The 115343-nt window shown below is 32.8% G+C and carries 127 protein-coding genes and 10 pseudogenes (1 of these 137 running past the window's edge); 48 read left to right on the forward strand and 89 right to left on the reverse strand.

Features of this window, described 5'->3' with window-relative positions; all coding sequences use genetic code 11:
* The first annotated feature begins 599 nt into the window (after nucleotides 1-599).
* Nucleotides 600-1832, forward strand: coding sequence for a cytochrome P450 family protein (locus RTP99_RS21755; protein WP_000736948.1), 1233 nt, complete (start codon nucleotides 600-602; stop codon nucleotides 1830-1832).
* Nucleotides 1833-2146: 314 nt separating this feature from the next.
* Here RTP99_RS21755 and RTP99_RS27930 read toward each other — a convergent pair.
* Nucleotides 2147-2258, reverse strand: a pseudogene (locus RTP99_RS27930) (DUF4318 domain-containing protein); the annotation flags it as partial.
* 126 nt (nucleotides 2259-2384) lie between these two features.
* On the opposite strand from RTP99_RS27930, the gene RTP99_RS21760 reads away from it, so the two are divergent.
* Both RTP99_RS21760 and RTP99_RS21765 read left to right on the forward strand, forming a co-directional pair.
* Nucleotides 2385-3608, forward strand: a complete 1224-nt coding sequence (locus RTP99_RS21760) for a methyltransferase domain-containing protein (protein WP_046647254.1) — start codon at nucleotides 2385-2387, stop codon at nucleotides 3606-3608.
* A gap of 112 nt (nucleotides 3609-3720) precedes the next feature.
* Nucleotides 3721-5025, forward strand: a complete 1305-nt coding sequence (locus RTP99_RS21765; protein WP_046647256.1) for an MFS transporter — start codon at nucleotides 3721-3723, stop codon at nucleotides 5023-5025.
* 40 nt (nucleotides 5026-5065) lie between these two features.
* Here the strand turns inward: RTP99_RS21765 and RTP99_RS21770 are convergent, their stop codons facing one another.
* On the reverse strand, nucleotides 5066-5782 hold the full coding sequence (locus RTP99_RS21770) for a hypothetical protein (protein WP_002021581.1): 717 nt from the start codon (nucleotides 5780-5782) through the stop codon (nucleotides 5066-5068).
* Between the two features lie 495 nt (nucleotides 5783-6277).
* Here RTP99_RS21770 and RTP99_RS21775 point away from each other — a divergent pair, with 495 nt between their 5' ends.
* The 3 genes from RTP99_RS21775 (at nucleotide 6278) to RTP99_RS21785 (ending at nucleotide 8431) form a co-directional block, all read left to right on the forward strand.
* Entirely contained in the window at nucleotides 6278-7078 is an 801-nt protein-coding gene (locus RTP99_RS21775) for a GNAT family N-acetyltransferase (protein WP_001009763.1), read from the forward strand.
* A 45-nt stretch (nucleotides 7079-7123) separates the two neighbouring features.
* On the forward strand, nucleotides 7124-7987 hold the full coding sequence (locus RTP99_RS21780) for a glycerophosphodiester phosphodiesterase (RefSeq protein ID WP_000725559.1): 864 nt from the start codon (nucleotides 7124-7126) through the stop codon (nucleotides 7985-7987).
* 96 nt (nucleotides 7988-8083) lie between these two features.
* Nucleotides 8084-8431 (forward strand): VOC family protein, encoded by a 348-nt coding sequence (locus tag RTP99_RS21785; RefSeq protein WP_001022863.1) that lies wholly within the window; start codon nucleotides 8084-8086, stop codon nucleotides 8429-8431.
* A 143-nt stretch (nucleotides 8432-8574) separates the two neighbouring features.
* Here RTP99_RS21785 and RTP99_RS21790 read toward each other — a convergent pair whose 3' ends face one another.
* Nucleotides 8575-9036, reverse strand: a complete 462-nt coding sequence (locus RTP99_RS21790; protein WP_000021776.1) for a DUF2306 domain-containing protein — start codon at nucleotides 9034-9036, stop codon at nucleotides 8575-8577.
* A 159-nt stretch (nucleotides 9037-9195) separates the two neighbouring features.
* On the opposite strand from RTP99_RS21790, the gene RTP99_RS21795 reads away from it, so the two are divergent.
* Complete coding sequence (locus RTP99_RS21795) at nucleotides 9196-9726, forward strand: DUF4269 domain-containing protein (RefSeq protein WP_000495174.1); 531 nt, start codon at nucleotides 9196-9198, stop codon at nucleotides 9724-9726.
* 44 nt (nucleotides 9727-9770) lie between these two features.
* Here the strand turns inward: RTP99_RS21795 and norG are convergent, their stop codons facing one another.
* Nucleotides 9771-11204 carry an efflux pump transcription regulator NorG gene (gene norG / locus RTP99_RS21800; RefSeq protein ID WP_000185075.1) on the reverse strand — a complete coding sequence of 478 codons (1434 nt, stop codon included), beginning with the start codon at nucleotides 11202-11204 and terminating at the stop codon, nucleotides 9771-9773.
* Between the two features lie 152 nt (nucleotides 11205-11356).
* Here norG and RTP99_RS21805 point away from each other — a divergent pair, with 152 nt between their 5' ends.
* From RTP99_RS21805 to RTP99_RS21870, 14 genes and pseudogenes are all read left to right on the forward strand, one after another.
* Nucleotides 11357-12271: a DMT family transporter gene (locus tag RTP99_RS21805; RefSeq protein ID WP_000551602.1), complete on the forward strand. Its 915-nt coding sequence runs from the start codon at nucleotides 11357-11359 to the stop codon at nucleotides 12269-12271.
* 137 nt (nucleotides 12272-12408) lie between these two features.
* Nucleotides 12409-13010 (forward strand): annotated as a pseudogene (locus tag RTP99_RS21810) (glycosyl hydrolase family 8); the annotation flags it as partial.
* Nucleotides 13011-13172: 162 nt separating this feature from the next.
* On the forward strand, nucleotides 13173-14096 hold the full coding sequence (locus tag RTP99_RS21815; protein ID WP_046647259.1) for a nucleoside hydrolase: 924 nt from the start codon (nucleotides 13173-13175) through the stop codon (nucleotides 14094-14096).
* A gap of 76 nt (nucleotides 14097-14172) precedes the next feature.
* Entirely contained in the window at nucleotides 14173-14631 is a 459-nt protein-coding gene (locus tag RTP99_RS21820; protein WP_001102683.1) for a GNAT family N-acetyltransferase, read from the forward strand.
* Between the two features lie 30 nt (nucleotides 14632-14661).
* On the forward strand, nucleotides 14662-15000 hold the full coding sequence (gene cutA, locus RTP99_RS21825; RefSeq protein WP_001160781.1) for a divalent cation tolerance protein CutA: 339 nt from the start codon (nucleotides 14662-14664) through the stop codon (nucleotides 14998-15000).
* A gap of 25 nt (nucleotides 15001-15025) precedes the next feature.
* Entirely contained in the window at nucleotides 15026-15472 is a 447-nt protein-coding gene (locus RTP99_RS21830) for an NUDIX domain-containing protein (protein ID WP_000790753.1), read from the forward strand.
* A gap of 200 nt (nucleotides 15473-15672) precedes the next feature.
* Nucleotides 15673-15918 (forward strand): heterocycloanthracin/sonorensin family bacteriocin, encoded by a 246-nt coding sequence (locus RTP99_RS21835; protein WP_001071372.1) that lies wholly within the window; start codon nucleotides 15673-15675, stop codon nucleotides 15916-15918.
* 73 nt (nucleotides 15919-15991) lie between these two features.
* Nucleotides 15992-16210 (forward strand): annotated as a pseudogene (locus tag RTP99_RS21840) (hypothetical protein); the annotation flags it as partial.
* A gap of 31 nt (nucleotides 16211-16241) precedes the next feature.
* Nucleotides 16242-16385 (forward strand): hypothetical protein, encoded by a 144-nt coding sequence (locus RTP99_RS21845; protein WP_000791820.1) that lies wholly within the window; start codon nucleotides 16242-16244, stop codon nucleotides 16383-16385.
* Nucleotides 16386-16669: 284 nt separating this feature from the next.
* On the forward strand, nucleotides 16670-17878 hold the full coding sequence (locus tag RTP99_RS21850; protein WP_000809866.1) for an L-lactate MFS transporter: 1209 nt from the start codon (nucleotides 16670-16672) through the stop codon (nucleotides 17876-17878).
* Between the two features lie 157 nt (nucleotides 17879-18035).
* Nucleotides 18036-18479, forward strand: coding sequence for an NUDIX hydrolase (locus tag RTP99_RS21855; RefSeq protein ID WP_046647262.1), 444 nt, complete (start codon nucleotides 18036-18038; stop codon nucleotides 18477-18479).
* A 30-nt stretch (nucleotides 18480-18509) separates the two neighbouring features.
* The gene (gene dnaN, locus RTP99_RS21860) at nucleotides 18510-19640 is read left to right on the forward strand and encodes a DNA polymerase III subunit beta (RefSeq protein ID WP_000394446.1); all 1131 of its coding nucleotides are present in this window, start codon (nucleotides 18510-18512) and stop codon (nucleotides 19638-19640) included.
* A gap of 22 nt (nucleotides 19641-19662) precedes the next feature.
* On the forward strand, nucleotides 19663-20175 hold the full coding sequence (locus tag RTP99_RS21865; RefSeq protein WP_000276527.1) for an NUDIX hydrolase: 513 nt from the start codon (nucleotides 19663-19665) through the stop codon (nucleotides 20173-20175).
* 170 nt (nucleotides 20176-20345) lie between these two features.
* Nucleotides 20346-21179 (forward strand): annotated as a pseudogene (locus RTP99_RS21870) (alpha/beta fold hydrolase).
* 54 nt (nucleotides 21180-21233) lie between these two features.
* Here RTP99_RS21870 and RTP99_RS21875 read toward each other — a convergent pair.
* Entirely contained in the window at nucleotides 21234-22196 is a 963-nt protein-coding gene (locus RTP99_RS21875) for an MBL fold metallo-hydrolase (RefSeq protein WP_046647265.1), read from the reverse strand.
* Between the two features lie 471 nt (nucleotides 22197-22667).
* On the opposite strand from RTP99_RS21875, the gene RTP99_RS21880 reads away from it, so the two are divergent.
* Nucleotides 22668-23753: a hypothetical protein gene (locus RTP99_RS21880; RefSeq protein ID WP_001142891.1), complete on the forward strand. Its 1086-nt coding sequence runs from the start codon at nucleotides 22668-22670 to the stop codon at nucleotides 23751-23753.
* A 134-nt stretch (nucleotides 23754-23887) separates the two neighbouring features.
* The gene (locus RTP99_RS21885) at nucleotides 23888-24283 is read left to right on the forward strand and encodes a RidA family protein (RefSeq protein WP_001169704.1); all 396 of its coding nucleotides are present in this window, start codon (nucleotides 23888-23890) and stop codon (nucleotides 24281-24283) included.
* A 725-nt stretch (nucleotides 24284-25008) separates the two neighbouring features.
* On the opposite strand, the pseudogene RTP99_RS21890 reads toward RTP99_RS21885, so the two are convergent.
* Nucleotides 25009-25401, reverse strand: a pseudogene (locus RTP99_RS21890) (YwqG family protein); the annotation flags it as partial.
* Between RTP99_RS21890 and RTP99_RS21895 the strand changes: the two are divergent.
* A pseudogene (locus RTP99_RS21895) lies at nucleotides 25394-25693 on the forward strand (PH domain-containing protein); the annotation flags it as partial. The pseudogenes RTP99_RS21890 and RTP99_RS21895 sit on opposite strands and share 8 nt — an antisense overlap.
* 121 nt (nucleotides 25694-25814) lie before the next feature.
* Here the strand turns inward: RTP99_RS21895 and RTP99_RS21900 are convergent.
* From RTP99_RS21900 to RTP99_RS21920, 5 genes and pseudogenes are all read right to left on the reverse strand, one after another.
* Nucleotides 25815-26288, reverse strand: a pseudogene (locus RTP99_RS21900) (GNAT family N-acetyltransferase); the annotation flags it as partial.
* On the reverse strand, nucleotides 26289-26810 hold the full coding sequence (locus RTP99_RS21905; RefSeq protein WP_000999078.1) for a YfiT family bacillithiol transferase: 522 nt from the start codon (nucleotides 26808-26810) through the stop codon (nucleotides 26289-26291).
* 16 nt (nucleotides 26811-26826) lie between these two features.
* Nucleotides 26827-27354: a GNAT family N-acetyltransferase gene (locus tag RTP99_RS21910; protein WP_046647267.1), complete on the reverse strand. Its 528-nt coding sequence runs from the start codon at nucleotides 27352-27354 to the stop codon at nucleotides 26827-26829.
* A gap of 62 nt (nucleotides 27355-27416) precedes the next feature.
* Nucleotides 27417-28739, reverse strand: a complete 1323-nt coding sequence (locus RTP99_RS21915) for an FAD-dependent oxidoreductase (RefSeq protein WP_000482027.1) — start codon at nucleotides 28737-28739, stop codon at nucleotides 27417-27419.
* Between the two features lie 82 nt (nucleotides 28740-28821).
* Nucleotides 28822-29601 carry an undecaprenyl-diphosphate phosphatase gene (locus tag RTP99_RS21920; RefSeq protein ID WP_046647268.1) on the reverse strand — a complete coding sequence of 260 codons (780 nt, stop codon included), beginning with the start codon at nucleotides 29599-29601 and terminating at the stop codon, nucleotides 28822-28824.
* Nucleotides 29602-29733: 132 nt separating this feature from the next.
* Between RTP99_RS21920 and RTP99_RS21925 the strand changes: the two genes are divergently transcribed.
* Entirely contained in the window at nucleotides 29734-29940 is a 207-nt protein-coding gene (locus RTP99_RS21925) for a hypothetical protein (protein ID WP_000265469.1), read from the forward strand.
* Nucleotides 29941-29992: 52 nt separating this feature from the next.
* Here the strand turns inward: RTP99_RS21925 and RTP99_RS21930 are convergent, their stop codons facing one another.
* From RTP99_RS21930 to RTP99_RS21945, 4 genes are all read right to left on the reverse strand, one after another.
* Nucleotides 29993-30373: a nucleotide excision repair endonuclease gene (locus RTP99_RS21930; RefSeq protein WP_001048949.1), complete on the reverse strand. Its 381-nt coding sequence runs from the start codon at nucleotides 30371-30373 to the stop codon at nucleotides 29993-29995.
* Nucleotides 30374-30450: 77 nt separating this feature from the next.
* Nucleotides 30451-31014, reverse strand: coding sequence for a GNAT family N-acetyltransferase (locus tag RTP99_RS21935; RefSeq protein ID WP_000282922.1), 564 nt, complete (start codon nucleotides 31012-31014; stop codon nucleotides 30451-30453).
* A 27-nt stretch (nucleotides 31015-31041) separates the two neighbouring features.
* Nucleotides 31042-31614: a YybS family protein gene (locus RTP99_RS21940; RefSeq protein WP_001079203.1), complete on the reverse strand. Its 573-nt coding sequence runs from the start codon at nucleotides 31612-31614 to the stop codon at nucleotides 31042-31044.
* A 151-nt stretch (nucleotides 31615-31765) separates the two neighbouring features.
* Nucleotides 31766-33196 carry a PQQ-dependent sugar dehydrogenase gene (locus RTP99_RS21945; RefSeq protein WP_000169956.1) on the reverse strand — a complete coding sequence of 477 codons (1431 nt, stop codon included), beginning with the start codon at nucleotides 33194-33196 and terminating at the stop codon, nucleotides 31766-31768.
* A 136-nt stretch (nucleotides 33197-33332) separates the two neighbouring features.
* Here RTP99_RS21945 and RTP99_RS21950 point away from each other — a divergent pair, with 136 nt between their 5' ends.
* On the forward strand, nucleotides 33333-33590 hold the full coding sequence (locus RTP99_RS21950; RefSeq protein WP_000173557.1) for a hypothetical protein: 258 nt from the start codon (nucleotides 33333-33335) through the stop codon (nucleotides 33588-33590).
* A gap of 197 nt (nucleotides 33591-33787) precedes the next feature.
* Here the strand turns inward: RTP99_RS21950 and RTP99_RS21955 are convergent, their stop codons facing one another.
* The 6 genes from RTP99_RS21955 to RTP99_RS21980 all read right to left on the reverse strand — a co-directional run bounded on the left by RTP99_RS21955 (nucleotide 33788) and on the right by RTP99_RS21980 (nucleotide 38798).
* Nucleotides 33788-34447: a protein kinase family protein gene (locus RTP99_RS21955; RefSeq protein ID WP_000026513.1), complete on the reverse strand. Its 660-nt coding sequence runs from the start codon at nucleotides 34445-34447 to the stop codon at nucleotides 33788-33790.
* Nucleotides 34448-34732: 285 nt separating this feature from the next.
* Nucleotides 34733-35173, reverse strand: coding sequence for an NUDIX hydrolase (locus RTP99_RS21960; protein WP_001202581.1), 441 nt, complete (start codon nucleotides 35171-35173; stop codon nucleotides 34733-34735).
* A 151-nt stretch (nucleotides 35174-35324) separates the two neighbouring features.
* The gene (locus tag RTP99_RS21965) at nucleotides 35325-36440 is read right to left on the reverse strand and encodes an NAD(P)/FAD-dependent oxidoreductase (RefSeq protein WP_000844363.1); all 1116 of its coding nucleotides are present in this window, start codon (nucleotides 36438-36440) and stop codon (nucleotides 35325-35327) included.
* Between the two features lie 125 nt (nucleotides 36441-36565).
* Nucleotides 36566-37219, reverse strand: a complete 654-nt coding sequence (locus tag RTP99_RS21970; protein WP_000022238.1) for a YdeI/OmpD-associated family protein — start codon at nucleotides 37217-37219, stop codon at nucleotides 36566-36568.
* A gap of 148 nt (nucleotides 37220-37367) precedes the next feature.
* On the reverse strand, nucleotides 37368-38135 hold the full coding sequence (locus tag RTP99_RS21975; protein WP_000202763.1) for an arylamine N-acetyltransferase family protein: 768 nt from the start codon (nucleotides 38133-38135) through the stop codon (nucleotides 37368-37370).
* A 138-nt stretch (nucleotides 38136-38273) separates the two neighbouring features.
* The gene (locus RTP99_RS21980; protein ID WP_073569381.1) at nucleotides 38274-38798 is read right to left on the reverse strand and encodes a MepB family protein; all 525 of its coding nucleotides are present in this window, start codon (nucleotides 38796-38798) and stop codon (nucleotides 38274-38276) included.
* 477 nt (nucleotides 38799-39275) lie between these two features.
* Between RTP99_RS21980 and RTP99_RS21985 the strand changes: the two genes are divergently transcribed.
* Entirely contained in the window at nucleotides 39276-39431 is a 156-nt protein-coding gene (locus RTP99_RS21985; RefSeq protein WP_001199986.1) for a hypothetical protein, read from the forward strand.
* A gap of 189 nt (nucleotides 39432-39620) precedes the next feature.
* On the opposite strand, the gene RTP99_RS21990 is transcribed toward RTP99_RS21985, so the two are convergent.
* Nucleotides 39621-40313, reverse strand: coding sequence for an HAD family hydrolase (locus RTP99_RS21990; protein ID WP_011040391.1), 693 nt, complete (start codon nucleotides 40311-40313; stop codon nucleotides 39621-39623).
* Nucleotides 40314-40759: 446 nt separating this feature from the next.
* Between RTP99_RS21990 and RTP99_RS21995 the strand changes: the two genes are divergently transcribed.
* From RTP99_RS21995 to RTP99_RS22005, 3 genes and pseudogenes are all read left to right on the forward strand, one after another.
* The gene (locus RTP99_RS21995; protein ID WP_000800744.1) at nucleotides 40760-41425 is read left to right on the forward strand and encodes a response regulator transcription factor; all 666 of its coding nucleotides are present in this window, start codon (nucleotides 40760-40762) and stop codon (nucleotides 41423-41425) included.
* Complete coding sequence (locus RTP99_RS22000) at nucleotides 41418-42890, forward strand: sensor histidine kinase (protein WP_046647281.1); 1473 nt, start codon at nucleotides 41418-41420, stop codon at nucleotides 42888-42890. Before RTP99_RS21995 ends, RTP99_RS22000 begins: the two co-directional genes overlap by 8 nt.
* Before the next feature lie 458 nt (nucleotides 42891-43348).
* A pseudogene (locus RTP99_RS22005) lies at nucleotides 43349-43492 on the forward strand (class A beta-lactamase); the annotation flags it as partial.
* Between the two features lie 70 nt (nucleotides 43493-43562).
* On the opposite strand, the gene gerXC reads toward RTP99_RS22005, so the two are convergent.
* The 3 genes from gerXC to gerXB are packed head-to-tail and all read right to left on the reverse strand — an operon-like array spanning nucleotide 43563 to nucleotide 47324.
* Nucleotides 43563-44723, reverse strand: a complete 1161-nt coding sequence (gene gerXC / locus RTP99_RS22010) for a spore germination protein GerXC (RefSeq protein WP_000739712.1) — start codon at nucleotides 44721-44723, stop codon at nucleotides 43563-43565.
* Nucleotides 44710-46188, reverse strand: coding sequence for a spore germination protein GerXA (gerXA, locus tag RTP99_RS22015; protein ID WP_048532586.1), 1479 nt, complete (start codon nucleotides 46186-46188; stop codon nucleotides 44710-44712). Before gerXA ends, gerXC begins: the two co-directional genes overlap by 14 nt.
* A gap of 56 nt (nucleotides 46189-46244) precedes the next feature.
* Complete coding sequence (gerXB, locus tag RTP99_RS22020; protein ID WP_001041866.1) at nucleotides 46245-47324, reverse strand: spore germination protein GerXB; 1080 nt, start codon at nucleotides 47322-47324, stop codon at nucleotides 46245-46247.
* 203 nt (nucleotides 47325-47527) lie between these two features.
* Here gerXB and RTP99_RS22025 point away from each other — a divergent pair, with 203 nt between their 5' ends.
* Complete coding sequence (locus RTP99_RS22025; RefSeq protein ID WP_000273060.1) at nucleotides 47528-47710, forward strand: hypothetical protein; 183 nt, start codon at nucleotides 47528-47530, stop codon at nucleotides 47708-47710.
* 253 nt (nucleotides 47711-47963) lie between these two features.
* Here the strand turns inward: RTP99_RS22025 and RTP99_RS22030 are convergent, their stop codons facing one another.
* The 6 genes from RTP99_RS22030 to RTP99_RS22055 form a co-directional block, all read right to left on the reverse strand.
* Nucleotides 47964-48641, reverse strand: coding sequence for an ABC transporter ATP-binding protein (locus RTP99_RS22030; RefSeq protein ID WP_000447846.1), 678 nt, complete (start codon nucleotides 48639-48641; stop codon nucleotides 47964-47966).
* Nucleotides 48642-48652: 11 nt separating this feature from the next.
* Nucleotides 48653-50080 (reverse strand): ABC transporter permease, encoded by a 1428-nt coding sequence (locus RTP99_RS22035; protein WP_001009339.1) that lies wholly within the window; start codon nucleotides 50078-50080, stop codon nucleotides 48653-48655.
* 482 nt (nucleotides 50081-50562) lie between these two features.
* Nucleotides 50563-51162 carry an undecaprenyl-diphosphatase gene (locus tag RTP99_RS22040; protein ID WP_000010575.1) on the reverse strand — a complete coding sequence of 200 codons (600 nt, stop codon included), beginning with the start codon at nucleotides 51160-51162 and terminating at the stop codon, nucleotides 50563-50565.
* Nucleotides 51163-51533: 371 nt separating this feature from the next.
* Nucleotides 51534-54080 (reverse strand): type I pullulanase, encoded by a 2547-nt coding sequence (pulA, locus tag RTP99_RS22045; protein ID WP_001177925.1) that lies wholly within the window; start codon nucleotides 54078-54080, stop codon nucleotides 51534-51536.
* Between the two features lie 484 nt (nucleotides 54081-54564).
* A complete protein-coding gene (locus tag RTP99_RS22050; protein ID WP_046647375.1) occupies nucleotides 54565-56268 on the reverse strand; it encodes a M4 family metallopeptidase in 1704 nt (567 codons plus the stop codon).
* 384 nt (nucleotides 56269-56652) lie between these two features.
* A complete protein-coding gene (locus RTP99_RS22055) occupies nucleotides 56653-57153 on the reverse strand; it encodes an AraC family transcriptional regulator (RefSeq protein ID WP_000869605.1) in 501 nt (166 codons plus the stop codon).
* A 221-nt stretch (nucleotides 57154-57374) separates the two neighbouring features.
* On the opposite strand from RTP99_RS22055, the gene RTP99_RS22060 reads away from it, so the two are divergent.
* Nucleotides 57375-57842 (forward strand): VOC family protein, encoded by a 468-nt coding sequence (locus RTP99_RS22060; RefSeq protein ID WP_000589634.1) that lies wholly within the window; start codon nucleotides 57375-57377, stop codon nucleotides 57840-57842.
* Nucleotides 57843-58196: 354 nt separating this feature from the next.
* Nucleotides 58197-59501 carry a preprotein translocase subunit SecY gene (gene secY / locus RTP99_RS22065; RefSeq protein WP_000490139.1) on the forward strand — a complete coding sequence of 435 codons (1305 nt, stop codon included), beginning with the start codon at nucleotides 58197-58199 and terminating at the stop codon, nucleotides 59499-59501.
* Nucleotides 59502-59519: 18 nt separating this feature from the next.
* On the opposite strand, the gene RTP99_RS22070 is transcribed toward secY, so the two are convergent.
* Nucleotides 59520-60014 (reverse strand): DnaA N-terminal domain-containing protein, encoded by a 495-nt coding sequence (locus RTP99_RS22070; RefSeq protein WP_404841254.1) that lies wholly within the window; start codon nucleotides 60012-60014, stop codon nucleotides 59520-59522.
* A 101-nt stretch (nucleotides 60015-60115) separates the two neighbouring features.
* The gene (locus RTP99_RS22075) at nucleotides 60116-61033 is read right to left on the reverse strand and encodes a DMT family transporter (protein WP_000234368.1); all 918 of its coding nucleotides are present in this window, start codon (nucleotides 61031-61033) and stop codon (nucleotides 60116-60118) included.
* A gap of 146 nt (nucleotides 61034-61179) precedes the next feature.
* Between RTP99_RS22075 and pdxR the strand changes: the two genes are divergently transcribed.
* Nucleotides 61180-62613: a MocR-like pyridoxine biosynthesis transcription factor PdxR gene (pdxR, locus tag RTP99_RS22080; RefSeq protein ID WP_046647295.1), complete on the forward strand. Its 1434-nt coding sequence runs from the start codon at nucleotides 61180-61182 to the stop codon at nucleotides 62611-62613.
* Between the two features lie 77 nt (nucleotides 62614-62690).
* Here the strand turns inward: pdxR and RTP99_RS22085 are convergent, their stop codons facing one another.
* Nucleotides 62691-63617 carry an NADP-dependent oxidoreductase gene (locus RTP99_RS22085; protein ID WP_000644567.1) on the reverse strand — a complete coding sequence of 309 codons (927 nt, stop codon included), beginning with the start codon at nucleotides 63615-63617 and terminating at the stop codon, nucleotides 62691-62693.
* 183 nt (nucleotides 63618-63800) lie between these two features.
* Between RTP99_RS22085 and mleBCA the strand changes: the two genes are divergently transcribed.
* Nucleotides 63801-64664: a BCA family alpha/beta fold macrolide esterase gene (gene mleBCA / locus RTP99_RS22090; protein ID WP_000136589.1), complete on the forward strand. Its 864-nt coding sequence runs from the start codon at nucleotides 63801-63803 to the stop codon at nucleotides 64662-64664.
* Between the two features lie 109 nt (nucleotides 64665-64773).
* Here mleBCA and RTP99_RS22095 read toward each other — a convergent pair whose 3' ends face one another.
* Entirely contained in the window at nucleotides 64774-65109 is a 336-nt protein-coding gene (locus RTP99_RS22095) for a hypothetical protein (RefSeq protein ID WP_029438566.1), read from the reverse strand.
* 11 nt (nucleotides 65110-65120) lie between these two features.
* On the reverse strand, nucleotides 65121-66290 hold the full coding sequence (locus RTP99_RS22100; protein WP_000025611.1) for a ParM/StbA family protein: 1170 nt from the start codon (nucleotides 66288-66290) through the stop codon (nucleotides 65121-65123).
* Between the two features lie 210 nt (nucleotides 66291-66500).
* Here RTP99_RS22100 and RTP99_RS22105 point away from each other — a divergent pair, with 210 nt between their 5' ends.
* Nucleotides 66501-66902 (forward strand): hypothetical protein, encoded by a 402-nt coding sequence (locus RTP99_RS22105; protein ID WP_001015813.1) that lies wholly within the window; start codon nucleotides 66501-66503, stop codon nucleotides 66900-66902.
* 44 nt (nucleotides 66903-66946) lie between these two features.
* Here RTP99_RS22105 and RTP99_RS22110 read toward each other — a convergent pair whose 3' ends face one another.
* The 7 genes from RTP99_RS22110 to sleB all read right to left on the reverse strand — a co-directional run bounded on the left by RTP99_RS22110 (nucleotide 66947) and on the right by sleB (nucleotide 72428).
* On the reverse strand, nucleotides 66947-67483 hold the full coding sequence (locus tag RTP99_RS22110; protein ID WP_000158244.1) for a DUF1697 domain-containing protein: 537 nt from the start codon (nucleotides 67481-67483) through the stop codon (nucleotides 66947-66949).
* Between the two features lie 16 nt (nucleotides 67484-67499).
* Entirely contained in the window at nucleotides 67500-68567 is a 1068-nt protein-coding gene (locus RTP99_RS22115) for an aromatic acid exporter family protein (RefSeq protein ID WP_046647300.1), read from the reverse strand.
* A gap of 104 nt (nucleotides 68568-68671) precedes the next feature.
* The gene (locus tag RTP99_RS22120; RefSeq protein ID WP_001020859.1) at nucleotides 68672-69169 is read right to left on the reverse strand and encodes a GNAT family N-acetyltransferase; all 498 of its coding nucleotides are present in this window, start codon (nucleotides 69167-69169) and stop codon (nucleotides 68672-68674) included.
* 25 nt (nucleotides 69170-69194) lie between these two features.
* Nucleotides 69195-69551, reverse strand: a complete 357-nt coding sequence (locus RTP99_RS22125) for a lipoprotein (protein ID WP_000976539.1) — start codon at nucleotides 69549-69551, stop codon at nucleotides 69195-69197.
* Between the two features lie 118 nt (nucleotides 69552-69669).
* Entirely contained in the window at nucleotides 69670-70266 is a 597-nt protein-coding gene (locus RTP99_RS22130; RefSeq protein WP_000697993.1) for a YhcN/YlaJ family sporulation lipoprotein, read from the reverse strand.
* Nucleotides 70267-70292: 26 nt separating this feature from the next.
* On the reverse strand, nucleotides 70293-71633 hold the full coding sequence (gene ypeB, locus RTP99_RS22135; protein WP_000943716.1) for a germination protein YpeB: 1341 nt from the start codon (nucleotides 71631-71633) through the stop codon (nucleotides 70293-70295).
* Nucleotides 71634-71648: 15 nt separating this feature from the next.
* A complete protein-coding gene (gene sleB / locus RTP99_RS22140; protein WP_001249040.1) occupies nucleotides 71649-72428 on the reverse strand; it encodes a spore cortex-lytic enzyme in 780 nt (259 codons plus the stop codon).
* A gap of 296 nt (nucleotides 72429-72724) precedes the next feature.
* Here sleB and RTP99_RS22145 point away from each other — a divergent pair, with 296 nt between their 5' ends.
* Nucleotides 72725-73057, forward strand: coding sequence for a DUF3889 domain-containing protein (locus RTP99_RS22145; RefSeq protein WP_016717655.1), 333 nt, complete (start codon nucleotides 72725-72727; stop codon nucleotides 73055-73057).
* Nucleotides 73058-73084: 27 nt separating this feature from the next.
* On the opposite strand, the gene RTP99_RS22150 is transcribed toward RTP99_RS22145, so the two are convergent.
* The 5 genes from RTP99_RS22150 to kynU all read right to left on the reverse strand — a co-directional run bounded on the left by RTP99_RS22150 (nucleotide 73085) and on the right by kynU (nucleotide 77560).
* Nucleotides 73085-73720 carry a Pr6Pr family membrane protein gene (locus RTP99_RS22150; RefSeq protein ID WP_046647304.1) on the reverse strand — a complete coding sequence of 212 codons (636 nt, stop codon included), beginning with the start codon at nucleotides 73718-73720 and terminating at the stop codon, nucleotides 73085-73087.
* A 16-nt stretch (nucleotides 73721-73736) separates the two neighbouring features.
* The gene (locus RTP99_RS22155; RefSeq protein WP_001009748.1) at nucleotides 73737-74654 is read right to left on the reverse strand and encodes a serine hydrolase domain-containing protein; all 918 of its coding nucleotides are present in this window, start codon (nucleotides 74652-74654) and stop codon (nucleotides 73737-73739) included.
* 115 nt (nucleotides 74655-74769) lie between these two features.
* Nucleotides 74770-75609: a tryptophan 2,3-dioxygenase gene (kynA, locus tag RTP99_RS22160; RefSeq protein ID WP_000661937.1), complete on the reverse strand. Its 840-nt coding sequence runs from the start codon at nucleotides 75607-75609 to the stop codon at nucleotides 74770-74772.
* Nucleotides 75610-75641: 32 nt separating this feature from the next.
* On the reverse strand, nucleotides 75642-76271 hold the full coding sequence (gene kynB, locus RTP99_RS22165; protein WP_000858052.1) for an arylformamidase: 630 nt from the start codon (nucleotides 76269-76271) through the stop codon (nucleotides 75642-75644).
* Between the two features lie 2 nt (nucleotides 76272-76273).
* A complete protein-coding gene (gene kynU, locus RTP99_RS22170) occupies nucleotides 76274-77560 on the reverse strand; it encodes a kynureninase (RefSeq protein ID WP_000287845.1) in 1287 nt (428 codons plus the stop codon).
* Nucleotides 77561-77719: 159 nt separating this feature from the next.
* Between kynU and RTP99_RS22175 the strand changes: the two genes are divergently transcribed.
* Nucleotides 77720-78331, forward strand: a complete 612-nt coding sequence (locus RTP99_RS22175) for a TetR/AcrR family transcriptional regulator (RefSeq protein ID WP_000799595.1) — start codon at nucleotides 77720-77722, stop codon at nucleotides 78329-78331.
* Between the two features lie 35 nt (nucleotides 78332-78366).
* Here the strand turns inward: RTP99_RS22175 and RTP99_RS22180 are convergent, their stop codons facing one another.
* The gene (locus tag RTP99_RS22180; RefSeq protein ID WP_000062910.1) at nucleotides 78367-78804 is read right to left on the reverse strand and encodes an NUDIX hydrolase; all 438 of its coding nucleotides are present in this window, start codon (nucleotides 78802-78804) and stop codon (nucleotides 78367-78369) included.
* A gap of 96 nt (nucleotides 78805-78900) precedes the next feature.
* Between RTP99_RS22180 and RTP99_RS22185 the strand changes: the two genes are divergently transcribed.
* The gene (locus tag RTP99_RS22185; protein WP_000076717.1) at nucleotides 78901-79203 is read left to right on the forward strand and encodes a hypothetical protein; all 303 of its coding nucleotides are present in this window, start codon (nucleotides 78901-78903) and stop codon (nucleotides 79201-79203) included.
* Between the two features lie 29 nt (nucleotides 79204-79232).
* Here RTP99_RS22185 and RTP99_RS22190 read toward each other — a convergent pair whose 3' ends face one another.
* The 8 genes from RTP99_RS22190 to RTP99_RS22225 form a co-directional block, all read right to left on the reverse strand.
* Nucleotides 79233-79691 (reverse strand): SRPBCC family protein, encoded by a 459-nt coding sequence (locus tag RTP99_RS22190; RefSeq protein ID WP_046647307.1) that lies wholly within the window; start codon nucleotides 79689-79691, stop codon nucleotides 79233-79235.
* A 115-nt stretch (nucleotides 79692-79806) separates the two neighbouring features.
* Entirely contained in the window at nucleotides 79807-80046 is a 240-nt protein-coding gene (locus RTP99_RS22195) for a DUF3953 domain-containing protein (RefSeq protein WP_001080079.1), read from the reverse strand.
* A 136-nt stretch (nucleotides 80047-80182) separates the two neighbouring features.
* Nucleotides 80183-80440 (reverse strand): DUF3977 family protein, encoded by a 258-nt coding sequence (locus tag RTP99_RS22200; protein WP_000873848.1) that lies wholly within the window; start codon nucleotides 80438-80440, stop codon nucleotides 80183-80185.
* Between the two features lie 112 nt (nucleotides 80441-80552).
* Complete coding sequence (locus RTP99_RS22205; RefSeq protein ID WP_046647310.1) at nucleotides 80553-82403, reverse strand: sigma-54-dependent Fis family transcriptional regulator; 1851 nt, start codon at nucleotides 82401-82403, stop codon at nucleotides 80553-80555.
* Nucleotides 82404-82526: 123 nt separating this feature from the next.
* Nucleotides 82527-82694 (reverse strand): hypothetical protein, encoded by a 168-nt coding sequence (locus RTP99_RS22210; protein ID WP_000850651.1) that lies wholly within the window; start codon nucleotides 82692-82694, stop codon nucleotides 82527-82529.
* A gap of 23 nt (nucleotides 82695-82717) precedes the next feature.
* Nucleotides 82718-83056, reverse strand: coding sequence for an NIPSNAP family protein (locus tag RTP99_RS22215; RefSeq protein WP_000499963.1), 339 nt, complete (start codon nucleotides 83054-83056; stop codon nucleotides 82718-82720).
* Nucleotides 83057-83082: 26 nt separating this feature from the next.
* Entirely contained in the window at nucleotides 83083-83625 is a 543-nt protein-coding gene (locus RTP99_RS22220) for a GNAT family N-acetyltransferase (protein WP_000584356.1), read from the reverse strand.
* Between the two features lie 12 nt (nucleotides 83626-83637).
* A complete protein-coding gene (locus RTP99_RS22225) occupies nucleotides 83638-84408 on the reverse strand; it encodes a DeoR/GlpR family DNA-binding transcription regulator (RefSeq protein WP_000493616.1) in 771 nt (256 codons plus the stop codon).
* Nucleotides 84409-84659: 251 nt separating this feature from the next.
* Here RTP99_RS22225 and RTP99_RS22230 point away from each other — a divergent pair, with 251 nt between their 5' ends.
* Both RTP99_RS22230 and RTP99_RS22235 read left to right on the forward strand, forming a co-directional pair.
* A complete protein-coding gene (locus tag RTP99_RS22230; RefSeq protein WP_000836196.1) occupies nucleotides 84660-85157 on the forward strand; it encodes a hypothetical protein in 498 nt (165 codons plus the stop codon).
* A gap of 305 nt (nucleotides 85158-85462) precedes the next feature.
* Nucleotides 85463-86059, forward strand: a complete 597-nt coding sequence (locus tag RTP99_RS22235; RefSeq protein ID WP_000914467.1) for a hypothetical protein — start codon at nucleotides 85463-85465, stop codon at nucleotides 86057-86059.
* Between the two features lie 82 nt (nucleotides 86060-86141).
* On the opposite strand, the gene lpdA is transcribed toward RTP99_RS22235, so the two are convergent.
* The 5 genes from lpdA to RTP99_RS22260 all read right to left on the reverse strand — a co-directional run bounded on the left by lpdA (nucleotide 86142) and on the right by RTP99_RS22260 (nucleotide 91463).
* The gene (lpdA, locus tag RTP99_RS22240; RefSeq protein WP_000041226.1) at nucleotides 86142-87521 is read right to left on the reverse strand and encodes a dihydrolipoyl dehydrogenase; all 1380 of its coding nucleotides are present in this window, start codon (nucleotides 87519-87521) and stop codon (nucleotides 86142-86144) included.
* A 15-nt stretch (nucleotides 87522-87536) separates the two neighbouring features.
* Entirely contained in the window at nucleotides 87537-88736 is a 1200-nt protein-coding gene (locus RTP99_RS22245; protein ID WP_000257753.1) for a dihydrolipoamide acetyltransferase family protein, read from the reverse strand.
* A gap of 27 nt (nucleotides 88737-88763) precedes the next feature.
* Complete coding sequence (gene acoB / locus RTP99_RS22250) at nucleotides 88764-89798, reverse strand: acetoin:2,6-dichlorophenolindophenol oxidoreductase subunit beta (protein WP_000198893.1); 1035 nt, start codon at nucleotides 89796-89798, stop codon at nucleotides 88764-88766.
* Between the two features lie 17 nt (nucleotides 89799-89815).
* Nucleotides 89816-90814, reverse strand: a complete 999-nt coding sequence (gene acoA, locus RTP99_RS22255) for an acetoin:2,6-dichlorophenolindophenol oxidoreductase subunit alpha (protein WP_000921303.1) — start codon at nucleotides 90812-90814, stop codon at nucleotides 89816-89818.
* 169 nt (nucleotides 90815-90983) lie between these two features.
* The gene (locus tag RTP99_RS22260) at nucleotides 90984-91463 is read right to left on the reverse strand and encodes a DinB family protein (RefSeq protein WP_000951600.1); all 480 of its coding nucleotides are present in this window, start codon (nucleotides 91461-91463) and stop codon (nucleotides 90984-90986) included.
* Between the two features lie 165 nt (nucleotides 91464-91628).
* Here RTP99_RS22260 and RTP99_RS22265 point away from each other — a divergent pair, with 165 nt between their 5' ends.
* Together RTP99_RS22265 and RTP99_RS22270 are read left to right on the forward strand one after the other, a co-directional pair.
* Nucleotides 91629-92474, forward strand: coding sequence for an oxidoreductase (locus tag RTP99_RS22265; RefSeq protein ID WP_041184673.1), 846 nt, complete (start codon nucleotides 91629-91631; stop codon nucleotides 92472-92474).
* 41 nt (nucleotides 92475-92515) lie between these two features.
* The gene (locus tag RTP99_RS22270) at nucleotides 92516-93034 is read left to right on the forward strand and encodes a GrpB family protein (protein WP_000901186.1); all 519 of its coding nucleotides are present in this window, start codon (nucleotides 92516-92518) and stop codon (nucleotides 93032-93034) included.
* 26 nt (nucleotides 93035-93060) lie between these two features.
* Here the strand turns inward: RTP99_RS22270 and RTP99_RS22275 are convergent.
* From RTP99_RS22275 to RTP99_RS22315, 9 genes and pseudogenes are all read right to left on the reverse strand, one after another.
* Nucleotides 93061-93156 (reverse strand): annotated as a pseudogene (locus RTP99_RS22275) (uridine kinase); the annotation flags it as partial.
* 92 nt (nucleotides 93157-93248) lie between these two features.
* Nucleotides 93249-93629: a DUF4181 domain-containing protein gene (locus RTP99_RS22280; RefSeq protein ID WP_001260750.1), complete on the reverse strand. Its 381-nt coding sequence runs from the start codon at nucleotides 93627-93629 to the stop codon at nucleotides 93249-93251.
* A 19-nt stretch (nucleotides 93630-93648) separates the two neighbouring features.
* Nucleotides 93649-94089: an NUDIX domain-containing protein gene (locus RTP99_RS22285; protein ID WP_000701196.1), complete on the reverse strand. Its 441-nt coding sequence runs from the start codon at nucleotides 94087-94089 to the stop codon at nucleotides 93649-93651.
* 28 nt (nucleotides 94090-94117) lie between these two features.
* The gene (locus tag RTP99_RS22290; protein WP_011040406.1) at nucleotides 94118-94441 is read right to left on the reverse strand and encodes a DUF4181 domain-containing protein; all 324 of its coding nucleotides are present in this window, start codon (nucleotides 94439-94441) and stop codon (nucleotides 94118-94120) included.
* A 68-nt stretch (nucleotides 94442-94509) separates the two neighbouring features.
* Nucleotides 94510-95334 carry a PP2C family serine/threonine-protein phosphatase gene (locus tag RTP99_RS22295; protein ID WP_001027907.1) on the reverse strand — a complete coding sequence of 275 codons (825 nt, stop codon included), beginning with the start codon at nucleotides 95332-95334 and terminating at the stop codon, nucleotides 94510-94512.
* The gene (locus tag RTP99_RS22300; RefSeq protein WP_041184675.1) at nucleotides 95318-95731 is read right to left on the reverse strand and encodes an HIT family protein; all 414 of its coding nucleotides are present in this window, start codon (nucleotides 95729-95731) and stop codon (nucleotides 95318-95320) included. The genes RTP99_RS22295 and RTP99_RS22300 overlap by 17 nt, the downstream gene beginning before the upstream one ends.
* 102 nt (nucleotides 95732-95833) lie before the next feature.
* The gene (locus RTP99_RS22305) at nucleotides 95834-96004 is read right to left on the reverse strand and encodes a glycine zipper domain-containing protein (protein ID WP_001992228.1); all 171 of its coding nucleotides are present in this window, start codon (nucleotides 96002-96004) and stop codon (nucleotides 95834-95836) included.
* Nucleotides 96005-96300: 296 nt separating this feature from the next.
* Entirely contained in the window at nucleotides 96301-97137 is an 837-nt protein-coding gene (locus RTP99_RS22310) for an ABC transporter permease (protein WP_001059833.1), read from the reverse strand.
* Complete coding sequence (locus RTP99_RS22315; protein ID WP_000370623.1) at nucleotides 97130-98335, reverse strand: quaternary amine ABC transporter ATP-binding protein; 1206 nt, start codon at nucleotides 98333-98335, stop codon at nucleotides 97130-97132. The genes RTP99_RS22310 and RTP99_RS22315 overlap by 8 nt, the downstream gene beginning before the upstream one ends.
* A 170-nt stretch (nucleotides 98336-98505) precedes the next feature.
* Here RTP99_RS22315 and RTP99_RS22320 point away from each other — a divergent pair, with 170 nt between their 5' ends.
* A complete protein-coding gene (locus RTP99_RS22320) occupies nucleotides 98506-99363 on the forward strand; it encodes a glycine betaine ABC transporter substrate-binding protein (protein ID WP_001227648.1) in 858 nt (285 codons plus the stop codon).
* A 44-nt stretch (nucleotides 99364-99407) separates the two neighbouring features.
* Here the strand turns inward: RTP99_RS22320 and clpP are convergent, their stop codons facing one another.
* Nucleotides 99408-99989: an ATP-dependent Clp endopeptidase proteolytic subunit ClpP gene (clpP, locus tag RTP99_RS22325; RefSeq protein WP_046647318.1), complete on the reverse strand. Its 582-nt coding sequence runs from the start codon at nucleotides 99987-99989 to the stop codon at nucleotides 99408-99410.
* A 21-nt stretch (nucleotides 99990-100010) separates the two neighbouring features.
* Complete coding sequence (locus RTP99_RS22330) at nucleotides 100011-100697, reverse strand: RNA polymerase subunit sigma-70 (RefSeq protein ID WP_000337486.1); 687 nt, start codon at nucleotides 100695-100697, stop codon at nucleotides 100011-100013.
* 143 nt (nucleotides 100698-100840) lie between these two features.
* Between RTP99_RS22330 and RTP99_RS22335 the strand changes: the two genes are divergently transcribed.
* The 3 genes from RTP99_RS22335 (at nucleotide 100841) to RTP99_RS22345 (ending at nucleotide 102368) form a co-directional block, all read left to right on the forward strand.
* Nucleotides 100841-101161, forward strand: a complete 321-nt coding sequence (locus RTP99_RS22335; protein WP_001125396.1) for a 2Fe-2S iron-sulfur cluster-binding protein — start codon at nucleotides 100841-100843, stop codon at nucleotides 101159-101161.
* 4 nt (nucleotides 101162-101165) lie between these two features.
* Nucleotides 101166-101828 carry a ribose 5-phosphate isomerase A gene (rpiA, locus tag RTP99_RS22340; RefSeq protein ID WP_001050000.1) on the forward strand — a complete coding sequence of 221 codons (663 nt, stop codon included), beginning with the start codon at nucleotides 101166-101168 and terminating at the stop codon, nucleotides 101826-101828.
* A 105-nt stretch (nucleotides 101829-101933) separates the two neighbouring features.
* Nucleotides 101934-102368 carry a GNAT family N-acetyltransferase gene (locus tag RTP99_RS22345; protein ID WP_000555726.1) on the forward strand — a complete coding sequence of 145 codons (435 nt, stop codon included), beginning with the start codon at nucleotides 101934-101936 and terminating at the stop codon, nucleotides 102366-102368.
* 129 nt (nucleotides 102369-102497) lie between these two features.
* On the opposite strand, the gene RTP99_RS22350 is transcribed toward RTP99_RS22345, so the two are convergent.
* From RTP99_RS22350 to RTP99_RS22390, 9 genes are all read right to left on the reverse strand, one after another.
* On the reverse strand, nucleotides 102498-103865 hold the full coding sequence (locus tag RTP99_RS22350; RefSeq protein WP_001065244.1) for a lytic polysaccharide monooxygenase: 1368 nt from the start codon (nucleotides 103863-103865) through the stop codon (nucleotides 102498-102500).
* A 357-nt stretch (nucleotides 103866-104222) separates the two neighbouring features.
* Nucleotides 104223-105416 carry a macrolide family glycosyltransferase gene (locus tag RTP99_RS22355; protein ID WP_000124908.1) on the reverse strand — a complete coding sequence of 398 codons (1194 nt, stop codon included), beginning with the start codon at nucleotides 105414-105416 and terminating at the stop codon, nucleotides 104223-104225.
* A 55-nt stretch (nucleotides 105417-105471) separates the two neighbouring features.
* A complete protein-coding gene (locus RTP99_RS22360; RefSeq protein WP_046647379.1) occupies nucleotides 105472-106116 on the reverse strand; it encodes a formylglycine-generating enzyme family protein in 645 nt (214 codons plus the stop codon).
* A gap of 65 nt (nucleotides 106117-106181) precedes the next feature.
* Nucleotides 106182-106700 carry a DNA topology modulation protein gene (locus RTP99_RS22365; RefSeq protein WP_000755805.1) on the reverse strand — a complete coding sequence of 173 codons (519 nt, stop codon included), beginning with the start codon at nucleotides 106698-106700 and terminating at the stop codon, nucleotides 106182-106184.
* The gene (locus RTP99_RS22370) at nucleotides 106697-107626 is read right to left on the reverse strand and encodes a phosphotransferase enzyme family protein (RefSeq protein ID WP_001244373.1); all 930 of its coding nucleotides are present in this window, start codon (nucleotides 107624-107626) and stop codon (nucleotides 106697-106699) included. The genes RTP99_RS22365 and RTP99_RS22370 overlap by 4 nt, the downstream gene beginning before the upstream one ends.
* A 25-nt stretch (nucleotides 107627-107651) precedes the next feature.
* Nucleotides 107652-108038 (reverse strand): ribosomal maturation YjgA family protein, encoded by a 387-nt coding sequence (locus RTP99_RS22375; RefSeq protein ID WP_001093448.1) that lies wholly within the window; start codon nucleotides 108036-108038, stop codon nucleotides 107652-107654.
* A gap of 65 nt (nucleotides 108039-108103) precedes the next feature.
* Nucleotides 108104-108811 carry a class I SAM-dependent methyltransferase gene (locus RTP99_RS22380; RefSeq protein WP_000655484.1) on the reverse strand — a complete coding sequence of 236 codons (708 nt, stop codon included), beginning with the start codon at nucleotides 108809-108811 and terminating at the stop codon, nucleotides 108104-108106.
* Between the two features lie 21 nt (nucleotides 108812-108832).
* Nucleotides 108833-109186: an MmcQ/YjbR family DNA-binding protein gene (locus tag RTP99_RS22385; RefSeq protein WP_000562185.1), complete on the reverse strand. Its 354-nt coding sequence runs from the start codon at nucleotides 109184-109186 to the stop codon at nucleotides 108833-108835.
* 15 nt (nucleotides 109187-109201) lie between these two features.
* The gene (locus RTP99_RS22390) at nucleotides 109202-109606 is read right to left on the reverse strand and encodes a GNAT family N-acetyltransferase (protein WP_000288943.1); all 405 of its coding nucleotides are present in this window, start codon (nucleotides 109604-109606) and stop codon (nucleotides 109202-109204) included.
* Between the two features lie 204 nt (nucleotides 109607-109810).
* Between RTP99_RS22390 and RTP99_RS22395 the strand changes: the two are divergent.
* Nucleotides 109811-110240, forward strand: a pseudogene (locus tag RTP99_RS22395) (S-layer homology domain-containing protein); the annotation flags it as partial.
* Here RTP99_RS22395 and RTP99_RS22400 read toward each other — a convergent pair.
* The 7 genes from RTP99_RS22400 to RTP99_RS22430 form a co-directional block, all read right to left on the reverse strand.
* Nucleotides 110240-110656: a GNAT family N-acetyltransferase gene (locus RTP99_RS22400; protein WP_000680402.1), complete on the reverse strand. Its 417-nt coding sequence runs from the start codon at nucleotides 110654-110656 to the stop codon at nucleotides 110240-110242. The pseudogene RTP99_RS22395 and the gene RTP99_RS22400 overlap by 1 nt on opposite strands.
* Nucleotides 110657-110682: 26 nt before the next feature.
* The gene (locus RTP99_RS22405) at nucleotides 110683-111045 is read right to left on the reverse strand and encodes a hypothetical protein (protein WP_000828016.1); all 363 of its coding nucleotides are present in this window, start codon (nucleotides 111043-111045) and stop codon (nucleotides 110683-110685) included.
* Nucleotides 111042-111818 (reverse strand): serine hydrolase, encoded by a 777-nt coding sequence (locus RTP99_RS22410; protein ID WP_046647326.1) that lies wholly within the window; start codon nucleotides 111816-111818, stop codon nucleotides 111042-111044. The genes RTP99_RS22405 and RTP99_RS22410 overlap by 4 nt, the downstream gene beginning before the upstream one ends.
* Nucleotides 111819-111972: 154 nt before the next feature.
* Nucleotides 111973-112485: a GNAT family N-acetyltransferase gene (locus RTP99_RS22415; protein ID WP_000617382.1), complete on the reverse strand. Its 513-nt coding sequence runs from the start codon at nucleotides 112483-112485 to the stop codon at nucleotides 111973-111975.
* A 22-nt stretch (nucleotides 112486-112507) separates the two neighbouring features.
* A complete protein-coding gene (locus RTP99_RS22420; protein ID WP_016717693.1) occupies nucleotides 112508-112831 on the reverse strand; it encodes a DUF952 domain-containing protein in 324 nt (107 codons plus the stop codon).
* Between the two features lie 190 nt (nucleotides 112832-113021).
* Entirely contained in the window at nucleotides 113022-115091 is a 2070-nt protein-coding gene (locus RTP99_RS22425; RefSeq protein ID WP_046647329.1) for a HelD family protein, read from the reverse strand.
* Between the two features lie 116 nt (nucleotides 115092-115207).
* A protein-coding gene (locus tag RTP99_RS22430) for a class I SAM-dependent methyltransferase (RefSeq protein ID WP_001003783.1) crosses the window boundary here: on the reverse strand, nucleotides 115208-115343 show its final stretch. The gene runs 608 nt beyond the window's last position; the window shows 136 of its 744 coding nt (coding positions 609-744); its start codon lies off the right edge, out of view; its stop codon occupies nucleotides 115208-115210.

The raw sequence follows: 115343 nt of genomic DNA on the forward strand, positions 1-115343 counted from the left end.
TAAGTTTAAGAATAGTCTAAATCCTTAAGTTGATGGATGTGGGGTAGCACCACATGCCCATCAACTTAACATTTTGAAGTGCCCCCAAAACGAAAATTTTATTGTTTTATAGTTATTTATGAGAACTCAACTCATGTTCTTCGTTTTGGGGAGTTACCAATTTCTTAAGTTGATGGCAATTGTGTATTGTCCCTGATTAAAGTTAGTTTAAATCTTTGTATCCGCAATCATATTTGTTCACCAAATTGAGGTTTATCATAGGAATCGCATCATATGTCTGTCAACTTGGATTAGTACCAACGTTGCTATAATAAGGGAGAATGTAAATATTTTAAATAGTAGAGTTTTGACTTCCGGAACTTTTTTTGTGGAGTTACTTCAAAATCTTAGCTTGCTAACGATGTGTGGCGATTCCTAATATCTGCATAATATTTAGTCATATATCTTTAGTATATTAATTTCTTGAGAAATATTGCAACAGAAGCGTTCTATATATTAGATATATCATTTTTGTAACATGAAGGGGCATAGAATAGTACGGTAAAGAGTAGGATTAATGTTAGGTCATTCAATAGTTATACTGATAGGGGGGGAAATTAATGAAAAAACTAACTTTTAACGATTTGAACTCGCCGGAAACTATGCGTAATCCCATTATGTTCTATAAAAACCTTATGGAGCAAAAAGAGCGTTTCTTTCACATTGATGACTTTTATGGAATGGGAGGGGCATGGGTTGTATTTCACTATGATGATGTGGTTGCTATTTTAAAAGATTCCCGTTTTATCAAAGATTTACGAAAATTCACACCGCCTCATTATAAGCAGAATCCCATTGAGGAGAATACAGCAGTGAGTAAACTATTTGAATGGCTTATGAATATGCCGAATATGCTTACGGTAGATCCTCCTGATCATACTCGCCTACGTCGGCTAGTCTCTAAATCCTTCACACCACGTATGATTGAAGACCTTCGTCCTCGTATTCAGCAAATTGCCGACGAATTGTTGGATGTTGTACAGGAACAAAGAAAGATGGAAATTATTGCAGACTTTGCTTACCCACTACCCATTATTGTCATTTCAGAGATGCTTGGGATTCCCGCCACTGATCGAAATCAGTTTCGCGCATGGACACAAGAACTGATGAAGGCCTCAGTGGATCCTGGTCAAGGGACTACAGTGACAGCAACACTTGAAAAGTTTATTAATTATATTGAAATATTGTTTAACGAAAAACACCTAAATCCTAGTGATGATTTGATAAGCGCGCTAGTTCAAGCAAAAGAGCAAGAAGACAAGTTGAGTAAGAACGAGCTTCTTTCGACAATTTGGCTTCTTATTATCGCTGGACATGAAACGACAGTTAATCTAATTAGTAATGGTGTACTAGCGTTACTTCAACATCCTGAACAAATGAATTTACTAAGGCAAGATCCTTCTCTGCTGGCTTCCGCTGTCGACGAACTTTTACGCTATGCTGGTCCAATTATGTTTAGTAGCCGTTTTGCTAGTGAAGATGTGACAATACATGGAAATAGAATACGTAAAGGTGAATTGGTTCTACTCTCCCTGACTGCTGCAAATATTGATCCGAACATATTTCCTTATCCAGAGGAATTGAATATTTCACGGGAGGAGAATAACCATTTAGCCTTTGGGGCTGGTATACATCAATGTTTGGGAGCTCCATTGGCGCGTTTAGAAGGACAAATTGCATTAGACACTTTGTTAAAGAGGCTACCTAATCTCCGCCTAGCAATCGAAGCAGATCAATTGATTTATAACCATAGTAAAATTCGTTCCCTTGCAAGTCTACCAGTTATTTTCTAACCTAAGATCCGACATTAGTACCGATAGTGATTAAATTATATATAGTTTTGGAATAAAGGTTAATTAAAAGTACCTTATAAAACTCGATTTTAGATAAGGATATCGCCACATTGTTATAAAACTAAAAATTTATAGTACCCCAGAACGAAAAATTTGTGTCATTTATAAAAAGAAGGTCATTCTTATCGTTTTGGGGATACTTCAAAATATTAAATTACTGGTGGTACTAGCCCTAAATAAATCCTAGATACTAGTGCTAATTAGTCTGTTTATTTTGCTTAACCAACACAGAGAATCATATTAATTCAAGCCCTCTATACTTCTCGACAGAATATATAATATTCTCCACGAGCCATTCGTACATCTGCACTATACAATGAATCTTTTAAAAAAAGTAATCGGTTTTGTTTTACTTTCAAACATTATTAGGCACACCAATATAAATAGTACCATTTTTTCATTCCGTAAATAATGTTAATGAAAAAGGTGAAAGGATTTTTAAAGCTAAAAACAGAAATCTGTATAAGAGAATATTTCGATGGTAGGGATATTATGAAAATCGGTAAGTTTGGAGAAGTAAATAACATAAGTATTGATACAATTAGACATTATATGGATCTCAGTCTCATTATTCCTGAAAAAAAGGGAGGGCACTATTTTTTTGATGAGTATTGTCAAACAGATTTAGAACTCATTTTATATTACAAAGATTTAGGATTTAGTTTGAATGAAATTAAAGAACTATTTTTTTATAAAAATTTAGCGAAATCTATGAATCACGAAAAAGATACTTTTTACCAATCTTTATTTAAACTGAAATATGACAAGATGGAACAGGAAATAGAACTTTTAGAGGAGAAACGGGATAAATTAAAGGGAGTGTTACATGATTTATTATTAACAAATGAAACTTCTAATTCAATTATAGGGATAGATTTAAGTGTACTACATTTACTTACATGTTATAAGTGTAGCAAAAAACTAATTCTTCAAGATGGAATAATTACTAACAATCAAATTACAGAGGGGAAGTTAATTTGTAATTGTGGTAAAGAATACAATATTACTTCAGGAATTATAACTGTTGGTAAATCATTTAAAGCAAATGAGCTGACGTCACTTGATGATACTATTTCGGATTATATTCATGAAACGGATACTGCTTTTTTAGAAAATATACAGAAGGGAGGAGAATGGGCGAAAAAGAAACTAATGCAGCTAGATTTAAATAATAAGATACTACTGGATTTAGGATCCGGCCTCGGATTCTTTTTACGGAATAGTTATGAAGAACTACCGGAAGATTGTTTATATATTGCTGTTGATCGAGATTTGAATAAACTTTTATTTTTAAAAGATGTAATTGAAAAAAGAAATCCTAAAAGAAACATTTTATTTATCTGTGCTGATTTTTTAAATATCCCTATTCAAAAAGATTCTGTTGATATTGTAATTGATCAGTCTGGTACAAGTAATTATAGTTTTGAACATGAGGCTTTTTTATTACACGAATTAAATTCGCTTTTTAAACACGATTGTTATTTATTAAGCTCATTTATTTTATTTAATAAATTTAGTATAAATAGCCAAATTACAACTAGATTTCGAGAGAATTTTAAACTTTCAAAAGTAATGAAAGAAATTCATAATCTAAGGTTTCAATCCATTGATGAACGAACGTCAAATTATTTGGAACGGGGCGGAAAATACGAGGATTTCTTTGTTCAAGGAGAAGAAATTTATACATATTCATTTTTCGGAAAAAGATGGGGTTAACCCCATCTTTTATTTATTTTCCCTTCAAACTTTTCAAATCGTACATATTGCGATTGGGTTGACCCGAGAACTTACAATGTACGTAACACAAAATTAGGCAGGGGGAAAAGTTATGGCAAGTTTACGATTACATATGGAAAATAAAAAAAGAAACCAAGAGCTAAGAAATATTTGTTTATATTCAATTGCAAAAACAGTATCACTATTCGGTAGCTCTATTTATAGTTTTGCATTAGGATTGTATGTTTTACAAATAACTGGATCAGCGTTAAATTTCGCGATTACGCTCATATTAGGAACAATTCCAATGATTGTTATGAATCCATTTGCCGGTGTAATTGCTGATAAGGTTGATAAAAAGAAACTCGTCGTTTGTATGGACGTACTAAGCGGATGCTTATTAATAACTGTTTATATATTAAGCAGCTATTATGGTTTAAACTTATTCATCGTTTATACTACTACCTTTCTTATGACAGTATTTACAACATTTTTTGGAATAGGGTTAGAGGCTGCAAAACCAAATATCGTCTCTAAAGAGAGACTAATGAGTCTTAACTCTATAAGTAAAATTATCGACTCTATATCTTTAATTCTAGGACCTATGTTAGGAGGCATTGTTTTTGCAGTCTTTGATATGAAAACTTTTATAATTATTAACGGTATTTCATTTATCCTTTCGGCTATATCCATATTGTTTATAAACTTTAAATTGTGTGAGCAATACATAAATGAGGAATGTTCAATTAGAAAAATTAAATTTATTAAAGATATAAAGGAGGGATACTCTTACTTAATGGAGCGGGAAAGCTTAAAAAATACGTTTTGTATTTTAATTTCACTTAATTTCTTCTTAGGGTTTGCTGTAACTGTTCCATTGCCATACATTATTAATACAGTTCTCAATCTTAGCTCTAAACAATTTGGTATGATTCAAGGGACTTTCCCGATAGGTATGATAGTTGGTGCAATGTTAGTGAAAAAGATAACGAATCGTTTTTCTTATTCCTATCTATTGAAAAAAATAAGTTTTATGTTGGCAATTTTTATGATAGTTTCAGGTGCCCCAGTCCTATTCAAAAGTATTGAAGTTAATAATATTGTATTTGTTACTATGTATTGCGCTATTATGTTCTTTTTAGGGCTAATGATAGCATTAATCGATATCCCTTTAATTTATTTTATGCAAAGAGAGATTCCAGATGAATATAGGGGCAGAGTGCTTAGTATTGGATTAAGCGTAGGTAAAATGATGCAGCCGATAGCACTGGCATTATCAGGTCTATTATTAAATCATATTCCAGCCTACACGCTTCCAATTGGAGGAGGGATCGTATTTCTTATTTTGAATCAGGTTTACTCAAATAAATTGAATTTAGAAATTCATTCAAAAGGGTATAGTGTTGAACGTAATTAAATAATATGGAAAAAGCGCAGGATCATCATCCTGCGCTTGTCTATCGTAATTCAGCTGTTTTTCTAATAACAATCTTATCAATATCGTCTTCTTCATCACCAATAAATAACCCGCGTTCTTTTAAGTACGCTTCAAAATATAAATCTGCTTCTGCACGTTCATCATATGGTTTTACAGATAGAACGAAACCTAATTTGTTTTGTTCCTCTAAATGAGAAGTGGAAATGTAAGCTGGTACATTGTGTCGTAAAAAGAGTTCTTTAACCGGAATAATCATATCTTTCATTAATTTCGTTAACATGCCCATCTCAAACTCGAAATTAAAGCGATCTATACTACATAAATCGGCGAATACTACACCGATAAAACCTGTATTAAATACTTCTTGATATTCTACGTCTTCGTCATGATTACCGTAAAAATTCTTTTCGATTAAATAATTTACAAAATAAGCAACACCGTCACTTTGTTCAAATGGTTTCGTTGAAAGAACAAAGCCGATTTTCTTTTGTTTATGTAAATATACACATGACATATATGCTGAAATGTTATGTTCCTTAAATAGAGAACTTGTTGCCCCAGAGAGACCATCTAATACGTGATGAACAATTTGAAGTTTTTTACGAGCGAAATAATAGGATTTCTTTTGTAACTCCAATGTATCAATAAAGACAGAGCCGATAAAGCCTGTATTTGAAATGATAGGTGTTTGCTTTTTTCTTCCTCTGCGCTTTGCTTGAGCCATTGTAAAAATCATCCCTTCATGTACAATTAAAATAAAAAGAACGTTTGTTCGTATATTTATATTTTACTATTAAAACGCTCTAAAGTAAAGGGTTTTTGACGAAAAAAACAACAAAAAAGACACCTGCAAAAGGTGCCTTAAACGCTGTAGGGAAGAGGGTTCATCCATACAATTTATATTATGACACAGAAACAATCTCTTCTGTATCTTCTACATCTAAATGACAGTCCATAGTACGAACATCTTGATCTTCATGACTTCCGAAATAAATAGTAATTTTCATATGTATCGCTCCTTTATTCTAGGAATACCTAAAATAATTACTAGTAATGATAATATTTATTATATACCACTTTTTTCATTCCGACAACGTTATATCATTTTTTATTCTTTAAGGGCGCAAAGAGTAATGTGAAGAGATATTTTTATAGAAATAGGTACATTTCTTATATGTTATATTTAATACTGAAGTATTCGAATACAAATTTTATAAAAGGAGCAAAATGGATGAATTTTAAACAGTTACTAATAGATAATTTTACATATAAAACTTCATATATTGCGCGGCAGGCACAGGGAATGAATGTGAAAGAAACGAAGGATTACATTGCTGTCGACTGTGGTTTACCTGCAGATACATTTAATATCATTACTTTACTAAACAATAATGTAACAGAAGGGATCGAGAAATTATATAAAGAGGTAAACAACTATAATCAAAAGAAATTTCCAATGAGTGTTTGGTTTTGGGATGATAGGTACGAGCAGACTATAAAAAGCGAATTAATAAAACTGGACTTAAAAGAAGCAGAACAAAATATTGCAATGGTCGCAGAATTAAATACAATTCATCCGACAATAAACATGCCAGAAGGTTTTACAATACAAAAAGCATCTTCACCAGAACAAATTAAAAAGTTTGGAGAAACGTTAGCTAATTTGTTTGGTTCATCAGAGGAAGGTATACATGTACAAGCATTCTACAATCAAACTGCTTCTTTCGACTTATGGAATAGTGGGAATATGAACCTATACTTAGGACTTTATAAAGATGAAGTCATATCGGTTGGTTCATTAGTATGTACAAAAGATAGTATTGGTATTTATGATATAGCAACGAAAGAAGAAATGAGAGGAAAAGGATTTGGTTCTACTATGTTTCATTACTTGCTACAAGAAGCAAAGGCATTAAACGTTGCTCAATGCGTATTACAAGCTTCACCTGATGGGATTAATATTTATAAAAAGGCCGGTTTTCAATCTGTTGGACAAATGACTGTATTTGAAAATCGACATTTATTTGAATAAATTATTCAAGCCAAATTGCTTTCATGTAGGAGTTAATAAATCATTATGAAAAAGATATATATCGTTACAATACTTTGCATCTTTATAGTAATAGGTACTTTTGTTTTTCATAAAGTAAATGAACGTAAGTACACGAAAGCTATTAATCAATCAACTCATATAAAAAACATTGCACATAGAGGAGCTTCTGCGTATGCACCAGAACATACAATAGCAGCTTATACATTAGGACAACAATTAAAAGGAGATTATATAGAAATAGATCTCCAAATGACAAAAGACGGATATTTAGTAGCTATGCATGATGAAACATTAAATCGTACTACAAATGGTACAGGACTAGTCAAGGAACATACATTAGAAGAAATAAAGCAACTAAATGCAGGCTCTACTTACAATAAAAAGTATCCAAATTTAGCAAAGAAAGAATATGAAAATGCTAAAGTTCCAACACTCGAAGAAGTAATTGAAGTGTTTGGGCATGACGCGAACTATTATATTGAAACAAAATCACCTGATGAATATCCAGAAATGGAAGAAAAGTTATTAGAAATTATTAATCACTATGAAATACAGGATAAAGTTATTATTCAATCATTTAGTGAAGAAAGTCTGCAAAAAATTCATAATTTAAATGTTAATATACCCCTGGTGCAATTATTATCCTATAAGAAGGCAGTTCAATTAACTGAATTAGAGATAAAAAAGTATAAAACATATTGCATTGGTCTTGGGATGAACTATAAATATATTGATTCAGCTTATGTAAAGAGAATAAAAAAACATGGATTAGAAGTTCATCCATTTACTGTAGATAATGAACAAGATATGAAAAAGTTACTTTTATGGGGCGTTGATGGAATGTTTACGAATTATCCGGATCGTTTACATTCATTATTAAAGTTTTAATTAAAAGAAACTGTTTTTAACGTAATAGTTTATATAGGTTTTCGAGTAATATATAATTAAATTAATCTAGTTAAACTAAAAAGGAGTGTAAGTAGGATGAATATATTAGCTGTTGTCCCACGCCTCTATGTTTCAGACTTACAAACTCATCTAGAATTTTACAAAATACTATTAAAGCAAGAAAAACCACACGAATTTCAAATGAACGGAACGCATGTGATTAGATTTACAAATTTACTTTTAATTGAAGAATTAAAAGAAACAATTAAGAATCATGTTGCTGCAACGATTGTAATTGATGATCTCAACGAAGTAAAAGAACTAATCTTAAACTATAACGGCGTAATGATTACTGAGCCAATACAAGTACCCACAGGTATGAAAATGATAATTCGTCATCCAGATGGTAATATCATTGAATACATAGAGCCGACATTGAAATGAAATATGAAAAAGACGTGAAAAAGAATCCAATAAGCATATTGGATTCTTTTTTTGCTAGTTTTACGAACCGAACGCGAAAGAATACGACATTGGGTATTATTTTTCATAAGTTTAGTCAGAAAGTAACGAAAATGTAATGAATTTTAACTACGCTTTTTATATTTTTTTGATACACTGGCTACGAGAGGAATACCGATTAATGTAGGTAAAAACCAAAACCATATAGGTGGCAGTAAATTAATTATGGGAATATGAATACCGACGTTTACTAAAAGTGCGGTTACCGCACCTATATAAGAACCTAACATACCTCTAATATGGTGGTGGATCCAATTTTTCCAGCGTTTTTTTCTTGCAAGGTAGCCATAAATCGCAAAAGCATAAGAGAAAATTGCTACATAAAATAAATATGCGATTTTATCCCAGTTTATAATGGATAATATAATTGCAGTGAGGGTAATGACAACATAGGATGCATGATATATTTCGCCCCATTCCGTATGTTTCCCTTTCTTCTTTTGAGCAACCATCGCCACAATACCGGTAATTAAACATATTGTTCCAAATAAAATGTGGATGGTCAAAAGAACATTGAAAATACTCATAATAATTCCTCCTTTTTTATTTCTATAGTATTGCAGTATAGGAGAAAAGTTGAAACATATCGTTTATTCGTCTTAATATATTGAAATAAAGGTACTCTTAGAACAAATTTTCTTGAATTTAGTGAGTCACGTATTACGTGAAATGAAGGAGAGACTTCCATGTTTACATCTATTACATATTTACAATCAGGGAATGACAAGCAACAAAAGGTTTATGATGTTTTGAATAAACTAAACATCATGGAGGATTTAGCTTTATATAATCCCGTTCTTTGCGGGACTATACCTATAAGAATTGATACGCTTCAATCTGACTTAGATATAGTAATGGAAGTACATAACTTTGATGTTTTTGAACAAGAAATGAGATCTTTATATGGTTCTTATGAAGGATTCAAAATAAAAAAGAAAAAAATTAAAAATACCGAATCGATAAAGGTGAATTTTAAATTTGAAGGTTTTGATTTTGAATTATTTGCCCAGCCTAAGCCAGTGCGTAACCAAAATGCGTATAGACATATGATAGTAGAACACATGTTATTAATGCAGCATCCACATATAAGGGAAGAAATTATTCGCTTAAAAGAGAAAGGTTTAAAAACAGAGCCTGCTTTTGCTCAAGTATTAAACATTGTCGGAGATCCTTATGACGAACTTATTTTATTGGGACAGGAAATGAGATTGTGGTAAATAAGATATACAAAAACTCCTCCATAGAAAAAGAGGAGTTTTTGTTATGCCATTAGCTTACGAATTAATTCACTCAACAATTTAATCCCGTTAGTGATTTGTTCAGGGGAAGCATATCCATACGATAAACGTATGTACTGATCTGATTCTTCTTCATAGATACGTCCTGGGTTTAATAGAACCCCTTTTGATAGAGCCTCTGAAAATAATTTCTTCATCGGAATGCTAGGTACTACCTTTAGCCATATAAAAAATCCACCACTAGGAATATCCCACGTTGCAACATCTGCACAATACTTATTTAAAGCCCGTATCATGATTTGTCTTCGTTCTTTTAGTTGAATTCTTACGTTTGCAACATGTTCCTCATAAAAACCTTTATTTATCCATTCGGCAGCAACCCTTTGAGATAATGAACTCGATCCATAGTCTGTTTGCATTTTTATATCTGACAATCTATCAATAACTGGTTCAGGTCCAATAATCCATCCAATTCTAAGTCCTGGGCTAAGTGTTTTAGATAGGCTACCAACATATAATACATGTCCATGTTTATCTATCGACTTTAAAGGGACTGGAGGTGGTTCATCAATCCATAACTCGCGATAAATATCATCTTCAATAATAGGTAACTGTTCCTTTTCACATATTTTTATTATTTCTTTTCTTCGCTCTTTAGACATTAATATCCCTGTTGGGTTTTGAAAACTAGGGATAGAATATAAAATGTTTTTCTTTTTACTATATTTAATGCGTTTTAATAATTCGTTAGGTAAAACACCGTGATGATCCATAGCTATACCAGATAAATTTATATTTGCTGATTGAAATACATGAAGTGAATATAAGTAAGAAGGTTGTTCAAGTAAAACAGTTGATTCTCTATGCAAAAGACCAATTGATATTAATTGCAATGCTTGTAATGCACCAGAGACGATTAATATAGAACTCGGTGACGTATGTATTCCGAATGATTTTACGTATTTACTTATTGCTTTACGTAACGGATAAAACCCTTTTTGTTCTTCGTATCCAAAATAATCTAATTCCTCACTTACTTTTTTCATAATGGACTGCATCGTTTCTAACGGAAAAAGATGAGGAGCAAGTTCGCCTTTACTAAGATGGATAAGTTTGTTATTTGCTTCTGCCTCATTTATTTCTCGTACCATTAACTTGCTTGGTTTATGAATACCGGCCTTTACATATTCACTCCAATCAGGTGGTGGATTCGTTGCTAATAATGACCATGTATTATTCGTTACAATTGTTCCTGCTCCAATTTTCCCTTGAATCAGTCCATCAGCCATAAGTTCATCTAGTGCAGTTATTACAGTGCTACGATTTACTTGAAATGATTTTGCTAACTGCCTTTGACTAGGGATCTTACTTCCAATTGGCCACTCTCCATTTTCAATTTTTTCTTTCATATAATCTACTATCTGCCGATACTTAGGCAGTTTTTTACTATTTGTCATAAATAAACTCCCCTCGTTCACTTAAAAAATGCCAAGTGGTTGGTTTTTACGATAAGTAACTGGTTGAAGACATTGTATCAACTATTAAATATGATGAAAAGAAATAATTGGTAATTTGAAAATGGTTGGTTTATTAGGGAGGGAGAAACAACATGCATAATAAAAAATGGGATTTACGCATTATATGTGCTCACGCTTTTACGATTCTTATATGGGGATCTGCTTTTCCGGCAATTCGTATGGGGCTTGCATCTTATACACCTGAGCATCTAACTTTACTACGTTTATTAATCGCTTCATTTATACTTCTGTTGTTTTCTTTTATTTACAAGTTACGAATACCGGATTTAAAGGATATCCCAGCAATTTTTATATTTGGTGCGTTAGGATTTACTTTTTATCACATAGCATTAAACTATGGTGAAAAAACAGTAAATGCTGGATCGGCAAGTTTAATCGTTTCCGTCACACCTATAGTAACGGCAATTCTTGCTTCTATTTTTTTGAACGAAAAAATGAAATTAAACGGTTGGATCGGTGGGGGAATTAGTTTTATAGGAATTGCTCTCATATCATTTAGCCAAGGAGATGCTATTCAATTAAATAGTGGGGGATTTTTTATACTATTAGCAGCGATTTCAGAAAGCTTATATTTTGTTTTCCAAACTTCTTACTTAAAAAAGTACGGCTTCTTACCATTTACGATATATACAATTTTATCTAGTACGGTATGTATGCTTATTTTCTTCCCGGGAATGTATACAGAAATACTAGCAGCTCCTCTTGAAGTGAATATGAGTGTTATATATTTAGGTTTATTTCCAACAGTACTCCCATATATCGCATTGGCTTATATCATATCTCATTCTGGTGCTGCTGAAGCAACAAGTTCTCTATATTTAACGCCAGTAACTGCATGTTTCGTTGCTTGGATATGGTTAGGAGAAGTACCGACTTTTGTTTCAATAATTGGTGGGGGGATTACTATACTTGGAATTTTGATTGTTCATATACCAGTATTAAGAAAAGAAAAACATAGGAATCTAGCAAATAATCAATCCGTATAATGTAATTCAATAATGATTTTATGATACTTTTTTATATAGTTTCTTTCTTATGTTGATAAATATAATATTTTGTATTTCAGTTAAATATTGTATGTTATATTTTGTGTAGTAAGCATTTTAAAAGGAGCTGACAACATAGAGCATTTTATGAATTTACAGGTGATAAAACTTGGCTTACTGTTATTAATAATTTGTACAATGTTTATACACAATTTAGTAATAAGTACTCTCCAAATACAGGACTTATTTCAGATTTCGTTGTAAAAAAACCACCACAACCCGCACCTAAAGACTTCTTAGATGAGTCAGAATATACAAATGCATATTATTACAATGCTAGTCGGGTACCATTGAGAATTATAATGGACTATGCGATGTACGGTGAGAAGCGAAGTAAAGTCATTTCTGATAAAGTCTCTTCATGGATTCAAAATAAAACGAATGGAAATCCTTCTAAAATTGTGGATGGTTATCAATTAAACGGATCTAATATTGGTAGTTATTCAACTGCTGTATTTGTTTCACCGTTTATTGCTGCAAGTATAACGAGTAGCAATAATCAAAAGTGGGTAAATAGCGGTTGGGATTGGATGGAGAATAAGAGAGAAAGCTATTTTAGTGATAGTTATAATTTATTAACTATGTTATTTATTACAGGAAATTGGTGGAAACCTGTACCTGATGATAAAAAATACAAAATCAAATAAATGATGCAATTTATGAAGGATACGATAATTAATTAAATTTGAGAATCGTTACTTAAGAAAGGAATTAGCATACGCTAGTTCCTTTTTAATATTTTGTAAAACATTATCCATTCAAAAATTCGCATAGATATACTTGCTTTTTTCATATACATAGTTATTGATGACGCTATGTTTTTGTGAGGGGAGAGTATTTCTTGGAAAAAGTATTATTTTTCGGAGACCCAGGTATTGATGACTCATTTGCCATTATGTATGGTTTACTGCATCCCGAAATTGAAATTGTCGGTATTGTAACCGGATACGGAAATGTTGAGCATATACATGCTGCACATAATGCAGCGTATATTTTACAGTTAGCAAATAGACAAGACATTCCTGTCATTAGTGGTGCAACAAAACCACTTACAGAAGAAATCACTACGTACTATCCTGAAATTCACGGAGCAGAAGGATTAGGGCCCATCCATGTTCCAGAAAATATATTATCTATTCCAATATATAATTTCGGCAGTATTGCTGCGATTCTTATAAAGTACGGAAAAGATTTAACGATTGTTGATGTAGGAAGATCTACCTCGTTAGCAATTGCTTTTAATTTATGGAATGATTTAATGCTAAATGTAAAAGGAATCTATTTCATGGGTGGTGTTTTTTTAGAAGTAGGAAACGTTACGCCATTAGCAGAGGCAAACGTGTATGGAGATCCTATAGCAAGTAAAATTGTTTTTCAACAAGCAAAAAATTTATTCATATTCCCTTTAAATGTAACAAACAAAGCTGTGTTGACTCCAAATGTATTCAGCTATATCCAAGCTAATTCAAAGAATCCATTTCATACAATAATGAAACCGATGTATGATTACTATTTATCTGCATACCAAAAACTTAATCCATCTATCGAAGGTCCTTTGCTACATGATGTGGTTGCAATAAGTGGATTAGTAAATCCAAGTTTTTTTGGATTTGTGCATCGTACAGTAAATGTAGATACATACGGAGATACGAAAGGACAAACATTTGCTGATTTTCGCCATAGCTCTATATCTGAAGGAGCCCGTATAGCACTAGAAATAGATGAACAAAAATTCATTCAAGATTTTATGAAAATCATGTTATAAGTTGTAGTCGAAAAAGGGAATTACTTCACTACGTTGAATATAAACATACATCCTCTATATAAGGGAGCTTACAATATTGAATGTCCAGTTAAAGGTTGTTACGAGAGAAAATTGGGAAGAAGCATTAAAGCTACAAGTTAAAGAAAATCAGTTGAAATTTGTTCCATCCGTAGCAGTTTCGCTTGCTAAAGTATATATAAAACCAGATGGTGACAATGTAGAGTACATGCCATTTGTGATATATGATGGCGACCATATGGTTGGTTTTATTATGCATGCTGTTGTAAGAGAGACAACTGATATGTATTGGATAAACGGTTTTATTATTGATCAAATGCAGCAAGGTAAAGGTTATGGAAAAGCGGCATTACAAGAAAGTATATACTTAATAAAAAATACATTTAAGGTGTGTAAAGAAGTTAGATTAACAGTACATAAAGATAATATCTCTGCTAAGAAACTATATGAACGTTATGGTTTTCAATCATTGGGACATGATTATGATGGTGAGCAAGTATATCGCTTATTCGTTTAATTATTATGTAATAAAGGTGTGAAATGAATTATGCAATTTACTGAAGTGAAAATTGAAGTATTTATCCCTGAAGAATACATTGAAATGTTGAGGAATGAGTTAAATAAAATTGGTGCTTGTAAAACGGGAGAATATGATCATTGTCTGTCCTATAGTTCTGTGAAAGGATACTGGAGACCGTTAAAAGACGCATCGCCTTTTAACGGGGAAATTGGTCAGATTTGTGAAGGGCAAGAATATAAAATTGAAATAAAGTGCAAACGGGATCTTGTAAAGGATGCCCTTGAAGTCATTAACGAAATTCATCCGTATGAAACACCTATGATTTATATTATCCCAATATTAAATGACTATTTTAATCAAATATAAAGTAAATGAATGGGAGGAATAGCAATTGAAAAATAAATTTCATCATATTGTACGAGCTGTTATGATTAAGGATAAAAAATTGTTAGTAGCTGAATATATTGGCCATCATTATTTTTTACCAGGTGGTCATGTTGAAGTTGGCGAATCAGCTGAGAATGCATTAATAAGAGAACTACAAGAAGAACTCGGAGTAAATTGTAGTATAAAACAATTTTTAGGAGTCATAGAAAACCAATGGCAAGATAAAGAAGTTCTTCACCATGAAATCAATCATATTTTTGAGATAGATTCACAAGAGTTACATATTGATTTCATACCAAAATCTAAAGAATCTCATTTAGCGTTTCACTGGATTGATTATAATCAAGATGCTTTACATACTTATAAAATCATGCCAGTACCTTCAGTTAAAGAGTTACTAGAAAGAAAATTAAGTGATGAACTACTAAACTGTTGGATTAGCAATTTTTAAACGCCTCTATCAATAGTAAATCCGTCTGCCAAAAAAGAAAGTAAGAAAATAGGCTAAAAAACAAGGTACATCACCTAGAGTAAGTTCATATTTTGTTGATGTACGTATTTAGTCTATAGTCTTGTTTCTACTTTATTTGCAAAAATAGATGAACTTTAACATCTGGACGGAATTTATTTTTATAAATGGAGGGTTTCGTAATGAATCAGTTTCAACAAGAACTACAATCATTAAACCTTAATGATTTTCAAACTGGTAATGTTGTTTATTGGGATCAACAACAAAATCAATATCCATATTATTACATCCAAGGCGATGTACGTCGTTGCGGTGGATGCGGAGGTTGTGGCGGACGCTGTGGCGGATGCGGCGGCAGATGTGGTGGATGCGTAGGTTGTGCAGGATGTTTCGGTTGCTTTAATTGCTGGAACTGGTGGATCATTTAGGTATAGAATATCAAAACTATTTTACATGAAAGAAAGGTGTGAAAATTATTTTGCACTTTTCTTTCATGCTGTAATTGCACAGTTGAGTGAACTAGGTGAACGCGTACCAAAAGGATCATATCAAATATTAGGAATTACGGGGCCAACTATATTAATAATACCTGAATATAATGTAGTTGTTGCAAAAATGTATAATAAAAGATATAACTACGGCGGTGATAATTATTTATATTATTTACGTGAATTCAGCAATTTAGTCGCGGATACATTTCGTAACGGTAATAGGGCATAATTACTCCTATAATGAAAAGGAGTGAGAGAAAGTGAAAAATAAAATGAATAAAAACAAAAAGCAAAACATTAAAGATGTAAATACAGAGCAAAATGCAATTTATAGCGATCCGAAAGATGCAGCTAATATGCAAACGGTACCGCAGCCGAAAGATTTTGATGAAATTGAATATTAATTTTTCGTTTATCCGACCATATGACGAATCAAAAATACATCTTAAGTCCCATCACATGATTGAAAACTTTTGGTACTCTATATACATAAGCATTTGAAAATGTCTTATCTTAACAAAGCTTTCTTTAAGTAAATCTAATATAACCTGCAAAAAGACACTTCATTATGGAGTGTCTTTTTGTGTACATGAATTCAATTTCCATTTTTCATGCAGTATCTTGCTTTTTACGATGGTTATACTAACTGTGAAAATTCATGTCACGATAAAAGAAGGGGACAGTTAGTATGAAACAAATCTCTATAAATCCGTTACTAATTGTTCTAGGTACAATCATTGTTCAAATTGGCCTTGGAACAATTTACACATGGAGTTTATTTAATCAGCCCCTTGTTAGTAAGTTTGGATGGAACCTTAATGCCGTTGCGATAACTTTCTCCATTACAAGCTTCTCTTTATCATTTTCAACATTATTTGCAGGAAAGTTACAGCAAAAATTAGGGCTTCGAAAACTCATCGCTACTGCAGGGATTGTGCTGGGACTCGGTTTAATACTTAGTTCACAAGTTTCTTCCTTACCATTACTTTATTTATTAGCTGGTGTAGTAGTTGGTTATGCAGATGGAACTGCTTATATCACATCATTATCTAATTTAATTAAATGGTTTCCAAATCGAAAAGGACTTATTTCTGGTATATCTGTTTCTGCATATGGAATGGGTAGCTTAATCTTTAGATATATAAACGGAAGTCTGATCGATAGCCTTGGTGTATCACAAGCATTTTTATATTGGGGTATCATCGTTTTACTTTTAGTATTAATCGGATCGTTCTTCTTACGTGAAGCAATAGTAAGTAATACTGTAACTGAGACATTACACAATGATTATACGCCTCGTGAAATGATGCGAACGAAACAAGTATATCTTTTGTTTTTTATGCTATTTACGTCGTGTATGGGTGGTCTATATTTAATCAGTATGGTAAAAGATATTGGGGTACAGCTCGTTGGACTTAGCGCTGCAACTGCTGCTAATGCCGTCGCAATGATTGCAATCTTTAATACAGTAGGTAGAATCATTCTTGGAACGCTATCAGATAAAATTGGCCGAATGAAAATTGTCTCTGCAACGTTTATTATTATTGGATTGTCAGTCTTTACATTAAGTTTCATTCCATTAAATTACGGGATTTATTTTGCTTGTGTAGCCAGCGTAGCCTTTTGCTTTGGTGGTAATATTACAATATTCCCAGCCATTGTTGGGGATTACTTCGGTTTAAAAAACCATAGTACAAATTACGGGATTGTATACCAAGGGTTCGGATTTGGTGCGCTTGCAGGATCATTCATCGGAGCATTATTCGGTGGATTTCAGCCGACCTTTATTATAATCGGTATTTTAAGCGTTATTTCCTTCGTTATTTCGATATTAATTCGTCCACCAAAAGCAGAGAAGAAAAAGGAAATAAAGCAGCTACATCGAAAAATAGCTTAATTCTACAAAAGGGTCCTCCTACTAGGGCTCTTTTTTCACGTTAACTTTGCTAAGAGCAGATAAATGAAATACTCAATTAACTTTTTTATATTTTAAAACGAATAAATGGTAGAATGTAACAAAGATAGAAAATTCCCATTATTAGAGGTGGACTTAGATGAAGAAAGTAAATGTTACATATGCACTTTTATACGATAAAACAAACGAAAAGATCTTAATGGTAAAAAACAAAGGGAAGAATGGTTCTTATTACACACTACCAGGTGGCGCGGTTAAATTGGGAGAAACGTTAGAAGAGGCAGTAATTCGGGAAGTGAAAGAAGAAACCGGTCTACATATAACTGTAAATGGTATTTGTTACATTAGCGAAGCTTTTTTTGAAGAGAGAGGACATCATGCAATTTTCTTTAATTTTTTAGGCGAAATAATCGGCGGAGAGACATATATATCAAGAACAAAAGAAATCGAAGAGATTACTTGGATGGAACTTCATATAGCAGCACCGTATTTGCGTATATCAGAACATTTACTAGACATTTTACAAAAGAAAGAAACAGTACCTTACATTTTTAATGGAACAATCATTCATCAAGCAACATAAAAATATCATTTCATATAAGGCGGGGAAAAAATGGAGTTTATCGTTAATCATAAACATTTCACTCAAGCACTTTCAGAAGTAAGTAAAGCCATATCGACAAAAGCTTTTATTCCTATACTATCCGGTATAAAAATAACTGCAAATCAATCTGGAATTACTTTAATCGCAAGTAATTCAAATATTTTCATCGAAAAATTCATCCCTAGTTCCATGGATGACGAACAAATTACGACTACCTTACAAGCAGGGACAATTGTTGTACCTGCAAAATACTTCATTGAAATTATAAAGAAAATGCCAAGCGATATAGTAATAAAAAGTAAGAATGAGCAAACAATTACCATACAATCAGAAGAAATCACATTAAACTTAAATGGCTTTCCAGCGAGTGAATTTCCTAACGTACCACAAATAGAGGATCATGCAGAAATACAAATAGAAACAAAACAATTGATTGATGCGTTTAAACAAACAGTCTTTGCAGTAGCGAAAAATGAATCTAGACCCGTTCTTACCGGAGTGCATATCGAGTTAGACTACAATAAATTAATATGCGCTGCAACTGACTCTCATAGACTAGCTATACGTGAAACACAAATTTCTACTAATATGAAAGCGAATTGTATTGTACCAAGTGCAACCATTAATGAACTTTTAAAATTAATGAACAGCAATTTAGAATTCGTTTCTATTTATCTATCAGAAAGCCACATTATTTTTACATTCGGCACAACTACTTTATATTCAAGACTAATCGAAGGGAAATATCCTAATATATCTAGTTTAATTCCAAATGAATTTCAAACAGTCATTAACGTAGATAGACAAAGAATGTTACAAGGTGTAGATCGATCAAGTTTATTAGCAAGTGAATGGGCAAATAACAATGTTAACTTAGAAATTGTAAACGAATCTACAATTAAAGTTTCTTCTAATGCTTCTCAGATTGGAAAAATATATGAAACACAACAAGTAGATGCAATTCACGGTGAAAAACAATTACATATATCTTTCGATGGACGATTTATGTTGGATGCTTTAAGGGCAATAAAAGAAGAAACGGTTACTTTAAGTTTCAGCGGTTCTATGAGACCGATATTAATTGAAGCAGGGACACAATCTGCAGCAATCCATCTTATATCTCCAGTAAGAGCTTATTAAAAACGGAGGAAGGAATCACGTTATGTACAAGCACACTTTATGTTTTATAAAAAGAAATGAAGAGATACTTATGTTAAATAGAGAATATGATCCGGTAAAAGGATTATGGAATGGTGTAGGAGGAAAGATAGAAAAGGGCGAAACACCTTTAGAAAATGCGATTCGTGAAATAAAGGAAGAGACTAATATAAAAGTTACGTATGACCAAATTCAATTTAAAGGCATTATTAAGTGGAAAGATTCTTCATATTCTGGCGGCATGTATCTTTATCTAATAGAGCTAATGAATGAATTTACATATCAAACTCCAAAAAAAGTATCAGAAGGAATTTTAGATTGGAAAGAGGTTTCTTGGATTCTTAGTGACTATAATTACGGCGTAGGAGAGATGATACCTAAATTTTTAGTTGAAGTGCTCTACAATGAATTCATATTAGAGCACAATTTTGTTTTATCTAATCATAAATTAATAGATTATAGGAATGAAAAATTGGCTAAACAGGAAAGTTCTATAAATAATATAATTCAATTGTAAAAAGCAGGAATTGTAATCTACAATATACAGCAAAATAATTATAACTCAAATAATTCGAAGAGTAGCTAAGGAGAAAATTCAAATGGGGATGAGTGTAATGAAGAAAATGAAATGCCCAGTGTACCAAAAAACTAAAAAGCAGATAAAAAATTTTAGACAGGAGATTCAATATGTGGAAAACAAATATTGTCAAAACTACTAGAGGCAATTTTGAGTATTTTGTGAAGGGAGAAGGTCCGCCTTTATGCGTTACACATATGTATAGCGAGTATAACGATAATGGAAATACTTTTGCAAACCCATTTACTGACCATTATAGCGTATATTTAGTTAACTTAAAGGGGTGTGGTAATTCAGATTCGGCAAAAAATGATTCTGAATATAGTATGACCGAAACGATTAAAGATTTAGAAGCGATTCGAGAAGCTTTATATATTAATAAATGGGGGTTTGCTGGTCATTAGACAGGAGGGATGTTAGCTCTTGTATATGCGACTGAAGCACAAGAAAGTTTAACGAAAATAATTGTTGGTGGCGCAGCGGCGAGCAAGGAATATGCATCTCATAAAGATAGTATATACTGTAGTAAAAATGTAAAATTTAATAGAATCGTATCAATTATGAATGCATTAAATGATGATAGTACAGTACAAGAAGAAAGAAAAGCATTAAGTAGAGAGTGGGCACTTATGTCTTTTTATTCTGAAGAAAAGCTTGAAGAGGCATTAAAACTGCCGAATAGCGGAAAGACAGTTGGCAATCGGCTAAATTATTTTAGACAAGTTGAATATAAAGATTATGATGTTCGTCAGAAACTTAAATTCGTAAAAATCCCAAGTTTTATATACTGTGGTAAGCATGATGCACAATGTCCCTACATATTTTCTCGTGAAATAGCAAATTTGATCCCGAACGCAACATTAACTAAATTTGAAGAAAGTAATCATAATCCATTCGTTGAAGAAATAGACAAGTTTAATCAGTTTGTCAACGATACATTATAATCAATAAGTAAAAAGCGAATCCTTTATATAAGACAGATTCGCTTTTTATTATAATTAGACTTTTTGCCACCAAGCATACCTAGGATAGTCTGTAGATTTTAACGTAATAGATTCGCCAATTTGAGGTGTTGTAATTTTAACTCCTAAACGGTTAGCTTCTTTCGTAACACGTTCTATCGGGTCACTCCATTCGTGTAATGCTAATGTAAAAGCACCCCAATGAATCGGAAGAAGTAATTCTCCTTTTACATCAATATGAGCTTGTACTGTTTCTTCAGGCAACATATGAATAGCAGACCACCTTGGATCATATTGCCCGCATTCCATTAACGTAAGATCGAATGGACCGTATTTATTACCAATCTCCTTAAAGTGAGGCGCATAACCGCTATCGCCACTAAAGAAAACTTTAGTTTCTTGACCAAGGATAGCCCATGAACACCATAACGAACAATCTCTATCTGTCATACCTCGTCCAGAGAAATGCCTTGCAGGGGCACATACTAACTTAATAGTATCAAGCATAATTTCATCCCACCAATTATGCTCACTAATTTTACTAGGTGAAACACCCCATTTAATTAAATATTGCGTAACTCCAGTTGGAACATAGAAATGCTTTACACGATCTTTTAATTGCATAATACTTTTATAATTTAAATGATCATAGTGATTATGAGAAATAATAATTGCATCAATTTCTTGCAGTTCTTCACGTTCTAAAGAAAAAGAACCACTATAACGTTTACTATTAAACACTGGAAACGGGGAAGAGGCATCTCCAAACATCGGGTCTAATAACAATGTTTTACCTTCTATTTTTAAAAGAGAAGCAGAATGGCCAAACCATGTAATACTCTCTAAAGACTTATTGTTTTTATCTGATAAAACAATAGGTAAATTCTTTATAGGACGCAACTTTGTTTTCATTTTAAAGTAATCAGTCATTAAACCTATAATATCTTTCGGTTTAAAACTTACATCAGTATGAATTTGATTTACATATTTCTTTTTCATTCGTTCTCCTTTTTACGTTTAACAATATACGTATGTTGTTATTGTAGTTATTTGTAGTGTAAACTATATCATTTTATCTTTCATCTTAAATAAAGTACATTTCATAAATTCGTCAAATTCATTAATCATATATATAAAATGAGTGTTATTTAGCGGCAGATAAAATCAATATTAAGTAAATGTAAATTGTTTTAATTTAGTAAATTCATTCTTAAAAGCAACAAAGAACATACGTTTCGTTGTGTGTTAAAGAAGAAAATATATCTCTAATTAGTAAAAGAAAGGAGAGGATGTAAGTGCAAATAGAGAGAAAAAAGAAATCAAAATGTAAACTATCAAAATCTGAAATAACTCAGCTATATCTATGCTAAGGTTTTTAATTTGAGATTAGAGGATACTTACTTTCGTTTATAGAACTTAGTAAATACATAGATTTTACAATGAATTTACTCGTAAGGGAGGGAATATGAAATGCCCACTAATAATAGTCCGGAGAATATATTACATACAGCTTATGAAACTAAAATGATTTCATCTGGAGATAATTCGCCATCTATAAAAATAAAAGGAACGAAACTTCAATATTTACTTGTATTGGTTCATCTTGGTTTTGAGTCAAATATTGTGAAAATGGTGCTAGGTTGGACGAATGAGGAATTTGAAGAGCGCATTAATTCATTAGAAGTAGAGGGGCTATTGAAACAAACAGGAGGGAGGTACTATCCAACGTGTATGATTATAACAGCTTGTGAAGGAGAAAAGCTTTATAACCTTTGTGAACCTCTAATTAAACCAACACTTAGGATCTTTGAAAACTATTCAAGTCATATTGAAGATATTTCAAAGAGAATCGACACGTTTAATCATTTATCTAGAGAATCTTATAGTCTTTTATTGTATAGTGGTGTGTTATTAGATTTTGGACAAATAAATTACATTGAAGAAAACTATTTAAAAAAGAAACGACCTTTAAGAAATAAGAAACGATATTATTATGCTATTCAAGAACAAGAACTAACAGATATAGAGGCTTTCGGGATGTATGGTAATACGTATTTAGATTTAGGAGAAGTTCAAATTGGTCTTTATGGAAATTCTCGATATTCAACATTAAATTTAATAACAGCAGATAACGAAACATTTAAAGAATATTTTCAAAACAATAGTACCGATATTAATTATAAGAAAAAACAATTAGTAAAAGGTTTCGTAGCAGCAGATAGACAAAAAGACTTACATTTAAACGTAGTTTACGAAAAATTAGGCTTATATCAAAATTCACAACCTGTTATCCCTGTATTTAAATCAACAGACTTATTTATACTTAACGAAATTGCAAACACAATCAGTGAAGATTTAGTCTTATTATTCAACGAAAACGATAAACCTTTAAAACAATACTTTGCCAGCAGTAGATACTCAAAAGAAATTACTTATGAAGAGTTTTTTATCTGGTGGTATCACTTTTTCTATACAAAAGTAACTGAAGAATTAATAAAACAAGGTGTAATTATAACAAGCACCCAAAAAAATCAAACGTACATAATCCATCAATAACTTTAAATTAAAGTGCTAATATACTTTTACAAATGTAGCAGCTGAACGGTAAATAATTATTATAGTAAATAAGGGATAATCTGAATTTAAAATCTAATATAAAGAAAACAAGATATTTAAAGAGGAGAAGAGCCATGCAAAAGAAATTTATCAATCCAGAAACGATGCCACCAACTTTTGGATACTCACATGTAGTGGAAGTTAGTAACGCTAAACGAACGATTTACATATCTGGACAAGTAGCAATTAATATAGACGGCCAAATTGTTGGAAGTAATGATTTAGCTACACAAACACGACAAGTATTTGAAAATATTAAAATCGCATTAGAAGCGTCAGACTTAAATTTCAATGATGTAGTAAAATTAACATTTTTCTTAACAGACATTTCTCAAATGGCCGTTGTTAGAGATATTCGAGATCAATACATTGACACTAATAATCCACCAGCAAGTTCAGCTGTCGAAGTTAGAAAGTTAATTAACAATAACTTATTAATTGAAATCGAAGCAATTGCTGTAGCAAACTAATTTTAAAAACTTATTATGAATCATATCCATGCAATTCGTTTAATGTGTTCATTTAAAACGAATTGTATTTTTTATTGTCTTAAATATAATTTATATCTGGAGACATTATCATCAACAACTCATAAAACAACAACAAATAAGCACACAATCGATTACACAGAATGAATCCGATGAAAAGGGAAGCGTAACAATATAAACTAACATATAATAAGTTTATTACTTTTATACAGTTAACATAATATATATTATAGGCAGTTACATAAACAAAGCAATATCAGGTATCAAAAACCAAGTAAACTATACTTAATGAGACGGAACAGAGATTTTTAGTGAGATTTACATAAAATCTTATTTAAACGGATTTCTACAGTTTTTACCGTTTATTTTGCTATACAATCAATCGCAGCAACTCTGAATCAATAATCGATTCAGATTAAACGAATTAAAATCATTTTTGATCAGCGAGAAATTTTTATACAGAAAAATCATTTCTAAACAAAACATAAATTAATAATTATATTTTATGTTTTACTGTATGAATTTATTGCTGTTTACACACGTTTTATAATTTCACATTATTTATTGTTATTTCTGTTATTTACACTTGACTTTTGTTATACCCATTGTTTTGCATTCTAGTTAACATAACGTTTATTTTTAACATAAAAAATCTCCCTCACCTTCAGGAAGATTTTTTAACTTGCTAGTATTTCATTTATATATTTTTAATAACAATCCCAATTGTAAATAACATTGGAAAAATCTAGATTTAACAAGTCTTCTTTTTTTATAAAGAAATTTGCAACACCAGAATCTCCCCACATAATATTTAATGAATCATCTGTATCGATTTGCAGTAATAGGATGTCATGCTGTTGGTATTTTTCTTCCCATTCTCTCGGATCTGTCTGTGTGAAAAATGGATATCCACCAATTTTATGTCCTTGATCTTTACATAAATCATCATACAGTTCGCCTAATTCTGTATTATTTTCTTCATCAACAATTTCTTCCCAGTCAATATCTTCACTAAAAATCTTTTCGAATCGATAATCCCCTGACGTTACGGGTTGATAATCCAATTCAAACTTTAATTTCGCTGCTTCAGGTATAATAGACGATGAGAAAGTTGAACATGCTTATAAATTAATTCGCGATTTAATCGTATTCACAAATCGTCGTCTTATTTTAGTAGATAAACAAGGGATATCAGGTAAAAAAACTGAGTATCATTCTATCCCTTATAAAAGCATTACACAATTTAGCATTGAAACAGCTGGGCATTTTGATTTAGATGCAGAACTTAAAATTTGGGTATCTAGTTTGAGTACACCAATTACGAAAGAATTTAAAGGTGACGATAGTGTTTTAAGCATTCAAAAAGCGTTAGTAACATATACGACCAAATAATACTTTTTTGTATGTTTATTCAATTATAAAATTACTAACCCGAGTATTTTGGAAGAATATACATCATTTTAGTATATTTAATCTCAAATAACAGAAAAAGGTAAAGCGTATTTCAAATGCTTTACCTTTCTTTTTTGTAATAAATAAGTGTAGTTTTATCATTTAATTTCTTAGTTTCTTCTGTTCTTTTATATCCCATCTTTTCGTACAGAAAACAATTTCTTTCTTCTTCTAAAATCGTAGCAAGTTCAAAACATTGTGCTTTTGAAAACATCCCTTCAATTAAAATTATTACCTTCTGAGCGATTCCTTTCCCTTGATAGATTGGATGAATAAACATCGGACTAATCCAAAATTTATAAGGTAGTTCTTTTTGGGATATACATATCGCCCCAACAAGTCTCGAATCTATTATAATTTTATAAAAATTACTGCTAGGATTATTTATTCTAAAAATAGTTTTTTCAATAGATTCATTTGCTGGGTTTGTTTCGTAGTCTTTATATTTATGTAATAAAGAGCTAAATGAGTCTATTTGCATTTGAAATAAAACTGATGCATCACTTTCTGTTGCCTGCTCTAATGTAATCTCCATCTACCAATTTAGTCGTTTTCTTAATGAAGTTATATGAGCTGTATGATGACGACCATGCCATGCATATAGTCCAATTGCAACAGCAAGTTTTGTTTCACCAGTCTCTGGATGGTTAAATGTCTTTTCTAAATCTTCAAGTTCTAAAGAATATAAAAGGTTAACCCATCTTTTATGTAATGACTCTAACATTACTAGTGAAACATCTACTGGTAATTTAGAATCAGGTAATTCTGCCCACTTTTCTTCTTTATATGGTTTAATCGTTGGATTCTTTTCTGTTAGCGCTAATTTAAAGCGTATGTAGCTATTCATGTGGCTGTCAACAACGTGATGGACTACTTGACGAACTGTCCATCCACCAACGCGGTACGGTGTGTCTAACTGCTTCTGATCTAAATCTTTGATAGCTTTCGTTAGTTCATTAGGTAAATCTTCAATTTCTTGAATCCATGTATCTATCATTTCTTCCGTTATAGGACGTTTGTATGTAAATTGCCCAATTGGATATCGTAAATCATTCATGAATAAGTCTCCCTTCTTATAAGCGCGAATTATTTCTCCAAATATAATGTACAAAATTCACCTGTTCCCCATTTAATTGTACAGATGTTGTATCTGCTTCGTTTTGATAAGAAGAAAATCCGCTTTTTTCTAGTACAATTTGTGATGCAAGATTATTAGAAGTTGTTTTAGCATGAACCTCATTAATTTCATTGTTTTTCGCTACGTCTAAAATTAATTTTACGGCTGCTGTTGCAACTCCTTTTTTAGTAAACTTTTCTCCGACTCGATAACCTAACGAACTGATTCGAGTTTCCGAATCTATATCTACTAAATTTATTCTTCCTACAATTTCACTTTCTTCGTTACGAATTAAATAAAAATAAGATTCTCCATCCGCCTGTTCTATTAATAAATCATCTAGTAGTTTTTGGAAATATTCAAAATCAAAATATTGCGAGCCACGATTAGGTACCATTGTTTCAAAAAAAGACTTATTCGTAAGTTCAAACGTAAATAAATCTTTAGCATCGTGTTTCTTTAATTGTTCTATGTATATTTTCATCTCGATTACCCCTTTTATATCTGCTAACTGTTATATATTCTTTTTTAATCAATTTTTTCCTGCTATTTCTTTCGTTTCAGTAACACAGCAAGTAACACTTTTGGATGAAATAAGTGAAATGGACTACGAATTAAATTCATCACTTTTACTAATCGAATATAAACGTCAGAATCAGTTGCAGATAGTTGATATATTTGTTTCGTATACCATAGCTGAAATTTTTGCTTTATCGTTAATTCTCTTTTTAGCTGAGGATGACGTGATATTTCCGTTGTTGTCATATCCCAAGGTGTTTCTATTATAGTAGCTGCCTTTTTATAAAATTGTTGTGTAAATGTTTTATCAAGTTGTTTTTTACCTTGCAGAAGTAATTGCAACTGGTGAGCTTCCATAGCGGCAACTGAAACACCTTGCCCGAAAACAGGATCAAAACGACAATGTGCATCTCCAACGACTAATAATCCTTCTGGCATATTTGTGGTGAGATCAAATCTCCGACGTACTTGATAAGGAATTTTATACGTTTTGATATCTGAAATTGCCACAGCTTTGTTAAGAAAATCTGTAACATGAGGGATTGATAAGTTTTTAGCAAAATTATAAAATTCTCCATCTGTTTGTGGTGCTTTTTCATTTGCATATCCACTGAAAGTAACAAAATAACGATGATCCTCAATCGTTTGAATAAGAACGCCATACGGATTATCAGGGAAACTTGGAGACATTAGTGTATTACAGTAATCTAATTTCTCATTTTCTTTAAGTTTAAACATTCTCGTTACGTAAAATAAATCAATACGTACTTTCTCTTCTTGCACTTCAATTTCGTATTCTCGTAACCACGCTATGCTTTTTGAACCGAATCCACTTGCATCAACAATAATATCCGCATGAATTTCTTCTTGATTTCCTGTATTTAAACATTCCATTTTTACTCCGCACACTTTATTAAGCTTTTCATTTACTACTAACCCTTCAACCAATGTTTCATATTTAATAGTAATATTTGAAATTTGTTCAATGCGTTTTTGAATATGTGCTTCGAGCATAGAACGACTTTGCTGAATCATATGTACTTCTCCTATGAATGGCTGTTTCCATGAACCAAATTGATGCCATTTTAAATCACGAGTAAAGTTATGTACGATACTACCTGCTTCAATTAGTTCATTCGTGATATTAGGAAACAATTCCTCAATTGCGTTTTCTCCGCCTTTTAATAACACATGAGGATGATTACTTTGTGGGACTCTTTTTCTCGAAGCTTTTCCATCCCATCTTTCACCGGCTTCTATAATGATTACTTCTTTAAAAGCAGTTGATAATGCTTTTGCGGCGAGCTTTCCTGCGATACTTCCGCCAATAACGATAGCCTTATTAAACATGTTTTCCCCCTTAATAAAAAGAAATCCTGCCTTATATGAATGAAACAGGATCTTAAACTCATTAACTTCTTTATCATTATAATTAAAACACACGAGTAAATTGTAACGTTAAAATTAAAATACCTAATCCCCAGACGTAATACGCGAATACTTTTAAGGAATGACGTTTTAAATACTGAATCATCCACGAAACGGCTATGTAACCGAAAAACGCAGCTGATAACGTTCCAACAATTAAAGATGTACTAGAAATAGATTCTGCTTTCCCTTGAAAAACATCTACAAATTGCAAAATGATTGCTCCGACAATGGCTGGCGTTGATAATAAAAAAGAAAAGTAAGCTGCGGTTTCGCGGTCTAACTTTCTCCATAATGCAGCGACGATTGTCATACCAGAACGAGAAATTGCAGGGAAAATAGCAACCGCTTGAAATGAACCGATGATAAATGCATCTTTATATGTAATGTCGTCCATTTTTTTACGACCATTCTTTTGTTTATCCGCCATGTAGAGAAAGAACCCTGTCACTAAAAACTCCCAACCAATCGTAATACCTGTTTTTGAAATATCCTCAAAAAAGTCTTTAAATAACAATCCAATTACAACCGCAGGTATCGTCCCGACAATAAGTAATAGCATTAGTTTTGAAAATGGATTTTTGATTAAATATATAAATTCTTTTTTGTAATAAATAAACACTGCAAGCAAAGTGCCAATATGCAGCATCGTATCTAAAAACAATCCTGCTTCATCTAATTGAAACAAATGTCTTCCTAAATAAAGATGACCTGTACTACTTATCGGTAAAAACTCTGTTAAACCTTGTATAATCCCTAATATAAAAGCTTCTAACCAATTCATGATGGTCCCCTTTCTTGTTTGCTTGTACCAATATATGAAGGTTAAATTTTCGATATGAAAAAAACTATATTTCTCTATGAATTTACTTTCATTTTATGGATATATATGTAAAGAGGATTGAGGAGGGTTATTATGTGGAAGCACACAAAATTCGGCAATGTATTACTTTGGCTAGGACCGATCCTTGTGTTTGTAGGGTTATGTATGACAAATGTTATTTCTGATATTCCTTTCTTTTTGGGAAAACATAAAACGATTGGAATTGTACTTATATGTATAGGAGTATGCTGTTTTATTATTGCGAATCATTTAAAAAAAGTAGAAAAATATGAGGACTAATTTTAAATAAAAAACAATCCCACTCTATGTGCTAGGATTGTTTTTTTATTACTTATTTATAGAATACTTTATCAACGTTATATTTTGCTTTGTATTCATTAATGATATATGTTTCATAAATTTCTCTTTCTGTTGGATCTTCTACGATACATGCATCAATGCGGTATACTTCATCACGGTGATTTTTAATTGGTGAAACATTGTCTTCGAAATGCTTCTTAATACGTTGTCTAATTTTACGAGCTTTACCTACGAAAAGTAGTTCGTCATTAATATTGTAAAACATAAAAATGCCGCCTTTATCTCTAGGGAACAAGTGGAAATCGATAAAACCATTGATTGGCGTAATTCTTGGCTCGTCTCCTCTAATAACTTGTTTACGTTCAGTAATTGTAACATCAACTTCAGGGATACTAATTTTAATCAAGTTCATTCACGTCCTCTTTTATTATAAAGATAAATAATAGCATACATATGTAAGAAAAGCTACGTTCATAGGCATATTTCATTTTATAATTCAAATATTATAGGTGTATCGTGTAAACTCTTCTTCCAAATCATATGATCACTTGATTCTCCCCAATAATCTTTTAGTACATAACTAGGCTCTCCAAACTTCTTCGTCCATATACTTTGCGCTTTTCTGTATCCACTATCTAAACAGAATTCTGTTATTCCTCTGCTAAGTAACGTAAGAAACATTGTATGTAGTAGTAAACTCCCGATACCCTTTCTTTGATAATCCGGAAGTATAAATACAGTTCCTATTTCATACAAATCCTTAAGTACACCATTTGTACAACTAGTAATCAATGTACTTGCTGGGCCAACTTCAATTGTTCCAATGATTTTATCGTTATTTGTGTCAATTGCTAATAAAAAGTAACGTTTTTCTCCGTTACTATCAAAATCTGTTTTCAAATATTGCTTTTTCATGTTAATTTCATTTTCTATGTCATCCAATTGTTGTGATAATCCTTCGTCTTTATATGTATTCGTAATAACTATACGGAAAAACAAGTGAAGTTCCTCTAAATCATCCGAATTTGGTCTCCTAATTGCAACGTTATACATGTTTTAAATCTCCATTCTATACAATTGTTAAAACAATGCTTTATATACTCTATTCAACAATATGCTACAAAGCCCTGCATAGATCCAGCAGTATAGAAAGCTCAGTATAAATATAGATGAAATAATTTTTATATCCATAGTTGTATGAATAGTAGGACCAAGTACGGGAAAACGGAAAATATCGAGAACTATCATAATTCCTATAAGTAGACAAATCGCAGAAAAGGAAACAACCCAAATTCTCCTCTTGAATTGTATAAAGGAAAGCCCTAAGGCTATACCTAACAAACCTGTAGTAAAGGGAAAAACAATTAGTTCACTTGGCTCGATAATAAATAATAAGAGAATAGTAAGGATATAAGAAAGTACTCCCTCACGAATAGAGTAGCAAATAGCCAAAAAAATGGGTAATGTCGCAAAAGGACTAATGAATAACCCTATACCAGGAATTAAATTCCCCGCTGCTTGAAACATGGTGGCTAAAGCACTCATTAAAGCTGTAATGACTAGCTTATTTGCTAGGGACAATTTTCTTTTATGAACAAAGTTCGCATCATTCTCTATCATAAGTTGACACCAATAACGTACAAACCGATTCATCAATATACCCCCTAAAGATATCTCATTCATCACTTTCTATATTATTCATACACTAGTTGTTTATGATTTGCTTTCTGCTTATTATCAATCACAATACAATAGACGTTTATAAAGAAGACCTTTAGGGGATAAACTATAAGTGTATATCTTTTTAAGGAATAATTTCAAATATGGTACCTTTGTTAAAATCAGTTACTTTCATAGAACCGTAAACTCCTAAATATAAACTAGTTTGATCCAAATTTGTTCCTAAACTCATATAATAAGCTGCTTGCGTACCAAAATCATAATTGGTTTCAATAACATGAAAGTCAGTATGTTTACCATCTATACCGGCTCTAGTATATGCTAAAACACCTTTAACTGGCGGCCGAGATTCTTCTTTCTTAGCAAGATCAGTAAATACAACGCTACCATATAAATTTGGGATTGCAGTTCCCATATATGGCTGAACGCCTGTAAGTGAAGTTCCTCCAAACTTATCTGGTCTCGGGTCTTTATGAAAATAACTAATGAGTGGCTGCATACGCTTTGCGGATAATCCTATTGTTTCATTATAATAAACCATTGTTCTCTCATCTAAAGTAGGATGATCAGCACAGTGCCGTATAAAAGAAGTAGGTAATTCTCCTTCCCATCCTCTCCAACCAAAATTAATAAATCCATCTTGATTAGAAGTGAATCTCATTACATGCATTTTAATAAGTTCAGTAACCGGAATTGGTTTATATTGAACAAATGAAAAAATAGACTCTACAATATCCTGTCCGACATTACCTGCATATTTAATATATTGATTATAAAACCTTTGGAATGAAATACCGGTTATATTACGGACGCCTTTCGCAATTACTGTAAGTGTTTCTTGTATCGATAGAGGAAGTTCATTAAAGCGTGTAACTACTGGAGGATTATTTATGAATGTATCTCTACTTACATCGATTTCAATTATTTTACCTGCTATTTCTAAATCATCTTGGCTTAAATTAAACGGATCATAACCCGACCCACCATCTCCATTTGTAAATACAAGTTTCCCCGTCTCTGGAGAAAAGTTTAAAGTATTTACTCCATTATGATTAAAAAATGGGCGTTTTATATGAAGTAATGTTCTACGTTTTTGAGGTTGCCCGTTTGACTGTAAAATCCATTCTTCAATTGTATCAATATGATCATATTGCGTATTTCTATTAACCCACTTTAAATTTAAAGTTTTCGGGTCACAAGGATTCGGTTTAAATTGTTCAGAAAGTGCACCGGGTCCTTGAGTTCCAGCTACTGAATAATGAAGATAAAATAAACCGTTTTGATAAAATTGTGGATGAAACGCAAGTCCAAGCAATCCCCGTTCATCATAGCCGCTACTAGCAACACCTTCTTCAGATGTACCTAATTTAATAATACGTTGACGAATATTTAAAAATGTTTTTATGACTCCATCTCCTATGTAAAAAACCTCTCCTAATTGGGTTGCGATAAATAGTCTTTCAACTGATTCACCTGGAAGTATTGCTGTTTTTATGACAGTCGGTAAATTTATGTTATGAACAATGGGTCGTAAATGAACCTTAACTTTTGTCAATTAACTTTACACCCCTTTATATTCTTTTTAATAGAAGAGTATGATTAGAGTGATCTTATTAGTATCAAATAAGTAGCATTCCTTTTTATTACATTTTTGTATATAATGTAATTATAAATAAACTAGGGGGCTACTTATGACACTTTTACTACAAATCATCTTACCACTTATATTTGCGCTATATTTATTTACCCTCTATCGTAATACAACTATTGGAAAAGCTGCTTTTCTTTTAGCGGTCATTATTGGGATTTTTGGATTAGAGAACATTTTTCAGCATGCTAATCTAACAGATCATGCTATTTATCCATATTGGGGCAGTTTGAAGGCTGTTGTTATTATTTTATCAGTCGTATTTCTATTTAAAAAAGGTGGTTTAACAGGAAAATATTGATTTGTAATGCTATTAACTGCTGGTTCCGCATCAACACTTATTTTGACGGTTTCATTTATTCAAAATATCCCGTTTTGGAATTGATAGTGAAATAACTAATAAAAAAATATATAAGATTAGGACCGTACATTTTAGAAATGTCTAATATGTACGGTCCTTTTGTTTACTAGTGGTCCACTTATAAGTATGTGATCTTTTTACAATTCGAATTTCTTTTTAAGTTTCTTATATTTTCTATACGAACGTCTAACAATGTTTAACATAAAATACGGTATTTTAACAGGGAAAGGCAATTTATAAATGAAAGGCAAATAAAATGTAAAATATGCCTTTTCTAGGTCTCTCCACTTACTATCTTCTTTTGTTTTTAAGAAATCAGATACATCGACTACATATCCCCTTCCTTTTTCCATCATCACATTTTTCCCGTGAACATCACAAGGAGTTAATCCTTGTTTCCTTGCATACTCTAAAGCTTTATTTATATCAAGGATTACCTGCTTAGGAATTTTAATTCCCTTATGAATAGCATCGTATAAGGTAATTTCTTTTAAACGTTTCAATACTATGAAATTTTCTCCTTTATATATAAGCTTTGAATAAGAAGGATGATTTCCGATTCTGCGGTATACTTCTGACTCTTTTTCAATTCCTTCTCCTTCTCGCGCGTAAACTTTCACTACCCAATCTTTGAATTCTCTGTGCATGAATACTGCAGCATAATTACCTTTCCCTAAACACTTCCAAAGTCTAGGAATATCTTTAACTACTACAGGCTCGAATTCGTCCTCACTTCTTATGATTACCTCTTTTAATAATTCATCCTTTATCAATCCCACAAAACTATTTATACTCATCGTTTCCACTCCGGTTTTGCTAAAAGGGGCTTACCCACATTTTAACGAAAATATACACTAAGCGAATTTTATTTGAACTGTTGAATACTTAATATGTATTCCGCTATTCAGAGCCAAAAACCATACAATAAAAAATATTTCTAACTATTTTTATTTTTTCAGAGGCGACTGTATAAGGCTTTTCTAAGTGCAAGTTCTCTCAGTTCATTGGTCATGCCAAATCTATATTTGTTTTTTTAAATTGTTCAATTCTTGTTCCACTACTATCTTTGTTAGCTAACACTTTTATTGTTTTAATAGTCTTTTGTTTAATTCCCACAATGCTGTTTTATTGCTATCCCACTTCAAATACGTTACGGCTTCCTCAAAACATAACCATTTATAATTTAAGTGTTCTTTAGATAATGAGATGTTTTTTGTAGGTACTTTAACTCCAAACGAAAATTCTTTTATTACATAAACGTCATCTCCCCAAAGGAACCCTCCAACTACATCCTCTACTGGTAGTGAAGACACAGAATCTAATTGTATATATGAACATTCTCTTGTAATACCAGCCTCTTCAAACGCTTCACGTTTTGCTGATTCAATAGGAATCTCACCGTCTTCTCCACCACCAGCTATGCCTTGCCAATAACCATAATCACTTCGGTTGAAAATCGCATATTGAATAGAGTCATCAATTTTTATATAAGGAAATATTAATACTTGATATGGTGCTCTCATTGCTTAACCTCCTCTCGAAAATAGGCTTTAAATACATATGAATAAAGAGCCGACATCATAATTCTACATGAATAATGCAGGTTTATGGTGTCAGCCCTCTATTTTTGAAGAATTTTATTTTTCATAAACTGTCTAATTCTTCAACCTGGTGTTATTCAATTGCGCCTGCAACGTCATAATCGTTTAAATCTAATTCAATTGGTTGTCCTAGCGCTAATTTAGCGAGTTCTGATCCTAAATATGGACCAGCAGTTAAACCTGAAGCTCCTAATCCGTTCGCAACAAGAATACCGTCGAAGTTAGGAAGTGGTCCGATAACAGGTAAGAATCCTGGAGTAAACGGTCTAAATCCAACTCTCGTCTCAAGCATAGTAGCATCTTCTAAGCCAGGTGCAACTGTTAATGCTTTATGGAATACTTCATTTAAACCACCAGCCGTTACACGGTGATCGAAACCAGTATCATTCTCATGTGTTGCACCAATTACGACATGACCATTGTCAAATGTTAAAATGTATTGATCATTTGGTGGCATAACAACTGGCATATTTTCTGTTGCTGTATTTTCCATTTGCAAGTGAACAATTTGTCCTTTTTGGAACGTAACTAAGAAATTAATTCCTAAAGGGTTTAAGATTTCGTTCGCCCATGCACCTGCAGTTACAATAACCTTTTCTGCTAAAATAGTTTCATCGTTTACTATAACTCCCGTAATATGATTACCTTCACGGACTAATACTGCATCTCCTTTTATAAAAGTTGCACCATGTTTTTTCGCAGCGCTTATTAATGCATTACGTAATAATCTTCCATTTACTCTTGCAGCACCACTAATATGAACAGAACTAAATTCTTCTGATAATGCTGGGAATAATTTTTTTGTTTCTTCAGCTGATAAGCGAGTGATTTCACCAATCTCTGGGGCATCTTCACGACGTTTATACGCTCGTTCTTCCATTTGATCAAGTTTTTTCTCATCAGTATGTAAACTAATTGCACCTACACGGTTATAACCTGTGTCCGTTTCACCGTCATCTTCTAATTGCTGAATTAACGAAGAATAGTAACGTGCACCGCCTTTAACGATTTTATACCATGCTTTATTACGACGTTGCGAAAGCCATGGACAGACAATACCTGCTGCAGCATCAGTTGCTTGACCTACTTGTTGACGATCCACGATAGTAACATTCGCGCCAGCCTTAGCAAGATGGTAAGCAGTAGACGCTCCTAAAATACCCGCTCCAACTACAATATACGATTTCATTTCAAACACCTTTTCTCTTTTGCTAATTATTTAAATATAAGAACATACTTTAGTATACTGAAAGGAATCCTTTTTTCAATGTGCCAAGTGCAATTAATTGTTGCATCATTGTGAATTGCCTAGTCTTACTTTTTCTTTTTACGAAATAATTCAATTGTTTTATATCCTTGCGAAAGAATTTCAATCATTTTCTCAAGACGTTTTTCACGTGTTTTTTCTTGTTTTACAGAAAACAAATTACGTGCCCAATCTTTTTTGTATCCAGGTGTTAAACTTTGATAAAACTTAAGTTCATTTGGGTGATTAGCTAATAAAGCTTCAACATCTTGAATTCGATCTGCATAATCAGCTACACATTGGCTCATTGCAGGCGTTTTTGTCGCTTTTTTCTTCTCACGCTTTAAACCTACAACAGTAAAAACATCATCCATACTTACCATTCGCGCAAATTTAATATCGCTTTCTCCCACATATCCATCTTCTCCAACGTTTAATGCTGGAAACATCTCATCACGGTGAATAAACGTACTGTAGCGAGAATTACCTTTTTTCGGATATGCGAAGAATACGTATCCTTTTTCAATTAATAATTCTTCATTACTAATAATATAATTCGTTTGTTTCACCATTTCATCCAGTGTTTCTACAAAAATAAAAATGGCATCGTGTTCTTTTGAAAATACAGTTTCTTTTCCTGTAAAAACTTCGTAATCACTTGGTTCATTAATAACAACCATATTCGTATACTTATTAAGTTTCAATTTATCGATAATTGACATGAAAATCTTCCTTTACATTCAAAATTCGTTGTTTATACTTTTTCATACTGTTCTAGTGTATTATATCTATTAAGAAAATCAAACTTTAATCATTGTTTTAAATTAAAATAACCGATTCTTCATAAGAACCGGCTAGCTATTTGTTTTATCATAACTCAATAGCAAATAAAGTATATAAAAGCTCTTTATATTGATCTTCTGTAATTTCACGTTTCGCTTTTTCACCATGAATCATTTCAGTTAAACTAGTATTTGTTAAAGAGACATGGCCAGAGTCCGTCAATTTGACTGCAATTGGGCCCTTATTGAAAATAGATTTCTCATCTTCTATTACTCTTTTTTGAACATCATTCACTACGATTTCATCAATTATACGATTATAAAAAGCATGACAAACTTTCCACTCACCATTCGTATCTTTTCTTTCTAGAACGTAATTCCCTTTACTCGTATCTTTTTGTCTCACTCGATACGTACCATTTTTAGAAGAAACAGACTCACCAGTAAAAGGTACAGGGATTAGAGGTACTAGTGAAGCAATACCTACATCAATTACGTATCGTACTTTATCATAATTTAGAATAATCGTTATATGTCCATTCTCAAGTGCCCATGCGTTTCTATCATTTTTATATACGGTACCTAATGCGAGTTGTACATCATAACCACAATCTTTTAAAAAGTAATAAAAAAACGTATTTAATTCATAACAAAGTCCGCCACGGGATCCATTTAAAATTTTATCCTGTAAATTTTCCATAGTAATTGCATTCGTATTACGTGCTATTACATCTAAATTCTCAAATGGTATAGTGTGTGCAAATGCAAAGAGAATTGTATTTAATTCCTCAAATTTCACTTCAGTACGCTTTGCGAGATTCAATCTTGTAAACAGCTTATGTTGTAGACTTGTCATAGTCAGCACCCCTTAAAATGTATAAGTTAAAATAGTATATGTTGATTGTAAATTTGATGGGGTACTGAAACAATGTACATTTCGTTTAACTGTACCGGTACAAAAAGTCTAACTCACAAGATTACTTAAGATAAGAAGCTACGAATACAAATTTAACAGTTCGTCTATAGTTAAATTATTATGATTGCTTAAATCAACAAAATATTGAATTTGCCACAGTTGGCTCTTTTTAGCTTGGTTGCTAACAGGAGTATCCCATATAGGGTAAATCCTCATAGCCATCTTGCCTTTTTGGTTTTCTGTTCTCAAGATTTTTTCCTTAAGAAGAATCTCTTTAGGGAAAATAAATTGTCCTAGTTTATTATCATCTATACAAGTGATTACTAATAAATCAGGAGCAGCGTTATAAGAAAACGCTTGATTTTGCATATTGTCACCTTTCTCCCAAAAAGAAACAAATTGACCAATTTTATTAGGAGTAATTTTTGATTTTCTAAAACGAATGGTTTTGTTATTTAAGTGAAATATACATCCTGCATATTCTGCGTTTTGCTTTTCTTCTTTTACATTCGTTATCATTAAATTATTAGGTTTGTAAACTATATTGTCTAAATTTCGGATCGTATCATTATAATTGTTCAAGAAAACTCCCCCTTTGTTCATTTCTTAGTTTAACACAAACATCAGTTCTTCTACATTGTATAGAATGTATATAATCATGAGTGACGTGAAAAGGGAAGATATAATTATTACTTTAATTTACTTTTTACTTAAATAAAAAAGCCTCCATTTGGAGGTTTTTTTATGCAAACACTTCAGGATATGTTGTCGCTAAATACTCTTTCAAATAACCAGTGTCTCCATCCATATCATGTAGCCACCAATACATCATTAGCGTTTCTTATTCTTGTTTCTTGCCTTATATAAATGCCTTATGGGGTAATCTTCTGTACAAAGCATCTATATTGAATAGATTTTTCCGCTGCATGTAATCATATTCAAAACCTTGTCACTTGTCCTTACTCTTCTTTTTACAATTCCCACTTTACTTTAAATAAAATGTGTTTAACTATTCGTGGGATGAAGAGTGTATTTTTGTAAATAATAAGTTTGTAAAGTATTAAATTGAGGAGGGTTTGTATGCAATATCCTAAAAAAGCTATAAAGTCTGCTTCTAATATGAAATCAGATTTTGCTACAACTGATGCGCAAAAAGTAAAACAAGAAATTCAAAATGATGTAAGAGCAGGACAAGGAGCAATGACTTCTCGAGAGGCGGGGGCAATGCGAGATTAAGAATACATTCCTTACTTGTATTTTTAGTTTGTTTATTTCTTAAACATTTACCAGTAATGAGTGTTTCTATAAAATCACTGCCCTTAAGTAGAGCTTTAAGTGTTTCTTTGTTTTTACTTACAATGCGGTAAATAAAATCTTTCTTAATTATTTGTTTAGAATATAAAAATTCATTACTCCGCAATATTTTTACTTATTATAAAAAAATTGCGGAGTAATATAACTTAATAAACTATCAAAAGTGTCAATCTCAGAATACGGTTTTATTTCAGTCTTATTTGTGATTCTATGAGGATTAAACCATATCCCTTTTATATTTACATTTTGAGGACCAGCAATATCCTTTTCTAAGTCATCTCCAACAAATAATACATCTTCTGGTTGCACATTAAGCTTATTTAATGCTAGTTCAAATATACGTTTATCCGGTTTACTAAATCCTACTTCTTCAGAAATAATGATCGTATCAAAGTAATTGTTTAAATTCGTGTTAATTATTTTAGCTCTTTGCCTCTGACTTGAGCCATTTGTGATAATTCCAACTTTAAAGTACTTCTTTATATGATTTAAGAAATGAATAGTATTTTGGTCTATCGAAAAACATTTAGGGAATTTTTCATTCCAAAAATCTTCGATGTAATTGCGTGGTAATCTATACTTCGGCGGAAATTCATCAAACAATGATTCTAAAACTATTGTTTTATCACTCATGCCGTATTCCCTTTTATCGTATTCTTTAAATTTCTGTAGCATATTGTTTTTGACTGTACCACTAACATCCTCATAACACTTTTCTAAAACAAATAAAAACAATGCATCTACTGCCTTATCCCTATTAAGTAACGTATCGTCTAAATCAAACAGCATAGCTTTATAACCCATCATATAATTTCACAACCTTTCTCACATGATTTAAATAATCCTTAGTTCGCACCTTAGGCCTTTACTAAATTAGCAAAAAAACTACAAAGTTTGTGGCGTACGCTCTAGAATTTCGCTTGCTTCTTTTATATTTAAATTCATCTCCCTTTCTCCCTTCTAGTAAAGTATCGAAAGTGTATTTTCAAACAGTTAAAAAACTACATGTAATTTACATTATTATACATTAGTTTTTCGTAAATATTAATCGTTCAACTTTTTATATGATAAGTTTTTTCAAGCACACAAATATTCCTACATAAAAAAGGAATATCGGTAATAATCCTTTTTACGGAGAATACACAATCTTGAAAATGGAGTTAATAAGTTAAACGTCCTATGAAGTTTCCTACTGTATCTCCACATAAACTACAGATAGTACGGCTATAATGACTACCAGAGGTGATATTATGAAAAACTATCATATCCTCGTGGTTGAGGACGATCAGGAAATTCAGGAATTAATTAAACAATTTTTAATGACACAACAGTATACAGTGGTAGTTGCTTCAGATGGACTAGAGGGTATGACACAATTTAATAAGCAATCCTTTGATTTAGTTCTTCTAGATGTAATGATGCCCAATCTTAATGGATTTGAAGTTGCTAAAATGATTCGAAGTCAGTCAAACATACCAATTATTATGCTAACTGCGTTAGAAGAAGAGGAAGATCAAATGAAAGGGTTCGATCTTGGGATTGATGATTATATAACAAAACCCTTTTCGTTTCATGTTTTGATTAGACGAGTCGAAGCTGTACTTAGAAGAAGTTATGATAACAATGTAAATAATCATTTGATATTTAAAGAAGTACGCATTGATGTTGATGCATATCGAGTATATGTAGATGATGTTGAAATTTTCTTAACGACAAAAGAGTTCGAAATTCTACAACTACTATTTCAAAATGAGAGAAAAGTACTGACAAGAGAAAATATCGTAGAGAAAGTTTGGGGATACGATTATTTTGGAGAAACACGAATAATTGATACACATATTAAAAATCTACGTAAAAAACTAGCTATCCCCTACATTAAAACAATAAAGGGTATTGGTTATAAAGTTGATGAATAAAATTTTAAAAATCATGAAGATGAAGCGAATTACTTATAAACTCTTTATGACTACATCTCTCATTTTGTTATCCTTTGCAGTGTTGATTTATTTAACTTTATACTTCTTTCTTCCTACGTTTTATGAGCAATACAAAACAGATCAACTTCAAACAGGGATAAAAGAAATAATTGATAAGTCCAAAGATCTTACGTTTCAAGATGCGATACCACTTTTTGATGAATACGCAAAAAAAAATAACGCGATGCTTTCGCTTCAAAATAAAGAAGGAGTAATTATTTACTCGCCTTCATTTTCTTTTATTCAAAGTGGTACACAAACAACAGTAGTTACTAAAGCCACACGATTTGAGAATGCAGGTACCATTAGTAATTCATATAATGTTACGGAACCAATTCAATTCCAAGATGGTAGCTTAACACTTGTAGTGTTCGCAACATTTCAACCAATTGATGAAGCTTCGCAGGTATTAGTGCGTTTTCTCCCCTATATTAGTATCATTGTGCTCATAATTGGTATAGGGAGTGCTTATTTCTATTCCAGGTTTATTACAAAACCACTTATTTATATTAATGAGGGTGCACAAAAGATGGCAAATTTGGATTTCTCCGAAAAAATTGAGGTTCGCTCTGCAGATGAGTTGGGAGAATTATCTAATAGTTTGAATGACATGTCTATTAACTTACAACAAGCTATGTTTGATTTAAAAAAAGCAAATAAACAATTAAAAAATGATATTGAAAAAGAAAGAGAAATAGAAACAAAACGAAGAGAGTTTTTTGCGATTGTAGCACATGAATTAAAGTCCCCTCTTACTGTAATGAAAGGGTACTTAGAAGGGATGATATACAATATTGGCCCTTATCAAAATCGTGATCAATATTTAAAGAAAAATCATCAAATTATTGAAAGTATGCAACAATTAGTTCGTGAAATTTTAAGTATGTCAAAGTTAGAACAACACACTTTTAAACTAAAAATAGAAGAAGTTAATCTTTCAAAGTTATTAGGTACAATCACAAAAGATCTCGAATTTTTCGCTTCTCAAAAAAGCATCCAAATAATAAAAGAAATTGACTCTGACTTTTCTGTTTATACAGATCGTGTTCTATTTGAAAAAGCATGTAAAAATGTTATCCATAATGCAGTTATGTATTCACCACATGATGAAAAAGTCTATATCAAGTTAAATAATGATTCTAAACATGGTCAAATCAAAATGCAAATTATAAATACAGGTGTCAATATTAAAGATGAAGATATACAACAAATTTTCAAACCATTTTATCGAATTGAAAAATCAAGGAATCGAAATACTGGGGGAAGTGGTTTGGGACTATATATTGTTAAACAAATTCTTGAAACGCTAAATATAAAGTATACTATAAAAAATATGGAACATAGTGTGCAATTTTGCATGAACATTCCTTTATCTAAAAAACAAACAAACAAACTCCCCTCTTAGTAGGGCGAGTTTGTTTGTTTTTGTAGCAAGTATAATCTTATTAGGAATCAATTAGGGGGACTTTTCGTTTTTTAAGCTCTTTATTTCTACCATCCAACTTTAAAATGAAATCAGTAGTTGTTATTCCTTATTCTATCCGAGACGAGGTTGTTATATATGCGCTATCCAATTGAAATTCCCGTTACAAGAAAAACTCACTCTAAATCCATATTAAATTAAGTGGAGTTCAAAAAAATGGAGTTTGCAATGCTTAAAAACAAAGATAATAGATATATTAAAAAGCTTAATCATAAATGGAACAAATGTGTTACTAAGATTGTCTATTACGTATAAAAAAGGTGTTCTTGGTAGTCCTCTCATTTTGTACAAGAGGAGTGCTATCCAGTGCATTTGTTAATTGTATAGGTATGTAATAACCTATACAAAATCCATATATTCTTGAAAGAAATTGAAAATATATGATAGTTTCAAAGAAATTTTTTCACATTGCACATTATAAAAAGATACTACCTGTAGTATTACTTTCATGTGTAACGCTTATAGGCTGTTCTAATAGTAATATTCAATCCGAACCATCGAAACAAACCAAACAAGAAAATACAGAATGGTCTTTCACGTTCGAATCTCTTATTTAGAGTTAATATTTTATGTTTCCTTTCACTTTCAACCATTCTAATGCTCAATCATATTACGCTTATTTTTAGATTTTCCATTTGTAGCTATATTAATCGAGACATTTAAATCTAATTCTTTATTTTGAAGAAATACCCCTCCCTCTTTTTTGTGTTTTTTCCATAATTTATTATTCTGACGATATAAAGAATGTGATAACTGATACGTGTCAATCCCTCTTTCGATTCCTTTTCGGTACGTTGTTTTAATTTCTTTTTCAACTTGGGCCTCTGCAATTTCTTTAATATCATTTACAGGCATAGAGTGTATTAATTGAAAAATATCAGCATCGAAATGGATGTTCATAAGTATGCGTAACTTTCCATTTTTCACAAAATGTTTTGTATCTATCTTCGGGTTTTTCAATACTATATGTCCAATAATTTTCTGATTAAATTTTAAAAGTAATGGAGCTCGTTTCGTATTTCCATCCGTCCAGCGAATCCCAGCAATATCATGGCTGTTTAAATGATTTATATAGGATTTATCACTTATAAAACCATAACCACTAAATTTTAACATTGGAAATGATGTATGCCCTTTTTTCCAATATGCTTTAGTCGTAGCTAAGAAAGGAATACGAGTTGTCATCCCAGGTTCATAATAATTTCTTTGAAATTTATATAAAGGTAAAGGATCTATTATTGTATATTGCTTGGTTATCTCTTTTGGTAAATTAATGATTGTATATAATTGAGAAATATTTAAAATATTATTGTTCGCTAATATATTTTCTAAAGGTTCCTTAGTTCCAAATATCCACATAGTATCTCGAAATTGAAAAAAACGAGAGAAAAAATCATTAAATTGATTTATGTCACCATGTTTTAAAAATCGCTCTGTTACAACAATTGTTTTGAGATGCTCCCATGATATTTCTTGTTGAGCCCCCTTATAAAAATCAAATGCTGCCTCATCTAAAATAAAGCCTTTTCCCTTTCCAATATAGGCCTGGCTATAATTACGGGTAGTGCTCCCTTCTTGTTTAGCTATGTTAGAGAAATTAATAAATTGCGGACGGATGATATAATTATTATCTTTAAAATCGATACCTAGACTATTTATATATAGAACGTGATGTAACTCTCTTTGATCCCAACACCCTGTTAGAAACGTACACATCATAAAAAGAAATACAACTATTCTTTTATTTTTCTTCATCTGTACTCTCTCTTTTCCTTGTATTATCTTGCGTATGCAATTCTTCAGGTCTATTTTTCATATACGTGAAAGGAATTCTAAATGTGGCTGCTAGCATACTTTTAAATACAGGGGGTGAATATGGTGTAAAGAATGGGACTCCAAAAGATCGTAAATTCACTACATGTATCGCCATCACAAGAACACAGAAGATAAATCCTACTATACCTAATAAAGAAGACACTACAAATACTATATATCGCAATATACTTATTATTCCTGTTACCGACTGATTAGTTAAAGCAAATGTCGAAACAACCGAGATTGCTATTATAATGACCATAGATGCTGAAACAATTCCAGCACTAATAGCGGCTTGTCCAATAATCAATCCCCCTACCACAGATAATGTTTGACCAAATACCGCAGGAACACGCAATCCTGCTTGCCTCAAAACTTCAAATAAGGTCATCATTATTAGCCCTTCTAAAGGAGCAGGAAAAGGAATCCCTTCTCTTGATAAGCTTAATGTAGCTAACAACGTATAGGGAATCTGATCTGGATGATATGTAATTAATGCTATCCAAATTCCTGGAAGAAATATAGAAATTGCTATCCCCAAAAGACTTACAAGCCGTACAAAGCTACCGAATATATAGAAAAAATCTTGATCTTCAGATGTATTCACAAAAAAAGGAAACGTAACTGGAGCAATAGTGGCTGTCGGTGACCCTTCGACTAATAAAATAAAACGCCCATACAACAAACAATTCACAGCATAATCAGGACGTCCTGTATATTCAACTAAAGGAAATACACTAAATTGATTGTTTGTAATTAATTCTTCAATCTGTGCACTTGAAACAATCCCATCTATTTTAATTTGTCTTAATTTTAATCGAACTTGATTAATGATATCTTGGGATGCAATATCTTTTAAATACAAGAGGGCTACTTTAGTTTGTGTTCTTTCTCCAATAATAAATTCTTCATAACTAAGAGAACTTGTTTTTAGCCTTTTTCTAATTAATCCTATATTTGTGTTTAACTCTTCAACAAATCCATCACGTCCACCACGAATGGTCATCTCTGTATTTGTTTGCTCAACTGATCTTGTAGGTATTTGGGCAATATCAACTATATACCCTTGTTTATATTCTTCAAAAATAATGAGGAGGTTACCTTCAAATATAATCTTAGATATAGTTTCATTCGAATTTACTATATCTAATTTTTTTACTGATAACTGAGGAATTAATGTTGAAAGGTTAAATTCTTCTATAGAATTAATTAAAAGCTTTTTGCAAACTTGAGATGATGTGGCTTGTTTTAATTTTGTATTATCAATTAAGTTTTGACAATACATAAACAATACTGACCTCGTTTTTTCTTCCTCATCCAATTTATGCTTTATTATTTTTACATCGTTGCATCCTTCAAACCACTCTAGTATTACCTTCTCGTTTAATTCTACTCGTTTGTTCATCTACGTTGTCTCCTTCAAACTCAGCAACCTCATATAAATTATATACTCATACTCTTTCAAGAGCTTTTTTTAAATTTAACAACCCATACAAACACCATTAGTAATATAGAAAACAAAAATAGTCCTAATGTTGAAACTGGCAAAACAATTTGAGATACAAACCAATAGAAACTAGAGTCACTGATGGGTAGTATACTTATTACTAAAATACATGAAAGTATTGCAAACATAACCCGATTTCTTGTTTTCCGATTTGTAATTGATAACAAATCTGGAATGAGAAAAACAACAAGCGATAGACGAATAAAGATCCCTACAAGCCACTGATACACGGAGAGAAAGTCTAAATTTTCAATGTACCTTCCTATTGACACAAGTCTCCATTCTTCAAATGCTGGATATCGTTGGTTTGCTGCTGCGAAAGGACCAAATTCTATAATAGCTGCCATAACTGGGCCTATTGTGATACCAATAATAACAATACCTAAAGCAATCAATTGATATAATTTTACTTTTGAACAAATATGATGCTGTAAAAAAAGAATAAAAATTAATTCTAGAAATCCTGCTGCAGGATAAACCATTCCCCTAAATATTGGGTTCATTCCATTTTCCATCATTGGCTGAAGTAAAGAATAATCTTTATGTGGAACATTTGCAAACATTACAAAAAAACCAAGTAAAAATACAATTGGTAACAAAACACCTGTTGTAAGTGCAATAGATTGAATTCCTTTTGTAGCATTATAGAGACAAATCAACGAAAAAAGTATTCCTAATACAAAGTGAGGTGTTTCTGGTAAATAAAAAGAGAAAAAGGTTAAGGTTTCTTTTAGTGCAACGACACCAATCGTTATTAAATAAAGTGCAACTATGAATATGATTGGATATACACTGAATTTCCCGAAATTATTTTTTAGCCACAAAAACAAATGTTCATTTTTTATGTTTTTATATATGATGAATATTATTGAAATCCAAAGCAAGTATAGGATGCTTACTAATATGATAGAGATCCACGAATCTCTACCTGATGTATCTAATAACATAGGAATCATAATGACATGATTAATTATCCCAATACTACCAATGAGTATCATAGAAACTTGAAATAAAGTAATTGTTTGCTTATTCATACTTACCACCATATTTAGTAATGAAGAAATATTACATAGTATAACTGATACATTACTTCTTTATTCCAAATGGTTAGCACTTAGAGACATGGACAATTAAACTTTTTTTCACATTAGATGTAAGCTAGCTCCTTCTATTCTATACATAATTTTTTTAGGCAGGTATACTATAAACACAATAGTTCTAGAAAGGTGATGATGTTATGTATGAAAAACAAAATAATAGAGATAGAGATCAAAAAATGATGTTTTCTATGCAAGGAGTTCCCACAAATAAAATTAACATGAATCAATTACCTAAATGGATTAGAATCTTCGGCTATTGTGCATTTGGCTGGATGATAGTATTTAGTTTAATTATGATAATAGGTTTAATTCTTCAATAACTATGCAGATAAACAGTTAAACGGGACAGTAATTCTTCAATAATATAGGTAACTGATCATAACAAAAAGAACCTGTAGAATATCCTACAAGTTCTTTTTCAAATTTAGTTAAAAAGGAAACAACAAAATATCTTAACATTCAATACAGGGAGACCATTTTGATTATGGCTTGATTTTATTATATATCAAATATAAGCTTTTGAAATGAGTGATATTTGAAAATTATGTGAATTAAAAAGCTAAGATGTTTGTATTAGATTTGGTTTACGACCAACTTCTTCTTACTTAAATACACTGCACGATCTGATTTTTTAGCAACTTCCTGTGAATGCGTTACAACAATAATACATTTATTCTCTTTATGTGCAAGTTCTTGAAACAGTTCTATAATATCCATTGCCGTTTCTTCGTCGAGGTTTCCTGTCGGTTCATCTGCAATAAGTAAATCAACATTACAAGATAACGCTCGAGCAATTGCTACACGTTGTTGTTGCCCGCCACTTAGTTGCAGGACGTTTCGTTTCGCTTCAACTTCTGTGAGTCCTACTTTCTCTAATAATTCTAATGCCCTTACCATCTTATTTTTCACTTTGACACCTGTAATTTCCATTGCTGTTAGGACATTTTGAAGAGCAGTCATATAGGTAATCAAATTATAAGATTGGAAAATTACAGATACATTTTGATTACGGTATCGATCCAAACCAATTTTTCGAATATCTTTGCCATTATACAGTACGTAACCATTTTTAGGGACATCCAGTCCACAACCTAAGCTTAGAGTTGTGGTTTTTCCAGATCCGGATGGTCCTAAAATTGTGTAGAAATGACCTTTTTGAAAAGAAAAGTTAACATTGTCTAGTATCGCTACATTTTTTCCATTACTTTCATAATAATAATCCAAGTTTTTAAATTGTAAAATCGTTTCCATATCGCGCCTCCTTATTCATCTTTTAAAAGAATTTGTTTTGGATTTAAACGTAGAATAGATAACGCCGGAAGAAGTGTTGCAATTATAGCAATAGCTAGTCCAATTCCACCCATTTTCCCTACATCTTCTCCTGTTACACTTACATCAATTTTATCAATTGGATTTTCTTTTTGATTTTGTAATGTGCCACCAGGCCCAGCCATCATTACAGTACCATGTTGCGGGGTATCTGTTTCTTCGCTCGCAGTAGCAATTTCACTCGAAAGTAAATTATTCCCTATAAATTGAGAAACTTTGGCTCCTGTTGTTATGGATAATCCAAATGCTAAAATAGCGATACATACTACTTCTACTACGAACTGCGCCATCAGTTTCCACTTTTTCTCTCCAATAGATAACAAAATCCCCATTTCCTTACGACGCCCTTTAATTGATAGCATAATGATTAACCCTAATATAATCGCACCTGCAATCGATACAATATAAATAATCATTTGAGAAGTAGAAGAGATATTTTCGATAGGACCAATCATCTGTTTGTACAATGAATCATGTGCATCTAATTTAAAATAATTAAAATCAATATTAGATTTTTTTGCTTCTTTTTTAAATGCATCAATGTATTGTGGGTCATTCAAGAAATAAACGACTTGAACACTATTTATACCCTGATCTACTTCTAATTTTTTCATAGTTGAATGCGGCATATATAGTTTATTAGCTGGATCCATTATAGGAGGGGCCTGTTGACCCATTGCTTGCTCATTCGTTTCGTAAATACCGATAATTTCAATCTCGAGGGTTTCCTTCTTATCCCCTGATTGCACTTTTACTTTGTCTCCTACTTTCAAATTGTTTAATTCCGCTAATCGTTTTTCCATTAAAGCTACATTCTGATCTTTCATCTGTTCTGTAATTGGTTTTCCATCTATGATTTTACTTTTTCCATTTTTAAAGCTTTCTTGTAATGCTGTCTTGCGAACTCCCTCAATCGTAAAAGATGCATTCATATCTATTTCTGTACCTGAGCTTGAACCGCCTCGTACAGCTGCCATTCCCACTTTACCTTTCCCTTCTTCTTCATCTGAGGCTCCTACTAGTTTAAGTCCATCAGAAATTCCGAAAGTGTTAGTTATGTAATTATAGTCTTTTACATATTTTGACTTCGCTAATTGATCTGTTTCTTTTATATTGAGCTGCGGCGGTTTTGGCATTTCTCCAGTTTCTCTAGCTTTTTGACCTAATTTGTCAAAATCAAGACCTAAAGTAACATCTGCACCTAGTTTTTTTCTTGCAGCATCAGCTGCTTTTTTTGATGCATTTTGGATTGTGAACCCTGAAAGAACCAAATTTGTAACAATTAGAAAAACTGCCATCAAAATTAATGATGTTCCTATTCTTTTTTTCATACTGAGAATTGCACGTTTTATAAAATTCATTTTTTCTTACCTCCTTGATAACTTGTATTCTATATATGTTATCTAGAGTCTATATGGAGCTAATCGGTAGTTTATCTAGAGATATAAGGAGTTTATGTGTAGTTATTAATTGGCCTAATCAAGAAAAACCGAAAAAACAATCCAAAAGCGTAAACGGTTTTGAATATCGGTAAGAAGTTTGTCCATTTAAGGGACTTATAGAAAAAGAAAAGGAGGTTAAGTTTAATTTAATGTATGTAACATGAAAAATATATTTATTGTGCAATTTCTACACGATAAACATAGAAATCACGTCATTTTAAAAGGTTAAAAAAAATAAGCTTTTTGAATGGTTGGATAGAGTTGAAGAAACTTATATTTAACTATGGGGTCCCGATACATCATTATCAATCTAATATTTTGCAATATTGATAAAACGAAAAAGACGTTATCCTTTCTGTAGAATTTTAGGAAAGGATAACGTCTTTTTTATACTTGTATACTCAAAGTTCCTTTGATTTGTTTTTGAATGGTAAAACTTGTTTCTCTACTCTTTCATATTGAGTAAGTAATTGCCTAATAAAAGAGAATTTCGGTACTAACCAATACGAAATTACCGCTGAAATACACCCTATTAAAGCCCCTACTGCAACATCAAAAGGATAATGAACCCCTACCCAAATACGAGAGATCGCTATACAAAGTGCAAGTATAAGCCATAGCCATCCAGTTTTTTTACGAACAAGCCAAAACGAAAAACAAATTGAAAAAAAGAGAATCGTATGGTCACTAGGAAATGAATTATCTACAGCATGGTCAACAAGTTTATTAACATCAGGCAATACTGCAAACGGTTGATAATTTAGATGGAATTTCCCTGCTATTTTCCCGATTACCTCAGCAATTACAAAAGCAACCATCGCTTGAATAACCATCATCCTACTTTTTCTGGACCCAGTAAACCAATAAGCTAAAATAATTAAAGCAAAAATATATACCATATATTCTGCCAAAAATACGATGGCCGGGTTTAGGAATGAATATTGTTTACCTAAATCATTAATTGCTCGAAAAATATCAATATTGAATTGAGAAAAAGACATTTCAAATCCCTCCTTTTTCGTAAGGTGTTTGACTGATTGCTATATACCTTCATTACATGAATCGTTTTGGTTATTGTACTCATCTAAAAATATCAACACCTTACAAAAACGCTTTCTTCTTTTTCACTTTAATAAAAAAAGAAAAAGGAAAACATCGAACTTTCTTACAAACATTCGTGCATTCTTACAGTTTTGTCATTTTCTCGTCACTTTGTAAATAGGTTCATCGTCTTGCCTTTTGCTATATTCATAAACTCGTATGTCTACAATTATGGAAACCCTAATCACACATAAAAAAGAGAAGAACCTTGGTGAGTTCTTCTCTTTTTTATTTATTAAATTGTAATATAATTACAGTATGTGAAATTATACTATTTTAACTTTAAAACAAATGAACTTAACGCAGGAACTTTAATTTTATTATCATGGACAACATAAAGTGGTTTACTTCCTGCCTGCTTCCCGTCTACTAGTGCTTTCCAAGGACCTTTCGATGGAAGTGTTATTTCAACAGCTTCTCTATTTGCATTGTGAGCCACCGTAAAGTATTCATTTTTATTCCCCTCTATTGTATAAGCTACAGTATTTTTCGGAGCATCAATAAATGATACATGTGTTTTTATTTGTTCTGCAGATGTCATTCGAAAAGCTGAGTACTTTTTGCGTAATTCTATTAAACCCTTCATATAATCTACTTCATTATTAAACGTTGCTCTGCGCAGCCAATCCATCTGGTTAATTGAATCTGGAGATTTGTAACTATTATGATCACCATATTTCGTGCGCATAAACTCTTGTCCCGCATGCAAGAACGGAATACCTTGTGATGTTAATAAAATCGAAGAAGATAATTTATGCATTTGTTTTCGCACTTCTTCACTGTCACTTGGATTAGTCAACTCAAGTTTATCCCATAATGTATGATTATCATGCGCTTCCACATAAGTTAGCACCTGCTCTGGATCTTGATAAGTCGACGAATTTGTATCGTAGTCAATACCTGCCGTAATCCCTTTTTTAATACGATCTTCCATGTTTTCTTTTCCATTTATAAAACCATTTTCCTTCTCCTCAAATACACTACCTTTTAATCCATCACGTATATTATCATTAAAATGAGCAATCCCTTTCATTTTCTCTGCATTTTTTTGATTTGCTTTCAGCTCAGCTGCAAGAGGTGTATTTAAATCCCATCCTTCTCCATGCAGTATAATAGAAGGGTCAATTTGATTAACAGCTTTACGTATTTCATTCATCGTTTCATAATCATGAATACCCATTAAATCAAAACGGAATCCATCTAAATTGTATTCTTTTGCCCAATATGTGACGGAATCTATCATAAATTTCCTCATCATTTTTCTTTCCGAAGCAGTATCATTTCCTACTCCAGTGCCATTTGCGAATGTTCCATCTTCATTGTAACGATAATAATAACCTGGAACTAACTTATGAAAATTAGATTCAGTAGCACTGTACATATGGTTATACACTACATCCATTACAACACGAAGATTATTATCATGCAGTGTTTGAATCATTTGCTTTAATTCTGTTATTCGAACAGTTGGCTCATATGGATTTGTAGAATAGGATCCCTCTGGAACATTGAAATTTTTCGGATCATATCCCCAGTTATACTGTGGTTCGTTTACATTCTCTTCATTTACTGAAGCATAATCAAATATCGGTAAAAACTGAACGTGAGTAACACCAAGGTCCTTTATATGATCAAGTCCTGTTTTTACACCTTCTGGCCCTTTTGTTCCTTTTTCTGTTACACCTAAATATTTTCCTTTCTGTTTAATGCCACTTTCGGGCTGAATAGAAAGATCACGTACATGCAATTCATAAATAATAGCATCTTCTGGATTTATAAATTTTAGCTTTTTGTTTGCTTTCCATTTTTTCGGATTTGTTTCTTCTAAATCAACAACCGCACCTTTATCTCCATTTACAGAAGCAGCACGCGCATACGGATCAACGGCTTCAATCCACTTATCACCAATTTTTACCTTATACGTATAATAGAGACCTTTTTGATTCCCTTTAAGTTCTGCTTTCCAAGTGCCCTTTTCACTTTGTTGCATGTTTATTTCAGTACCTATTTTATCGTTCCATTTTTTATATGTAACTAATTTCGCTTCACTCGCAGTAGGAGCCCATACACGGAACTTTGTATGTTGTGGTGTATATATATTCCCTAAATCGTTACCACCATAATAAAATGAATGATCAAACTCCTCACTACGAATTACTTTACCGATTTCAGTATTCGTATCAGCTACGTTTTCGATTTTAACTTTGTATGTCTGTTTTAAATCAATTTTCTGCTCCGTAATTATTTTAAACTTATTCGTAATATTCCCACTGTTTCTATCATAAGGACTAATATTCTTAATTTTAATGCCTTCAATTTCAATATTTCGTTCCTTAATATGAAACGGGACATTAGTCGTTACAGTAATTTCATTGAAACTATCAATAGATGCTTTTTGAATTGATAGATCCGATGACGGCTTAGAATTATATACTTTTTCATCACCCGAAAGAATCCATACTTCAGCACGACCGTCCTTTATATTTTCAATCCAACGATCGCTACCATCTTTTTCCCACTCATTTGTACGAATGATAAATCCTACACGATTATAGTCACCATCTATATTAATCTTTGCGTACTTTCCAAATTCATCTTCACCAGTAAATTCATATGAGTTACCATTTGCATTTTCTCCCCATATCCAAAGATTCCAGTCTTTTGTATTTCCAGACTGTTCTTTGTAATGAATGATAACTTCAGTTGTTTTCGAATTTGAAACTGCCTTTACACTTTGAAAAGAGAAAACAGATGATAACATAACGATTATAGTAAGTAATAAAACTGATTTGTTAATTAATCTTTTTATCATTTGCACCACATACACCCTTTCTTTAAATAGCATGAACGTTATATTCTGCTCGTACTACATTACAACTACTTAAATTAATCTAAAAATCTCTTTTATTTCACCCCCATATTGGCTGATTTCACATATGTATTTCAATGATCTTTTAATACGAAAACGTTTGCATTAATGTATAAAAAAATAGGTTTGTTTATGTCTTCATATATTTGTAAATACTAAAAGATCAGGGAAATCATTATAAAGCAATCGTTTGTTATCGCTTTCATTCTATAGCACTTTCCGTTAAGAGGTCAATATATTATTAATTTTCTGTTTTTATATACTATAAACCTTACATATTTGACGTAACTTTTAAAGATACCCTCCCTAATTATTGTTAAGTAAGTATATTTTCACTAATGCATAGTTACGTAAAAAAACAGCTAATGTCCTTTAAGGATATTAGCTGTTTTTCATAATGTAATAATATATGAATGATAACTATATTTCTAACCTACTTAATTTTCGCTGCATCAAATGCCTTCTGTACTGCTTGAACTTCCGCTGTATTCGCACCATATTTATTAGTTGCCACTCGAATACATGCTGATCTCAATTCTTTGAAATTAGAAGTCATGTTTAACTCATCTGTATTTGCGTAATAGAAGATATCGAACATTTTATCTTCACCAATTCCTTTAACAGTTACACCATTATGAGTTCCGCCTTTTGCAATGAGATATGCAACTTTATTAATAATACTTGAGTTAAAGTGAACGCCGCCTTGATCCCATCCATTAAAATCGTTAAATTCACTGTAATCATCTGGATAAGGTACTCCAAGTGAAGATGGAACAGAAGCTGGGTTTTCCATATCACGGAAGACAGATCCAGTTTGTTCTCCCATCGTCCAGTTAAAGCTTCCATTATTTACGTATTTCTCAATAGATGTTCCCATAATATCAGATAGTGCCTCATTTATCGCACCAGATTCACCGTAATATTCAAGATTAGATTCACTAGAAGTAACAGCATGTGTAAATTCATGCCCAGCTACGTCATATGCTTTGACGATAGGATCTCCATATACAAGCATACTACCATTATTAGCACTTAATGCATTCTGCCAATTTTTCGGATTATTCGTCTCTTCAGAATCCCAAGCGTGTACAACTGAAACTACCTTTTGTCCCTTATTATCAAAGCTATTACGATTGTATTTATCTTTATAAAAATCAAAAACTTTTGTTGCTAAGTAATGAGCACTTACTGCTTTTGGATCGTTAAATGTTGTCGAAGTACTAGTTGCTAATGTACCAGGATAATAGTTTTCTTCTTTAGTAATATCTCTGTAATTTACATCATATGTTTCAATGCCTTGCCCTCTTGTATAATCAGCAAGAGCATATTTGCCATTACTTTGTTTAGAAATACCAAATGAACGAGAGATACCTAAATCATCTTTGCCAGTGCCTGTTAATGACGTAAGACTGCTTTTTTTACTATTCTTTAAAGCGCTAACTAATTTGTCACTGGCTTTTAAGTTAGACTCTTGCACCATATTTTTTAACATATCACCATTTTGTGCATTTACTAAATATGTACCAGAAACATATTTTGGTGTGGCAGCTTCAAATGTAACCTGGTACGCATTGCTAGCTTGTCCATTCTTTTCATCCACAAAAATAACTTCCTTAACTTCTGGCTCAGAAATAAAATTGATATCGTTCCCGTACTTCTTATAAATATATTGTTTCGCTTCATCTTTTGATAGATTGATAGTTTTTTTTAATTCTTCTTGTTTTAAATTTTGCGCGCTATCACCTGAAACACTTTTAATAACACCGTCATTATCTACGTGTGCAGTTAATTGATGGCCATATACTTCTTTTCCTTCATATGTTTGTTGTATACGTACAAGTGTAGTCCCATCATATGAACCACGTTTTTGAAGAACTTTATAATCTACTCCTGTTTCTCCATTAACTTGCTTTGGAGAAAGGGCTTGCTTTGTTTTCTCCTTAAGAGCATCTTTTACTACATTCTCTGGTGCCTTTTGTGACGGTTGTGTAAGTTCACCTGATCGGAATGATTCCTCCTGAATTTGAACTTGTAGTTGATCAGTTTCCTCTGCATGACCTACTCCGTATGGTGCTACTGCTGTTAAAGCTAAACCTGTTGTTAATGCTACCTTAGTTAACGTCTTTTTGTTTTTCATTTTTTCACCTCGTATAATTTTTGAAATAGAAAGCTTGTACAAAGTATACTTCCTGTTTCTGTCGAAAAAAAGGGAAAATACACAATTTATGTAACATTATGCAAAATTACATAATATAAGGACGATGATATAAATAAAGAACAACTTATATATGTGCATGAATTTCAATAAAAAAAGAGCACTTTAAGGTGCTCTTCAAATACGATTATAAATTATGCATTGTGTCATTTATTAGTATATGCTCGTCTCATTTAATTGTTTATTTAACGATTTCTCTACCCAATAACCTTTTAAAAATACATCATCCAATACACTGGTATCCTCTGTTACTATTTGATTAGCAAATAAAAAAATATAGTTAAGATAATACTACCAGGAAACATACTACTTATTTGCATTAATATTTATTGGTACTTTTTTAATTGGCACAAATAAATCAACCTTTAACTTTCCTTCTAGATCTTCCGCTACATTATTTAAGCAAAACTCTAAATTATCTCTATTATAATCTGCATCATACTCACTATTTAGTAGCCACTCTGCGTACATGTATTGATATGCTGCACTTAATTTATGAGGTTCATCATAGAACTGGTATAGAGCGTATAGACCTCCATCTACACTTTTAAATTGCACATCCTGATGTTGTTCTTTTTCAAAGTTTTCAGGTATGGTAACGCAAGCATCATGTCGGCACATATGGCTTGCAACAAGTTCAGGATTATCTAATGAGATTCCGATAAATGATTGCTCCGGTGGATAAAGTTTATTTTCATTTGCCCACTGTAATAACCTTCCCCAGTGATCTTGTGGTTCAAAATAACTACCAGTTCGTCTTATATAGGCTACTTTTAATGGTGGCACTTCTTTTATAACTACTTTCATTTACATCTTCTCCCCTATAAATATGTACACTGTTTATTTAGCTTTCTTTAATATTTATTCCTTCTTAAATAAAAAGAATTCTCTAATCACATAAATTTCAATTGAAATTTATGTGATTACTACTACTAAAGTAGTATGTACTTTCATACTTTTATTTGATTTTAAATTCCTTTTAAATCGATATATTAATCGTAAGAAAATAAGAAGGTGGAGGATTTTAATTGATTAAAGGAATATACGAAGCGCATTTACCAGTGAGTAATTTACAAAAATCTATCGAATTTTATGAAAAACTAGGATTGAAGTTAGCCTGGAGCGATGAATCAACAGCATTCTTTTGGATTGAGGAAGGGAAAAGTTGGCTAGGATTATGGGCGGGCCCTGAATACGAAACAAAATATCATCCTTCTTTACGTCATATTGCATTTAGGGTTTCATATGAAGATTTAAAAGAATCATTAAATTGGTTACATTCACTTCAAATTAAAGCTGTTCCGTTTGGGAGTAATGAATCTATTGAACCTTTTGTCCGTCCACATCAAGGTAATGCATCTGTTTATTTTATTGATCCAGATGGTAATAGTTTAGAACTTATTTGTCATATTGTTGTACCTAATGCACTAAAACATATAACTGATAAATTATCTTTTAAAGATTGGGAAACACTATTAGCTGATACGTTTGAATGAATATTAGCTATAAATCATAATAGCTCACCTTTACTTTTATAACATGTATAACAATCCTGAATAATAATTTCCTATCAATTTATCATTAAATAAATGTAAAAAATGACCCTATTTATTCATTTTTCATGCGTATGTATGTACATTTGTTAATTTATTCGATATATTATGTGTATTGAATGATTATGAAAAACTTATAGGTCGCTAAAAAACACCTTATATTTTTATATCCGTGAAAACTACAAAATGTATAAAATTCCATTTGTCAAATGAATTTAATGCGGAAGGAGGTTTGTGGTTACTTCATCAGGATATAATAATCAGTTTTAAACTGATAAAAATATAGGAGGCGACATTATGTTTCGTACGATTTCAAATTTCATGAGAGTAGCTGAGATAAGAAGGAAAATCCTTTTTACATTAGCGATGTTAATTGTTTTCCGAATTGGCACGTTTATTCCAGTTCCTCATACTAACGCAGAGGTATTAAAAGTACAAGATCAAGCTAATGTTTTAGGTATGCTAAACGTATTTGGCGGAGGAGCACTGCAACACTTCTCAATCTTTGCTGTAGGTATTACACCTTATATTACAGCTTCCATCATAGTACAATTACTACAAATGGACGTTATACCTAAATTTTCGGAATGGGCAAAGCAAGGAGAAATGGGCCGTAAGAAGTCAGCTCAATTCACTCGATACTTTACAATCATTCTCGCATTCATACAAGCCATTGGGATGTCTTATGGCTTTAATAATATAGCAGGTGGACAATTAATTACAGATCAAAGCTGGACTACATACTTATTTATTGCGACAGTTTTAACTGCAGGAACTGCATTTTTACTTTGGTTAGGTGAACAAATTACCGCTAACGGAGTAGGTAATGGTATTTCGATGATTATCTTCGCAGGACTTGTTGCAGCGATTCCAAATGTTGCGAACCAAATTTATTTGCAACAATTTCAAAATGCAGGCGATCAATTATTCATGCACATCATAAAGATGGTCTTAATTGGTCTTATAATTTTAGCGATAGTTGTTGGCGTTATTTACATACAACAAGCGGTGCGTAAAATACCGATTCAATATGCAAAAGCTGTTTCAGGCAACAATCAATATCAAGGAGCAAAAAATACTCATTTACCTCTTAAAGTAAATAGTGCTGGTGTAATTCCAGTAATCTTTGCTTCTGCATTTTTAATGACGCCGCGTACAATTGCGCAGCTTTTCCCTGATTCAAGCGTATCCAAATGGATAGTTGCTAATCTGGATTTTGCACATCCATTTGGAATGACACTTTATGTCGGTCTTATCGTTGCTTTCACATACTTCTACGCATTTATTCAAGTAAATCCTGAACAAATGGCTGAGAATTTGAAAAAGCAAAATGGATATGTGCCTGGTATTCGTCCTGGTAAATCAACAGAACAATATGTAACCAAAATTTTATACCGTTTAACATTTATCGGCGCGATTTTCTTAGGTGCAATTTCAATTTTACCGCTCGTATTCACGAAAATTGCTACATTACCACCTTCTGCACAAATTGGTGGTACAAGCTTACTGATCATTGTCGGTGTGGCACTTGAAACAATGAAAACGTTAGAAAGCCAGCTTGTAAAACGTCATTATAAAGGGTTTATAAAAAAAGCGAATTAAGTAAAAAAACACAGTTGGTTATTTTTCCAACTGTGTTTTTAATTCTACTGCATCTAATTTTTCTACTAATGTACCAATGACCTTTTCCAAGTTCATTATTTTTTCTTCTAACGCTCGAATACGTTTATTGCTCTCATCTACATCATTATATTTTAAACTGTTATTAGAGACTTTGAACTGCTCTCCTAATTCGGAAGTGATATCTTCAATTGTTGATTTTTCATTATTACTGGTTTTATTTGTATTTGATTTTAATTCAAACTGAATTTCAAACGTCGTATTAAACATTTCTCTTAATGTATTAAATACTAATTCTTTATAATGAGATTCTAACCAGTCACGTGCAAATTCATTTGGACAATAAATTGTTAATATATCATCCTCTAAATAAACAGTAGTATTCGTAAACCAAGTTTCATATGATGGTTTTGAAATTTGCGGTCGAATTTTTTCCTTGACTTCAGTCCAATTTATTTTCATAATAACTCCCCTCTTCTTGCAGATCTCTTTCATATAGCTTAATAATATTACGCCTTTCCAATAAATAAAGTCAATCCGTATCATGAATAAAATGAAAGCAGCCCTGCTATATACAGGACTGCTTCTTTATATAATTACATTTCTTTCTCAAATAATCTCCCTTTTCTGAAATAAGACCGGAGTGTGGATCGATTAGCTAAAAATACACCAACCAAAATGAAACATGCACCTATTCCCATTGTAGCATTTAAAGGTTCTCCTAATATAATATATCCTACTATAATAGCAATTAACGGTGATACGTATAACCACGTTGACGGGAATACAGGATTTGTTTTTGATAAGAGCCAATAATATAATCCGTGTCCACCAATTGATCCGATAAAGATAAGATATAAAATAGGCCACTGTACACTCCAAGAAGCTAGTGTAGTTACATTCGGTTGTTCTACTATGACAGACACGATTAGTAGTAAAACGCCTCCGTAAAACATTTGAATACCATTAATGAGAAATGGCGATACATTTTGTAAATCCGAAAGTATTTCTTTTGAGTAAATAGAGCCTATTCCGTAAAATAATTCTCCTATTATTAAAACAAAACAAGCGATACTCCATATAAAACTTACTTCTTGGTGCATTCCTGGTAAAGAAACAAAAACAACGCCTATTAGCGCAATGATTAAAGCAAGAAGTTGCTCCTTTTGTAATTTTGTCTTATTTCTCTTTGTCTGTAATAACAAAATCATCATCGGTCCCGTAGCAGATAACACAGCAGCTAGCCCTGAAGAAATATATTGTTCCGCCCAGTACAAAGTTGCGAATGTCATAAACGTTAAGCAAAAACCAGCATATATAATACGTTTTGAAAATATATGTGGCATAATTTCTTTTCGCTTTAGCTTAAATATAATCATTAAGATTACTCCTGCCAGAAAGAAACGAATTCCTGCTGAAAATAATGGGGGTGCACCTGCTCCAATTCCGATTTTTATTGTTAAAAATGTTGTTCCAAAAATTATACATACTAAAATATAATTGAAAATGACCATTTTTCTTCCTCCTTTTTACTCTTAACATGAGTATAGAAGGTATGGTGTATAACAGTGTATTTATGTATATAACAGTTTCCTAAAATCGTAGTTGATTCTCTTTATATTTTCCGCTTAAATTAAATAAAAAAGAAAAAGGTGAAACCATGAAGATTGTCCTTCGTAAAGAATCCAACATACCGTATTACCAGCAAATATATATGCAAATCGTTGAAAGAGTACAAAGCGGCATGCTTTCACATGGTGACTCACTTCCATCTTTACGCTCGATGGCCGAAGATTTACAGATTAGTCTATTAACTGTTCGTAAGGCGTATAAACAGCTAGAAAAGAAAGAATATATACGAATTGAACAAGGTAAAGGGGCTTATATACAAAAACATGTAAAGCAAAATTTCAAAACAATTCCGTATAAATGGCAACAAACGAAAACGATTAATGTTATGCGATCTCAATATGCAATGAATCAGCACCGGAAATATTACGATTTTTCACAAGCGATTTTATATCCTCGTTTATTGCCAAATCCATTCTTGGCAGACGAAATGCATAAAATACTTAATAAAGACCAGATGATTCTAGCGACTTATGGACCAGTTCAAGGAGATTATGAATTGCGAGTTGAAATAGCAAATCACTTAAATGAACACCAGAAATTATTGACAGATCCATCTCAGTTATTAATTACAAGCGGAGCACAACAAGGAATTGATTTAATTGCTCAAACACTAATAAAACCTGGTGATATTGTATTAGTGGAAAGTCCTTGTTATAGTGCTGCGCTTGATATTTTCATCAATAAAGGGGCTCGAATTATACCTGTTTCTCTTGATAATTATGGAATTCGCTCCGACTTAATCGATGATATTTGTCAAAGTAAAAATCCCGTTTTATTGTATACGAATCCAACTTTTCAGAACCCAACAGGTACAGTAATGAGTAAAGAACGGAGAATGGAACTTATAGAATTGGCAGAGCTATATGAGTTTTTTATCATTGAAGATGATTCTTTCGGTGAAATATATTTTGAGGGCGTGACTGTTCCCCCTCCTATTAAAAATTTTGATACAAACGGTCACGTAATATATATAAAAGGATTTAGTAAAACGTTAGCACCAGGACTGCGTATCGCATCACTTATTGCCGATGGCCCTATTTTCGAATGGTTATATGCTGTAAAAGGTTCAATGGATATCGGTAGTCCTTTATTAACACAAAAAGCACTTCTACCATTTTTACGTGCAGAACGTATGAAAAATCATTTAGAAAAATTACGTACGGCTTTACAAATTAGACGTGATATAACGATTGATATGTTATCACCACTTAAAGAAATGCACTTTGAAATACCAAATGGCGGCTTTAATTTATGGATTACTCTTCCTGATTCGATAGATCCCTTTACCTTATTACAAAAAGTAAATGAAGTAGATGTGTCTTTTTTACCAGGTACAGCTTGTCTATTAAATCCCGAAACAAATAATAATCATTTAAGAATTAGCTATTCGATGTTAAATGAAAAAGATATGATAATTGGATTAGAGAGATTACATGATATAATGCGAAAGTTTATGCTATAAAAGCAAATACCCCAAAATATTTTGGGGTATTTGCTTTTTATTACATAAAACTCACCATATAAATAATATTTTCATTATCATTCCATTTTAATTACAATCTTACCTCTAACATGCTGACCTTCACTCAAAATATGAGCTTCTCTAATCCCTTCCTCACTAAACGGCATAACTTTACTTATAATTGGTTTTACTTTTCCATGTACAATTAAATCTGATAATGCTTCTAATTGTTTTCCGTTTGGTTTTAGCCATAAAAAACCTGATTTTATCTCTTTTACTTTTTGAATTGGTTCATGGACAATCGAAACTAATACACCACCAGGTTTTAAAATCTGAAAGCTTTTTTCTTGTACTTCCCCACCTATTGTATCTAATACAATATCAAAATCTGATAGTAATTCTTCAAATTTATCTTTTTTATAATCAATAACGAGATCTGCCCCTAAAGACTTTAAAAACTCTTCATTCTTACTACTGGCAGTTGTCGCAACAAAAGCTCCAAATGATTTTGCGATTTGGATTGCCAAACTTCCAACTCCACCAGCTCCAGCATGAATAAGTACTCGGTCATGTTCTTTTATTTTTGCGTAATCTACAAGACTTTGCCATGCAGTAAGTCCTGCAAGAGGAATAGAAGCTGCCTCTTCAAAACTCAGATTTGTAGGCATATAGGATACTAAATCCGATTTTACTGTAATGAATTCAGCATAAGAGCCCTGCCCTATATTTTCAGGTTTCGTATACACCTTATCTCCTATTTTGAAACATTCTATCTCTTCCCCAACTTCTTCAATAACTCCCGCTACATCTAGCCCTAAAATGATTGGAAATGAAAAACGCAACTGTTCTTGTAAGTCTCCTTTTCTTATTTTCCAATCAACAGGATTAATAGATGTTGCGAGAATACGTATTAATACCTCATTATTCTTAACAACTGGTTTTAAAACTTGTCTTTCTTTTAATTCTTCAACACTACCATATTGATCTATAACAATTGCTTTCATTTCCTCTCCTCCTTACTGTTTATTTTAATAACATACAAATATTTCTCAAAATTTTTTTCCTTAAATTATCATAAACTTATTTTTGGGGGTAATTATGCAAGAAACATAGAAAATCTTACACACACCTTAGAGTCATTCAAAATTGTGTTTTTAATTACATTCAAAAGAAATGGAGAGAACTCTATGACTGAAAAGATATTTAAAATAAACGGGATTGATATATGTACAGAAAGCTTTGGAAACCCTAAAAATCCAGCTATTTTATTAATTATGGGTGCTACGTGTTCAATGGTTTATTGGGATGAAGAATTTTGTGAACAGTTGGCGAATAGCGGGGCATTTGTTATTCGTTTTGATAACCGTGATGTGGGACGCTCCGTCGCATATGAACCTGGAACTTCTAATTATTCCGTTACGGATATGGCTGAAGATGCAATTGGGGTACTTGATGCTTATCATATTGATCAAGCGCATCTATTCGGGATGTCTTTAGGGGGTATGATCGCTCAAATTGCTGCTGTAAAACATCCCGAAAGAATTTTATCGTTAACATTATTAGCTACAAGTATAATAGGCTCTGACGATAACACGCGCGATTTACCTCCGATGGATGAAAGAATTTTAACACATCACGCAAATGGCACGCATTTAGATTGGACAAATGAAAATGTTGTAGCAGAATATTTAGTTTCAGGGACCCGTCTATTATGCGGGTCCAAACGCACATTTGATGAAAAAAGAGTCTATAATCAAGTAAAACAAGAAATTGAACGAGCTAACAATTTATTAAGCATGTTTAATCACGCTTTACTTCAAGGCGATGATGCATATGAAGGGGTGCTTCACTCCATACAAGCACCTACATTAGTCATTCACGGAACAGACGATACCGCACTCCCTTTTGAACATGGTCTCGCACTTATCGACGAGATTCCTAACTCAGCTCTATTAACTCTTGAAGGCGCCGGACATGAGATTCATCCTGATGACTGGGAAGACATCATTCATGCTGTTACTGAACATACAGCTAAAATAATAGAAAAATAATGAATAGGAGGGGCACGCCGCAATTTGTGTCCCCCTATCTTTACATGTAAAAAAGCCCATCACTGTATCCGTATGTATAGTGATGGGCAATACTTATATTTTTCTATGTTTAAAAAAACGGACAATCTAATTGGTCAACAGCTTCCCATGATTTTTTTTTTATATTATCGGTGGATTTATTTGCTTCTAGTGGTACGCTTTTAAAAGGATTAACTTCTACTTTTAATAAAGATGATGGCTCCACGTATAACGAGAAAACATGGCTACTTGGTATAGCTTTTGACACATCAATATCTCCTACTTGTTTAAAAAGTTGCTGCGCTGCAAAGAAAAAGAAGTTGGTTGGATTTGATTGTTTATTCAGCCATGCAAGCATTTCAGGTGATACTGACTTATGAATATTAATTTTTACTCGGTCACCACGTTTATATCGCCTAGATCGCATACTTCCACCAACTAACTTATTGTTAAGTTTGTAAATCCTAACTCTTTTTGCTTATGCTCTCTATATTTTGGCGAACAAGTGTAGACTAATAATCCACGTGCATTTGTAAATAATGGATTATCTACAAAGATTACATTTGTTAAACGCCCTTTTTGTTTTAAAATCATTTTCAGGCTATTTTTTATGATAACTGCGCCCCCGCCATAAATAAATACATATGGATCGTCTTTCATATCATCAATTTTGTTAATAATATCCGTTGCAACACGCGCTGCTAAACCTAATAGTGCTGGTTGTGATTCCTCAACTAATAATGCATTTCTAGGGTGTTTATCATTTAAATAAATTTGATTGAATTCTGTAATACTATCAATTGTCTTTGTTGGATACTTCCGGTTCCATCTCGTAATAATTTGTAGTAACGTTTCTTTCACACCGTACGATAAACCCTTACTTAGTTGTGGTCTAAAGTTTACACCTAGTGAAACGACTTCTTCTGTTGTCCCTGCACCAATATCAAAAGATAATAATGTTTTATCAACAAAATCAATTTCTGACACTTTATTTTGTTCACATTCTATTTTATGTTTTACAACATTTCCTTCTTCATCATATACAATGCCCCACGTCCCAGAAGCACCTTCAGGTAGGCATTTACAATATTCGATGGAAATATTAATTGTAACATCACGTCCGTTTGGATAATGGAACACAACCTTATGATTCCCCATATAACGTTTCGCATTTTCCGCAGCTATTTCTTGTGTAATAAGCTGCATAGGGAGAGCAACAGATAAATCATAACGAATGTTAATATGACTAGAAGTTGGACTTTGACGCATAGCACTTACCGCTAAACCAGATAGAATCGTAATAACCATTAACTCATCAGTTGACTTATTCGATTTCTTCTCAACTTCAGTACCTTTTAATTGATCTTGAATGACTTTTTCTCCAACGATATACCGCACATTATTTAACATTAACGATGGAGAACTAATGGTCACGTCAATGTGATTTTCTAATTCAGATAATGAAACATCTCCCTCATCTAACAATCCTGTAGGCTCTCCTATATATAAAGCATATATACTCGGAATAAAAATAGGATCTTGCCCTTTCACCATTAACTTCAAACCGTTATTTCCTGCATCAGCACCAGCTTTTAAAAGAATAGACATAACTACCCCCTAAATTAATCTGACATCCCTTCCAAATATATGCGAGCCCATTCTTTTACATTCAAATGTAATGTAATTTTTTATTAATCGCAAAAACAAAACATTATATTATTACACCTTTCATGTAAAAAATATTTGACATGAAGGTTTTCCAATTTTACACTATATATGTAAAGAGTTTTTTACAATTATGGAGGTGCTATTTCTAAATTGAATCATAAAAAATTTATTTTCATGATTATCGTTTTATCATTAATCGTAGTTCTCATACATGGGGCGTATAAATATGTAACGGAAGGTTCGATTTTAGGAGGAACAATATTCGCTTTTTCGTTAATTATCGGTAATTTAATTAATCAAATTACTTGGGGAGATCCAAACGGAGTATCGAAAGAAAGCCAAGATGAAATGGGCCAGCAAATTAAATATAAAAGTTTTAAAGTTGCTTATTTTGTACTTATATGCCTTATGTTTTTTATTTTAATAGTATCAGAAGGATTTGCCTTCCTATCACTTGATGAAATAAAGAATCTGCCTCTTTTTATCGCCCTTTGCTCTTCATTCTTTATTTATCCTATTGTCGAACTTATAGTCGCAAAACAATATAAATAAAAAGATGAGATTTTCTTTATACAGAAAATCTCATCTTTTTATATTTACATCCCCTCAACTATCACTTTTAATTTATTCACAGTCCGCCAATTCCTTACTGTAGCTGGTGTATGTAACTTCTGAAACTGATTCATTAATTTTGAATTTCGAATGCTATTTTTGAAAAATAAATACACAACTTTTTCATGTATATAACAATCTTCAGTCTCATTTTTTTGCATAAGTAGCTGATCTTTTTCTAATTCAGAAAGTTCATTTGCTAAGAAGGCAACATGTATACTTTCGCCTTCTCGCAATGAATTGACTTCATAGGGGCATCTTTTTATAACATTTATAAATTCCTCATGTGTTCTTAACATAACCGGAACATCAAAACCAAAAACGTTTTTAATTTCAGATTGTATTCGTTTGTTTAAAAAATCAATATCTCTTTCAGATTCGAACACGATATTACCACTTTGAATATATGTTTTTACTTGTTTTAGCCCTATTGATTCAAACGTTTGTTTTAAATCAGCCATTTTAATTATCTTATGACCGCCTACATTGATTCCTCTTAGTAGTGCAATATAAATTGTCATAGCAATCCTCCACATTTTAATGAACTGAACAATTGAATTGATTTTCCCCCTCATATTTCTCAAATATTTGTTTTAATTCCTCTAACATATCATGTATTGATAATACCTCAAATAAAATGATAGATTCACTGGAAAAATGATGATGATATTGATTCGGTTTACAATGGGCTAAATCATTTTTATAATTCCAAAATTGCTTGTCTAATTCATCAATCAGTTTAAAATGTTCCTCATCTATTTTATTACAATTATTTCTTAATATTGAAATTATAGAATGAATTGTTCGTCGTAAAATCTCTTTTTCATTTTGCGACCAGTCACATGTTTCAATTGGTGTTCGAGCTAAATTATCTATATGATAAATAATTTGCTGTAATAAATGAAGTTGCTTTTGTACAAGTAAAAAACTTCTCATTTCTTTTTTTGTATGTCGATGATATTTCCAATCTTTTTGCTCATATTGAACAAATTGTACCGCTTTATGTAATAATAAATTCACTTTAGATAGATTATGAGTTGTCTCTTTGGTTATCACTTTCCCTTCAATTAATGCATTAAGCCATTCCTCCATAATATGTGCCGTTTTAACAAATAGTTCCTCTGTACATCCCGAAATTGTTTTAACATAATGTGGTGGTAAGATGAAAAAATTCACTAAAGTAGACACTATAATACCAGTAGATGTAGTAGCTAATCGAATTAAAAATGCAGTAAAATAGTGATCTGCCGTAATTGGGATCATTGCAACAGCAGTTAATGTTGCAACTAACGTTCCCGCATGTAACTTTAGTTTTTGACATGTAACGATTGTAAACATCGCTGCTAACGCATAAGAAAGCGCCTGATGACCTAGGAAAAATGTGAAAGTCATTGCATATGCTGATCCAATTGTTGAAGCTGGAAAACGAACCAGTCCTTTTTTTATAGAATCCGTTGCAGTTGGCTCAATCGTTACAATTGCGGTGATAACAGCAAATATAGTTGGAATATTAAAAAATTCACAAACTAGAACTGTAAGAAAAACCGCAATTCCTGTTTTTATCACCCTTCCACCAATAATATTCCATTTTCTAACTTGATTCATTTTGTATTTCCTTCATTTCTATTTCGTTTATTTATATATTCTATATTATATATCTTTCTAAATAAAAAACTTACTACTTTTGTACAAGAGTAAGTTTTTTCTCGTTATTTTATGATAGATAAATGCATTATGATTTGTTGACCAATTGGTCCCATTCTTCTAAAACCTTTATCTTGGAAGCCAACTTTTTCATATAAATTTTGTGCAGGAATATTTTTTTCATTCACAGCAAGTACAACTTCATTTTTCATCGGAAAATAACATTGTACAAACTCTTGTAATAGTGCCAGTGATTTTTTAGCGTATCCCTTCCTTTGTCTATTGTGATTTATAGAAAATGAAGTTAAAAGTAAAGCGTTCTCATTTTCTGTGAACTCCTGCACTCTATCTCCTGTTTGCAATGCAAAAAGACCAACAGGTACCCCATTGTAATCTAAAATAACAATCACATTTTTTGTACGATCATTTTTTGCTTTTTTCAATAATTCAACTGGGTCCGATGTAAATTGAACTTGTTCACTTGGTAAAGTAAATGTTTGTATAACTTCCTTAAATTCCTCTTTATACGGAACTAATTGAATTTCCCCTGTATGTATGTTCATGATAAACTCTCCCATTTTTTACTTATTAACTTAAACCTTGCTGCACTTTAGAATGTACTTTGCCATCTAAAAATGTAATTTCAACTAATGCAGTTGGATTGCTTCCCTTCCAAGCAAAGATTTGCTTAATTTGTGTAGAATGTTCCACCCCTTCTTCTATGAGTAAATCCCCCTCAAAACCAATTAAATCTTTCACTTCTTTATAAGTCATTCCTTCATTTATATTGGAGAAATGATTTATATTGATAGATTCTTTCTTTTGATTTTCCATCACAGTAGAAGAAGTCGCTGTTTGCTTTTTTACTTCTTTCTTCTGTTCACACGCTGTCATACTGAAACCTAAGCATAAACTACATAATATTAATGTGCTTTTTTTCATCATAACAGTTGTCCCTCCCATAATAATTAAACCATATATTCCCTTAAAAATAAACTGAATATTTAATATTATATTGAAAAACCCTGTACAATTTAGTACAGGGTTACGGTTACGGTTAAATTTATTTATTTAAATGATTATTTGATTGGTCATTTTGTTCTTTTCTCAGTTCTTGTTCTTCATCTTTTGGTAATTGTTTATCATTATCTTTTATTGGATTCGTTTCTCGATTTTCAATCATGTCATTTGGAACTTGTGGCATTACTCGGCCAACAATTGCTGCTAACTCATCCAGTATACCTTCACCTGTTTTCCCTTTTTTAATTTGCTTTCCAATTTGTTTCAGTCTTTCATACGTATCAACATCTGCTACAACGACTGCATTAGCACCATCAGGATCGTTTTTTAAGCTTTCTGCAACAGAGTATTTTATGGACTCAACACGTGTTCGATCTAGTTTCGCTTTTACATCAATTCCTACAATAGCATATTTCCCAACTACTACCGCTGTCGCATCATTTACACCTGGCACACTTGCCGCTAAAGATGCTAAATGGTCCGCTGCTTTTTCATTTGGCTTATTTGACTTATTTGTATAATTAACATTTTTCATTGAAACATTTTTTTGCTCGGGCTTTTCGTTTGGATTATCCTTTTTTCCAATACTGCATCCAGTTATTAATAAACAAACCATCAATAGATATATTAAAATCTTCATTATTCTCACCACTTTACCATTCAAGTTTAATCATAAATTTTTTCAACAGCTTGCATTTTCTTCACTTTTTCTTCTGCTCCGCTATTTGCATTAATGAAAATTTGGTACGTATCTTTCCCTAAAGTACCTACAAATTCATAGCAAAGTACTTCGTTATGCAAATCGTTTACTACCATTGCTTTTCGCTCTTCCATTACCTTTACATCAGGGTTTATTTTCTTTCTTGCTTCTGCTGCAGTTAGCTTTGCCGAAGGGATTGTTCGTTTTTGGTGTGATGCTAAATATTCTTTTGCCGAAAATCCGACGATAGAACCGTCATCTAAAGCAATTTTCATTTGAATTGCTTCTGGATAAATTCGTACGCCATTCTCATTTACTACATACGTAAATACACCAACATTATCATATTGTGAGCTATCATAAAGCTCCATATTATGAAACTTATGGTCCTTTAAAAATTTCAAACCTTTACTTCCCGCATCGTTTAAACTAATTTTCTGTTCTTTAATTTCTCGATTATTCATAACCCAAATTGGATATCCGCCTTTCCCGGTAATATCCATATAAAACTCATTATTCGTTGCCTCATCTTTAATTTTCACACTATAGAAAGATTCTTTCGCACCTTTTCCGCTTTTCTCGACTTCTACCTTTTCATTTCCTTTTAAATTTAAAAACGATTTTGCAATTTTCGCCGCTTCATCTTTTGAAATTGCTTTTCCTCCTGCTTCAAATCCACCTTTTTTATTTTTTTGTGCACTTGTAAAGGTAGGTCCGAAGTTTGTAGAAGAATACGATGTTACATTTTTTTCTACTGTCTTTAATCCGTCAATAATTGTATTGTCTGCAGGATCACGATTTGATGCGAGTGCCATCTCGACATCCATCCAGCGTAAATTGTTTTTCAAAACAAGATGTTGCACTTTTCTTAGTTCATCTTGTATATTTCCTGCATTGGAATATAAAGTTTGCAACGTTTTGTATTCTTGATCATTTAACGGCTCTTTTTCTAAATCGCGAATGGCTGCACGGTAACTAAAATCACCGATATTCGCTAAAAATTCTTCCGTTTTATTAAAAGGCATTAATGTTAAAGGAAGTTGTCCTACATCCGAACGAGCTTCCGATGTTAATCTCCATACATCTGCTAATGCAGGCGATAAAGATGCGCGCGAATTCATCGCAAGCGTTGTTCCAATTTTATCGTGCAATAAATCAACCTCATACGCTAAATCATGAAACGCACGTTGATAGCTATTTTCTGCCCGAATTAATACTGCATTCTTCTCTTGATGCTCTTTATAGCCCCAGTATCCTGTCCCGACTACACCAACTGTTAATAATACGATTATAATACCTCGTAACATAGTTCCACCTCCGCTCTATTTACAGAAAATATGTTTCCCGATCTTTTTAATTTGTGGACGAGTCCAAATCCATTTACTTGTTGCAGTATCTGGATTGAAATAATACAATGCGTTTCCTGTTGGATCCCATCCATTAATTGCATCTAATACAGCTTTTTTCGCTGTTTCATTTGGCGTTAAATATATTTGTCCGTCTGCTACCGCTGTAAATGCTCTTGGCTCAAAAATCACACCCGAAACAGTATTTGGAAATGATGCACTTGTAACACGATTTAAAATAACTGCAGCGACTGCAACTTGTCCTAAGTACGGCTCACCACGAGATTCTCCATATACTGCGTTTGCCATAAGCTGAATGTCATTTTGGGAATAACCATTTGGAACATTTGTCCCTTTATTTTGAGGTGGTTTATTTTCTTGTGCTGTACCACCACTATTTCCTTTATTCGTTGTCGTTCCTTTATTAGCAGTTGACTTATCATACTTCGTTGCCTTCACGAGCATTTGCTTCGTTTTAGCTCCGGCTAAACCATCAACAGGTAAACCGAATTTCTCTTGAAAATTTCGAAGTGCCCAGTATGTACCCCAGCCGAAAACACCATCCACTTTTCCTGTATAAAATCCGTTATATTTCAAACGAGATTGCAGTTCAATGACATCTTCGCCAGATGCTCCCCTTTGAATGACCTGATTAGAAAAGGCTTCTACATTTTTTAGTTGTATACTACTGACCATGAAAGACAGTCCTATGAACGCAAGCAAAACTGCTATTTTAAAAATAGCTTTTTGGCGCATAATTTTCCCTCCTTAATTACGGAAATGATTTCTTGGTTATGTTTTGTAAAAGCCTCGCTTTTATGTAAAGAAGACAAAAAAATCCAAACTAATATCGTTGAAAAAATATGTAAACAATATAAAGTGAGACTTTAATCAGTGGGGGTTTTCTTCATCCCCCACTGATTATTAGTTGAACCAATCGAACTTTTATGAGCAGCCCGACCCCCACCTAATTTCTTTACTTTCGCTGAATTTTGAGATGGGGGGCTTACTGCCCATTAAAGTGGGATAAAAAAGGATAAAAGGAGTTCATCGTGAAGAAATTGTTAAAGCGTGTCGCATTCGTCCTTCTGTTCCTAATAACATGTTCAAATGTATATACAGGCTCATCAATTGTTCATGCTCAGCCACCTTATGCGAAATGGGGTAAACTTGCTGTAGAGAAAACGAAAGAACAATACCCAAAAGCGGAGATTATTGATTACCTTCATATAGGTAGAAAACCAAAAACCGTTCAAATAACAATTGAAAAATTTAAATTGTGGCTACGTGAGGATGGAAAAGAATATGGTGTTTTTGTTGATGTAGAGTTTGAAACGAAGACGGAGAAATTTATTAAAATGTCGTTTCAGAAAACGAGTAGATAAAATGAAAAAAAACCGGCTGTTATGAATTTAAACAGCCGGGTTTCTTTCATTTCTAAAATTTCGATTCCCTAAAAATCTTACCAATATACAAATAGCGCCAATTACAACTGCTATTCCTATACTGTATAAAAGTACTCTACCATATCCACTTATTCTCGGATCTAAAAACGGATAAGGATACCAATTCACGATTGGACCACGTATTAAGCTATATAAAACGTAAAAAAACGGGAATAAGAGCCAACTTGCGGCTTGTTTCCAAGTGATTTTCTTATTTGGTGGATTTAATATCCAATCTAAAAGCATGGCAATTGGCATGATATAATGTAACACCGTATTTACCCATGGTATTGCGGTTTGAAGTGATTCTTCTAACCCTCTTAATAATAAAAAATAAATGAGTCCAGTCGTAAGTATGTATACAGTCGCTGCACCACGAAGTACACCAAACTGTTCTGATCGACCAAATGTAGCTGTTCCGATACTACTTAAAAGGAGAATACATGCAACTAAAATGTTACTTTCGATAGTGAAGAAACTGAAAAAATTAACTGGATTGAACGGTTTCACTTGTGCCCGTATTATAAATTGCGTAATGATTGCACTAAATGCTAGAAGGCTTAAACATAGTCTAAATAAAGATAATGTTTTTACATCCCCCATACAGTCCCTCCTCTTCTTATACAAACTTATAATTCTCCTGTACATGCTCAATAAATAACTTTAATGGAACGAGCCCACGTTTAGGCATATGACTACTAATTACAGCAACCACCTCTAACTGCGGAATGACAACGATGTATTGCCCGCCGTATCCCATAGCAAAGTACATACAATACGGTATGTGAAATCTTTCGTTATTCAATACCCACCAGTGATATCCATATGCCCCGACATGTTCATACGTTTCAAATAGAGGTGTACTTGATTCTTCTAACCATTTCGATGATACAATTTCATTCCCCTGCCAAATTCCATTCTGCAAACATAATATTCCGAGTTTTAATAAATCTTTAGATTTCATTTTCATACCGAAACCACCAACATATATTCCCTGGGAATCTTGTTGCCACTCATATTCTGTAATCTCTAACGGATTAAATAAGTACCTTTTCGCAAACTGTTCTGTCGGCATTCCAGTAGCTTTTTGGATAATGTAACTAAGTAAATGCGAAGACCCTGAGTTATAATTCATTTTTGTAGCCGGTTCTTCAATTATTGGTTTTTCTAATATATATTGCACCCAGTTCGCTGATTCTACAAAGTCATTCGGGAATACTACTCCATTTCCAAACTCTTTCCACTCCTCACCAGTAGTCATTGTTAATAAGTGATAAAGCGTCAAATCATGTTTTCCCTCAGGTACATTTTCAATCCACTCTGTAATAGGTGTATGTATATCATTTATATAGCCTTTATCAATTGCAATACCAATTAATAAAGATACGATACTTTTTGTAATCGAATTGATTTTATATAAGTTATTTGTACATTCGGGTGTTTTATAATACTCGGTTGTTAATTCTCCTTTTTGATAAACAAGAAATGTATTCACTTTTTTCTTTTCAAATTTATTTTCTAGCTGCTTGAAATTCAAAACTTTACCTCCGTTTAAAAAATCACTTCATTTATTATATGTTGTAGCTTCTATTAAAACATAATTGAATTCAAATAAAAAAACAAACCTGTCAGTTTAGCTGACAGGTTTGTTTCTATAATTTCGTGCGAACATTCCAAAGCTCTGGGAAGAATCGTTGATCAAGTACTCGTTTTAAATAAGATACACCTGAAGATCCACCTGTTCCCATTTTATGTCCGATAATTCGTTCTACCGTTTTCATATGACGGAAACGCCATTGTTGTAGCCAATCTTCAATATCAATTAATTTTTCAGCAAGTTGGTATAAGTTCCAATACTTTTTCACATCGGCATACACTTCAAGCCATGCCGCTTCTACCGTGGCATCTTCTTCATAAGGCTGCGTAATATCACGATTCAACACATCTTTATGAATAGGGAATCCTTCTTTTACAAGTGCTTGAATTGCGACATCATACAAACTTGGTGCATGTAGCGCCGTATGAAGTCGAGCGTGTAATTCTGGATCTTTTTCATAAATTTTTAATGCATGCGGCGTTTTATAACCTAGCGCATACTCAATCATACGATATTGATACGATTGAAAACCTGAAGCTTGACCGAGCGAGTCACGAAACTCAATGTACTCGGATGGTGTTAATGTCGCAAGAATATCCCAAGATTGAATAATTTGCGACTGAATTTTTGATACACGCGCTAACATTTTAAAAGCTGGTTGTAATTTATCTTGTTTAATAGATTCAATTGCTGCATATAACTCATGTAAAATAAGCTTCATCCAAAGTTCACTTGCTTGGTGAATAACGATGAACAACATTTCATCATGGTGATCTGATAATCTCTTTTGAGAAGATAGTAAACTATCTAATTGTAAATATTCCCCGTACGTCATATTCTCTTTAAAATCCGTATGAATCCCTTTTTCCATAATTATCTTTTCGTTTTCTTTCATATTAGCCAAACGCCCCTTATATATATTTCTACTTATATTGGTCTAATAACTGCTCGAACTGGACTTCCATCTGCATCTGTTAAGGCAAGTGGTAATGCAATCAATTCATAATCGCCGTCTGCTACGTGATCTAGTACGACATTTTCTAAAATGTGTATGCCATGTTTAAACAATTGATGATGCGCTTCTAATTCTTTATCATCTAATGGATCAACTGACGGTACATCCACCCCGATTAAACGTATACCTTTCTCTGAAAGAAACGGTGCTATATCTGCATGTAAATGCGGGATTACATCTGGGAATTCATTCACTTTACCATGTGAAGATGTGCGTAATAACAACCGTTCTACTCCTTCTAAATTAAAGTTTTCTAATTCTTTTTTTCCGATGCTTTCAAGATTAGAAACGTCAATGATTCGTACTGGGCCGACATAAACTTGAATATCTAAATCTATTACTTTCTTTCCTTCATTATCAAAATGAAACGGTGCATCAATATGAGTACCTGTATGAATACTCATCGTTAATTTTCCAACATTTACTGAGCCACTCTCTTCTTTCGGCCATGATACTTCATACGAGAACGGTGTGTCCCCTGGCCAAGTAGCAATATCATTATTTAGCGGTTGTGAAATATCAATCCACTCTGATGTTTTCATACTTATGCCACAACCTCTCTCTTATTTTCAAACTGTTTATATTCTTCATCTTTCATGATTTTCTTTAATATTTGTACAGATTTCCACACTTCTTCGTATGTGTTATATAAAGCGACTGGCGCAAGTCTTACTCCATTAGGTGCACGGAAATCAGGGATAACTCCATCTGCTTTTAACGCTTTACATATGCGTGCTGCTTCTGCATGCTCTAAATAAATATGCCCGCCTCGTTTTTCATCCTCTAATGGATTTCCAATTGTAAATTCAAAATCACTTAATTCATGAGCAATTAAATTAAGCATGTAACTTGTAATATGTAAAGATTTTTCACGTAAACGTTCTATACCAGCCTCTTTAAAAATTTCAAGAGAACCGATTAACGGCGCTGTACTTAATACGTGAGGGGTACCAATTTGATATGCACCTGCATGATCAGCAGCTGTTAATGTATGTTCCATATCAAACTGCTTATCTTTTCTAGAGCTGAACCATCCAGACAATCCTGGAAGTCTATTACAATGCTTTTTATTTACATAAAGACCAGCAACACCACCAGGTCCTGCATTTAAGTATTTATAATTACACCAAATAGCGAAATCAACATCCCATTCTTTGAAATGATGCGGAATAGAACCAATCGAATGACATAAATCAAATCCGATATGAATACCACGCTTATGCGCTTCCGCTGTTAAACGTTTCATATCAAGAACTTGGCCACTTCTATATAGTACAGAAGGTAATAAAATTAACGCGATATCATCTGTCATTGCATGAATAATATCATCTTCAGAAAGTGTTCTACCATCTCGGCTCTTCACTCGTACTAAATGCTCATCTGGATCTAATCCTTTTAAACGAATTTGACTTTGAAGTGCATATATATCGGACGGGAATGTCAACTCATCCGCAAGAATTTTTGTGCGAATTCCTTTCGGCTCATAGAAAGTTGCGATTACTTGATGAATATTCGTTGTCGTGGAACCGGTTACAATAGTTTCTTCTGGTAAAGCTCCAATAAGAGGCGCAGTCAATTCACCTAATTTCTCCGAAAGGAAAAACCACGGATGCTCACCCTCGGTCCAGCCGTCAATACCGTACTCTTTCCATGAATCTAGCAAAGTAAGTAATGATTTTTCTGCTCTTTTTGAAAGTAGCCCTAATGAGTTTCCATCTAAATATATTGTTCCTTCTTTTTTATAAAATTCAGTTTGAAAATCTTTCAGTTCATCATGTTTATCACATTCAAGCGCATACTCATAAGTTGGTTGAAATGGTTCTGTATACATGGTGTCACCTTCTCTTAATTTTCTTTTTATTCTAACTAATTGAAATATATCACCTTAGTTGATATAACGTCAATGATATTATGTCAGTTGACTTTATATATGAATTTCTTTTACAATACAGTTATATTTTCAGATATTTCAGTATAAAGAGGTGATTCTTTGAAAAACACTACTCTTTCATCAAGAAAACACCGCTCCTTAGAAACTAAAAAGAAACTTTTACATTCCGGATACATTGTTTTTATTAATAACGGATTTCAGAAAACAACCATTACGCAAATTATTAAACATGCAGAAACTGGTTATGGAACGGCATATGTATACTTCAAAAACAAAGATGATCTCCTCACCGTTTTAATGGAAGATGTTATGAATCAATTTTATGATATTGCTGAGCGCTCTTTTTCTCCTCAAACAAAAGAAGAAGCACGTAATATGATTCAAAACCAAGTGAGGGCATTCCTCCAACTAGCAGAGAAAGAACGAGCTATTTTACAAGTTGTAGAAGAAGCAATCGGGCTATCAAAAGAGATACGTCAAAAATGGGATGAGATTCGAGAACGATTTATAAACAGCATTACGCAAGATATTACATACTCTCAAGAAAATGGGTTAGCGCATCCTGAATTAAATAAAGAAACTGTAGCACGTGCTTGGTTCGCAATGAATGAGATATTTCTTTGGACGATTGTGAAAAATGATAAAAAATTAGAGTTAGAAGAGATAGTACATACATTGACGGAAATGTATACAACGGGGTTATATAAATAGCACACCTTCAATAAATAAGGTGTGTTATTTTACATCTATAAAAATATTTTATCTGGGTATGGTAGTGCTAAAGGAGGCTTTTCAGATAATGAGAAATATTGTAGTTTTAAAGATTCACCATCTATTGATTTCAGTTTTCCACTAGTAATTTCACATTCAAACACAACAACAATATATTCTACTTGATCGCCATTCGGATATGTATGGCGATACTCTTCTCCTCCAAACACCCCTTTTTGTTTTTTTACTTGCACTTTCAATCCTGTTTCTTCCCACACTTCACGAACTACTGCTTCTTCTGGAGTTTCTCCAGGCTCAATTGCTCCAGCTGGCAAACTCCAGTATTCCCCGCCAGGATATTGAAATAAAATATCTTCTTGCTCATTTTTTATAACCGCAGCTACACTCGGCATAAAAATTAGTTCATGGCCTAATTTCTCCCGGATTTTTTTATAATATAGCGACATAGACATATAATTCTCTCCCACTCCATTAATAAATACCTGTATTTTCTGATATCTATTGTATAATAATACCAAAAACGATTTCTATATAGAAAGGATCAGAAAATGTCTCAAGAAAAACTAGTAAATAAATTTCTATCATTTTTAGGTACTACAAATCAACCTACTAGCTTAAAGTTTTTAAATGAGCTTATTAAAGCTCATCAAGAAAAAATAAAGTGGGAAACTCTTACTAAAATAATTGACTGGGAAAAAGGTAAGAAAAGAGAACAAAGCCTTACATCTTCTGAACTTAATTATTGGATAACAGAAAGATTTTGTATTGATAAAGAAATATATGAAAGAGCTATTGAGGTTTTCAATAAAAAATCTTTAAACAGTAAAAGCGTTACTCCTGAGATTGAGTAACGCTTTTACCTTCATACATGCCTTTAATATTAATCTTCTTTATGATAAGCAGCTTCTACACATTCTGCTAGACGCTCAATTTGTTCCATAGTTAAACCTCGTGAAATCCAGCCTGTTAACTTATACATAATTTTATAGTAAAAATTACTAGGTTCATATTCTGAAATTAATGTAAGTGCTGTACCTTCCTCATCTTCTTCTAACATATAAGTCATTGCTGAATAACCTTGCTTCATTTCACTGCCAAGTGAAATAATATGAGGTGCATCGTATTCAAGGATTTCTACTTCAGCCTCGAATATTTTCTTACCGACTTTTTGAACAGTAATATATTTATCTCCTACACGTGGATTCTCTTTATCCATATTTGAAGGATAGCGATTTTCTATTATAAACGTATTCCATTCTTTTATTTTTTCATCTTCTATTATGTAGTCACATACAACATCCATTGGTGCTTTTATTACTATTTCTATTGCAAAACTCATTATACTGCCCCTCTCAAATACCCTATCCATTTCTATTTTAACTAAATCATTATGTCATATTTTATATAGTGAAATACAAGTAGAATTTTAATTTTTTATTAATTTAAAAACTTATTCATACAAAATATTTTATTAAAGATACAACAATTAAAAACAAAGCCACGAGTAATAAAGCGATCCCTATACTTCTATTTTCTTTTTCGTTATTTTTTAAATTTTGCACCCCTAAGCTAACTAACATAAAACCTAAAAGCGTTTGTAAAATTAGCATACTCATTTCCGAAGTATCATTCCAACTATAAATGGAATACCCCATTATAATAATTGCAAGTAAAACCGTTACGATCCTATTCATACGAAAATCCCTCCTATTTAAAAAGAAACCGCTAAGTTTCCTTAGCGGTTTTATTATCAATTTATATTTATAAAAATTGCTTTTCATGAATTTGATATAAGTCAAAAGGATTTTCTGGTCAATATAACTACGTATGTTAGTACACCTTTTCTTTATTCAGTCTACTTACAATTCCAACTATAAATTTATAATCAATCCTCCTCTTCTTAACCTTTTTAAACCCTTCTTTCGTATCAAAAATTAAACACGTTTTCCGAAACCACATTCGTACGTACAGTGACTCAAAATAAATAGGTTTTATAATTCCTCTTTCCTCAAATTCAGTTCCATCTTTATTTTCGGTTTCTGTTCGAACGAACCACCTATTTCCAATACCAATTTCAATATACTTCACATAAGTCCCCCTTTCGGAAATTTATTTCTAACTATTTTATTATTTCCCCGGTAAGCGCATATTCCGACAGAACATGAGCCCACAAAGAAAAAGTAGATTACAAAAATCTACTTTATAGCTTATATTTTTGCATTCGTTTATAAAATGTACTTCGAGGTACATCTAAAAGTTTTGCAGCTAACGAAACATTTCCGTTCGTCTTTTCTAGCGCTTCAATCATGCTGTCACGCTGTATTCTTTCGCGGAAATTTAATGTGTTCTCTATTTTATTTTCTGCTTGCAATGCAAGTTGATGTTGATTTCCCATCATTGTTTGTAATAAAAAAGAGATTTGTTTTTCGCATATTTCCTGTCCTTGCGATAAAATGTAAATGCGTTCTAATACATTTAATAATTCTCGAATATTTCCGGGCCATGTATGCTGATAAAATTGATTACAAATACTTTTTGGAAATACAACATTCCAATTCTTTTGTTCACAAAAATGTTTTATGAAGTATGGAATATCCTCTTTTCTTTCTATTAACGTTGGAACATAAAGCGGATAAACATGTAACCGATAATATAAATCTTGACGAAATTTCCCTTCTTCTACTAATCGCAATAAATCTTTATGTGTCGCAGTAATAATACGAATATTTACCGGTACCTCTTTTGAACTGCCAATTGGGGTTACTGTTCGTTCTTGTAAAACACGCAATAATGCGACTTGCATCTCTGGAGGCACTTCACCAATTTCATCTAAAAATATTGTTCCTCCATCTGCTTGTTCGAATTTCCCTTTATATCCTTGGCGCCGTGCACCTGTAAACGCTCCTTCAGCATAACCAAACAATTCACTTTCCATTAATTCTTTCGGTAATGAACCGCAGTTAACAGCTATAAATGGACCATCTTTTCTTGGACTATTTTCATGAATCGCTCTCGCTACATATTCTTTCCCTACACCTGTTTCCCCGCACACATACACACTAGCATCAGTTGGAGATACAAGCTTAATTTCTTCTAAAGTATGTTGAAATGCACTGCTCGTCCCAATCACTCCAGGGAAAGTAATTCCGTTTATAAGTGGGACAGTTGAAAATAAATTTCCTTGTTTATTTTCCTTTACATAGATACATTTCCCAATCATTCTATTATTACTGTATACTGGAACTTCTAATTTAGTTTTCAATCCATAGTGCATTAAATCTGCAAGTTTCATTCGTGACCAATTACATACTCGTTCCCGAACCCTCTTGCTCGCAGAAACGATAACATCGCGATGATTACAAATTACTACTTGTTCATCACTGTCAATTACATCTAAAAAACGATGGATTAACTGCAGTTCATTTTGATGTACTCGAATACTACATTCACGTTCAATCGCATGTGCAATCGAAGTTACCATACCGAGCATATATGGATGCGAAAACTCAATCGGACAAGAGAAATCTAGAACGCCTATTAATTTCCCATCATCATTATGAATAGGAGCGGCCGCACAGCTCCAGCTATGAGATGCGACAGAATAATGCTCTGTACCACTTATCATAATAGCCTCTTCAATTTCTAACGCTGTTCCTATCGCATTTGTACCAACAGCCGCTTCCGTCCATTTCACACCTTCAACGAAATTAATATGTTTCGCTCGTTGCAACGTTTGTTTATTTCCACTTAACGATAGAACGTAACCGTCTGGATCGATTAATAATGCCATCATTTGCAGTTCATCAATGGTTTTTCTCATATTTTGTATTTGAGGTATTGCTATATCTAGGAAGATTTCACTCTTTTTCTTTTGGTCTTGAAAAATATTAGAAGACAAAATTTTCTGACCTTTATTCATATGAGGATTCACATTTGCTTGTTTACATCGATACCATGACTCTGAAATTCTTTCGTTTATACGGTTCGAATCAAGGACACCTTCATCAACAAACTTTTTCCATGTATGTAAGTAAAACGGTGAAGCTAGCATTATATCATCTCCCTATTCATTATTTTGGAGATTTGTAAAAACATACTTTTATTATAAAACTGAATAAAAGCGTTTTCAACAAAACTAGAAAGACGACACAAATATGTTAATAATTTGAATATCTTAATGCGCTTCTTTATTCTTTTTTAGTAGCACTATATTTTGTATAATGGAAGCAAAGAAAATACATAACCAAAACCACTTTTGTGGATTTCCATTTATAAAGAAAACAATCACGGCTATTGCAAATAAAATTGTGGATGCTACACTAAAATATAATTTTGTTTTCATTCCCATTATCCCTCACATCTCTATCACTTTACAGTACACACTAACTCTTCATTTTTCATCTCTACTATGTACTCCTGAAAAACATATTGTTTCCCGCCATGTTTTTCATACCATTCATGTATTCTTCTAATATGCTTCTCGTCATTTCTAATCTTTGATTCTATTTCTTTATATTGTTCATAACTATCATATTCCCATATTGCAAACACTTCAGTCGTACCATTCTTATTATCTTTCATCCAGCGTCCTATTAGCCTGGAACCATGCTTTAACTGATTTGGTAAGTTTGTTTTATTAAAATGCTCATTAAATATTTCTATAAATTCATTCTTTACTATATAGTACTTTCTTCTATAAAACATACATTTCCACCTCTTTTATAAACACCTCAAATACACCTTCCCATTACAACCGTATTATAATACTTTTCATCTGACAGTCTTTTATCATTTTTCAAAATTCCTTCTACTTCAAAACCTAATTTTCTATAAAGTTGAATGGCTTTTTCATTTGTCTCTAATACTTGTAATGATATCTTTTTAATCTCATTTTCATCAGCCCAATGAATAGATTGTTGCAATAGACTCTTACCTATTCCATATCCCCAAAACTCTTTTAAAATACAAACGCCAAATTCTACTTTATGAGATAATCTCTTCAAATTTGACCCTTCGCATCTTGAAAACCCAACGATTCGGTTGTGCACTTCTGCAACTAAAAACAAATTCTTTGTCTCGCCACTATCTGCTTTTATTATTTTTTGAAAACCTATCTTATCTATAAATCCCTCTCCAGCTTCTCTATCCATGTTTTCAGTTTCTCCATCGATTTGAACTCTAATTTCTGATAACTGTTCCGCATCTGTTTCAGTTGCCGAACGAATTGTATAAACTAATCCATTTATGTGGAATTTTTGTCCTTTTATAATCATTTCAAGCTCCTTTTAAAAGTAGTCTATTGATGCTATTACAATTTCTTTACCTTGTTTCTCAAATTGTTGAATCGTTTCTTTACTAGCCTCTGAATCTGTTATTATAAGGTCAATTTCAATCAGTGATTCTCCTTTTATAAAGTAGTCTATTCCAAGTTTATTGTGAGGAACTAAACAAATATTTCGTCTAGCAATCTTATTTACTGTTTTACTAAAATAAGCAACTTCAGGCGTTGCAGTACTTATACCATTCAATGAAATGCCACCACCTGTAGAGAAATACAGATCAATAGAGAATCTACTTATCCATTCTGAGGCAAGTGTATCTGTCATATTTCCTGATGGTTTCACCTTTCCACCAATTAAGTACGTATCAATGTTCTTACATTCCCGTAACGTACTAGCAATTTCTATAGAATTTGTAACAACTGTAAATGATGTTTCAGGTAAATATTTTAACATGACATAATGAATAGAAGTCCCACCAATAAAAACAGAATCTCCTTCTTGTATATAAGAAGCTGCGATTTTTGCAATTGCGTCTTCATATACAGAACCATTACTATAACGTTCAAATCGCTCAGCAGCTAAATTCCTTACTCGAGCAAGTTCAATTGCACCTCCGTGCGTTCTTTTTAATAAGCCATCCTTCTCCATAATAGACAAATCTCTTCTTATTGAATCAATAGACATATCAAAACTTTCCGCAAGATCTTTAGCAATTACCCTTCCGTTTTTCTTAAGTAACTCCAAAATTTTCTCTCTACGCTCTTCAGTAAACATGTTCTCACCACTATCATTGAATATTCGTAAAATTTATCCATCTTTTAATTATATGCATGTTTTTTCTGTTTTACAATATTTTCAATACTTCTGTATTCAGCTCTATACAGGTTTTCTCCCTTTTTCTATCCCATTAAATTAACAACTAAATAAATGCATATTTGCATGTTTCACAATTATACTTCCATTCATCCTTCTATTAATGTAAAATTATTCCTATGTCTCACTTTTTAACACAGAAAGGAATTATTATGAAATCTATAATGAAAGTAACTTGTACAGCATTATTATTTACAGGACTAATGGCAGGGTGTAATGGGAATACTGCACCAAAACAAGAAAAGAGCGCTCTTGAAAAGAATGCAATGCATTATGGGGAAATAGTTAAAAATGAATACTATAGAGCAACTGTTGAAAATGCTAAATTCGAAAAAATAGACAAAGAATGGCGCATTACTACTCGTGTTATGATTAATAATGTTCGAGATGATGGACAAACTATTGATCTTTCGGAAATAAAATATTTCATACAAGATGAAAAAACTGGTCAGAAATATGAAGGTGAAGCTCATCCGATATATGACGAGCACTATAAAAATGTTCCACACGAATTCTCTTTAACTACTGACGTTGTATTTGAACTGAAAACTTCACCAAAAGATTTAAATAATATGTATCTATACATAGATAGCAAAGCCGCGCCGTTAACAGATACATATTGGAAACTTGATAATTTAGCAACTAAATAAAAAACAGTCAAATACGACTGTTTTTTTGTTTGTAAAGTCATCAAGTTTACTAGTAATCTATCTCCAGCAATACATCTTTTGCACAAATCGTTACTTCTTCAGCTTCCCTCCTAAAACATTTTAACATCCAACAAAATCGATATATCTATTTATTATATCATTCTAATACCTATTTTTTCTAAAGAAAAAAATGCAAAACTGTAAATATTCCACCTTTCACTTCTAAAACTTCAGAATATTTACGATAGTTGATAATTAGAATACATTTTACTAGTACAAAAATCTAAACAAAAAGGGATGGTTATATGTTGAAGAAATTAGTAGCAGGTACATTAGTAGTGGGATTTGCATTAACTGGAGGACTAGGAGTAGCAAGTGCTGAAGAAAAAGGTAACACAATTAAGTCTTTTGATTATTTAAAAGTGGATGAACAGAATGTTAATTCTCTTACAAAATTAAGTGATCAAGATAAGAAAGACATCCAAATTACTATGGTATTACCAGGGCAAAATGAAAATGGAGATTGGCTAGCTTATGGTTTTACTAGCCGCGAAACATTAGATACTTATATTGAAAAGGATAAAAAAGTACTTAAAAATAAAATCAATCCTTTAGGTAGCGGTGCTGGTAGTACTGATTTTTATGAACATAAAGATAAAGGTGGCCAATATATTTACTGGAGCAGCGGCTTTAAAAACTTACCATCTAGCTGGAACGACAGAATTTCCTCTGTAAGTACAGCATCGCCTTCAGCAAGTTATTCAACGACACTTTGGAAGCATACTTCTACACAAGGATATGGAAAAGGTGTTATATTTAAACACGCTGATTGGTACGGTAAAACTGCTAATTTAGCTGCTGATTGGAACGATATTACTTCAGCGATTGACGTAAAAAAATAATAGGATATTCAATTTCTTCTGTAAAAATTCAAACCACTATTCTCTCATACATTTAGAGAATAGTGGTTTATTACACTTCCATTTAAGCATGTACAGCATGTCCTACCGCTTGCAATAGCGCTTCATGAATCGCTTCAGATAAAGTTGGGTGTGCTGCAATATAATCTCTCATAATATCAGCAGTAACTTCTGTATGAATCATTACAGTTCCTTGTCCAATCAGTTCGGTTGCACGTGGACCAATAATAGAAATCCCTACAATTTCTTGATATTTAGGTTCCACAATGACTTTTACTTTACCCGTTTGTTCTCCAATAATAAGCGCTTTTCCATTTGCTGAAAAAGGAAACTCTCCGATAAGAATATCACCATATTGCTCTCTTGCTAATTTTTCACTTAAACCGACACTAGCAATTTCTGGAGCTGTATAAATACAGCGAGGTACAGCATGATAATTTACTTTTACATCTTCTCCACTCGCATGTAATGCTGCTGTCGTTCCTTCATGGAAAGCAACGTGAGCAAGCTGGATTCCACCAATCACATCACCCGCTGCGTAAATATGTGATGCATTGGTTTGCATATGTTCATTCACAGAAATTCCTTTATTTGAATATTGAATGCCTGCTTTTTCTAAATCTAATTGTTGTACACGTGGTTTTCGGCCGACAGAAACGAGAACAAATTCTGGATTAACTACTTGGGTACTTCCTTCATATTCAAATGAAGCTTGCTTTTTATAATTATTTAATCCTTTTAAAGCTGCTCCTGTAAATATTTCTACCCCATCATTTTCTAGTTTCCCTCTTAAAATGTGTGCGATATCTTCATCTTCACCAGGTAATAATTGCGGTGCCATTTCAACAATCGTAACTTTTGTTCCAAGACGACTATAAATACTTGCAAACTCGCATCCTATTACACCACCACCAACAATTAATAATGATTTCGGTATATTTTCTAGGGACATTGCATGGCTACTATTTAAAATCCATTTCCCATCAAATGTAGCAAAAGGTAATTCAGTCGGTTCTGAACCTGCTGCAATAATGAATTGTTCTCCATCTACTACAATTTCTTTACCACCGTGTGTAACTCTCACACGATGATCCGTTTCAAATTTTGCTTTACCTTGTATAACTTTTATTTTATTTTTCTTCATTAAATATTGAATTCCTTGGACGAGCTGTGTTACAACTTGTGATTTCCTCGCCTGCATTTGCTTCCAATCAACTGAAATACTTCCTTCGTTAAGCATAACTCCATAATGATTCGCTTTTCTCACAATGTCATGCACTTCTGCACTTTCTAACAATGATTTTGTAGGCATGCACCCAACATTTAAACAAGTCCCGCCAAGATCAGCTTCATCAATAAGAGTGACTTCTTTTCCACTTTGAGCCGCGGTAATTGCTGCTACATAGCCAGCAGGTCCGCCACCAATAACGACTAGTTTACTCATTCTCTCACCTTCTCTTTATAAAAGAATTGTTACAGGTTCTTCTAAATAACGTTTAATTGTGCGTAAAAATGCAGCTGCTGGTGCACCATCTAATACACGATGATCGAATGTTAAACTTAAAGGTAACATACTGCCTTTTTTTATTTTCTTCCCTTTATATACTGGAACATGTTCAATTGCACCTACACCTAAAATACCAGTTTCAGGTGTATTTAATACTGGCGTAAAATATTCAATACCGAAGCTACCTAAATTACTAATTGTAAAGGTTGTCCCTTGCATATCATCACTACTTAAACTACCTTCTCTTGCTTTTTGTGCAACGTTTTTAATTTGTTTAGATAACTCTACTAAAGATAGATTATTAGCAAATCGAATAGCTGGAACGACTAATCCTTTTTCTAATGCGACTGCCATGCCTAAATGAACATGTTCAAATTGATGAATTGTATCATCCATATAAGCGCTGTTCATTTCTTTATGCTCTCCAAGCGCTAATACAACAGCACGAGAAACGAAATCCGTAATAGTTAGTTTGTTATCGTATCGTTTTTGTACAACTGCCGCTATTTCTTTATGTAAAGCAACTAAATCTGTAACATCTACTTTCATCGTTAATGTTAATTGCGCACTATTTTGTAAACTTGCATGCATACGGTTTGCGATTGCTTTCCGCATACCAGTAACAGGAATTACTTTACTTTCTTCTTGTTCAAGTACTTCTGGAATTGTTACTCTTTCTTCAATCGCTTTTAATACGTCTACTTTTGTAATCCTTCCGCCAGGGCCTGTACCAACTAATGCTTTGATATCTAGATTTTCAGACTTTGCAATTTTCTTCGCTACAGGTGAAATTTTGATTCTTTGCTTCGCCACTTCTTTCGCATATGGTTCTGGATGTTGGACCTTTTTAGGCTCTAGATTAGGTGCTTTTTCTTCTACAACATTTATACTTTCATTGATTTCTACTTTTTCGTTCAGCTTACCGATATAGCAAATGACAGTGCCAGGTGGAACTCCCTCATCTTCACTTACAGCTATATCAAGAACAGTTCCATCCGCTGGCGCTTCTATTTCAGTTTCGATTTTTTCCGAATTAATACTAGCAATTAGTTCACCTTTTGATACATGATCGCCTGCTTTAATATTCCAGCTCGTAATAATACCTTCTTTCATCGCCATACCTAACTTCGGCATTACAACTTCTACAGCCATGCTTCTCTCTCCCTTCTCATCGTTTTATTACACATGTAATAAAGATTGGTCTCCGATCATTTCTGATACAGTTTCAATTACTTTTTCCGGCGTTGGTAAATATAACTTTTCAAGTGGTGGCGAGAACGGAACTGGTGTATGTGGTGCTGTAATTCGTTTAATAGGTGCATCTAACAAATCGAATCCTTTATCCGCTACAATTGCCGCAATATCCGTTGCGATACTACATCTTGGATTTGCTTCATCAATAACAATAAGGCGATTTGTTTTTTCAACTGATGCTAAAATCGTATCTTCATCCAGTGGTGATAAAGAACGTGGATCAATTACTTCTACTTCAAGTCCTTTTTTCGATAATTGCTCAGCGGCTGCAAGTGCTGTATGAACTTGTTTTCCAATGGCGACGATTGTTACATCAGAACCTTCACGTTTTATATCTGCTTTACCTAATGGAATTGTATAATACCCTTCCGGCACTTCACCTTTCATATTGTAAAGTGTTTTATCTTCAAAGAAGATTACTGGGTCATCATCTTCAATTGCCGCTAATAATAAGCCTTTTGCGTCATATGGAGTAGAAGGAACGACAACTTTTATACCTGGAATGCTCGTAAATAACGCATACAAACTTTGTGAATGTTGTGCAGCTGCGCTAAAACCTGCACCATGCATCGTACGTACTGTAACTGGCACTTTCGCTTTACCACCGAACATATAGCGGAACTTTGCACCTTGGTTTAATACTTGATCAAGACAACTACCGATAAAATCATTAAACATTAATTCAGCAATCGGACGTAGTCCTGTTGCCGCAGCTGCCATTGCTGCTCCCATGTAACCCGCTTCTGAAATTGGTGTATCTAAAATACGATTTCGGCCAAATTCTTGTACAAGGCCTTTCGTAACACCAAGAACACCGCCCCATGCTTCATCATCTTGCAAGTGATCAACTTGTGCACCACCTGCAACGTCTTCTCCTATTAAAATTACGTTTTCATCACGACGCATTGAGATTTTCATCGCTTCATTAATTGCAGTTGACATACTTACTGTTCTAGTCATTATTTTTCACCCTCCTCTTATTTGTAAGAAACGTATACATCTTTTAATAACTCTTCATCCTCTGGATATGGACTATTTTCACTAAATTCAATTGATTTTTGAACCGCTTCATCTACTGCCTTTTCCATATCTACAAGCTCAGATTCAGTTAATAAAGCTTCATGAATTAAATGCTTACGGAAATTCACAATCGCATCTTTTTCATTTAAATGTTCTTCTTTTTCTTCTGAAGTTTTATACGTTTGTGCTTCACCTTCGAAATGACCGTAATTACGATATGTCATACATTCAATTATTGTTGGACCACCGCCATTACGAGCACGTTCTACTGCTTCTTCCGCTGCTTTATACACCGCAAGCAAGTCCTTTCCATCCACTTGAACACCTGGAATATTGTAAGCTTTCGCTCGATCTGCAATGGAATCACAACTTGAAGCATATTCAAATGTTGTCGCTTCACCGTAACCGTTATTTTCTGCGATAAAAATAACTGGTAATTTCCAAATCGCCGCTAAATTAACCCCTTCGTGAAATGTTCCTTCATTATTTGCTCCGTCACCGAAGAAACAAACACTTACATCTTTCGTTCCTTTATATTTAGCTGTTAATGCTGAGCCGCAAGCAAGCGGGAAACCACCACCTACAATGCCATTTGCACCAAGCATTCCTTTATCTAAATCAGCAATGTGCATGGAGCCGCCTTTACCTTTACATAATCCTGTCGCTTTCCCAAAAAGTTCAGCCATCATACCGTTTAAATCGCAACCTTTTGCGATACAATGCCCATGTCCTCTATGTGTACTTGTAATACTGTCACGATCCGTTAAGTGGGCACATACACCAACTGCTACCGCTTCTTCACCCGCGTATAAATGGACGAAACCTGGCAGCACACCTTGAGCGAACAATTCATGTACCTTATCTTCAAACTTACGAATCTCTAACATTTTTTCATACATCCAACGAGCTTGTTCTTTCGTAATTCCATTCCCTTTACTTTCAGTTGTTTTTAACATGTCCAGCCCTCCTATTTTCTTGTTCATCTTTTATATTGCAAGTACTGTGCCAAATTCTAATTCTTGATTTAATAGGGTTTCTCTTTTCTTTCAAAATAAAAAAGTGGACAAATTGAGACATCTGTCTCGTTTTGTCCACTTTTGTTCACCTAATTTGAGAATCATTATTTTATTCATGATCAAAACTCTTCTGTAACTTCCGAATGTAAATAATTTGACCAATATGATAAGCATTATGAGTTGTGACATTTGCTAGCACTTCCCACCACTTTGCACATACTGGGAATCCAACTACATCACTTTCTACCTTTTCTTTATTTATTAGCTTTTGCCATAGTAACAGTTTCTCCAGTAGTTTTTCTCTTAATTCATCGAAAGATTGATTATCTGAAAGCATAAAACTTTTGTTATTATCACCAATAGCGGGCACAGCATTCACATTTGATTCTTTATACCTCGTTTGCCACGTTGAGTTCCAATACAGTAAATGTTGTACAATTTCAGCTATACTATTACTCTCTTCATTCGGTTTCCAGAAAGCTTCTCTCTCAGATAGATCTTTCACTGCATCTGAAAACGGAATATACCAACTAGGATCGTTCGCATTCGCTAATAACTGATCTGCTAATACATCTTTCACATGGGCCATTTCTCTTCCCTCATTTCATTATCATATTAATATACACTACTTTATATACGCTGATTTCCTATAATCCCCTTTTTTACATACAAATTGGTTTCATAATGAATGTAAGAATAATAGATTTTCTTACTATAACTCGTTATGATAAAAGAAAAAGAAAGCGAGCGACCAATGAATAAAAAAATCGCGGTTATTACAGGAGCTTCAAGTGGATTCGGACTATTAACTACACTCGAACTCACAAAAAAAGATTATTTAGTTATCGCAACAATGAGAAACCTTGAAAAACAAGGAAACTTATTATCTCAAGCTACTCAACTCAACTTACTGCAAAACATAAAAATTCAACAATTAGATGTAACCGATCAAAACTCTTTACATAACTTTCAATTATTTTTAAAAGAAATAAACAAAGTGGACCTCCTCATTAATAATGCAGGATATGCCAATGGGGGATTTGTAGAAGAAACTCCAGTAGAGGAATACCGTAAACAATTTGAAACGAACCTATTTGGAGCTATTTCAATTACTCAGCTTGTTTTACCTTATATGAGAGAACAACAAAGCGGAAAAATTATTAATATAAGCAGCATTAGTGGTCAAGTTGCATTCCCTGGTCTATCTCCTTACGTTTCTTCAAAATATGCATTAGAAGGATGGAGTGAATCCCTTCGTTTAGAAGTAAAACCTTTTGGAATAGATGTTGCTTTAATAGAACCAGGTTCTTATAACACAAATATTTGGGAAGTTGGTAAACAACTAGCTACAAACCAATCTGATACATCTTCTCCTTACAAAGAATATATGGATAAAATACAAAAACATATTAATAGCGGCAGTGATACATTTGGCAATCCGATAGATGTTGCTAATAAAATTGTAGAAATTGCTGAATCTAAGCGTACGAATTTACGATATCCGATTGGAAAAGGTGTAAAATTTATGATCTTTGCAAAGAAAATTCTTCCTTGGAGATTGTGGGAATATCTTGTTTTGAGAAGCTTTAAGAAAATGTAATTACCTTTATTGAAAAACATTTTGAAAGAGGTGCTAAATAAATGTTAGGTTTACCCTATGGTAAAGTGTTTTTAGTTCCGTGGACTGAAGAGTGGGCAATTGAATTTATAAAGGAGAAACAATTCATTGAGGAACAAATTGGCGAACATATTTTAGCGATACACCATATTGGTAGTACTTCTATTCCACATTTAAGTGCAAAGCCCATTATTGATATAGCAATTGAATTAGAAAATTATAGGGACGGTATACATTGTATTAAAAAATTAGAACTACTAAACTATAAATATAGAAAAGATGTATTGCCTGAACGATATTATTTTAATAAAGGTGAACCAAGAACTCATCAAATTCATATGTATGAACGAGGGAATACATATTTAATAGAACAATTGCAATTCAGAGATTACTTAATAGACAATAAAACTGCTCGTATACAGTATGAACAATTAAAGATTCAACTTTCACAAGCTAATTCTAATGATAAACATCAATATGCAGAGGATAAAACAAATTTCATTACATCCACATTAGCCAAAATAAATGATGCATTTAAATAAGAAATCATTTAGTAGTAAATGATTTCTTATTTATCAGCTAAATCTTGTTTTGTGCCATCAATAATAAAATCTGCAAATCCATGTGGTTTATGACTTTCTACATATATATTTTCAGCAATCATCAACACCTATTATTAGTAGTGATTGCTCTACAGACTTCACTCGAATTTGTTCTAATATTTCATCCCCTTATTTTATATCTATAAACTTACTTTTACGCTGAAATCGGATCAAAGTAAAGTAGTAATGAAATCATAATTACAAATGCAAATAAACCGATTATCGAAAGAATGTATTCTTTCGATTCTCTATCAAATTTCCACTCCATCCATGCCCGTAACGTCCATAACGTTCCAAAAAAAATGAAAAGGGCATACCCTACATTTGCATTTTCATTGCTAGTAACATAAATCATACTACTAACAAAATAAATAATAAACAAGACTATTTCCAATTTTACATGCAAGCTATTTACATGCTTATATCCAAAGAAACCCCTCTTCTCCATATTCAACTTTCTTCTTAAAAATTGCTCAAAAAAATAGCCAGCTATACAAAAAACAAAAATTATAATCCAAAACGTAGAGGTTCTCATTTACATCCCTCCTATTCCTTCATTTGCTTTTTGAAATAAAGTGAACTATATTACGATTATCTTCTTCTAAATAATCTACAATCCCTTCAGGATATGTTGACTTCATCTTTAATTCTTCTATACTTTTCCATATTAATATAATATTCTCATGTTCTTTATGCCTTATCTCATTTGTAATCATCTCTTGAACAGCTCCCCAATGCATCAATGTACAATGGTGACCTTTTTCGTTGTTCCACTCGAAAATATGCTCATTTACAACAGCTAGCTCTTGGACATCAATCTTCAAATCGTATTCTTCCATTAATTCTCGCATTATTGCTTCTTTTGCTGTTTCACCGAATTCAATAAAACCACCTGGAAAACGATAAAATATTTCTCTTAAATCACATTGTACAAGTACTTTAGAATGATCTTCATTTAAAATCATTGCTTCAGCACGTAATTTAGGTATCTTCATTTCGTCTCCCCATTCATTCCACATATGATTAAATCCAATAGTTATAAAAGAAAAGATTAATCATAATTCCAGTTATTATTAATAATGGAACTACGCCTAAAAAAATGACATATTCCCTCGATTCTTTATCATATTTCCACTCCATATATGATTGAAAGCAGTATAAAGTTATTAAAAATAATATGGGTAAATTACTAATATAAATAGGATTTAAAGTGGCACATATCAGCGTAACAATTATATAAAAAACGATAAGAGCCCTAGTGCCCCATTTATGAGCGTTGTTTACATATTTACTATTCCAGTCTGTTTGTTTCGGTATATTTAATTTTTTTCTCACTACTTTTTCCAAAACAACTAAGAATATGATCCATACTATTAATAAAATTCCTTTAACTAAAAACAGTGATGTCTCCTCCTTTACTTTTTATCTGGCTGATCACTCGGATAAGTAGCTTTTCCTTTATTTTCTACGTCCCAACTAATAATTGTCGCACTATCTCGTCCGAATTGATGATGAACGTGCTCTAATACATGATGAACACTTTCTTCAAGTTTTATATTATTTCTATTCATATCATTATATAGATTTAATGGTGTTTCATATCGACGTTCTCCGTATTCTAATACCCCATCTGTCACCATTACAATTCGATTGTTGCCAGTACGTAATTCACGAATTCCTGATGAATAGCAAGGAACAGGTACATCAAAAGTATTTACGTTACCAATCCATTCGTAAAAATGACGTTGATTTAACGCATATTGTCCTAATTTGTGTAATTCATCATGAAATACATACACTAAACAGTCACCGATAGATAACCACCATATGTAGTTTTCTTTTCTTACACATAGTAAGCAAGCTGTTTCACCTTTAATTCTTTGGCACTTTTCCTTAAATGAAGAAGATTGAAAGATAGTAAGAATATGATTTTCAATAGATCGAAATACTGTATCAATCGATTCATTCATCATTTCTTTTATATTTTCATATTCTTTTTGAATTGTATTTACTACTAAATCAACACTTTCTGCACTATTATGTCCATCTAATATAGCTGCAAATTCCCAATCACCATTTGACCAAACTAACGCACCATCTTCGTTCTTGTTTGCTCCGGCACTTATATTTCCGCCGTATTTACCAATTACGATTTCACCATATTGCTTTATCGAAATTTCGTCTAAGCACATTTCTCTACTTCCAACCCATGAATATTGTCTATTATTTGTTATATTCATATTCACTCACCATATACTTTCGTATTCTTTCGCATAGTTTTTTGATTTTTTCTGTATCACCATAAGGCGCACCCATCCATTTCGCTACTTCAGTCGGTGACCAAAACTCTTTTGGTGTATTTGCATAACGCGGTATGATGTGCATATGCATATGTGGTACACCATTTCCTGAAACAAAAGTGTAAATATGCTCTGCACCTTCACTTTCTTTTAGTGCTTTACTTACTCTACTTGATATAAGTCCGAACCTTTTCGTTTCTTCGCTATCCCAGTGGACATGTCCAACGTAAACGAGTTCATCTTCATAAATAGCTCCACCTGGAACTGTAATATTTCCTTTATGTTTTTCACAAATGAAGCAATTTTGTTCTTCTTGATTATTTGTTGGCATATCCATCACCATCCTTTTTATATATAATATCATAAAAAAAGGAAAAATAGGATTTATATTCTGAAAATTCATTCTTTTAACGCAAAAATTTTGAACTGAATTTACAACTCATTTTTTCTTCAAAACTACAACTCCAATTACAATCCCAATCACAATTCCGATTACTAAATTATTTGTAAAATAACCTTGGACTACACCAATTACAACCCCTATACCGACGCCTATTGCCAAGGCATCATTGCTTTTTTTCTTTTTAGACAAAATAGCATCTCCTCTCATAATTTTTTCTAAAATAATATCTATTTACATGACTTCACTGTCTCCTAATATATTCGCTATTCCACTTAATAATTTCCAAAAAATGTACTTTATTACTTATACTTTTCCACCACATAATCCTTTTCTTAAGAAGAGATTTTCAAGTCGCTATTAAACAAACATATCGTTATTCATTGAAGAATTAAATCAATGAAATAAAAAAACAAGTTTTTGTGTCAGCTGACGGTTCTGTTATCGTTCGAATATAATTTATTCAAACAAAAAACACACTTTGTATAATAAAGTGTGTTTTTTGTTTATCTTCTTTTTTGATGAAATCCTTGTGTAATGCGGTCTAATATAATCGCAATGACAACAATGGCTAGTCCGGCTTCAAATCCCATTCCGATATTAACTTGTGTTACAGAACGGTATACATCAACTCCAAGACCTGGAGCTCCTACAAGCGATGCTGTTACTACCATTGATAAAGAGAGCATAATACTTTGGTTCACACCAGCCATGATCGTTCCAGTTGCGAGTGGTAATTGTACTTTAAATAATTTTTGTGATGCGGTAGAGCCAAACGCATTCGCTGCTTCTATTAAATCTTCTGGAACTTGTCTAATTCCTAAGTCAGTAAAACGAATTGTCGGTGGCATTGCAAAGATTACTGATGCAATAATCCCAGGTACTACACCTACTCCAAAAAATGTAATCGCGGGAATAAGATATACGAAAGCCGGCATTGTTTGCATAAAATCTAATGTCGGTTTTAAAAATTTTGAAAACCGTTCATTTTGCGAAGCTAAAATACCAATTGGGATACCTACAATGATTGAAATAATAACAGATGTAAGTACAAGAGCTAATGTCTGCATCGTTTGTGCCCAGTAGTTTATATTTAAAATAAATAATAACCCGATGAGTGTAAAAATAACTAAAGATACTTTTCTCGTTGTGTACCAAATGAGGAAACACAAAATAATAATCATCAATATAGCCGGTATTATTGTTAAAAAATTAGTGAGTAAATCAACGAATCCGCCGATAATATAAGAGAATCCTCGGAATAAGCCTTCAAAGTGCTCATATAAACTTGCAACAAATGAATCGACCCATTCCCCTAAAGGAATACGTGGTATATTATTCATCGTCTTTCACCTCTTCCTCAATATTACCTGCAAGAGCTTGAATGACACTTTCACGTTTAATAATTCCTCTTAATCTTTTCTTCTCATCAATTACTGGTAACGGATATTTCATCTCCGCCATTTTCGCATACGTTTCTTCCAGTAAAGTATCTAAATACACGTGCGGGATATCGGTAAGTAATAAATCAGCAATCGGCCATTGCTTTTGTACTGCTTTACTCGCATCATCTGCCGTTAATATACCTAAAAATTCATATTTTTTGTTAACAACATACACTGTAGAAACACCGGCATTCCTCATAATTTGAAGTGCTACACGTGGTCCACGGTCAATTAATAATGTCTCTGGTCGTTTTAATATAGATTCCGCCGTTATTACTTTTCCTAAATTCACATCCGCCACGAATTTCTCTACAAATTCATTCGCAGGACTCATCATAATTTCTTCTGGCGTTCCAATTTGGACAACTTCTCCATCTTTCATTAACGCAATTCGATCACCAATTCGAAGGGCTTCATCTAAATCATGCGTAATAAAAATAATTGTTTTTTCCATTTTATCTTGTAATTCTAACAGTTCATCTTGCATTTCTTTTCGAATCAGTGGATCTAATGCACTAAATGACTCATCCATAAGTAAAACATCCGGATCATTCGTAAGCGCTCTCGCAATGCCGACACGCTGTTGCATACCACCACTCAGTTGACTTGGATAATTATCTTTATGATGGTCTAATCCAACTAACTTCAAGGACTCTAACGCTTTTCTCTCTCGTTCCTCTACTGGAACTCCTTGTATTTCCAACCCATATGCAACATTTTGCAAAACGGTACGATGAGGGAATAGAGCGAATTTCTGAAACACCATACTCATTTTCGTTCTTCTCACTCTTCGCAACTCTTCTTTGCCCATCGTTGCGATATCTTCTCCATCTATGTATATATGCCCCGCTGTTGGTCTAATCAGTTGGTTTAACATACGAACTAACGTCGATTTCCCGCTACCAGACAATCCCATAATAACGAAAATTTCTCCCGTATATACTTCGAACGTCGCCTTTTTTACGCCAACGTTCATTCCTGTCTCTTTCAAAATTTCCGATTTACTTTTTCCTTCTTTTAATAAGGTAAGCGCTCTTTGCGGGTGTTTCCCAAATACTTTTGTTACGTTTTCAACACGTACCTTTGTATTATCCATGTCACTACTCCTTTTCTACCCATCTATTCACATAGTGTTGCGATTTTGCAAAGAAATATTACATAAAAATAACATTTATAAGATTTCTTTAAAATTCTCTTTTCCGTTCATAATAAGAATGCTTACTTATACATTTATTTAAAAAGCAAACGTTTCTTAGGAGGTTTTTAATGAGAAAGAAAATATGGCTCATATGCCTTGCATTATTTATTACTATGATTTTCTCTTCATGTAATGCAACAAATGCAAATTCGAAAGGAAAAATTAAACTAGGTGTAACAAGTTGGAAAGAAAACATTGCAACAGCAAACATGTGGAAAGTTCTATTAGAACAAAAAGGCTACAAAGTTGAGCTTATGTATTTAGAAAAAGCGGCAATTTGGACTGGTGTTGCTCGCGGTGATGTTGATGCTAATTTAGAAGTATGGCTACCCGTTACGGATAAACCACTAAATGATCGTTATAAAGATGATATTGTCTTAAAATCAAAATGGTATGAAGGAACCGGACTAGGTTTAGTTGTCCCTTCTTATGTGAAAAACATAAACAGCATTGAAGATCTAAATGCACATAAAGATGAACTAGATAATAAAATTGTCGGAATTGAACCTGGCAGCAGCCTAATGAATTTAACAAATAAGGCGATGAAGGAATATGATATTAAACTAAAACTTGTCCAATCTTCTGAAGCGGCGATGATGAGTGAACTAAAGAAAGCATATACGAAAAAGAAACCAATCGCTGTTACGCTTTGGAATCCGCATTGGGGCTTTTCAGAATTTGATTTAAAATATTTAAAAGACCCTAAGAAAGTATATGGTGAAAAAGATGACATTTATTACTCTGTTCGTAAAGGTTTTGAAAAAGATCATCCAGATATCATAAAATACTTTGACAAATGGAAAATGAACGATGAACAGCTCGGTACATTAATGGTCGAGTTAAATAAAACGAAAGATCCCGAAGAAGCGGCGCGAAAATGGATTAAAAAGAACCAAACGTTAGTTGATGAATGGATTAAAGATTAAAAAACCAGGCTAGAGAATGAGCATATTCTCTAGCCTGGTTTATATTATTTTTTCTCAACGACCCCATCAACAATCCCATATTCTTTAGCTTCCTCTGCTGTCATAAAATAATCTCTTTCCGTATCATGTGCTATTTTTTCGATTGGCTGTCCTGTTCTATCAGCAATAATCTTATTAATGTCATGCTTTAATTTCAATATTCTTTTTGCTGTAATTTCGATTTCTGTTGCTTGCCCTTTTACACCGCCAAGTGGCTGATGAATCATGATTTCACTATTAGGAAGCGCGAATCTTTTTCCTTTTGCACCAGCTAATAGTAAAAGGGCACCAAATGATGCAGCTAAGCCCATACAAAGCGTTTGCACCTCCGGTTTAATAAGATTCATTGTATCTAATATTGCAAATCCCGCTGTCGTTGAGCCACCAGGACTATTAATATACAGAAATATATCTTTCTCCGCATCTTCCGCTTCTAAAAATAATAATTGCGCTACTACACTGCTCGCAACCTGATCATTAATCTCTGAACCGATTATAATAATGCGGTCTTTCAATAACCTTGAATATATATCATAGGAACGTTCTCCTAATTTTGTTTGTTCTACTACATATGGAATTGCATTCATTTTAAATCCCTCCAATAATTTTTATGCCGCGCAAAGCATACAACTGTAGGAAGAGGATTGTTTCACATTAAATAATAAGACTGGCTGTTTAGATGGTAACTTAGTAAAATCTATTGTCGGAAGCAGTTTCGTTAATAATTCCGGTCTCTCCTCTCGAATAGACGTCACTACAACTTCCATATCATCTGTGAATTCAACTATCTCAATCCCTTCTTCACTTACAGTTTTCAACCTATTTCTACTCCGAAACAAAGAAGCTTTTACTGCCCCTTCCGATACGGAACATACTTTAGCAATATCAACGATACTATATTGAAAAACATCCTTTAATAATAAAATCGTGGATTGCTGTACATTTAATGAAGATAATACTTTCCCTACCATTTCATGCAAATCTGCAATATTCTCTTGTGGTTCTTCAAAAGTGATTTGTTCTCTTATTTTTTCATGAACAGACTTAGACTTCATCTGATCTAACCAACGATTTCTTGCTATTTTATAGACGAGTGTCATACAAATATCTTTATTACTATATTTTTGAAGAACTTTACAAACTGTTTCTTGGGCGAGATCTTCCCCATCCCATTTGTTTTTCGTTAAAAAAGTACAGTATCTTTTTAACTCTCCATATTGCTCAATTAAAAAATTTATATTTGAATGATTCATATCGATATGATTCTTTAAAATATGAGTAACTTTTGTGCACAAAATAACCACTCCTTTTCAGCGCTTACTTAATTAACGATTCAACAAATAAAAAAGTTACGGGGCATATAAAAAAATTATGTTTATGTTCAATAATTCGCGGTCATAAATATGTTATGTACCATTTTACGTGAGGAGGAACAAATTTGCCAAAATTAACAATTGAAGGTACGGGAACTTTTGATGTACAAGAAGGCACAAAATTAGTATTAGCAATTGAAGACAACGGTGTAAACATACTCCATCGTTGCGGCGGAAAAGCACGTTGCACAACTTGTAGAGTAGAAATTATAGCAGGTGATTTTTGTGAAGCGAATGCAAAGGAAAAAAATGCGATTACAGAAAAAGGGATTGAAGATCATTTACGATTATCTTGTCAAATGCGTGTACATAAGGATATAGTAGTTCGTCCGGTACTTACAGTTGAAAATTCAGGTCTTGATGCTGGACCACGCCCGGCGGAGTAAATCGATGAATTTAAAACAACTCGCCGGTGAATATGCTGCAACTTTCGTAAAAGATGGAATGAAGATTGGGCTTGGTACAGGTTCTACCGTATACTGGACGATAGAAAAATTAGGTGAACGTGTAAAAGAAGGACTATCATTTCAAGCTGTCCCGACATCAAAAGAAACTGAAGTATTAGCTCAGCAACTAAATATCCCACTAATTTCATTAAACGACATACAAAGTCTTGATCTTACAATTGATGGAGCGGATGAAATTGATTCAAATTTACACCTTATAAAAGGAGGCGGTGGCGCATTACTTCGTGAAAAAATCGTTGCCTCCTCCTCTAAAGAACTACTTATCATTGCTGATGAATCAAAACTTGTAACGCATTTAGGTACTTTTCCATTACCTGTTGAAATCATACCTTTTTCATGGAAACAAACCGAAAGTAAAATTCAATCTTTAGGTTGTCAAACAACGTTACGCTTAAAAAATAATGAAACATTTATAACCGATAATAATAACATGATTATTGATTGTGTATTCCCTCATAACATAACGAATCCTGCCAATTTACACAATCATTTAAAAATGATTACTGGTGTAGTTGAAACCGGATTGTTTGTTAATATGACTAGTAAGGCGATTATTGGAACAAAAAACGGGATACAGGAATTATAATGGATGCTGACTCTTACAGTCAGCTTTTTATATTTCTCTTTACTACGTATCATTATGATATACTATGAAAATAAAAGTACATTACACTAGAAAGGGCTGAACAAATTGCACTCCAAACTCATAACAGAACGTACAGATTTAGAAACTGCCTTCTACATTCGAAAAGAAGTATTTGTAAAAGAACAAAATGTCCCTCTTGAAGACGAATTCGATACATTCGATGAAATTGGTGAGACATGTAAACATATTTTAGTTTATTATAATGAGCTTCCCGTTGGTACAGGTCGCATACGATTTGTTGATGGAGCTGGAAAATTAGAACGTATTTGTATTTTAAAAGACTATCGTAAATATGGATTAGGAAAAGTAATTATTCAAGCGTTAGAAGAAATTGCTCGTGAAAAAGAATCTACAAAAGTAAAACTACACGGTCAAACGCAGGCTGAAGGATTTTATAAAAAATTAGGTTATCAAACTTCTTCTGATATATTTATGGAAGACGGTATTCCACATATACTTATGACGAAAATATTATCATAATAAAAAGGGCAGTATATGAAACTACATTATGTATTCATATACTACCCTTTTTATTAATAGAAAAATGAATTCTCAAGATGTCCTTTTGCATCAAAGCCCATTATCTCTTAGTTTATATCTTAGTAAAGCTTATACTGTTTTCCATAATGATAAGGCATAAATCCAGTTTGGATCCCCATTTCCTTTATAACTCTGGACTGCTTCATATACTTTTCCCTCGTATAGAACTCTATCTCCCTTTTCATATGCTTTCGTTGCATTCCACTCTTCATATGAAGCGCTTTCAGTTTTTGTAGTAATTGTGAATATATCACTCTGTACAGATTCATTTCCAGCTACATCAACAGCTTTTACTACATATTTATAAGTAGTATTAGAGAGTAAATTTTTATCCATATAAGAAGTCGTATTGGATGTTGCAATCTTTTTCATTGATCCTTCTTCTTCTCTATAAATATCGTAATGGTCTACACCAATGTTATCGTCAGAAGGACTCCACATTAGATCCACACTTGAAGATGTTGTTCCCATACTATGTAATCCTTTTGGTTGTGTTGGTGCTTCTGTATCGGGAGCCTCAACTGCCGTTTTTACTGTAAGCTTTGCACTTTCTTTCGAAGCATTTCCAGCTGCGTCAATTGCTTTTACAGTATAAGAATATTCCGTGCTTGGTTGTAATTTTTTATCAATAAAATGAGTGCCCGGTACTGTATCGATCATTTCTCCGTTACGGAAGATTTGATATCCTTTTACCCCTACATTATCCGTAGAATCGTTCCAAGCTAGTTCTATACTATTCGCTGTTACTTTTTGTGCCTGAATTCCATTTGGAATACTTGGAGCCTCCGTATCTGGTTTTATGTCATTGATGAGATTAACATCAATAACATTATAGAATGCATTTGCTGTATCAGCTACATCCCATACTGCTAAAATCACATAATATCCACTACGATCAGTAGGCACATTGATTTTGTGCGTTAAATGATTTGAAGCCGTAGAACCATCATGTTGTACAGTTCCAATTGGTTCAAAATCTGCTCTTGTTAGCGCTTTATTTGGGTTCCATCCTTTTTTAGTAATATAGTAATGCCATTTGCTTGTTAAGTGAGGCGCTGTATACTTCCAAGTAAATGTATTTTCCCCACCAGTAATTGTATTCTTAAACCAACGATCGGCTGTTTGCTGATCCAAAATACCACCAAATTTGCCGCCTGCAGAAGCAATTTTCCCATCAATTGGGCCAGCTTGTGGAAATCCTTTTGGAGCTTCTAAACTTTGTGGTTCATACATAATACTTCCGCAGTTTACATTCAGTGCACCATAGGTTGGACTACATAAAGCAGATCGGCTGCCAGGCTTTTCAACAAAACCGTGCGCGTATGCGTTTTGAGGAATAAGTGTCGTGCCAATAATTCCAGCTGTTAATGCAACAGCTCCTAGACTTTTTTTGTTCATTTTCATGTTTTGTAGTTGTTTTAATAATCGATTATTCATATTCCTGTCCCTTTCTTGTTATACTTTGTAGTGTAATGTGGGCTTCGATGTAAAAGAATAACAAGAGACAATCTTGCATCGATGTATGTGTTACTTATGCATACACCGCAGTGAAAATATATTTCTTTTTATGTGAAATATTTCACTTAATGAATATATCATGACATAGAAATCACCAAAACATGTGCAGAAGTTGTGCAGAAACTGTGAAAGCATTACTAACATGTAAAACTATGGCCAGAATTTATAAAACAAGATATTTAATCTTTCAAAACAATTGATTCTCCGCTTCATATAACAGAAGAGTGTCTATATCATTTCATATAGACACTCTTCTAATGTATAATATTCCATTTATTACTGACCTATAAATGTAAAAATCTCATTAGTAGCTTCCTTATAGCCACCAGATTTCCGGAAAGACTCCTTCAAATGCAATGCAGCTTCTTTATATGATGGATTATTTAATACAAGTTCTACACTTTCACGTAGTTGTTCTACAGTTAATTCTTTCATAGATAACTTAATCCCAACTCCTAGATTCTCTACTTGCTTTGCAATTACTGGCTGATCTGCACTTTGCGGAATTACAATGAGTGGAATCCCGTTATTTAATCCTTCATGTGTACTGTTCATTCCGCCATGTGTAATAAACAACTTTGTATATGCAAGTAGTTTCGTTTGTGGCACATAATTTTTTACAATGAAGTTTTTAGGAATTTCACCTAAATCACTTATGTTCGTTTTATTACCAATAGACATCACAATTGTATGATCACTATTCTCGAACGCCTTCATACAAAGTTTATAAAAATCAAGCGCTTCATTAAAAACAGTGCCTAGCGAAATGTAAATCGGGCATTTTTCTTCAATTGAAGTAAAATCAAAGTCTTCATTTTTTACTTGTGCAGAAATAGATGGGCCTACAAATTTATATGTTTCATTAAACGTATCACCGAAAGGTTGAAACTCTTTAACCGTATACACAATAGTGAGTGGTGCTGGGTTACAAAAAACTTCATACGGTGAGTTTATTTCAACACCATATTTTTCTGAAATTCCTTTTGTTAAGCGTTCAAAATCATTATGTATGTTATCTTGAACTTCCACTGGTATATTTTTAGACAAGTGATCTAACATTTGTTCAAATGATCTTTCATCCTGCGCAAAAGATGTACAAGAATTTATTGCTGGAAGCTTTAGAATTTGAGCAATTAAACGACCGCACCCAAACATCGAATCGTGAATGATGTAATCAAAATGTTCTCCTTCAATTTGCTCTAGAACACTAGATATTACAACATCTGCTGTATATAAGAGACCATTTATTCTTTCTTGCAAATAATTTCGACCACCGGAAAGAAATGCTTTTATAAATCTTTGGTCGTCAATTGTTCTTACAATAGCCCCTGTTTTTTCAATACGTTCTCTGAAAGCTTCTATTGAAAAATAAACTACCTCTTCCCCGCGCGAAACTAATTCTTCTACAACTTGCAACGTTGGATTTATATGTCCTTCTGATCCAGTATTAATGAATAAAACACGTGCCACTTTAAACACTCCTTAATTTAAATCTTCTCTACATTATTTTGCTCTTATAATTCTTCTAAATGGACTTAGCGAGCCTAAATCCAAGGTCATCTATATAAAATGTTGGATGACTACGGCGACGACAAGTCGCGCCACAACCTCTAGCTTCTTCAGCCCAACTACCACCTCGAAAAATCCGGTATGCTCCATACACCTTTTCATCATACAAATCATAACACCATTCCCAAACGTTCCCCAACATATCATACAAGCCCCATGCATTCGGCTCTTTTTTACCGATGTCTTGAATTTGTCCGTTTGAATTTTCATTATACCAAGCAATCTTTTTCAATTCACCATATATGTATCCAGTAGTTCCTGCTTTACACGCATATTGCCACTCTGCTTCTGAAGGTAATCGGTACCCATTTGAATCTAAATTACAACTAACAATTTGACCACCGTCATTAATAGAATAATATTCTTTTAACCCCGCTTTTTTTGAAAGCAGATTACAAAACATAATGGCATCATTCCATGAGATATTTACAACTGGTTTGTATTTATCTTTGGATAAATTTGATGTATGATTCGTAATCGCATCATACAATTCCATCGTTACAACATACTTTGCAAGAAGAAACGAATTAACTGGGACTTTCCATTCTTTCTTTATTCGATCATCTCTTAATTCTACTTTTCCTGTTGGAATTTTCACCATATTAGAATCAACTAGCCTAATAAATCTATCCAATTCTATCCCCCCAGGTTATTTCTTTTTATAATCTAACTATTTATAGCATCGTACTTCTCTAAAAATAGTCTTACTTCATTTGTAGATTTTAAAATAATAATATCTTTATCCTTACTCAATTGATTTAACTTCTTTAAAATTGTAGGTCGCTTCGTCTTAGGATATTCCCATATCCATTTAAAAAATTGCAAATCAAATCTTTCCTTACATCCCGCGCCCATATCCGGTCTTGTTTTATTCCGATATTGTATAACTCTTTTAAAAGCACGATAAGCACATATTGTTCTATGAATATCAAGAAAGATAATTGTATCCGCTGCGTTCATTCTTATATCCATTGTCCCACCATAATTCCCATCAATAATCCACTCATCTTCTTTAACTAATTCATTTTGAACCTTTCTTTGCTTTTCTTTCGAAACACCCTCCCAATTCGGTTTCCAAAATAACGCATCAAGATGATGTACTTTAATATTTAATTTATTGCCTAACTGCCTTGCTAATGTAGACTTCCCTGAACCACCAGAACCTATTAATATAACTTTTTTCATATTTGCACACTCCTTTCTATTAATTCTTCAATAGTTTCTTTATTAGCAAAAATCCAGAAAAACATCTCTTCATTTAATTTTAGTAAATCTGGTAACTGAACAAAATAAGTAATAAAGATAACTTGAATTGAAAGCATAACGTACCAAATGGCTTGTAGTTCTTCTCTCGTTAAAATACTTTGCTTATTATATCCTTCAAAGATTTTGCTAATGATATGTTGCCACTTCCCTCTTAATTCCTCATCACTATGTAACTCACTCAAAATACTTGTACAGCAATAACATAAATCAAATACTCTAACATTCCTTTCTAAAAGCTCAAAATCTATAAATCCTTGAAATTCATTATCTTTAAAAATCACATTCGATAAGTGCATATCGCGATGAATGATTTGTTTTCTTAAAGAGGTGATAGTTTTCTTAAAATCTGAATGTATTTGATTCATTGTTCGAACTACATCCTGATCAACATGCTCATTCTTTTCTAAATTAGGTAAAGCCCATTCGTATACCAATTTATACAATTCTCTTTTTACTAACTCATTATTACTATTCACCGAATTAAGTGCTTGGTGTAACTTAGCTATTTCTTCTCCAATTAAGCTTCCTAGATTTTTTAGATTTTCTGGATCCTTTATTTCAAGTACACTTCCAACAACATATTCGTATAGACAATAATATCTCTCTTTATAAACTACATACTTTTCACTATTACTTGTTTTCACTAATTTTTGTGCTTTAACCCCTTTTTCCTCAAGCTGTTCTAATACGTTTATTTCAACTAAAAGCTGTTTTATCGATCCCTTCTCCTTTAAAATATAGGATTTATTATTACAATGAATCTTTATTACATTTGCTTTTATTTCAGTAGCTGTGACATCATAATCATAAAACCAAAATTTCACAATTTCTAATATATTCCTCATAATAAATCCCCCCATTTAAACTCACTTATTTCTTCCATAAAATCAACTCAAAAAGAAATCCTATTCCAACACCAATTGTGTAAGCCACTAAATCACTCCACAAAAATCCATAACCTAACACGAGTCCACCTAAAGTCGTTGCACGAATGCTATCTATCCATTCGGCATGGTACAATTGGCTCACTTCAATCCCGTAGCAAAATATTAAACTAATAAAAGCTAATTTCTTCGTCGCTATTTTAGGAAATAAAAATCCGAATCCAGTAAAAATCATCAATGCCCATAAAGCATCACCTAAATAATCATTTAATAGAGCCGGCAGCGCAAAAGCAAACTTTCTTGAACTAAGCCCTAAAATAATAACAAGGATTGTAAACGTTGCGTATAGTAATCTATTTCGTTTCGTATTCATTTCAAAACTCCTAATTCATCATTTAAAACTGCAAAATAGCTAGTAAAATATAATCATTTTACTAGCTATTTATTAACTGCTTTAACAATAAGAAAATGTGGATTTGTATTTAAATAGTGGTAAGATTTTTCATTTACTTCTTTCATCTTTTCAACTGGCCTCGGTTCAACCATTTTTTCTAACACAAAACAATTTGTTGTTTCATTAATTATGTCTTGAAGTGACCTTCTAAAAAAACTAACTTCTATTGTAATATCTGGTTTAATCCAAGTATCTACCAATAGTTGTTTTTCGAAATAATTTTCACAAGTAAACTTTGTAAAATCCATAAAAGGATGATGAATGGAGTATATAAATTCTCCACCTGGCTTCAGTACGCGACGAAACTCCTGAAATACTTGATTCCAATTTTCTAAATAATGAAGGGTTAACGAACTTACAATTACATCAAAAGTATGATCTTCAAACGGTAATATTTCTTGCAAGTCATGACAAAGAAACGTTGCCTTATCACCCATACTTTCCTTTGCAGCTTTTACCATTTCAGAACTTACGTCAATTGCAGTAACATTTGCTCCACTTTCTACAAATTGAGAAGTATACCATCCAGCTGCACACCCAGCATCTAGCACGCTCTTCCCTTCTAATCTCTTTGGAATCATCTCCATCATCGCTGGTCTTTCATAATAGCTGTTATATGGATTTGCCACATCTAGATTTTCTTTATATGTACTCGCTAATTTATCATATGTATCTTTAATCGTGTCTTTCAATACACCCACCCCTTATACATATTAATCTAATAACTCTTGCTGCTTTTTCTTTGAAAATGACTGCAGAACTAAATCATACGACCAATCAATCATCTTATTAATTTGCACCTGTTCCACATCTTTATGTATATACACTGTATTCCAATGTCTTTTATTCATATGATACCCTGGAATGATTGTTTCTGGATACTCTTCTCTTAATCTTAGCGCAAGTTCTGGATCACATTTTAATGTTATTGCCGCTTTTTCGCCTTCTTCATGGTTCAATATCGCAAAGATTTTATTATTAAGCCTCATACATGTTGCGTTCCAACCATCAGGAGAATCTTCTGTCGCTTTTCTTTTCGATAAACAGTACGCTCTTGTCGCAATCATTCTAATTGTCACCTCTTATTCTTTCACTATTTGATTACGGTGCATCACAATTTGTTTCGTCACTTGAAATTGCTGTTGACCATAAAACTTTATAAGTTTCTCTCCACAAAATAGGCTCACAATATTGATATGAGATATCTCTTCAAGCAACATTGTAAGCATCTTCTCACCAATACCTTTATTTCTTACACTCTCATGCACAACAACATCTTCTAAGTACGCTCGAAAAACACCATCTGAAACAACTCTAGCAAAACCAATTAACTCATTTTCTTTCCATACCCCAATTGCTATACTGTTTTTTAACATTTTTTGAATATCGATTTCTTTTCTTTCTGGCCACCAACCGACAGAATCGTAAAGCCTCTTTAATTTTTCTGAACAGATTGGTTTCTCATCTTGTAATTTATACGTATACATTTTCTTTCTCCCATTTAACATGATATAAATTATTATAAATGATTTTATAAATTTATAATATGGATTTTACAATTGCAATATAAACAATTCTCTAATACCTTTCCTATCCCCTCTATTAAGTTAGATTATTTCAAATTAACAAATTCATGGAAATACAAAACAACTAATAAAATATTTACCTATTAAACTTTGAATTACTTATAAGAAATGGCAGTAGTTTTAGTTAAAACTTTTAATTTAAAACCTACAGGTGCAGACGTCAATTTCCCTGATGTTCCATCTAATCACTGAGGGTTACAATTATGTCAAAATTTTAGCACAAAATAATATTACCGCTGGATTGCCTGATGGTACATTTGGCCCAGATGTAAAAGTAACTCGTGAACAGTTCGCTGCATTTTTAGCTCGTGTATTAGAACCTAGTTTCCGTCCGGCTCTTCCTAAGCCTAAAGGCGAGTTAGAAGTTCATTATATTGATGTAGGACAAGGTGATGCTACTTTTATTAAATCTCCAAGTGGCGAAACAATCCTTATTGATGGTGGTAACAACGGAAAAGGTAAAGTAGTAGCAAATTATTTAAAAGGATTAGGATTCCAAACTATCGATTATATGATTGCCACTCATCCTGATGCCTATAACCTCTTCTCTAAAAAGTGTTGACTATGCCCTTTAGGATGATCTTCAACAACACCATATTCTCGGTAACCATGCTTTTTATAAAACTCTGGCGCTTGAAAACTAAATGAATCTAATAATATTAATCTACAACCTTTTTCCTTCGCAATGTCTTCAATTTTATGTAATAGTTGACTACCATAACCATCATGACGAACTGAATCATCAACCCATAAAAAATCTATATGGAGATGATAAAAATACATCGTTCCTGTTACCCCGCCAAAGATTTTCCCAGCCTCATCTTTCAGAACAAAACTTACTTGTTCCATCGGCTGTTTTGCTTCATCTGTTAAAATAGACATGTTATATTGAATGACCTTATTTTTTATGTATTCTCCTTCAGCGCGAGTACCATTCTCTATATGTTTCATATATTTCTTCCTTTCAACTTAGTAAGTTACCTTTTATTTTTACTTTTCCTTTTTAAAATACTAATACATACGAATCCACCATAAGTAATAAAGCATGAAAAACCAATTATCCCTGGCACAGAAACATAGCCTACTCTTATATAACTTATAACTGCAAAAGAAGCGATAGATAGTAAAATAGATGGCCAAAATAAAAGAGCTGTTTTTCTTCGTCTCTCTTTCTTCTCAGAAACACGTGTACCAAAAAGTAATACAATACAAATGAGGATCGCTGCAAAATAAATAGTATCTAATGACAAATTGTGATCGTATAGTGCGATACCCACTTCAAGAGCAATAATCGTTACAATTAAAATAATGATTGTTGATGTCTTTAAGTTTCTTTTCAATTGCTCACTCCTAGCATACTTTCACTATATTCTTTGTATATGTATTTCAAAGCTACTGCAAAAGCTTCATCTACCTCTTTATTTTCACATCGATTAGGTAAATCTTTTCCCCCAATAACATAAAGAAACGGGAATTCGTTGAATATTCCTATTATACCAATATTTATTGCAGCTGAAGATAGTCCACCTGTCATATGAGCTAAGTGATATGAATGTATTCCTTCATATTCACCTTGCTGTCTTACCATGCCGCTAATAATTGGTTCCCATAATTCTGCTTCTGATTTATAACCCTGAAAAATATGTACTAAAAGTGAAAGAACCTCATTTAATTCTCCAACATTTTTCTCATCCCTAGCGTCCTCTTGTATATGAATTTTTGACAAGTACGTTTGGGCATACATTTTCACAGCATCCCATCCACCACAGTACATTACAACTGACTGTGCAACGTAACTATCATGACATGCTATCATCACTTCTACTGCTTTACTAAGTGTTAAAGTCCTTCTTCCTTGTAAATGTGGATACAACTGCGCACTATCTTCATTTGGATTAAATTTAACATGATGAAGTATATCATTCCAATTACGTTTATTTTCCTTCACCATTTGCGCTACTACAAATCCGATTACTACTTTTGCTGCCGATGCTAACGGAATATTTATTTCACTATTATATGAAGCAACTATACGATTGCTTTTTGTAGAATAAATAGCTATTCCAACATGATCAGATTGTATCTCTTTCATTTTTTGAATGACAGTTTCCATTTTCATTCCTCATTTCATATCGTTTTATCACCTTTAATAATTCAATATAGAATGTATAAACCCTTTTTAGTAGATTAAATCGGATATTACAAAAGGAAAAAGGTAGCATGAATTGCTCCTTGCTACCTAAAAGATACATGTTTACGAAAAATCTCTATTCTTCTAAAGGATTTTTAGGGCCATTAAGCTCCAATTGATAAAAAGCTAAATCTAGCCATTTATTAAACTTATAACCAGCCTTTTTAATCGTCCCTGCATGAACAAATCCATAGTTTTCATGTAAAGCAATACTTCTCTCATTTTCCGCATCAATTCCAGCAATTAAAGTCATATACTCTCTTTCCCGTGCAATGGCTATCAGTTCTTTCATTAAAGATGTCCCAATTCCTCTATTTCTATATTCCTTATTAACGTATATAGAATGTTCAATTGAATATTTATAGGCAGGCCAAGCTCTAAACGGACCGAATGTTGCAAATCCTACTACTTTATTATCTAGTTCGTATACAAAAATCGGATAACCATCAGCCTTTTTCTGTTCATACCAATCTATTCTATTTTTAAAGGTTACAGGTTTATATGCATATACAGCTGTTGTATTTAGTATGGCATCATTATAAATATCTAAAATGTATGTTACATCTTTTTCCGTTGCGTCCCTTATCATGATTTTCTTCCTTTCAAAATGCTTACTCTGGTAATATAAATTCTCCTTTTTCCTTAGGAAATGGAACAACATCTATAATTGCATCTATATTAATTGCTCCGTAAACATGCGGATATTCTTGGCCGTTAGAAGCAAGTTCATATTTTATTTCTGCTTTCACTAAGGATGGATCAATTGTCAGTAATAAAACATCTTCTTCATGAATGAAATATTTTTCCGCAACGTTTAAAGCTTGTTCTAAAAATGAACAGTGTATAAATCCCTCTTCTTTTAGTGAAACTTCATTAATCTCTCCATTTATCTTTGCGATTTCCCAATTTCTCTTTGTTATTACTTTTGTAATCATTATCATGTCTCCTATATATTTATAAAGTGAAACTTTAATCAGCCCTCACCAATCGGGCTTTTATGGGCAGCCCGCGCCCCACCTAACTTCTTTACTTTCGCTGCATTTTGAGGCGGGGGTCTTACTACCCATTAAAGCGTGATAAACTAAGAGGCTTTCCTATTCATTACTAGAAAATCCTCTTGAATTTTTATTTCTTAATTAACGGAGATGCTTCCCCGCTATGGAAAATCCATAAATCATGAAGCGACCTTGTACATCCAACATATAATAACTTTGCATCATGTTTCGTATTTTTATAATGTTCTGCATCGACATCAATGAGTAGAACAGCATCAAATTCTAACCCTTTCGCTAAGTATACAGGTACTACTGAAATACCACCTTCATATTTACTTTGATCTGCTTCAATGAAGTTTACAGCCAATCCTGCATTTGTTAATTTCTCATATATATCGCGGCACTCACCGTCTGTTCTTCCTATTACCGCAATTGTTTTCACATCTTCACTTTGTAGATGTTTTAATGTCTTTACAATTTCAGTAAACTGTTCTTCTGTATGAATTATTTTCACTTCTTCACCACTACGGAAAACTGGCATTGCAAGCCCTACTGGAATCTCTGCATTTTTAATTATTCCGTTCGCAAATTCTATAATTTCTTTTGTAGAGCGATAACTTCTCGTCAGTTCATAATAACCTGTTTCTTGGAATACTTCCTTAAAAGCACTCCAATCTTCAATCCCTTGATAATCATAAATTGCTTGAGATAAATCACCTAATATAGTGAAAGAGTTACCTAGTGTAATTTCTTTTAATACATAAACTTGAAATGTTGAGAAATCTTGCGCTTCATCAATAACGACGTGATGAAATTTCTGCCCGATTTCAATACCTGTTATGCGATGATGTATGTAAATTAAAGCTGGTAAATCTTCTACATACACTTCTTTTTTACGACAACTCTTCTCCGTTTCTTTCACAAGTTCCTCGGGTAATACTTCGAGTATTTCTTTGCTTTTCAATATTGAACTATATATTGAAAGCGAGCTCATTTTCGGCCAAAACTTCATATAACTGTTCAATCTCTTTGTCGCTTCTTTTTTTAATAATTTCTTCTCGTTTGTTTCTCCGTATTTTTTCAGTTCAATTTCAATCCATCGCTTCATTCGGCCGACTAAACGTTCTCTTCTTTTCTTTAATGGATAATGTTTATACTCAACTTGCATCCATTTTTTTATATCTTCCACTGGAATAACAGCCTTATCCCATGCCTCAAAATTACTTGTTGGCACTAGTTCTTTTTCAAATTGAACCATTTGCTCTTCAATAAAGGACTTAAATTCTAGCGTACCTTTCAATTTACCAAGCATAATCTTTCTTTCATCACGATTAATAGAAAATGCTTCTTTCAATTTTTCTTCTGTCTGCTTCAGTTTCACCGAATCATCTAACGTACGTAATGCCCAGTCTGGAAATGTTGTTTGACTAATATTCCCGACACCTAATTCAGGAAGTACACTCGAAATATAATCTAAAAACAGACTATTCGGAGCAAAAACAATCATTCTCTCCGCTTCTAATTGCTCACGATATTCATAAATTAAAAAAGCAAGACGATGTAAAGCGATCGTTGTTTTACCGCTTCCTGCAACCCCTTGAATAAGTAGTGGTAAGTTTCTTTCCGCACGAATAATATCATTTTGCTCCGATTGTATCGTCGAAACAATATCTTTTAGTTTATTATCTTTATTCTCACCTAATCGATATAGAAGAAAATCATCGGCATGCGAGACATCTTCATTTCCTTTCACATATGTATCAACAACACGTTCTAATTCTCTTTTTCTAATAGAGATGTTTCGCTTTAAATAAACATCACCTTCTACTAATCCGTCTGGTGATTGATAAAACGCTAATTCATCACCGCCGGTAAATGAATAAAACATACTTGCGACAGGTGCCCGCCAATCAATTACAATTGGTTTCATCGTATCTTTATCTGAAACACCTACTTTACCGATGTAAATCGGCATAACATCTTCCTTACCATCCTCTCGAAAATCTAATCTTCCAAAGTACGGCTCTTGTACACCAATACGTAAATTTTGTCTATTAGACTCCCTCATACTTTCAAGAATTTGTTCTTTAAAATCATCGCCATAATAAACCGGAATGTTTTCGAGCTGTTCTAATTGATCATCCATCGTACGTAATGTATCTTTCATTCTTTGTAACTCTTCTTCAAAAATGTTGTTCATATGATGATTCCCTCCTGTCCGTTCTAAATTTTCAGTCGAAATATAATTGTATTAAAAATCCATTTATAAAGTCAAGGTTTTTAGTGGGAATTTTCCGAATAAAAAAAGAGTAGAGATTAATCCCTACTCTTTTCTATTTTAATTCGATACGCCAAACATTCGTTTAAAGTTGCTAATTCTTTATATTTTCGCTTTTCAAAGTCATATGCTCCTCCTGGAAAGAATCCTACAATACTTAGACCAGCTTCAGCA

This window comes from Bacillus sp. (in: firmicutes) (genome assembly GCF_031983925.1).
Lineage (GTDB): Bacteria > Bacillota > Bacilli > Bacillales > Bacillaceae_G > Bacillus_A > Bacillus_A pacificus.

Bases quoted from the DNA above. Each gene is read 5' to 3' on its own strand.
- RTP99_RS22075 (WP_000234368.1), bottom strand. From the start codon at position 61,033: ATGGTCATTTTCAATTATATTTTAGTATGTATAATTTTTGGAACAACA.
- RTP99_RS22195 (WP_001080079.1), bottom strand. From the start codon at position 80,046: ATGAATAGGATCGTAACGGTTTTACTTGCAATTATTATAATGGGGTAT.
- RTP99_RS21990 (WP_011040391.1), bottom strand. From the start codon at position 40,313: ATGGGTTATAAAGCTATGCTGTTTGATTTAGACGATACGTTACTTAAT.
- RTP99_RS21780 (WP_000725559.1), top strand. From the start codon at position 7,124: ATGAAAAAGATATATATCGTTACAATACTTTGCATCTTTATAGTAATA.
- RTP99_RS21885 (WP_001169704.1), top strand. From the start codon at position 23,888: ATGCAAAAGAAATTTATCAATCCAGAAACGATGCCACCAACTTTTGGA.
- RTP99_RS21980 (WP_073569381.1), bottom strand. From the start codon at position 38,798: ATGAACAAAGGGGGAGTTTTCTTGAACAATTATAATGATACGATCCGA.
- ypeB (WP_000943716.1), bottom strand. From the start codon at position 71,633: ATGTTACGAGGTATTATAATCGTATTATTAACAGTTGGTGTAGTCGGG.
- rpiA (WP_001050000.1), top strand. From the start codon at position 101,166: ATGAATTTAAAACAACTCGCCGGTGAATATGCTGCAACTTTCGTAAAA.
- secY (WP_000490139.1), top strand. From the start codon at position 58,197: ATGTTTCGTACGATTTCAAATTTCATGAGAGTAGCTGAGATAAGAAGG.
- RTP99_RS22260 (WP_000951600.1), bottom strand. From the start codon at position 91,463: ATGGCCCATGTGAAAGATGTATTAGCAGATCAGTTATTAGCGAATGCG.
- RTP99_RS21785 (WP_001022863.1), top strand. From the start codon at position 8,084: ATGAATATATTAGCTGTTGTCCCACGCCTCTATGTTTCAGACTTACAA.
- RTP99_RS22365 (WP_000755805.1), bottom strand. From the start codon at position 106,700: ATGAAAAAAGTTATATTAATAGGTTCTGGTGGTTCAGGGAAGTCTACA.
- RTP99_RS22410 (WP_046647326.1), bottom strand. From the start codon at position 111,818: ATGGAAACTGTCATTCAAAAAATGAAAGAGATACAATCTGATCATGTT.
- RTP99_RS21940 (WP_001079203.1), bottom strand. From the start codon at position 31,614: ATGAATCGGTTTGTACGTTATTGGTGTCAACTTATGATAGAGAATGAT.
- RTP99_RS22035 (WP_001009339.1), bottom strand. From the start codon at position 50,080: ATGAATTTTATAAAACGTGCAATTCTCAGTATGAAAAAAAGAATAGGA.
- RTP99_RS22270 (WP_000901186.1), top strand. From the start codon at position 92,516: ATGTTAGGTTTACCCTATGGTAAAGTGTTTTTAGTTCCGTGGACTGAA.
- RTP99_RS21970 (WP_000022238.1), bottom strand. From the start codon at position 37,219: ATGTCAATTATCGATAAATTGAAACTTAATAAGTATACGAATATGGTT.
- lpdA (WP_000041226.1), bottom strand. From the start codon at position 87,521: ATGAGTAAACTAGTCGTTATTGGTGGCGGACCTGCTGGCTATGTAGCA.
- RTP99_RS21795 (WP_000495174.1), top strand. From the start codon at position 9,196: ATGTTTACATCTATTACATATTTACAATCAGGGAATGACAAGCAACAA.
- RTP99_RS21775 (WP_001009763.1), top strand. From the start codon at position 6,278: ATGAATTTTAAACAGTTACTAATAGATAATTTTACATATAAAACTTCA.
- RTP99_RS22070 (WP_404841254.1), bottom strand. From the start codon at position 60,014: ATGAAAGAGATCTGCAAGAAGAGGGGAGTTATTATGAAAATAAATTGG.
- RTP99_RS22235 (WP_000914467.1), top strand. From the start codon at position 85,463: ATGTTGAAGAAATTAGTAGCAGGTACATTAGTAGTGGGATTTGCATTA.
- RTP99_RS22350 (WP_001065244.1), bottom strand. From the start codon at position 103,865: ATGAATAATCGATTATTAAAACAACTACAAAACATGAAAATGAACAAA.
- RTP99_RS22120 (WP_001020859.1), bottom strand. From the start codon at position 69,169: ATGAACATACATACAGGGGAAATTCAATTAGTTCCGTATAAAGAGGAA.
- gerXA (WP_048532586.1), bottom strand. From the start codon at position 46,188: ATGAACAAACGAGTAGAATTAAACGAGAAGGTAATACTAGAGTGGTTT.
- RTP99_RS21930 (WP_001048949.1), bottom strand. From the start codon at position 30,373: ATGAACTTGATTAAAATTAGTATCCCTGAAGTTGATGTTACAATTACT.
- RTP99_RS22205 (WP_046647310.1), bottom strand. From the start codon at position 82,403: ATGCTAGCTTCACCGTTTTACTTACATACATGGAAAAAGTTTGTTGAT.
- kynA (WP_000661937.1), bottom strand. From the start codon at position 75,609: ATGAAAGAAAACGAAAAGATAATTATGGAAAAAGGGATTCATACGGAT.
- cutA (WP_001160781.1), top strand. From the start codon at position 14,662: ATGCAATTTACTGAAGTGAAAATTGAAGTATTTATCCCTGAAGAATAC.
- RTP99_RS21935 (WP_000282922.1), bottom strand. From the start codon at position 31,014: ATGTATAACGTTGCAATTAGGAGACCAAATTCGGATGATTTAGAGGAA.
- RTP99_RS22230 (WP_000836196.1), top strand. From the start codon at position 84,660: ATGAAATCTATAATGAAAGTAACTTGTACAGCATTATTATTTACAGGA.
- RTP99_RS22115 (WP_046647300.1), bottom strand. From the start codon at position 68,567: ATGAATCAAGTTAGAAAATGGAATATTATTGGTGGAAGGGTGATAAAA.
- RTP99_RS22220 (WP_000584356.1), bottom strand. From the start codon at position 83,625: ATGATTATAAAAGGACAAAAATTCCACATAAATGGATTAGTTTATACA.
- RTP99_RS22280 (WP_001260750.1), bottom strand. From the start codon at position 93,629: ATGAGAACCTCTACGTTTTGGATTATAATTTTTGTTTTTTGTATAGCT.
- RTP99_RS22210 (WP_000850651.1), bottom strand. From the start codon at position 82,694: ATGAAAACAAAATTATATTTTAGTGTAGCATCCACAATTTTATTTGCA.
- RTP99_RS22185 (WP_000076717.1), top strand. From the start codon at position 78,901: ATGTCTCAAGAAAAACTAGTAAATAAATTTCTATCATTTTTAGGTACT.
- dnaN (WP_000394446.1), top strand. From the start codon at position 18,510: ATGGAGTTTATCGTTAATCATAAACATTTCACTCAAGCACTTTCAGAA.
- RTP99_RS22095 (WP_029438566.1), bottom strand. From the start codon at position 65,109: ATGCGATCTAGGCGATATAAACGTGGTGACCGAGTAAAAATTAATATT.
- gerXB (WP_001041866.1), bottom strand. From the start codon at position 47,324: ATGAATAAGCAAACAATTACTTTATTTCAAGTTTCTATGATACTCATT.
- RTP99_RS22030 (WP_000447846.1), bottom strand. From the start codon at position 48,641: ATGGAAACGATTTTACAATTTAAAAACTTGGATTATTATTATGAAAGT.
- RTP99_RS22110 (WP_000158244.1), bottom strand. From the start codon at position 67,483: ATGACAATTTATATTGCACTACTAAGAGGAATCAATGTAGGCGGTCAT.
- sleB (WP_001249040.1), bottom strand. From the start codon at position 72,428: ATGCGCCAAAAAGCTATTTTTAAAATAGCAGTTTTGCTTGCGTTCATA.
- RTP99_RS22125 (WP_000976539.1), bottom strand. From the start codon at position 69,551: ATGATGAAAAAAAGCACATTAATATTATGTAGTTTATGCTTAGGTTTC.
- RTP99_RS22055 (WP_000869605.1), bottom strand. From the start codon at position 57,153: ATGAAAGTAGTTATAAAAGAAGTGCCACCATTAAAAGTAGCCTATATA.
- RTP99_RS22320 (WP_001227648.1), top strand. From the start codon at position 98,506: ATGAGAAAGAAAATATGGCTCATATGCCTTGCATTATTTATTACTATG.
- RTP99_RS21855 (WP_046647262.1), top strand. From the start codon at position 18,036: ATGAAGAAAGTAAATGTTACATATGCACTTTTATACGATAAAACAAAC.
- RTP99_RS21995 (WP_000800744.1), top strand. From the start codon at position 40,760: ATGAAAAACTATCATATCCTCGTGGTTGAGGACGATCAGGAAATTCAG.
- RTP99_RS21915 (WP_000482027.1), bottom strand. From the start codon at position 28,739: ATGTTTAATAAGGCTATCGTTATTGGCGGAAGTATCGCAGGAAAGCTC.
- RTP99_RS21835 (WP_001071372.1), top strand. From the start codon at position 15,673: ATGAATCAGTTTCAACAAGAACTACAATCATTAAACCTTAATGATTTT.
- RTP99_RS22390 (WP_000288943.1), bottom strand. From the start codon at position 109,606: ATGTATACGTATAAATTACAAGATGAGAAACCAATCTGTTCAGAAAAA.
- RTP99_RS21755 (WP_000736948.1), top strand. From the start codon at position 600: ATGAAAAAACTAACTTTTAACGATTTGAACTCGCCGGAAACTATGCGT.
- RTP99_RS22360 (WP_046647379.1), bottom strand. From the start codon at position 106,116: ATGGTGAAAATTCCAACAGGAAAAGTAGAATTAAGAGATGATCGAATA.
- RTP99_RS21850 (WP_000809866.1), top strand. From the start codon at position 16,670: ATGAAACAAATCTCTATAAATCCGTTACTAATTGTTCTAGGTACAATC.
- RTP99_RS22225 (WP_000493616.1), bottom strand. From the start codon at position 84,408: ATGTTTACTGAAGAGCGTAGAGAGAAAATTTTGGAGTTACTTAAGAAA.
- RTP99_RS22265 (WP_041184673.1), top strand. From the start codon at position 91,629: ATGAATAAAAAAATCGCGGTTATTACAGGAGCTTCAAGTGGATTCGGA.
- RTP99_RS22300 (WP_041184675.1), bottom strand. From the start codon at position 95,731: ATGGATATGCCAACAAATAATCAAGAAGAACAAAATTGCTTCATTTGT.
- RTP99_RS22180 (WP_000062910.1), bottom strand. From the start codon at position 78,804: ATGTCTATGTCGCTATATTATAAAAAAATCCGGGAGAAATTAGGCCAT.
- RTP99_RS21765 (WP_046647256.1), top strand. From the start codon at position 3,721: ATGGCAAGTTTACGATTACATATGGAAAATAAAAAAAGAAACCAAGAG.
- RTP99_RS21790 (WP_000021776.1), bottom strand. From the start codon at position 9,036: ATGAGTATTTTCAATGTTCTTTTGACCATCCACATTTTATTTGGAACA.
- RTP99_RS21920 (WP_046647268.1), bottom strand. From the start codon at position 29,601: ATGAATTGGTTAGAAGCTTTTATATTAGGGATTATACAAGGTTTAACA.
- RTP99_RS22150 (WP_046647304.1), bottom strand. From the start codon at position 73,720: ATGGGGGATGTAAAAACATTATCTTTATTTAGACTATGTTTAAGCCTT.
- RTP99_RS21905 (WP_000999078.1), bottom strand. From the start codon at position 26,810: ATGAATGATTTACGATATCCAATTGGGCAATTTACATACAAACGTCCT.
- RTP99_RS22295 (WP_001027907.1), bottom strand. From the start codon at position 95,334: ATGAATATAACAAATAATAGACAATATTCATGGGTTGGAAGTAGAGAA.
- RTP99_RS21770 (WP_002021581.1), bottom strand. From the start codon at position 5,782: ATGATTTTTACAATGGCTCAAGCAAAGCGCAGAGGAAGAAAAAAGCAA.
- RTP99_RS21965 (WP_000844363.1), bottom strand. From the start codon at position 36,440: ATGAAATCGTATATTGTAGTTGGAGCGGGTATTTTAGGAGCGTCTACT.
- RTP99_RS21875 (WP_046647265.1), bottom strand. From the start codon at position 22,196: ATGAAAAAGAAATATGTAAATCAAATTCATACTGATGTAAGTTTTAAA.
- RTP99_RS22130 (WP_000697993.1), bottom strand. From the start codon at position 70,266: ATGAAGATTTTAATATATCTATTGATGGTTTGTTTATTAATAACTGGA.
- kynU (WP_000287845.1), bottom strand. From the start codon at position 77,560: ATGTATACAGAACCATTTCAACCAACTTATGAGTATGCGCTTGAATGT.
- RTP99_RS21985 (WP_001199986.1), top strand. From the start codon at position 39,276: ATGCAATATCCTAAAAAAGCTATAAAGTCTGCTTCTAATATGAAATCA.
- gerXC (WP_000739712.1), bottom strand. From the start codon at position 44,723: ATGAAGAAAAATAAAAGAATAGTTGTATTTCTTTTTATGATGTGTACG.
- norG (WP_000185075.1), bottom strand. From the start codon at position 11,204: ATGACAAATAGTAAAAAACTGCCTAAGTATCGGCAGATAGTAGATTAT.
- RTP99_RS21910 (WP_046647267.1), bottom strand. From the start codon at position 27,354: ATGAAAATATACATAGAACAATTAAAGAAACACGATGCTAAAGATTTA.
- RTP99_RS21975 (WP_000202763.1), bottom strand. From the start codon at position 38,135: ATGACAAGTCTACAACATAAGCTGTTTACAAGATTGAATCTCGCAAAG.
- RTP99_RS22050 (WP_046647375.1), bottom strand. From the start codon at position 56,268: ATGAAAAACAAAAAGACGTTAACTAAGGTAGCATTAACAACAGGTTTA.
- RTP99_RS22420 (WP_016717693.1), bottom strand. From the start codon at position 112,831: ATGATTACAAAAGTAATAACAAAGAGAAATTGGGAAATCGCAAAGATA.
- RTP99_RS21760 (WP_046647254.1), top strand. From the start codon at position 2,385: ATGAAAATCGGTAAGTTTGGAGAAGTAAATAACATAAGTATTGATACA.
- RTP99_RS21950 (WP_000173557.1), top strand. From the start codon at position 33,333: ATGACACTTTTACTACAAATCATCTTACCACTTATATTTGCGCTATAT.
- RTP99_RS22385 (WP_000562185.1), bottom strand. From the start codon at position 109,186: ATGATTGCGACAAGAGCGTACTGTTTATCGAAAAGAAAAGCGACAGAA.
- RTP99_RS22100 (WP_000025611.1), bottom strand. From the start codon at position 66,290: ATGTCTATTCTTTTAAAAGCTGGTGCTGATGCAGGAAATAACGGTTTG.
- RTP99_RS21925 (WP_000265469.1), top strand. From the start codon at position 29,734: ATGTGGAAGCACACAAAATTCGGCAATGTATTACTTTGGCTAGGACCG.
- acoA (WP_000921303.1), bottom strand. From the start codon at position 90,814: ATGTTAAAAACAACTGAAAGTAAAGGGAATGGAATTACGAAAGAACAA.
- clpP (WP_046647318.1), bottom strand. From the start codon at position 99,989: ATGAATGCAATTCCATATGTAGTAGAACAAACAAAATTAGGAGAACGT.
- pdxR (WP_046647295.1), top strand. From the start codon at position 61,180: ATGAAGATTGTCCTTCGTAAAGAATCCAACATACCGTATTACCAGCAA.
- RTP99_RS22400 (WP_000680402.1), bottom strand. From the start codon at position 110,656: ATGAAACATATAGAGAATGGTACTCGCGCTGAAGGAGAATACATAAAA.
- acoB (WP_000198893.1), bottom strand. From the start codon at position 89,798: ATGACTAGAACAGTAAGTATGTCAACTGCAATTAATGAAGCGATGAAA.
- kynB (WP_000858052.1), bottom strand. From the start codon at position 76,271: ATGAAAACATCAGAGTGGATTGATATTTCACAACCGCTAAATAATGAT.
- RTP99_RS22040 (WP_000010575.1), bottom strand. From the start codon at position 51,162: ATGTCTTTTTCTCAATTCAATATTGATATTTTTCGAGCAATTAATGAT.
- RTP99_RS22190 (WP_046647307.1), bottom strand. From the start codon at position 79,691: ATGAGTTTTGCAATAGAAATAGTAATAAAAGCACCAATGGATGTTGTA.
- RTP99_RS21805 (WP_000551602.1), top strand. From the start codon at position 11,357: ATGCATAATAAAAAATGGGATTTACGCATTATATGTGCTCACGCTTTT.
- RTP99_RS21960 (WP_001202581.1), bottom strand. From the start codon at position 35,173: ATGAGAGCACCATATCAAGTATTAATATTTCCTTATATAAAAATTGAT.
- RTP99_RS22215 (WP_000499963.1), bottom strand. From the start codon at position 83,056: ATGTTTTATAGAAGAAAGTACTATATAGTAAAGAATGAATTTATAGAA.
- RTP99_RS21865 (WP_000276527.1), top strand. From the start codon at position 19,663: ATGTACAAGCACACTTTATGTTTTATAAAAAGAAATGAAGAGATACTT.
- RTP99_RS22375 (WP_001093448.1), bottom strand. From the start codon at position 108,038: ATGAATACGAAACGAAATAGATTACTATACGCAACGTTTACAATCCTT.
- RTP99_RS22245 (WP_000257753.1), bottom strand. From the start codon at position 88,736: ATGGCTGTAGAAGTTGTAATGCCGAAGTTAGGTATGGCGATGAAAGAA.
- RTP99_RS22085 (WP_000644567.1), bottom strand. From the start codon at position 63,617: ATGAAAGCAATTGTTATAGATCAATATGGTAGTGTTGAAGAATTAAAA.
- RTP99_RS22025 (WP_000273060.1), top strand. From the start codon at position 47,528: ATGTATGAAAAACAAAATAATAGAGATAGAGATCAAAAAATGATGTTT.
- mleBCA (WP_000136589.1), top strand. From the start codon at position 63,801: ATGACTGAAAAGATATTTAAAATAAACGGGATTGATATATGTACAGAA.
- RTP99_RS21880 (WP_001142891.1), top strand. From the start codon at position 22,668: ATGCCCACTAATAATAGTCCGGAGAATATATTACATACAGCTTATGAA.
- RTP99_RS22000 (WP_046647281.1), top strand. From the start codon at position 41,418: ATGAATAAAATTTTAAAAATCATGAAGATGAAGCGAATTACTTATAAA.
- RTP99_RS22415 (WP_000617382.1), bottom strand. From the start codon at position 112,485: ATGATAAGGGACGCAACGGAAAAAGATGTAACATACATTTTAGATATT.
- RTP99_RS22310 (WP_001059833.1), bottom strand. From the start codon at position 97,137: ATGAATAATATACCACGTATTCCTTTAGGGGAATGGGTCGATTCATTT.
- RTP99_RS22285 (WP_000701196.1), bottom strand. From the start codon at position 94,089: ATGAAGATACCTAAATTACGTGCTGAAGCAATGATTTTAAATGAAGAT.
- RTP99_RS22425 (WP_046647329.1), bottom strand. From the start codon at position 115,091: ATGAACAACATTTTTGAAGAAGAGTTACAAAGAATGAAAGATACATTA.
- RTP99_RS22305 (WP_001992228.1), bottom strand. From the start codon at position 96,004: ATGAGAGGAGATGCTATTTTGTCTAAAAAGAAAAAAAGCAATGATGCC.
- RTP99_RS22315 (WP_000370623.1), bottom strand. From the start codon at position 98,335: ATGGATAATACAAAGGTACGTGTTGAAAACGTAACAAAAGTATTTGGG.
- RTP99_RS22370 (WP_001244373.1), bottom strand. From the start codon at position 107,626: ATGAGGAATATATTAGAAATTGTGAAATTTTGGTTTTATGATTATGAT.
- RTP99_RS21955 (WP_000026513.1), bottom strand. From the start codon at position 34,447: ATGAGTATAAATAGTTTTGTGGGATTGATAAAGGATGAATTATTAAAA.